Raw genomic sequence first — 115,343 nt, 5'->3', positions numbered from 1 at the left:
CAATTTTAAAAATGGCCTTAAACACCTGTGTTTTGCCATTATCATTATGCTTAGCTGTTATTTTGGTATAATCTAAATCTGAATTCTGTGATAATTCTTCTTGATTTTGTCTAATTATACCTAAAAGGAACTTTGCATCCTGTCGAGAAATTGGAGTAAAAGGGACTGTGTTTAGCGTATATGTTGCATTAACTGCGTCATCAAAATATATGTAATGATTGCCTTCCATTTCCCTCATATGTTTTAATCTGGTACGCTCTATTTCTAACTCCTTATTGTCAGTCGCCAGGGAATCCAAAAGTTTCAAATAATCTATCGTTGAATAACGATTAAAACTAGTTGGCAAAAACAGTTTTATTCCATCATCACCTAGGTAATGTGTTTTACCATCTATGGTCTCAATGTCTTCAATTTGCGTCCAATCCGTTATGCCTTTTGCAACCTCCAAACAGGATGTTGAAAATAGACAACAAATAAATAAAAAAACAACTATAGATTTTCTCAATACCATAAATTATTCTTTATTTAACCTGCTGATTTCCAATTTTTCAGATAATCTTTTCTCAATAATTGGTTCAATTAAAGTTTTTCTAGATACTTTAGATAAGAAAGGACTTTTTTCAAGATTTTCTTTCATTTTATCATTAGGATTAGGGTGCTTATTTGTACCTAACAACACAAGTTTTCCAGAATCAAAATCTTCTTGTTCTTGCTTTGCACTATCTTTTATTTTTCTTTGAATAGTACCATATTTTAATTGTGTTAAAAACCCTCCATTGCTTTCAATCTCCTTAAAAAGATTAATAGCTTTTTCACCTATTTGATTGGTTAATGATTCAATATAATAAGCACCGTCAGAAGGATTATTTACCTTGTCTAAGTAGCTCTCCTTTTTAATTACCAATAATTGATTTCTTGAAATTCTATTACCAAACTCATTAGATTCATGATATAGGCTGTCATATGGTAAATTACAGATTACATCAGCACCACCTAAAATAGCACTCATGCATTCTGTTGTGGTGCGTAACATATTCACGTTATAATCGTAAATTGTTTTGTTACGTTTACTAGGAGTTGCCAATATGGTACAACTAGTATTGACATTATACTCTTTTGCTAAAACGGTCCATATTTCACGTAAAGCTCTGAGTTTAGCAATCTCAAAGAAATAATTAGAACCAACACTTACTGTAAATATAACTTGAAGTGATTTTTTCGAATCCGGATCAAGAATAGTATCAAAATGATTTAAATATTCATTTGCGTGTGACAATGCATATGCTAATTGTTGAATATTATTTGCACCTGCATTTTGATACAAACTCAAATCAATTGCAATTTGATTTGTAGCTTTAACAATGGATTCAAATCTGATATGATCTTCTTTTAGAGACTCAAACCAGTTCCCTGTTTTTGATAAATTCCCGATAATATCATTAAGGAATACAATAGTGCTCCTTGACTTGCTGGAATATTTTTGAACAAAGTCATTGGATAAAAATCTATTTTTAATAAAGATTGGAATGTTTACGGTATCCAAACCCTGCAATAGTTCTTCAACATTCGCTGATTCGTTCTTAATTTCTAAAATGAGACTTTCCGCTCCTCTTTTAATTGCGTCCTTGGCTGTTTTATTAGCCTCAATAGTCTCTTTTACAACGATGTGTTGGCAAATCTTCCAATTAGTTGCTTGACTTAATGATACTTCGGGTAACTCACTTAATTCATCTGAGTGATAAAATGGTTTAACATCTATACCATCGTTAGTGTTCCAGATCAGAGTATCATTATAATCAGCGCCTTTGAGGTCTACTTGTATTTTTTGCTTCCAAGCTTTTGAGGATACTCCCTCAAACTCATTAAATAACGTCTTATTCATCTTGGTTGTTTTTTGCTATGCTATCTTCGTATTCTATGATATAAATATCTTCATTTGGTTTTTTCATATTATAGGTTTCTCTGGCCATGCGTTCAACACCTTCTTCGGTACTTAACTCTTTAATAGCTTTATTGTCTTTAGCCATTTCATTTTTATAGTGTTGCTTCTGATATTCTAATTCTTTAATATCCGTATTTAATTCATGGTGAAACAACCAAGAATGGGCGTCAAAGAATAGCATCCATATTGCGAAACCTAATAATACAATGAAGTATATATTTTTAAATGGTTTGAAGTATTTAGATTTGAGTTTTGCCATTACAATTTGTCGTTAATTATAGTTTTAACGATATCCACTGCTACTGTGTTGTATCTGTTGTTAGGGATGATTATGTCTGCATATTCCTTCATTGGTTCAATAAACTGTTCGTGCATTGGTTTTAACGTGTTTTGATAACGCGATAAAACCTCTTCAATGTCCCTACCACGCTCACTTATGTCGCGCTTAAGCCTACGGATTAATCGTTCGTCTGAATCTGCATGTACGTAGATTTTAATATCAAATAAATCACGCAATTCTTTGTTGGTAAGTATTAATATACCTTCTACAATTATAACTTTTCTAGGATGGGTGTTTACAGTATCTCCTGTTCTATTGTGCTTAACGAAAGAATAAACAGGTTGCTCAATTGTTTTGCCGGCTTTAAGTTGTTTTAAATGGTCTACCAACAAATCAAAATCGATTGATCTTGGGTGGTCAAAATTAATTTTGACACGCTCGTCATAACTAAGGTGAGAGGTGTCTTTGTAATAGGAATCTTGGGAGATAACACCAACTTCGCCTTCAGGTAATTCTTTTAGTATCGTGTCTACTACTGTAGTTTTACCACATCCAGTTCCACCGGCAATTCCAATTATTAGCATTAAATAAAATTATAAAATTAGTTAGGCACAAAGTTAGGTATTTAGGGATGTATTTTAATGACAAATGTCACTTCTTGTATAGTAATATAATATTTTTTATTCTCTCAATAATTTTACAATTCCTAAATTTTCAATTCCTACATAAATATAGCCATCAGGTCCTTGTTCTACACTTCTAACTCTTCCTAAACCATTAAGGAGTCGTTCTTCTTTAATTATTTTTCCATTTTTAAGTGTACACATATTAAGATATTGAAATTTTAATGAGCCTATCAGTAAATTGCCATTCCAGTTACCATATTTATCACTATTTATAAAAGCCATCCCACTTGGTGCTATTGACGGATCCCAATAATGAAAAGGTTGCTCCATACCCTCTTTTTCAGTAATATCAGTGAATTTTGTTCCACTATAATTTACACCGTAGCTGATAACAGGCCATCCATAATTTTTACCCTTATTAATAATATTAATTTCATCACCACCTTTCGGTCCATGTTCATGGGTCCAAATTTCTTTAGTTTCAGGATGTAGTGTCATACCTTGAGGATTTCTGTGGCCATAAGAATAAATGGCTTTTATAGCATTATTTGAATTAATAAATGGATTGTCCTTAGGTATTGAACCATTATCGTTTATTCGGTATACTTTACCACAATCCCTTGTTATATCCTGTGGATTAACGTCTCTATTACCTCTATCACCAATTGTGAAGAATAAATAACCGTCGCTATCAAAAACAAGTCGAGATCCAAAATGCTGTCCAGCTGAAGAATTTGGTTCAGCTTTATAGAGAACTTCAAAATTAATAAGTGTTTTATTACTAAGTTTCGCTCTTGCTATAGTTGTGTTTCCTCCATTGCCTTTACCCGTGGTTGAAGCATATGACAAATATATCCATCCATTATTTTTATAATTAGGGTGTAATATAATATCCATTAAACCTCCTTGGCCACGGACATATATATCAGGTAATCCTGAAATTTCAATCTTCTTACCATTTTTAAAATGAATTAGTTGTCCTGCTTTTTCATTTATAAGCATTGATCCGTCAGGTAAAAACGTGAAACCCCAGGGAATGGTTAAATCGGATACTACGACTTCGTGACTATTTTCATTGTTTTTTGGATTTTTATCTTGAGCACAAGCAATGGTAGTTATTAGTATTAAAGCCAGGATTAAGGGTTTGAATCTCATCATTTGATTTATTCTTAAATTAATTTCTAAAGTTAGATAATTGTTGTTGGATTATAAAGAAAAATAATATATTTGCAATCCAAAATTGATACCCATTTTTCGGGGTGTAGCGTAGCCCGGTTATCGCGCCGCGTTTGGGACGCGGAGGTCGCAGGTTCGAATCCTGCCACCCCGACTTAAAAGAAAAAGCTCAGATGCATCTGAGCTTTTTTTATTCTATTCATTCAATGTTTTTGGGTAAATAATACTTTTTGTCTTTTACCCTAATCAATTGTCTAAATCATTTAATTCATCTAGCTCTTTTAAAATCTCAAAGGTTTTTTTTGCTTCAACCTCATCTATAATACTAATTGCAGCACCAGCATGAACCAAAACATAATCTCCTGTCTTTACCTCAGGTACAAGTGCAAGACTCACTTCTTTAATAACACCGTCAAAGGAAACTTTCCCTGTTCTAAATATATCATCATCACTAGATAATATTTCTTCTAATTTTCCCGGAATTGAAAGGCACATTTTTACTCGCTTTTTAAATTAGATTTCAACCAATCATACCAAGTATCCATCCCTTCACCAGAAGTAGCAGAAATCTCAAAGAATACAAGATTAGGGTTAACCTGAAGTGCATATTCTTTAAGCTTTTCAATATTAATGTTTAAATAAGGCAAAAGGTCTATTTTGTTTATGATGCAAATATCTGAAGAATGAAACATATCTGGATATTTAACAGGTTTATCTTCTCCTTCGGTAGTACTAATTATCACAACTCTTTTTGATTCGCCTAGATTAAACATGGATGGGCAAACGAGATTACCAACATTTTCAATCATTAGTACTGAATTATCCACCATACTTAATTTCTTAATAGCCTCGTATACCATATCACTTTCCAAATGGCATCCTTTACCTGTATTTATTTGAATAACAGGAATATCTAAAGCATCAATTCTGTTAGCATCATTCATGGTTTTTTGATCGCCTTCTATCACATAAAATGGCACTTCAGGTTTTAAATCTGTAAGTGTTCGTTCAAGAATAGAGGTTTTACCAGATCCAGGAGAGCTTACCAAATTGAGCGCAAAAATATTCTTAGCGTCAAAATAGCCTCTATTTCTTGAAGCCATAATTTCGTTATGATGAAGAATATCTTGTTCTACCTCAATCACAGTTCTTTTATGACTGTGATCATCGCGATGATGATGGTCATGGCCATGTGAATGATCATGATGGTGTTCATGACTATGTGTATGGCCATCATGATGGTGGTGATGTTCTCTGTTCTTTATTTCTTTTGGATTTTGAATGGCAACGCCGCTTTCACCGGTGCCACAACCACAAGTTCCACACATATTTTAATAGTTTTTAGTCAAGACAAAATACTTTGATGCTATTTTGTCCTTAAAGTATTTATACGCTCGTTTTAAATTTTTAGATGCTATACTGCTTAAGCCAATTTCCAACTCATAATTTATACCGTGAATAGCCAAAATTTGAGCATTTGGGTTAATGTTGTATAACTCATTAGTAATATACAAAATTGTTTCTGGTGATAGAGCATGCGTACTGAAACTATAATTATCAGCAGGTAGGCAAGGATACAGATCGTAGCCTTCCTCAATTTCAGTTTTACAAGCATCAACAAAAATTACATTATCATATTTTGAAATGAGTTCGGCATCCTCAATTTGAAGTTGGTACCGATATTCCAAATCAAATGGTAACTCGTCTTCGTTTATGAGATCCAAAAAAGACCATCCCAAGCCGTCATCTTGACGACCGTTATTTCCTATTCCAATTATTATTGTTTTATGACCTAACTTTTTCATCTATGATATTACCTTGATAGTCTTCTAACCGCACAATTAAAGGCATCTGACCTAAAGCATGAGTTGCACAACTCAAGCATGGGTCGTATGCTCTAATTGCTATTTCAATTTGATTAAGCATTGGTTCAGTAATCTCTGGTTTTTCACTAAGAACTTCTTTTGCTACAGATCTTACTCCTCGGTTCATTGCTTCATTATTATGAGTAGTTGAAACAATAAGATTACATTTTGTAATTAAGCCCTTGTCATCTGTATGGTACTCATGAATTAATGTACCTCTAGGTGCTTCAATAATACCAATACCTTTATTTCTAGTGGTGCCTTTTCTTACTAAATCATTACCCATGATATCATCATCTAAAAGTAATTCTTTCATCAACTCGGCACAATGCAACATTTCAATTAAACGTGCCCAATGCGTATGCATGGTCATGTTATTTGGAAAGTCTTTAGTATATGCCTTAAATATTTTGCGTTCAGCTTCGGCTAACGGCGTATTAATATGAGTACAGGTGTTTATTCGAGCAAGTGGTCCGACACGATTCCAACCATTCTCCCTGCCATATTCTTTCATGTAAGGGAATTTCAGATAGGACCAAGGTTCTACGGCTTCCTTGAAGTGATAACTATATTCAATATCAGCAATATTCATTAATTCTTTACCTCTTGCATCTATTGATCGAAGTCGGCCATCGTATAACTCTAAGGCTCCGGTTTCTTTATGAACTAAGCTTAAATGGTTTGATGGATACCTTGCGAAGCTATCTATCCATTTCGCATTTTCAGCATGATATGATTTCATAAAGTCAACTATTTCCTTACTCCACTCAATCATTGTGTCAATGTTCGGGATTTCTTTTCCATCGAGGAAGTAGTCACGTTCTTCTGGCATAAAAGTTTTATGTACACCGCCTGGAACGGCTAGTATACCATGGATTTTTTTGCCTGCAAGTGCCTTGATTATTTCTTGGCCAAATTTTCGCATCAATATGCCTTTTTTAGCCAATTCTTTATTTTCTGTTGCTACAGCGACTACATTTCTCTTTTCTGCAGGTGCGTCGACTCCAAATAGTAAATCTGGTGATGCCAAATAAAAGAAGTGTAATGCATGTGATTGGAATATCTGGCCATAATGCAACAGTCTTCTTAGTTTAGTTGCGATAGGTGATAGGCTATCTGGATCGATACCTACTAACTGGTCAATGGCTTTGGCTGCGGCGAGATGATGGCTTACAGGACATATACCACATAGGCGTTGTACTAGCACAGGTGCTTCCCAATATGGATGCCCTTGGATAAACTTCTCAAAACCTCTAAATTCTACGATATGTAAAAAAGCATCCTCAACTTTACCATTTTCATCTAATTTAATAGTCACCTTACCATGTCCTTCTACACGGGTTACAGGTTCTATAACTAATTTTCTATTACTCATATCAATACTTTTATCTAGTCATATTTAAATTCTGGGTAGGTTATAGAATAGTCTTCTTCAAAAAGAATATTCTTTACAACATTCCAAATGTGATTGGCATTTGGTGGACAACCAGGAATGTGATAATCTATTTTAACCACTTCATGGTTGCAGTACACTTTATCTAATATTTTTGGTATATCCTCATGGTTTGGAATAACCGTTTCATTTTCTTCACTTGTTAAAGAATCTAAGTATGCTTCTTTCAAGCAATCTTCTAATGGTAGGGTGTTCCTGATTGCAGGTACACCACCCCAAATTGCACACTCACCAACAGAAATTAGTATGTCACAATGCTTTCTGAATTTTCTGAGTACTTCAATATTGTCTGTATTACAACATCCTCCTTCAATTAAACCTATATCACAACGCTCATCGAACTTTTTGAAATCGGTTAATGGTGATTTGTCGAATTCTACAATATCCACAAGGTCAAATAAGCCTAAATCAATATCAAGCATTGACATGTGGCAACCAAAGCATCCGGCAAGTGATGTTGTAGCTACACGTTTTTTCTTTTTGTCCTTTTTGATATGTTTTTTAAGGTCTGTCAAAGGGATATTAGTATCGGCTTTAGCAAAGTCATATTGTCTATCGCCAAATGGTTTACCGAAGGATTTACCTTTAACCAATATTGAGCCTGTAGGGCAAATTCGCATAGCATGTTCTGCTTGTTGCTCAGAGAGTTTGGCCTCCTGTTCATAGTCAACCGATACCATTGTTTGGTTTCCTCTGTTTGTAAAATTAAACACCTTATGGCCATCATTGGTTTCTATTTCTTCTATACAGCGTTTACATTTTATGCATCGGTTTTGATTAACAACAATCCGTTCTGGTCTGGCATCAACAACCCTATCTACAAAAAGATGCGGGAATCGTGCATATCTAATACCGGTTTCATAACCTAGGTTTTGCATTTCGCAATCGCCACTTTTTTCACAAGAAGGGCAGAAGTGGTTCCCTTCTACAAACATCATTTCTAAAATAGCCTTACGAAGATCGAGAAGTTCTGCAGAATTAACTTCAATATCCATCCCTTCATCGATGGTTAATGTACATCCTGCAATTGGTCTGCCGTTGTTTTTGACCGTACAGATTCTACAACTTCCCAATGGATTGAGATGCTTAAAGTAACAAAGTGTTGGTATAAAGATGCCATTTGCTTTAGCAGCTTCAATTAGGTTCTGTCCCTTCAATGCGGTACATTCTCTGCCATCTATTTTAAACTTTACTTCTTTCATATAATTATATGTCAAACTATGTTTGTGTGTCTTTAATAAAACTGTCAAATTCCTGAACTGCGTCTTCCATGTCGAACTCAACATTCAGAAATTCATTTGTTGGAGGAATTTTAAGATTGAAATAATCTTTGAATTTATCTACCGCATAGATTAAACTATTAGGAGATGATTTACCTAAACCACAACGACTGGACAACTTAATAATCTTACCCCATTGTTTAATTTCCTCTATATCTTCTTGACTTGACAGTCCGCGTTGCATTTTCTTAACCTTTTCTGTTAAAATATAGTTGCCTGCTCTACATGGTGTGCATACACCGCAAGATTCTTCTTTAAAAAACTCCATAAAGTTTCTTAGAATATTCAGTATATCTCTAGTTCGGTTAAATACCATAAATGAACCGCCGCACATTATATCCTCTTTGCAGATTCTTCTATTGAATTCAGTATTATTAACGCACTCACCTGATGGTCCGCTAACTTGAATGAAATACGGTGATGTGGCTTGACTCATCTCAATACCTAGTAGATCAATTATTGAAGTGCCAAATTCTATTTCATATATACCAGGTTTTGCGACATCTCCGGAAATACTTAAAAGTTTAGTGCCAGGAGATTCTTCTGTACCCATGCTTAGAAAATGATCTTCTCCTAATTCAATAATTCGTGATGCATAAGCTAATGTTTCTACATTATTTACTACAGTTGGTTTGTGTCTAAATCCGTGTTTAGTAGCGGACCAAAATCTAACAGGAGGTTCACCTCTGCGACCTTCAAGTGATTCTATTAATGCTGAGGCTGCGCCACATACATAGGAACCTGCACCAAGTTGTATTCGGATTTCAAAATCAAAATCTTTAACACCTAATATGTTTTCTCCTAATAAATTGGCTTTTCTGAACACAGATAATACATCTTCTATTTTGTCCTTAAAATATTGGTATTCTGCTCTTAGATAAATAATACCTTCTTTTGCACCAGTAGCGTATCCCGCTAAAATCATTCCTTCAATAACCAGTCCTGGCAAATATTGAAACAATGCACGATCTTTAAATGTTCCTGGCTCTCCTTCATCTGCATTGCAGATAATGTATTTTGTGTCTGCCTCATTATTTTTACAAGAATTCCATTTGTAACCCACTGGAAAAAAAGCTCCACCCAGGCCTAACAATTTGGCCTTAGAAATTTTATTTACAATTTCTTCTGGAGTAAACTTTAAACCTTCCTCAATACTTTTCCCCATTTCATATGGCCTGAAAATGATTGCTTTTTCACCTTCTGGATGGTATTGTATTTTACTCTTGGTTTTACTAGCTAAGTCCTCTAGATTTTCACCATTTTTTAGACTCGCTATAATATGTTTTACTTTATTAGGTGTAAGATCCGTGAACGGAAGGAAATTAATTAAAGCAGCAGGTTCTTGATCACTCATCCCAATACATGAGGTGTCAAAAAGTGAGAATTCCTTATCGCCATCTTCATTAAACGTACAACCGGTTTCTTTCTCAAAGGCGGCTTTTACAGCTTCATATCCCTTTATATCAGAAATGATACTATTGTTAAGGTATATAATGTATTCGCCCGTAGGTTTTTGATGAAAAAAGTGATAAAAAGTTATGACGCTTTCAATTTCAACAATAGAAACGTTTAGTTTTTTTGAAATTCTGGAAATAGCCTTGTCAGAAATAAATCCGAATTTGAGCTGATATTGCCATAATTCATTTAAAAGATGTGTTCTGTCCATAATTAGTTCATTTAAGACCTGATCATTTAATTAAAGAACGTAATGCAAATCTGGCTAGGGTAGATTCACGTAATAAAATAAATGTAAATAATTTAAAAAAGACATGATTTTTGTCATGTATTTTGAGGATATCATAAAAATTACATTTAAAATTTAAATAGTTTTAAAAATAAACAACACCAAAGAAGTTTGGTTCTAATAATCTTTGATGTTGTTTTAATAATCATTTTTGATTTATTATTGAAACTTCATTGAATTAATCATATTTAAATTCTTCATGGGTTATAGAATATTCTTCCTCTAAAAGAATGTTCTTTATAACTTTCCATATATGATTTGCATTTGGTGGACATCCTGGTATGAAATAATCGACTTTTACAATTTCATTACATGGATATACTTTATCTAGCATTTTTGGTATATCCTCATGGTTTGGGATAACATTTGCTCCAAGTTCTGTGGTAAGTCCATTTATGTAAGCTTCCTCAAGACATTCCTTAAGTGATATAAAATTACGCATAGCTGGTATTCCACCCATTATTGCACATTCGCCGAAAACTACAAGGATGTCACATTTTTTCCTAAACTCTTTAAGTACTTCAATGTTTTCTGAATTTGCACAACCTCCTTCTACAAGTCCAATATCACATTGTTTACTAAACTTCTTGATATCCGTTAATGGTGATTTATTAAATTCTACAATTTCTAACACATCTAATAACTCCGTATTAATATCCAGTAAGGACATATGACAACCAAAGCAACCGGCTAGAGAAGTAGTGGCAACAACAAATTTGCCATCTTTAGATTTTCTTTTTAATTTTTCATTGATGAGTACCTGCTTAGAATTACCACCTTTATCATACTTGCGTTTACCAAATGGTTGTTCATATGCTATACCTTTTACTAAAATTGCTCCCACTGGGCAAATCGACATAGCATAAAGTGCCTCCTCATCCGTTAATTTGGCTTCTTCTTCATAATCTATTTGTACTCTTGTACCAACACCCCTTTTAACAAATGAGAATACATCTTTTCCGTCTTTCGTTTTAATTTCTTCCACACATCGTTTACACAAAATACATCTGTTAGACTCCATTATCATCCTGTCTGAAGTAAAATCAACCAACTTCTTGCTGTAAACATGTGGAAAACGTGAAACGGTGATTCCCATATCATATCCCAAATTTTGCATATCGCAATTGCCGCTCTTCTCGCACGATGGGCAAAAATGATTTCCCTCAGCAAACAACATTTCTATAATTGCCTTTCTGGTATTTAAAAGTTCAGGATTATTTATTTCTACGTTCATTCCTTCATAGACCTTGGTAGTACATCCAGAGGTTGTTTTGCCGTCAACTTCAACCGTACAAATTCTGCAGGTTCCTAATGGAGGGTCTACTTCGCGAAAATGACATAAAGTAGGAATGTATAATCCGTTCTCTTTAGCAACATTAACAAGGTTCTTGCCTTTTTGCGCCTTGTACTTTTTGCCATCTATGGTTATGTTAACAATATTAGTCATAAGTACTTTCTATTTCTTGGATTATAGTATCATAGTTATGTGTGGCCTTATTAATATTAAAAGAGCCATTAAAATTACTCTCATTCTGGGTTAGTTTTTCAAACTCCTCAGGAAACTTGAGCATTGCCGTCAATAAACAATTGGTTGATGTTTTCCCTAGACCACAACGACTGGATTGTTTAATGATATGGCTCCATTCTTGAATTTCCTCCATATCCGCCTTATTGCCATGACCAAGTTTTATTTTATCTATCTTTCTTGATAACAGGAAATTACCGGTTCTACAAGGAACACATATGCCACAGGATTCAGCTACAAAGAAGTCTGTAACATTTTTAAGAATTGAAATGATGCTCCTAGATTTATTGAACACCATAAAAGAACCTCCACTTCTAAGACCTACACCACTCATTTTATAGGCATATTCTATAGGATCTTTAAACTGAAATTGAATTTGTTCTGATAATAGGTTTTCACCTGAAATTTCACGATCAAAATCTACCATGGACAAACATTCACCAGCAAATCCATTAAAGAGAATCATATGAGGGTCTTTTGCACCAATAAGTGAAAGGAAGTCTCTCAACTTCATTCCCCATTCAATTTCATAAACTCCTGGTTTTGTGCAGTCACCAGAAACGCTAAGCAGTTTAGTTCCAGGTGTTGATTCTGTACCTATAGACAAGTAGTTCTTGAGTCCTATTTCTAATATTCTTGGCACTGCACATAAAGTTTCTACATTGTTTACTACTGTTGGTTTACCTAAGTAGCCCTTTTCTACTGGAAAATATTCTTTGGTTGTTGGTTCACCTCTTTTGCCTTCCATTGAAGCGATGAGTGCGGTTTCTTCACCACATACATATGCTCCAGCACCCATAAAAACTTTAACATTGAAATTAAAATTCTCAATACCTAGAATTTCCTTTCCAAGTAATTTGGCATTTTTGAATTTTTCTATGGCATTATCAATCCGATCTTTTAAGTATTTATATTCTGCTCGCAGATAAATGTATCCTTCAGTGGCGCCAACTGCATAACCGGCAATTGCCATTCCTTCTATTAACAATTCTGGATAGGTGTTCAACAAAACCCTATCTTTAAAGGTGCCTGGTTCACCCTCATCAGCATTACAGATAATATATTTTTGGTCTGAAGCATTGTTTCTACAAAATTTCCATTTGACTCCTGTTGGAAAGAATGCACCACCTCTACCAGATAGTTTAGAGTCTTCTACCATTTTAATAACGTCCTCAGGACTTAGGTCTTTTAGTTGCTCTAATCCTTCTCCCATCTTAAAAGGTTTGAAAAAAATAGTTTTTTTCTCATCCTTTGGTTTATACTGTATGTTATCTTTTGGAAAATCACAAATTGATTGTAAGGACTGGCCTTCCCTAATTTTTGATACTACAGTCCTTGCTTTTTCAGCCGTTAAATTGGTAAATGGGTAATAGTTAATAAGTGCTGCCGTTTCTTGGTCACTTAGTCCAATACATGACGTTTTAAAAAGGCCAAACATTTTGTCTTTGGTTGTATTTCCCATTTTTATACCTAATTCATCCTCAAATGCTTTCTTAACCTCATGATAATTATGAAGTTTTGAAATTGTTGAGCAATTAAGGTAAATGGTGTACTTTCCTGCATCTTTAAAATGAAAGAAATGATAAAACGAAATGATGCCTTCTAGCTCAGTTTTAGAAATATCAAATTCGTTTGCAATTTTGGCAATATCATCTTTATTGATGAACCGTCTTTTTTTCTGAATGTCCCAGAGAACATTAACTAAATTTGTACGTTGGGTAATGTGGTTATTTGGTATCATAAAACGAGACTTATGATTAATGGCGAAATTTATATAAGATAAACAGTTCAATAAATGACCTACATCATTTATTTGAACATTTATAAAATGGGTGACTTAATAAATGTAATTAAGAGACCTCAAGTGATTTAACTACTAGTTCTTTGCCTTGGATAATTGTTTTTGCATAGCTTTTGCAACTTGGACAATTTTCAATTAAATCATCTAATTGAAAAACCATGCTGCAGTCATGGCATTTTGCGCTTCCATTCACTTTTGTGATTTTCTTCTTAGCATTTTCTAAAATGGTGCCCTTTACTGCAGATGACCAAACAAAATCTAAAGCTTCAAATTCAATTCCTGCTAAAGTGCCAATTTCCAGCTCTATAAGATTTACTTTATTGGCGTTAGCTTTTGTTGTCTCCTTTTCAGCAATATCTACAATACCCATTGCAATTGACAATTCATGCATGCCTTTTACATTTAATGATATACCAATGTTAGTTCATTTTTACCACAAATCGTATGACAAAAATCATATGATGTCATATCTTACTAATGTTATTTTACATTGCTTATTATGATATAGAATTATATGGGTTTGCAAACCGTCAAAATAGTAATATCGGGTCAAGTACAAGGAGTTGGTTTTCGTCCCTTTGTCTTTAATTTAGCAGAAATGTTAGATGTAAATGGTACGGTGTCTAACAATGAAGAAGGCGTAATTATTTTTGCACAGGCATCAAAAGAAATTGTTGATTCATTTTATAAAGCTCTTCTAAAGGAAGCTCCTATTTTGTCAAAAATTGATAAACACTATATCACAGAAGTTAATCACAAAAAATTCAAAGATTTTAAGATAATTCCGTCAGAGAATGCAAGTGGGTTAAATCTCCAACTTACTCCAGATTTTGGTATATGCGATAAATGTAAAAACGAAATTAATGATCCTAAAAATGCCAGATATAACTATCCTTTTACTACGTGCGTTCACTGTGGTCCTCGATGGGCAATAACTAAGACGTTTCCATTTGAAAGACATCATACAAGCATAGACGAGTTTAAAATGTGCCAAGCTTGTGAAAATGAATATAGCGACCCTAGGAATAGACGCTTTCATTCTCAAACAAATTCATGCGGAGAATGTGGGATTCAACTTAAATTAATAGATAACGAGTCAGAGCTTGTATCTACGAACAACGCATTAATATTTAATACAATTCATAGATTACTGATAGAGGAGAGTATTATAGCTATTAAAAATACAAGTGGATTTTTGTTATGCTGTGATGCAAGAAATGATAATGTAGTACGCAAATTGAGGCAGAAAAAAAATCGTCCAGAAAAACCTTTTGCGCTTCTATATCCATCAGTTGAAAAGCTTAAAACTCACTTCAGTATCAATTTGGATATTGAAAAAGAGTTAACTGCTGTAGAACGACCAATTGTAATAATACCAACTTCAATTAAAAACAAAACTCCCATTGCATCTAGTGTAGCTCCAGGATTAAATCAATTGGGCGTTATGTTACCTAATTCTCCTCTTTTACAATTATTGGCCAACGAAATTGATTTTCCTATTGTTGCAACAAGTGGTAATATTAGTGGCTCTCCTGTTTTAAGTGATAACTTAGAGGCCTTGGAACTTCTTGGTTCTATAGCAGATTATTTTCTGTTACATAACCTTAAAATAGAACACCCTCAAGATGATTCGGTTATAAAAGTTAGTAATAATTCTAATGAAAGAGTTCTTTTTAGGCGTTCTAGAGGTTTTGCGCCTAATTATTATGCTCCCAAGATTGAAAATAAGAAAAATGTCATGGCCATGGGTGCACATCTAAAAAGCACAATTAGCTATATGCCAAACGATTATATCTACATAAGTCAGTATCTAGGTCATTTGGATAATTACGGGGTTTATGAGCGTTTTGGTAAGGAATCATCCAGTTTTATGAATATTTTCCAGCAAAAACCTGCTGTAGTTTTGGTAGATAAACATCCTTCATACCAAAGCACATTATTTGGTAAGGAACTGGCAGAATCTATAGGAGCAGAATTTCAAGAAATTCAACATCATAAAGCTCATTTTGCATCTATATTAGCAGAACATTCTTTGTTTACTAGTCCAAAAGAAATTTTAGGTGTAGTGTGGGACGGTACGGGTTTTGGTAACGATCATCAAATATGGGGAGGAGAATTCTTTAAATACCATAATGGCAAGATGCAGCGTATTGCACATTTTGATTACTACGATTGGTTGGCTGGTGATAAAATGGCGAAGGAGCCTAGGCTGTCTTTATTCTCTTTAGTTGATGAAGTTGCCTCGATCATGACTAAAAAGTTTAATCCGAAAGAGACTAAAATTTACAAAGAACTTAAGAAAAAGAATAAACTTAAGACCTCTTCAGTCGGACGACTTTTTGATGCTGTAGCCTCATTGCTAGATATATGTGACATAAATACATATGAAGGGGAGGCAGCCATAAAATTAGAAAACCATGTACTTGGTTATGATTTAAAAAAGTGTAACTCTTATGCTTCAGTTTTTGGTAATGACCATCTATCTGCCAATGCAATTATTAATGGTGTTCAATCAGATATTGATAGCGGAATAGAAAAACCCCAAATAATATGTAATTTTTTATTCACATTGGCTAAACTCATCATAGATGTGGCTAACCACAATGGTATAAAAAGTATTGCATGTTCAGGAGGTGTTTTTCAAAATACGGTTCTTTTGGATATGCTCAAGGAAATAGCTGGAAATGAGTATGAGTTGTTTTTTAATCGTAACTTAAGTCCAAATGACGAGAACATATCCTTAGGACAAATAATGTATTATTTGAATGGCGTAGATTCATGAAATATTTAAATGAATATAGAAATTTAGAAGCAACTAAACGGTTTTTAGGAAAAATCAAAGAAAGCGTTACTCAACCTTGGAATATTATGGAAATCTGTGGTGGTCAAACCCACAGTTTGGTTAAAAATGGAATCTTAGATCTTTTGCCTGAAAATGTTCGCATGATTCATGGTCCTGGATGTCCAGTTTGCGTAACACCATTAAACTTAATTGACAAAGCTATTGAATTGCTTGAGAATGATGTTATTGTCTGTTCATTTGGTGATATGGTGAGAGTTCCAGGAAGTAAAAAGAGCCTTTTGGAAGCTAAAGCAGATGGAGGTGATTTAAGAATTTTATATTCTCCAATTGAGGCTGTTAATGTTGCGAAGAATAACCCTAATAGAGAAGTGGTTTTTTTTGCCGTTGGTTTTGAAACAACCGCACCAGCCAATGCGCTGTCAGTATTACATGCTCAGAAACTGGGTTTAAAGAATTATTCTATTTTGGTTTCTCATGTATTAGTGCCACCTGCAATGGAAGCTATACTAGATGATAAGTTTTGTAACGTTAATGCGTTTTTGGCGGCAGGTCATGTCTGCACAATAATGGGTTATGAGGAATATCATAATCTAGCAGAGAAATACAAAATACCAATAGTGGTAACTGGATTTGAACCTGTAGATTTAGTAGAGGGGATTTATATGGCCATTAAACAGTTAGAGAATAAAACCTATAAAGTTGAGAATCAATATTCGAGAGCTGTTAAAGAAGAAGGTAATATGGCTGCCAAAGCAGTCATTAATCAAATTTTCGAAATTGGAAATAGAGAATGGCGTGGTATAGGCGAAATTCCAAATAGCGGTTATGTTATGACCAAATCTTTCAAGGATTTTGACGCTGAGCACAAGTTTGGTATTCAAAATATCAAGGTTGTAGAGAATTCAGATTGTATAGCAAGTGATATACTTAAAGGAATTAAAAAACCAAATCAGTGTAAGCAATTTGGCAAGGCTTGCAACCCTTCAAATCCTCTTGGAGCTCCAATGGTTTCTTCTGAAGGGGCCTGTGCGGCATATTATCATTTTTCAAATCACCTTATTAAATAAGAATGGATAAAAAACAATATAAATTTGACAAAATAAATTTAGGACATGGTAGTGGTGGCATTATGACGAGGGAACTGCTTGATGGGATTATTTTTAAAACATTTGATAATCCTTATCTGAATCAAAAGCACGATGGTTCTATTGTTAAGATAAAAGGAGAAGTGGCAATTTCTACTGATAGTTTCGTGGTATCACCTATATTTTTCAAAGGTGGTAATATTGGTGAATTGGCCGTTAATGGTACTGTGAATGATGTAGCTATGTGTGGTGCAATACCAAAATATTTATCCTTGGCATTCATAGTTGAGGAAGGGTTAGGGGCAAATGAGTTTATTGAAATTGTTGAAACTATAAAAGTTACATCGGATAAGTGCGGAGTAAAAATCATAACAGGTGATACTAAAGTTGTTGAACGTGGTAAGGGTGATAAGATATTTATTAATACAACAGGATTTGGTGAAGTACACCCTAAGGCTGAAATTTCTTCTGATCGAATTAAAGAAGGTGATAAAATTATTGTTAGTGGATATATTGCACAACATGGTATGGCGATTATGTCGCAACGTGAAGGTTTAGAATTTGAATCTACTATTGAAAGTGATACGACAAATCTTAACTTTATTATAGAAAGCCTTTTAAACAATTTTGGGAATAAGATTAAGTTGCTCAGGGATCCAACGAGAGGAGGACTGGCTAGTACTTTGTCCGAAATAGCTACAGATACTAACAATGGAATTTTAATTCATGAAAACAAAATACCATTAGAGAGGCAAGTAGCAGCTGCGTGTGAGATTTTAGGTTTAGATCCATTATATGTGGCTAATGAAGGTGTTTTTGTGGCGATTATAGATAAGGATGTAGAGACTGAAGTAATAGATCTCATGAAAAAGGATTCAAAGGGGTTAAATGCTATATGTATTGGTCAAATAACAAATGATCACAGAGGTAAAGTTGTAATGCAGAGTGGCATTGGAGGAAAACGCATCGTAACACCTTTAATAGGAGAACATTTACCGCGAATCTGCTAAAAGTTTGTAATCCAATATACTCCTATTATTATTGCAAATAGGCCAGTAGCTAATCGAATACCCTTAAAAAAAATAGGATTGTGCTCATTTTTAGAGATTGCTACAATTTTCCCAATAACAAAAGCAAATGTGGTCATGGCAATAATTATTCCGATACAAGAGCCTATGACATACAGAATGGAATCTATTTGCTTATCAAATCCTAATACTGGTAAGAACAAAAGAAAATGAGCTACACCTGCCAAGCCGTGTAGAAAACCGATTGAGAATGATGCCAGATAACTTTGTTTCAAGTTTTTAGAATGACTGTGCTCATGATTATTCTCGTTACTATGCACATGTTTGTGACTGTGTATTAAAGGCTGATTGTTACTATGTACATGTAAATGTTTATGTCTTGCGTTACTATTATTCTTGAAAATCATATAAATTGACCAAATACCAATTCCAACAAGTACGACACCTACAAGTTGTTCACTGTAATTTGATATCTTCTCCACTGGGATAAGGTTTCTAAATAATATAAACAGCACACCGATAGCAGCCATACCTGCAATATGGCCTATACTCCAAGCAAGGCCTATTTTCCAAGCTTTCTTTTTAGTTTCTATTACAAAAGGAGTTACTGCTGCTAAATGGTCAGGACCAGTTATAACATGTAGAGCTGATGCAAGTAAGCCAGCAATTAAAGAAAAATTAGCAATCATGGGTTAATTTGGCGTAACTTAGAATAACTATTTTTTAGATATTCCGTATTAAAAATTATGTCTTCGATGAAGGCTAAATTGCCAAATTTTATTCTAATAATTTATGATAGAAGTCATATTCAAACCGGTTTTATTCTATCCTGACATAATTTTCAGAGTAAATGCGATTACCATCCTCGTCAATTTCAATCTGCTCAAAGCGATCTGGCCCTAACTCAAATTGAAATACAAATTCTTGTTGCTCTTCAATTACCTCATTCATAAAAGCTGATCCAAATTCTAGAACTTCAGTAAGGACACCATCATCATAGGTGTAAGAACCATATCCAAAAAATTCAATTGAATCCGTTTTTAGCAGTTTGCACCACATTACTTTCGTGTCAGTGTACATTTTAATCTGTCTCGATAGAGTATTGTTTTCGAATGAATCTACAACAACATTATCTTGATAGTTATAAAACCCTTTTAACTCCCAAGCACCTTTAAGTCCGTTTTTTTTGGTAACCATAGCTTCTGCATTTTCTATGGTATCTGAAGTAATTTCTGCATTATCCTTGCATGAAGATATAAACACAAAAAGGAGGCAAATAATGATAAACTTAATTTTCATAATCCTGATGATTTAGCTGTTAAACCCTTATAAATTACAAAAATAAACGCAGAATTATGTAGTATTTTTCAATTTTATAATGTCATAGGTAGTGTTAATAACTTCTATGTAAGGATTTAGACAAAAATCCTACTTTTGCTAAACAGTAAAATAAACGAATATATGTCTGATACGATAGAAAAAGTTAAATGCCTAATCATAGGTTCTGGACCTGCAGGTTACACAGCTGCCATTTACGCATCTAGAGCAAATATGGAGCCTGTTTTATATCAAGGAGAGCAACCTGGTGGACAATTAACGACAACAAACGATGTGGAGAATTTTCCAGGTTATCCAGATGGGATAACAGGTCCTGAAATGATGATTCAACTTCAAAAGCAAGCTGAACGATTTGGGACAGATGTACGTAATGGTTGGATAACAAAAGTTGATTTTTCTGGCGATGTACACAAGGTTTGGGTAAATGATGAAAAAGAAATCCACGCATCTACAATAATTATATCTACTGGTGCATCTGCAAAATACTTAGGATTACCTTCTGAACAGAAATATCTTCAATTGGGTGGTGGTGTTTCTGCTTGTGCTGTTTGTGACGGATTCTTTTATAGAAACCAAGAGGTTGTCATTGTTGGGGCAGGAGATTCAGCTTGTGAGGAAGCACATTATCTATCGAATCTTTGTAAAAAGGTGACAATGCTTGTTAGACGAGATGAATTTAGAGCTTCTAAAATAATGGAAGCACGTGTTAGAAATACAGAGAATATTGAAATTTTATTGAATACTGAAACTGTTGAAGTTTTAGGTGATGGACAGGTTGTTACAGGAGTAAGAGCTAAGAATAAAGTTTCAGGTGAAGTTTTTGATATTCCTGCGACTGGATTTTTTGTTGCGATCGGTCACAAACCAAATACAGATATTTTCAAAGAATATTTAGACTTAGATGAAACAGGTTATATAATAAACGCAGTGCCTGGTACTAGTAAAACAAATGTAGAAGGTGTATTTGTTAGTGGTGATGCTGCGGACCATGTTTATAGACAGGCTGTAACCGCTGCAGGTACGGGTTGCATGGCTGCATTAGATGCAGAACGCTACTTGGCAGCAAAAGAAGCAGATTTTGAAATTTCTACATCGACGTATAATTAAATAAATTACTCTATACTTTGAAGGCCGTAGTTTTTACTTCGGCCTTTTTTTTTGAATAATAATTAGATATACGTGTTTTATTTTATTGAATTCTTATTATTTAATTGAGATATGATAAATATCATAATATTTGAAAGAATTTATGTAAACCTTTGTATACATAAAATCGAGAGATACGATGACATCAATTAAATTTAAAAGCCCATTTTCACTTATCTTTTTTGTACATCTCTTATACAGCCTATCATTAGACTGCCAAACATATATACTTAACAATGATACTTCTATTTTAGAAGTTCATGGCACTTCGTCATTGCATGACTGGCATGTAGATGCTCAAAACCAATCTGGAACTATTACTTTTAATGATATTAATAGTGCAGATATCAAAAACCTTTCCTTTACCGTGCGGGCTGAAAGTCTTAAAAGTGGCAAAAGAGGGATGGATAAGAACACATACAAAGCTTTAAAAACAGACAAATTTAAAACTATTGACTTTAAACTTTTGTCAATTAGCAATTCTCAAAAGCTGTCACAGCATGAATATAAATTATTTATTGTCGGAAAGCTTAGGGTTTCTGGAGTTGAAAAACAAATTCCTGTTGAGTTAAGACTTAAAATTGATAATAATAAGATTTTAGTTGAAGGTGAGAAAAGTATTTTGATGACTGATTTTGATATTGAGCCTCCAAAGGCACTTTTAGGTACTATAAAAACAGGTAATAAAATAAGAATTGTTTTTAATTCTGTTTTTAAATTCTAATGTCAAACTAACTAGAAAAATATTAACTTAAATAAGTTTAAATTATGAAATCAAATCTCAAATTAACCGCAATTATTTTCATGCTATTCTTCGGGTTTAGTATGTTAGCACAAACAAATAGCAAAAGGAATTTAGACAATTATCGACAACCTGATAAAAGAGGGATTAATGTCTTTGAAGCACCAAAAGACTCAGTATCAACTTTTGACGGTGTAAAAGTAAGAGTAGGTGGACAATCTACATTGCAATTTCAAGCCATAGACCATGAAAATGGTGTAGCACTAGCTGATCAAACAACAACGAACACATTACAAGAAATAGGTTATAACTTTAACTTGGCTACAGCCAACTTAGACATAGATGTAGCTTTGGCTAAAGGTTTAAGAATGCACTTAAGAACCTATCTATCTTCTCGTCACCACCCAGAACCTTATGTAAAAGGTGGCTATCTTCAAATAGATAACCTAGATTTCATTAGTGAAGGTGTATTAAGTAACCTTATGAAGTATACTACTGTTAAAATAGGACATATGGAAAACAACTATGGTGATGCACATTTTAGAAGAAGTGACAATGCGCAGGCTATTTACAACCCATTTGTCGGTAACTTGATTATGGATGCTTTTACAACGGAGGTTGGGGCTGAAGTTTATTATCAAAGAAATGGATTTATAGGTATGATTGGATTCTCTAACGGTAAGTTAAATCAAAATGTTCTAGAAGGTGCTAATGGTAAAACAGGTGGCGCAGCATTTCTTGCAAAATTAGGGTATGACAAACAATTCACCGAAGATTTCAGATTCAGATTAACAGGGTCTTTATACACTACAGGATACGTAGCAAGCAACTATCTTTATACGGCAGATAGAGCAGGTTCTAGATATTATTCTGTTTTATCACCAGAACAATATTTTGATTGGAGAACACAGTCTCTACAAAATACTACAGCTACTAATACATTTAGAACAGGACGTTTTGATCCTAGTTACAGAAATAGAATTACTGCTATTATGTTTAACCCATTCGTGAAGTATGGTGGCTTGGAATTCTTTGGTACTCTAGAATTTGCAAATGGCAGAGCTGCTTCAGAATCTGATAACCGTAGTACAACACAGTTAGCTGGTGAAGTAATCTATCGCTTTGGATCTACTGAAGACTTTTACATCGGTGGTCGTTATAATACAGTAAGTTCAGAACAATCATTTGGTGATGCAGATATAGATAGATTCCAATTGTCAGCTGGTTATTTCTTGACTAAAAATGTTCTTGCAAAACTTGAGTATGTTAATCAAAGCTATGATGGCTATCCATCAGATAATGTTTTCTATGAAGGTAAATTCAATGGCTTAATGTTTGAAGCCGTCATTAGCTTCTAAAAATTCAATTTAACCTAAGGCCTTCTTTACCTAGAAGGCCTTAATATTTTTTTATGAGACTGATAGTCATATATACCCATTACTTATTTTTGCTTTTTATAGCTTTATCCTTTAGTACCTTCAAAACACCTGAAGTAATTAATTCTACCATCCAGGTTTATGAGGGTAGTTATATTAAAATAAAGGGTACCTCAAATGTGAATGAATTCGATTGTGTAATGAATATGGTCACATTATCAGATTCACTATTGGTTTCTTACTCCGAGTCAAACATAGCCTTAGAATTTGATAACACTGAGTTGGTTATACCCAATAAGTATTTTAATTGTGGAGGAAGAATGATTAATAAGGATTTTCATAGATTATTAAATACGGATCGTTACCCTGATATAAAACTTAAATTAAAGAAGGTATTAAAACCCAGTAATTTGAATGAGTGTGTGGAAGCTGATTTAGATGTTGAAATTTGTGGCGTTAAAAACTCTTTTGTGGTACCAGTAACAGTCAATACAGATGATAGAATTAGAATTCAAGGTATAATGTCAATAAATATTAATGACTTTAAACTAGAACCACCTAAAAAATTATTGGGTGTAATAAAAGTTTCACCAGTTATTGAAATAGATTTTCAACTTAATTACAAGGTAAAATAAAAATTTATCGCTTTTTCTTTTGAAGTTTAGAGGTACCTTCAAATTTAGTTATTGTTATTGCTGGATTTCCATATAAATAAATTTCACTATTGCCTGATGCACCGATTGTAATATTCTCTTCAACAGAAATTGTGATATCGCTATTGTCCTCTAAAGTAGCTTCAACATTTTTAACATTAAATTTTGCACCAGTAAAATTTGAAGAGTTATCGACTCTGATTACTGAACTATCAGAAACTCCTTCAATGGCAGCATCAGAGCGTTGATATAGATCAAAATCTGCAACCCTACTCTTAATTAATGCATCTAATTTACTGGTATCGCTTAACTCAACTTTTGTAGAATCTGATGTTAGGTTTAATCTTGTTTTTGACTTGCCGTAACTTTTATAATCAAAAGATCTAGAATTTATATTTAAATATGTTCTAGAATTATCTGATGTTTTTAACGTAACATCCCCAAGTTCCATTGAGGTTAAAGACCTGATCTCTCCATCTCCTTTAACTTCAATATTTTGTAGTGCATCACCATAATTCACAGTAATACTCAGTTTCTTTTTTGAAGTAATCCTCATTGTTTGTATAAATGAAAGTGCACCATCTTCAACTGAAAACTGTATAACATCGTGTAAATTATCATCTGCTTCAATTTCTACAGAAGGTTTACTGTTGTACACCACTTCAATTGCAAAATCGCCATTGACAATTAAAGTTTCAAAATCGTCAATAAAAGTCTGCTTAATGGTGACATTTCTATCACCTTTTATTTTTTCAGTTGATTGAGAAAATACTCCAGGCACAATCGCAATCATGAGCATAAAAACTAGTAGTTGTTTTTTCATTTAATCTATATTATTATATACTATTAAGACCCAAAGTTAAATTTTGGTCACTTTTATAGCTGTTTAACAAATATATACAAAAACCATCCCAAACTCTATTATTGAGTTTGAAATGGTCTTTAACTGATTGGTTGTAAAATACTTAAGTGTTTAAAGTAATTAAACTATAACACTTTAATTGATTGATTTATTCTTTGATTACACTACCTGATGAACTATCAGATTTATCGACTTTCTCTGGATTGCCAGAATACCTAATATCTGCACCACTTGTGGCTCTGGCTGTTAATTCTTTAGTAGTATTAACAGAGATGTCTGCGCCACTAGTTGCCTTAACTCTAGTTTTTACTGCTCTAAGGTTAGATGCTCTGATATCACTTCCGCTTGTAGCTTCTGCTATCAGAACGTTGGTTGTGCCACTAAGTCTAATGTCGCTACCGCTTGTAGAATGACAGTTTAAGGATTCTGTTTTGACATCTAATCTTATATCACTACCACTGGTAGAATTTAATTCTAGTTCATCAACTTCAATCACATTTGTAGATCTAACTTCACTACCACTAGTTGCTTTTATAGCTTCAAGATCTGTGATTCCAAGTAATATTTTTCTAGAGGATGCACGTCTGATATTTTCAGTGGTGTAAATTTTTAAAACATTGTTTTCTACTTCTGTCATTATAAGTTCATGCAGATTTTCATCTGCTTCAACTGTTAGGTCTACAGAATTACCCTGTGTTATATAAAGGTCTAATCCTTGACTAACCTTAATACTTTTAAAGTCATCTGAGATATTTCTATCTGAACTGATAACTTTACCATTCCCATCGACTCCTATGCCGAAGTTTGTGTCCATGATACAGGATACCATTAATAAACTAATGATGCTTGTAATAATAATTCTTACTAGTGTGCTCATGATTTCTTTTTTTTGATTGAAAATTGATTTAGTTAAAATCGTTTTTTGATTGATTGATAGTTCAAATTTATAACGTAGGTTCTTTAGATTGAATTAAATAGGACCGAATTGTCAATAATTGTGTCTCAATTGTCGTTTACTTCAATATTAACACCTTCTTCTTCATTGATTTGAATACTTACGTCTGGTTTTTCTTCTGTAATAATTTGGTTATTATCTGAGTTCGTCTCATCTGAATTTTCATCTTCTTCTTCTTCTTCTTCGATCTCACAATCTAAACATTCAGTACCATCCTCTATAATTTTCAAATACTGTTCTTCCATCCCGTTATCTAAAATATCATTGTAATAACTTGAATTTCTGTGAAAACTATAGGTGTTGTCATCTGCATAAATAACTGCTCCCTCAGGAACATATAATATCACCATTACTTCTTGTTCGCTGAATTTATTTTCAATATCAGTTGTTAAATAAGAACTAAGGTCTAGTTTTCCATCATTTAGCGCATAGCTATAATTGATGTTTTCAGCTCTATTTCGTGCGATGTCATAACTGCTTCCTCGAGCTTGTTTTTCAATAACCATAGAGGCTAACGAATCTTTGGTAGATCTAACTACCAATCTAATATCTGAGGATATAATAGTGCGACCATTTTCATCTTCCACAAGTCTATAATTATTGTTGCGTCTGTAATAGTATCCATCGTAATTACTATCACTTACCATATTAATTTTTAAGGTGTCATTAGCAGTAACATCTAATTGTTCTTTTACCGTAAATTTTGCATCAAAGGCATGTTCAGTGGCCTGTTTTACTCCGATAACAAATAATCCGATTATTGCCATGAGCCAGATACCAAGTAATGTAAACTTGGCAACATTCCCTATAGACTTTAAGTTGTTTACTAGGATTTTAAGACCTAAGTAGAACACAAAAAAGAATGGAATACCAATGGCAAAGAATATAAGCATAGACATTAACCACAGAGGAATATTGGCTGAGTTTGCGGCATCAATAAAATCCATACCAGGGAAATGTACAGCATCAGTTATTCCAACAGTGAAAAATGCAACTATTAAACTTATCAAAGTACTAATACCTACAATAATTAAAATAACTCCAATGAACTTTGCAATAACTTTTAGGAAAAACATAATGATGGTTCCTAGTGTGTCAAAGAAATTCTGCGAACTAGATTTTAGCTTATTACCTTGTTTCTGAAAATCTACATTTTTGACCGTTTCTGAAATATTGTCTGAAACAGAATCAATTCCTTCCTTAATTTTTTCTCCGTGCTTTTTTAAATCTACATTCCTTACTTTTTCGGATACAGTATCAATACCGTCTTTAATTTTTTTTTCAATGTTGGTAATATTCACAGGATCACCAGTCATTGTTAGTTTTTCTGCTGTGGTCACAGCTTCTGGCACTAAGGCCCAAAAAATTAAATATATAAGTATAAAAGTACCACCAGATCCAATGGTTAAAAGAATCCAAAGTAAACGCATCCAAATTGCATCTATTCCAAAATAGTGGCTCAATCCTGCTGCTACACCTCCAATATAAGAGTTATCCGTATCTCTAAATAATTTTTTAGTTGGTCTAGAGCTATAAGATTGTCTTGGTTGAGGTTCATCTTCAAATATTTCGTCATCTACCAAATAATCCTCTGGTTGTCCCATTATCGTAATGACTTCGTCGACCAACTTTATTCCTACGACTTGTTTTTCATTTTGAATACGTTCTGAGAATAATTCGGCAATACGTGCCTCTATATCTGAAATAATTTCTGATCGTCCTTGAGAGTCTGTAAATGAACGTTTTATAGCCTCAAGATAGCGTGATAATTTAAGATATGCATCTTCATCTATATGGAAGAATACACCTGCTAAATTTATATTGACTGTTTTATTCATTTTTTTGTTGTTTTTGTACTTGTTACTAGGTTAACTGCATTTTGTAATTCACTCCAAGTAGTGTTTAATTCATTCAGAAACAATTTACCTGTTTCCGTAAGACCATAATATTTTCTTGGTGGTCCAGATGTGGATTCTTCCCAACGGTAATTGAGTAATCCAGCATTTTTCAATCTTGTAAGCAAAGGATAAATTGTTCCTTCAACTACAAGCATTTTTGCGTCCTTTAGTGTTCCGAGAATCTCTGCAACATAGGCATCTTCGTCCTTTAAAATAGACAAGATGCAATATTCCAGGACACCTTTACGCATTTGTGCTTTTGTGTTTTCTATTTTCATATTAATAGTATCTTAAATTCGATTAAACTGTTCATTTTTTGATTGATTATGATGATTTATATGCTATTTCAAAAAGTTAATTGTTAATGGATAATTGTACAATTGCCCATCTCTGGCAGAAATACTGGCCTTTACAATAAGTGCTAGTTCAATGATAAATGCTATTACTGCTAAAACACCTAATCCACCACCAATATATAATAGAGGAGAAGGCTCGCCAATGTTGATATGGAAATTGTTAAATCCTCTAAAATCAAATACACTCATACCATCAAATAATTTAAAGATGAAAAAGGGTACACTAATAGTTCCTATAATTATGGCATATAGAAATATGCTAATTTGAAAATTTATGGCTTGTTTACCATGCTTATCTACAAACTCCGATTTATTCTTATTTGCGGCCCATAAAACTATAGGGCCAATAAAATTTCCAAATGGGATAATAAACCTTGAAAATGTCGAAAGGTGTATAAATGTTGCTAAATTTTTATAGTGATTATCTATCATTTTTAAAAGTATATAATAGTTGCTTATACAAATATATGTCTTTTAACAGGTATTATGTTACGCATAGTACTAAAAATTAACATATTTTTAACATTAGTGCAACTTGTATATTTACTTTATTTTAGTCTTATAATATGTGATAAATGAAAATAACACCTTCTAAACTCAATACCTTTTTACTTTTTAAATTACCTGCTGCATATCTAACAGGAGTAAGGACTAAGACATTAACCGATTCTACTTGTATTGTATCAGTTAAACATCGGTGGATCAATCAAAATCCTTTTAAATCTATGTTTTGGGCAGTACAGGGTATGGCGGCAGAACTCACTACTGGTGCCTTAGTCATGAAGAAGATAAAGGAAAGTGGTAAGAACATTTCAATGTTAGTTGCAAATAATAATGCTTCCTTCACAAAGAAAGCTACGGGCAGAATTAAGTTTACATGTGATGAAGGGTTGAAAATAAATGAAGCCATTGACAAGGCAATCAAAACCGGTGAGGGACAAACAGTATGGTTAAATGCAAATGGAATTAATGAAGAAGGCATACAAGTTTCCTCCTTTAATTTTGAATGGACACTAAAGGTAAAATCCAAACAGTAGTGTAACAAAATAGAAATGTATTCAACTTATTACTAGTATCAATCATTAAATAAAATACATTATGGAAAAATTACCAGATTTCAGTGATAGAAATGCACACGAAATAGATTACCGTATATACGGCGAAGAAATGCAATATGTAGAAATAGAGTTAGACCCTCAAGAAGCGGTTATTGCAGAATCGGGAAGTTTTATGATGATGGATGACGGTATTAAAATGGATACTATTTTTGGTGATGGTTCCCAAAAAGATAAGGGGTTTTTAGGAAAAATATTAGGTGCTGGCAAACGAATACTTACTGGTGAAAGTTTGTTTATGACAGCCTTTTATAATGATCTAACCGGAAAGCGAAATGTATCTTTTGCTTCTCCTTATCCAGGTAAAATTGTTCCTATTGATTTAACAGAGTTTGAAGGTAAGTTTATATGTCAAAAGGACGCCTTCTTATGTGCTGCAAAAGGAGTTAGTGTAGGAATTGAATTTTCAAAGAAATTAGGAAGAGGTCTTTTTGGTGGCGAAGGTTTTATAATGCAAAAACTTGAAGGTGATGGTATGGCATTTGTTCATGCTGGTGGTACTATGGCAGAAAAAACTTTACAACCAGGAGAAACCTTACGAGTAGATACAGGATGTATAGTTGGGTTTACGCAAGATGTGGATTATGATATTGAATTTGTAGGAGGTATTAAAAATTCAATTTTTGGAGGCGAAGGATTATTCTTTGCAAAACTTCAGGGACCTGGTAAGGTGTATGTACAATCCTTACCATTTAGTCGATTGGCAAATAGAATTATTGCTTCGGCACCACGTGCTGGAGGACGAGATAAAGGTGAGGGTAGTATTTTGGGTGGATTAGGTGATATTTTAGATGGTGATAACAGATTTTAGACCAATCTAATGTAATGATAGATAAAAGGTTAGGTTGTAAGAATTCTCTTTTTGTAAAAAAGTTTATTATCGGATAAACACAACATTTAACATAAAAAGCTGTTAAACACTTATACCCAATTGTTTTTTTTTCTAAATTTAGAATATAATTTGAAACAATAGCCTATAGAAGAAATCTACATTTTGTTAAACCTAAAATCGAAAAGTAAAATATGGCAAGAGCAATGTACGAGTACACCAAAACTGTACTTAACAAGGTGAGTTTTGATGTCGCATTATTCTGTAAGGAAGTAGAAAAAGCAGTAAGAAGATTATTGCCTCATGAATTGGAAGATCTCAGAATTTTTATTCAGTCCCTGATCAATCAAAACCCAGAATTAAATCAATGTTTAATTTATTTAAAAGCATAAAAGAAAGCGACTTACGAGTCGCTTTTTTTATTTAGGTAAAGGACTTATTATCTCTACATTCTGAAAAGCAATTGCACCTCTTATTATACCAGATATAACATTATGCAAGGCGTCTATAATCTGCATTTTTAGTTCGCTTTTATGATATATGATACTTACCTCTCTGGCCGGTGAAGGTTCTTTGAAGTGCCTTAGGTTTGGATTAAGTTTTTCTTTTACATCCAACGTATGCAAGTAAGGAAGAAGTGTCATGCCTAGGCCTTCATTAGAAAGCTTAATCAAGGTTTCAATACTGCCACTCTCTAACTGAAAACTATCGTCTATCTGATCTTTAAATGATTTACATAGATTTATAACACCATCTCTAAAACAGTGACCATCCTCTAATAATAGCATATCGTCAATATCAAGATCGGAAACTTCAATAGTTTTTTTATCTCTTAATCTGTGATTGTTTGGCACATAGGCAACAAAAGGTTCATAGTACAATACACGTTCCTTAATATTATCGCTCTCTAATGGCGTTGCGGCAATTGCAGCATCTAAATGGCCATCACTAATTCTAGTCAAAATTTCTTCAGTAGTAAGCTCTTCAATTTTCAGTTTTACTTTTGGATATTTCTTAATGAAATTCTGTAAAAACATTGGCAATAGGGTTGGCATAACCGTTGGAATAATACCAAGTCTAAATTCTCCACCAATGAATCCTTTTTGTTGGTCTACAATATCTTGAATCCGTTCCGCTTCATTCACAATGTTTCTAGCCTGAAATACAATTTTTCTGCCAACTTCGGTTAATTCAATAGGTTTTTTACCTCTATCAAAAATTACAACATCTAATTCATCTTCTAATTTCTGAATTTGAGTACTTAATGTTGGTTGTGTAACAAAACACTTTTCTGCAGCTTTAGTAAAGTTCTTATGTTCTGCTATGGATAAAGCATACTTTAATTGCGTAATTGTCATTATTATAAATTTAGACTATAAAATTACAAAAAGTATTGTCAAAATCTATGGGAAAAACTTCAAATAAAAAGACTGCCATGGTAGACAGTCTTTTACTTTTTGATTGATTTAGTTTTCTGATTGATGTTACATTTTTAGAATCGAATATTAAGCTCGAGGTCTTTGTCTTCAACTTTAAATTTTGAGTCTTCGTATTGAGGAGGACCAAATGCCATTGCATTGTTAGATGTACCGAATCCTTCTATTGGCATACCATTTTCGCTATAGTCCATTCTGCCATTTTCATTGACATCGTGTAAGCCAAGGATTGCATACTCACCAGGTTGCACATTGTCAAATGTTACCTTTACTTTTCCATCTTTAATAGTACTTGCAACATTCAATATACCATCACTTTTCATAAAAGTATCTTTAGTATGAAGTGCAAATGCGGCAATACCCTTATCACTGGTTAAATTATCTACAGTAACAGTTATTGTTATACCATTTTCTTGAGAATATCCTAAAAAGGCAGTCAGAGTAAATACGATAGTTAAAATTAAATTTTTCATGATAATAATGTTTAATGGTTAATGATTGATGATTCAAATATCCATCTAAACATTGTGATATTATAAATGTATATACCGAATTGTAATATTAGCAAGACGAATTGTAAAAAAGATGCTGAAATGCTAAAACTAAAGTTAGTCTAAATTTAATATAGCGTTTAAAGCAATCCTCTTGCCTTAATTTCTAAATACTTGTTGATTGTGTTAATCGTAAGTTTTTCAGGAGGTGTCAAAATGGTCTGGATTCCATGTTTCTGTAATTCTTTTACCATCAAGCGCTTTTCAAAAGCAAATTTCTCTGCAATGGTTTTATGGTAAATGGATTGCAAATCTTCAGTATTTTCTTTAATAATGTTATCTAACTCCGTGTTTTCAAATAATACGACAACAAGCATGTGTTTTTTTGATATGGCCTGTAGATAAGGCATTTGTCGTTTAAGCGCACTTACATGTTCAAAATTAGTATAAAGTAAGATTAAGCTACGGTGTGTTACTTTTCGTTTTAATTGGGCATATAAAAGCCCAAAATCACTGTCGTTAAACTGGGTGTCAATGTTATAAAGTGTTTCTAGTATTCGGTTTAAATAGGTGATCTTGTGAAGTGCAGGTAGAAAAGATTCAATTTTTTTAGAAAACGAAAGCATTCCTACTTTATCATGTTTCTTTAGAGCAACATTACTAAAGGCCAAAGTAGAATTAATGGCATAGTCTAATAGTTTTAATCCGTCAAATGGCATTTTCATTACCCTTCCTGTATCTATTACAGAATATATTGGTTGGGACTTTTCGTCTTGGTATTGATTGACCATTAACTCACCATGCTTGGCTGTAGCTTTCCAATTAACTGTTCTAAAGTCATCACCGAGCACATATTCTTTAATTTGCTCAAATTCTGAGGTATGACCAATACGCCTAATTTTTTTAAGTCCTATTTGAGTAAGTGAATTACTAATAGCCAAGAAATCATATTTCTGCATTTGTATTATTGATGGGTAAACCATTACCATCTGTTCGTTCTGAAACCTATACCTACGCTTAATTATTTTTAGTAATGAAGATGCAAAAATGTTGAGATGCCCAAAATAGTATTCGCCTCTATCAACTGGCCTTACTGCATATTCGAAATTATGCGTTTCACTAGGGTTGAGACTTGTCTTATATGAAAAGTCACGTTTTTGGAACTGCATCGGTAATTCGTCTATTACATCTATAAATGTTTTGAAATTGTATAAGCTGCTTATTGTAATAGGTACTGGGTTATTGTCGCTATTTGAGAATTTTTCTGGTAATAATCGTCTAGCATCAATTCCATTTTTTGGACCATACAAAAGCATCAGGTCGATAAAAAGTAGAACTATAACAATTGTAATTAATATCCATGCAAGTGAGTACAAAACAGGAAACCAATAAGACATTAGAAAACACACTGATACAACTGCTAAATAAATATAGAGTTGCTTGTGTATATATAATGACTTAATAAATTTCATATTGGCTTTATCTTGGTACTTCAACAGATTGAACAATCATTTCAATGACATTTTCAGTTGTCATACCTTCCATTTCTCGCTCAGGAGTTAGAATGACTCTATGGTTAAGTACTGGGTTCAAAGCGCGTTTAACATCTTCGGGTATAACAAAATCCCTTCCGTTTATTGCAGCAAAAGCCTTTGATGTATTCAATATTGCTATAGAAGCTCTAGGAGAACCTCCTAAATAAAGGTGTGGATGATTACGAGTCTTAGAAACAATCTCTGCAATGTATTTTATGATCTTTTCTTCAACAACAATTGCTTGGGTTTTGTTCTTATAATCCTCTAGTGATTTAGTGTCTAATATTGCATTTATTCTAGACTGTGGTGCTTCACCTTTACGCTCGTGATGTGACGCAATGATTTTAATTTCATCCTCTAATGAAGGGTAATCAACTTTTATTTTAAAAATGAAACGGTCTAATTGCGCTTCTGGCAGGGCATAGGTTCCTTCTTGCTCAATTGGGTTTTGTGTTGCCAATACCATAAATGGGCTTTCAAACTTATAAGTTATTCCGTCAATACTTGCCTGCCTTTCTTCCATGGTTTCAAAAAGGGCAGCTTGAGTTTTGGCCGGAGCTCTGTTAATCTCATCGATCAATACAATATTCGAGAAAATTGGTCCTTTCTTAAACTCGAAATCTGATGTTTTCATGTTTAAAACCGAAGTTCCCAGAACATCACTAGGCATTAAATCTGGTGTGAACTGAATACGGCTAAAATCTGTTTTTAAGACTTTGGCAAATAACTTTGCCGTTACCGTTTTTGCAATACCTGGTACACCTTCGATTAAGACATGGCCATCAGCGAGAAGCGCAACAATAAGTAGTTCAACAAAATTATCCTGACCAATTATGACCTTTCTTAGTTCGGATTTTATTTGCTCTACTGACTCTTTTAAGTCGTCTAGTGGAATTCTATTATTAAAATTCAAGTCGTCTTTTAGTTCTTCGTTTTCCATTCGTTATTGGATTTAAAATTTTCTATTAAGGTATTTAACCTTTCTAATTCAATATTGTTAATCTGTGATTTGTGATTTAAGCTATCTATAAAACTGAAAAGCTTTTGGGTATCTTCAATAGTGTTATTGCTTCTTGCAGCTAAGTTTTTAATAAATGTATCATTGATTTCTGAGGTGTTGAGATACATTGTGTTTCTTATATGCTCTAAAAAGTGCTGAACTTTATGGTGAGCAATATCTTTATGCTTTCCATTTTCATAGTACATATTAGCAATGGTCCTAGTGAATTCAAGCGTTTGGTTTTTAAGTTGTTTTACAATAGGTATTGCACGTTGTTTACGTTTTCCCTCAAAAATTATATAAATTAAAACACCAATCAATACTATATAATAAGCCCATTTTAATGATTTAGTATTTAATAATAAATACATTGGTGATGTATAATATTTCTTTCCGCTTTTATAGTATTTATCAAGATATATAGGTTTTGTTGTATCTAAATATGAAATAAGGCCAGCTGTGTATTTTTCATTAGGGGCATTAAGTATAAAGTAATTTGTAAAGGCCTGCGGAAACGTACTCAGTATTATTTCGCCATAACCAAAAGGTTGTTTAATAATATTAACTAGTGAATCTTCTACTGTTTTATTTTCACCTCTGTACTTATCTATGAAACTCACAACACTTGTGTTTAAAGTGTCTATTTCATTAAAATAAAAGAAGGTGTTGGGCCTGTCAAATTTATAGGAGCGTGTATGATCTAATCTTGGGTTAACAAATTGAACTTGATATTCATTGTTAAAATTACCAACGGTATTTACAGACTTTGTTTCAAGGTTAAGCGTATCTAACAATGTTTCTTCAAAATCTACAGCAGAGACCATTAATGTATTGCCAACGTTTACCCAATCGAGCAGTGCATTCAGTTCTTCATCACCAAAGTTTATACCTCCATTGTAAAAAAGATAAGTACCAGAGATGTCATTGTCTAATAAAAACTCAAAAGGTGGTCTATCTACCAAATTAACACTATCAGCAATGCGTTGTATTTGTTCATTAAACACATAAGATCCAAAAGGAATTTTGTGGTGTGTAGCATAGGAGGGGAACCAATTCAATTCCTTGGGTTTGTTCATTTCTAGTATAACTATAGATATAATAGTTAATAGAACCAGGGTTATATATATTTTGCCTTTTTTACTCAAGGATTTGTAATTCTATCATTTAAATTTTCAAACGGTTGTTTCAAAGCTTCAAATCTTAAAGCATCTACGCCAAACTCACCATACCATACATAATCGTAAATCCTAGTGATGTTCTTAAAACTATCTTTTAAGGCAGAAGTGCTAATTTCTTTTATATAATCTTCATTGGTCTTCTGTGGTTCCCAGTTTATGCTATCATTGTCAGTTAAATGTTTTAATGACAGCAAATAATAATACCTTATGGCTAGCCTATAATTTTTTTGTTTTATAGCTCCTTGGATTAGGGCTGGAATATCTTCATTCTTTATTATCTGTTCTTCTTCAGTAATAGACACCTTACCTTGGTCTTTGGTATTCATAACCAATCGGTTTGAATTCACTTTAAGGAAAAATCTAATCAATAGAAAAAACAGAAATCCAAGTAATAGATAAGGTAAAATTCTAAAAATAAAATATAAAAAACCTGATGCTGTACCAACACCGAAAATAGCTTCCCAGAATTTTCTGAGAATGTTTTGCAACCACCTGTAAGCCCTGTCTAAAAAAGTCTCCTCGGCTTCAAATTCCACATAATTGAAATCTTTATCAGCTTTGTAAGTTTCAAGATCCTTTTCGGTAATTTCTTTTTTATCGATTTCGGTATCATCATAAATAACTGGATTCGCGTTTTGCTGAGCAACCAAAAATTGCCCCAAGAATAGAAAAAAAAGTAAAAACCGTAATAGTTGCATTACTCTTCTATTTTACCAATTTCTCCTATTCTCTCATAGGTGCCTGTGAAATTAGTTTTTTCATGAAGGTGAAAGTAAATTACAGCTCCACCAACTACCAAAATTACGTTGAGAAATACTTGAATAAATGCTTGAATTACACTTAGTGCTATCAAAAATGGGTCTCTTGAAAAACTCTCTATATTCGCAGGATCGACTTCGCCAGTAAATATTCCGGTACTGATCATAGCGTATATAGAACTTGGTAAAGCAAATACAACGATTATTATATAATAAATAATAAACAATACAATGTATGAGCCCCAAGCAGTCCAGAAATCCACATTAACAAGATTGAAACTTTTGCTGTAGGCATCTATGACCGAATTTCTAGATTCGAAAACAAATAGACTAAATACAATGGCCATTGGCACCATAGCATATAGCACAGGTAATACGCAGAGCATTATTGCAAACATTAAAGTGATTCCTTTAAGTATACCTAACCCAAAAAACGACCCTATAAACCTATAAGTATTTCTTTTAATTTCGTCGTAGTCTGTTATTCCTTTGTTCTCAATGTAAGATTTAATATAAAATAGCACTGTACCTCCTAAAAGGATATAAGTAGCAATTGCAGAAATGAAATAGACAAAGAATGCCAATAATGATAGTACCAGGCTTCCAGAATTTAATGAGGTATCCCCAAATGCACCAATATCAAAAATGTCACCAGCTACATAATTATACACTGCTAATGATAGCAGATATACCAAAATGGCTGGACCAGCAATATTGATAATCATTTTCATTAAAGGTTTAAATTCATTTCGAATAAAACCGAAAGTATCTGTTAGTATACCACTAAAATCACTTTGTTTTCTAAATTCTATATAAGGTTTGATCATATTAGGTTGGTTTGAGGTATTGGGTTAACTTCTTGAGTTTTTGAAACGTCTTTATTAATTTTTAGTTTTTTATTCAATTTAATTGGATAATATACATAGTAAAACAATATAAGTGTAAGTGAGCTTCCAATTATTAAAATGGCAAGCCAATCTGGCATTTCTGTATGTCGCGTTACGAATCCCTCTAAAAAACCGGCGATAATAAAAAACGGAATCGTGCTCATTAATATTTTTAATCCGTTTATCACACCTCGTTTAAAAGATTCTAGTCGTGGTAATGTACCAGTGAATATCATTCCGTTACCCATAACAAGACCAGCACAGCCAGCTATAATAATAACCGAGATTTCAATAGTGCCGTGTATCCAAATTGTTCGTGCTGATTCCCATAGGAGTCCTTGTTCATAGAAGAAATACTGAAAACTCCCAAGCATAATACCATTTTGCATCATAATATACAATGTACCTACTCCAAACATAATTCCATAACCAAATGCAAAAAGAGCAACTTTAATATTGTTAAGTGTTATCCCTAAAAACATATTGAATTCGCCTTGCTCTTTATAAACAGCCATAGGATCTCCTTTCTCAATATTATCTAAGGTCATATTAACATATGCGTCGCCAAGAAACGACCTAACAAAATCACCTTCGTTTGCGGCAGAAAATGCACCAGCCAATACAAAAAAACCAAAGGTTAAAAAAGCAATTAATAGCTCTCTATGATGATTGTAGAACATTAATGGGAACTCAGTTTTAAAAAAAGATATCAATCTATTTTTTGGCTCTTTCTTAGTCTTATAAATTTTCTGATGGGCTTGGGATGCTAATTGGTTTAAATACCGTTCTGTGTTACTATTTTTGTAGAAGGTTTTAGCGTAGCTTAAATGATCTGTAACTTCAATATAAAGGTCTGAAAGTAAATCGGGATCTATTAAGGTTTTATTTTTTAGAATGCTTTCAAATTCTAACCATTTATCTTTATTTTGCTTCACAAAAGCTGCTTCGCGCATATACTAAAACCTTTAGCTTTCAAAGAAAAGAAAATATGGATGAATTTCAAATAGAAACTGCCCAAAATGTAGGCATCAACCAAAACGTAGCAAACATTGGTGATCGCATGCTGGGATACCTTATTGATAGTGCAGTAATCCTATTTTATGTTATAGCTTCCATATTACTTTTGGTAGCATTAGATTTGGATATGGGTGATACTTGGGCCATTTATCTTTTAGTAAATTTACCAGCCTTTTTATATTACGTTTTATTGGAAACCTTCTGGGATGGTAAAACAATTGGCAAAAGTGCAATGAGCACAAGGGTTGTTAAGCTAGATGGTTCTAAGCCTAGTTTTGCAAATTATTTTGTTCGTTGGATTTTAAGGATTGTTGATGTGGTTTTAACCTCAGGCGGTGCTGCGGTATTAACTATATTGATTAAAGGCAATGGTCAGCGTATTGGAGATATAGCGGCAGGTACAACTGTAATCAGTGAAAAAAAGAAAGTAACAATTAATGATACTATATTAAAAGATATACCTGAAGGTTATGTACCAACATATAGTCAGGTAACAGTACTTAATGACGCAGATATCCAAAAAGTTAAAACCCTCTATGATGATGCCGTGTTAAAAGGGAACCATAATATTATTCTTAATCTTCACCATAGACTAATTAAAGTGATGGCGGTTGAGCCAAAGGAAAAGCCCGTAGATTTTATAGCTAAGGTGATTAAGGATTATAATTACTATACACAGAACATGTAATGTTTTTTCAAGTTGTAGATATTTTAGGAACAATTGCTTTCGCTATTTCGGGAGTTTTAGTAGCAATGAACAAACGAATGGATGCGTTTGGGGTAATAATTATTGCTTTTGTTACAGCTGTGGGAGGAGGTACACTTAGGGATATAATGGTCGGTGTTGAACCTGTTGCTTGGATGCGCGATATCACTTATGTCTATGTCATTGTTGCCTCTACAACTTTTGCCGTAGTATTTAGAAATCAGTTAAAACATTTAAGGAGATCATTGTTTTTATTTGATACCATCGGTATTGGTTTATATACTGTCTTAGGTATCGAAACAGGGTTGGTGGCAGGATTACATCCTTTAATCTGTATTGCCTTAGGAACTATGACAGCCTGTTTTGGTGGTGTAATAAGAGATATATTAAGCAATGAAATTCCGGTAATCTTTAGAAAAGAGATTTACGCTACTGCATGTATCCTGGGTGGATTTACATACTTTTTATTACGTGAGTTTTTAGAAGATAAAAACTACTTGTTTGTAATTGCCGGAATAGTAGTTATAGTTTTAAGACTACTAGCCGTAAAATTTAAAATTAGCCTACCAAGTTTATATAAGAATGAAAATGAGAATAAAGATTAATCAGTCTTAGCTTCAAAATCTATTTTAACTTTACACTCTTTGTTGGTGTCAAAGTACATAACTTGATTCTTTAAAAGAAGAATTCTCTTTTTCTCCAGTGGTTTTATAGGAATAATCTCAATAATATCCTCTTTTACTTGTATACGTACTTCAAAACCATTCTTGCTCATATTCTCTACAATGGCATAAGAGTCGCTTCCTAAATAAGGATTAATAGCACCATCTTGGCCTGGTCCTTTACCTGCAATACACATACTTTGAGAAGAACCTAACTCTAATATATATGGTTCTTGAGCGGTAATAATGTTAAAACTAAAAAAAGTGATTGCAGAAAGAATAAATAATTTCATAGCGTAAAATTTTTAGCCTAAAGTTAAATATTACTTTAGGTTGTTACACTAGATTTAACTTAATCTTCTGATTTACAAGAAACTTATACCGTATCGCCCACAAATTTCAGCAACCTTTTCAAAATTTGGTGGCCCTGGAGGAAGAGCACCTAGTTCTTTGAACATTACCTCAATACCTGCAGGAAACGCACTTGTGCACATACTCGCATTTTCTTCACCGATTATTCTCCATGAGTGGACTATATTCTTTGGTGCCAAAGCAATATCACCTGCTTCTAAAATTGTTGTTTCTCCATCTACCATGAGCTCAACTTTGCCCTTAATAACTCTAAAAATTTCATCTTCTAAAGTGTGAACATGTGGAGGTATGCCGACACCAGGTGCAACATCATTAACCCACTCAGCAATTTGATTATTTGTGTCACTTCCGCTTATTTTATGCATCTGAATATCACCAATAACATTTAGGATGTCACCTTGGTCATTTTTCACAATTTTTGGTTTTAATTTATCTTTCAAATTAATAAGATTTGAAATTGAATTACTCGTTGCAATACTTGGTGTAAAAGCTAGGCCAAATGCCAAACCAGATTTTTTTAGAAATGATGATCTATTCATAATATTAAAAGTTTTCTTCAAGATATTATTTATGAAGAATGATATAATTAGATTATGTCAGCGAAGTCTTAGAAAATGGGAACTATTAATTTTTTCTGAGGGCAGAAGGAGAGATTCCTGTTAAGTTTTTAAAGAAATAACTAAAATATTCAGGTGAGGAAAAACCAAGTTCATAGCTTATTTCTTTTATTGATAAGTATGAAAATTTCAGTTTATGGCGTGACTGCATCATTAATTGTTCTGCGATTAAATCTTTGGCTGTAAAACCTAATACAGTCTTAACGCATTTATTCAAATATTTAGGTGTGATACTCAGTAGTTTTGCATAATCACTAACCTCATGAAATTCAGACAGGTTTTTATCTACTAATTTTTTGAATTTATAAACTAAAGCTTTTTTAGATCCGTTATGGCTAATAACCGATTTGATATTACATTGCCCATCACAATAAACAAAAAAGGTATTTAAAAGGGAAAAGATTGCATCTTCTTTATGATTGAGATGTGTACCTATTAATTCATCAATCATTTCAATAATTGCTTGCGTACGCTTTGCAATACCTGGACTGAGGTTAATAATGGGAATTTCCTTTGAATTAAATACTCTTAATTCATTAATGTGCAGTTTGCTCAATATTGGGTTATTTAATATACTAGGGGAAAGCGACATAATATAACCGGCAGATCCTTTATTTTTTTTGTCTATAATTTTCCAATTGATTGACTTATTTAGAAAAATAATGGCATTGTTTAAATTACTATAATTAGTTTCTTCAATCTTGATATCAACAAAGTTGTTTTGAATCCAACAAACATGTAACATGTCATTATTTGCGTTTGTAAGATGTGGATTTATAATAGGAATAATTCTAATTTGATCAGTATTCATGAATTTATATGTAATGAATTATTTAATTATAAAGTTGTTGTAATTCACTTTCATAAATGCATGGCATTATCTATTGCCATATCAATTTCATTGAAGTTACATGGTTTCATAAAATATTGATGTATCAAGTTTTCCTTTAAAGCAATATCGATATCTTCATTCATGTCAAACCCTGTGAGTATGAAGTATTTAATTTGAGGATGCTTGTTTTTTGCAATGCCAATAAATTCTAAACCATCCATATGTGGCATTTTAAGATCGCTAACTACAACAGGAATGTCATCGTGATCCATTAAAATATCTAAACCTTGTTCACCGCTTTCTGCAATGTATACATCGTATTTTTTAGAAAAAATTTTGTCGAAAAGCATGCGGTTTAACTTTTCATCTTCAACATAAAGTAGTTTCCTTTTGGTTTCGGTCATGTGTCATTTTTTTGGTAGTTGAATGGTAACCTTTGTACCGGATTTTTGATCAGATTCAATATTAAAAACACCATTGTGATCTGCTATGATAAGGTTGGATATTGAGAGACCTAGGCCAGTACCTTCACCAGGTGCCTTAGTAGTAAAAAATGGATCCATAACCTTATTGATATGAGCTTTTGAAATACCGTTTCCACTATCTTTAATAGCAATTTCTAATTGGTCTTGATTATTATTCCTTGTAGTAATATTAATTGTACCATTATCTTCAATTGCATCAATGGCATTGGTCAATATATTTAGAAAAACCTGATGTAATTTACCCGTATTTCCTTTAACTAAAGTACCATTGGAGTTGTAAGACTTTTTAATCTCAATATCACCAATTAATTTACTTTGAAGCACAACTAAACAATTATCAATGATTGAGTTAATATGGCAATCTTCGTTTAGTTTATCATTAGTTCTACTTAATTGATTTAAGCCTTTTATTATGCTTGATATGCGGTCTACGCCAGCTCTAATACAATCTAGATAATCTTTTGAGTCTTCAATGTTAAGATTTTCTTTCTCCTCTAATTCAGTCTGCAGTCCAAAATGGCCACCATTAATAAAGTTTAATGGGTTATTTATTTCATGTGCTATACCTGCTGTTAAAATACCTAAAGAGGCCATTTTTTCAGCATATATCAATTGAGCTTGTGTGTTTTTTAAATCTGTTGTTCTTTCTTCAACAAGATTTTCAAGTTTATTTCTATAGCGTTTTAGTTCTACCTCGTGTTTTTTCTTTTCATTGATATTTTGCCATGTCACCAAAATTTGGTCTCTATCATTAAAATGAATTTTGGACAATGAAACATTAAACCAAATTGGTGAACCATCTTTTTTAAGTAATATCCATTCAAATTCAGTTTGTCCTTTTTCCAAACACTCCTTAATGTCTTTTTTAACCTTTGTTACGGATAATTGATCCGGGCTCTGATATTCTGGCGATATTTCTAATACGTTCTTTCCAATAATATCTTCCTTGGTGTCATATCCTAATGCTTTTACAGACGCATGGTTACAATCCGTTATACCGTCTTCAATATTCGTACTGTGAATAACCATTCCAAGAGATGCCTCTTGAAATATTTTTTTAAACCGTTCTTGACTCTTTTTTAGTTGATTGGTTTTTTGCCTTACTTCAGTGAGATCCTTCCACATGGCAAAGAAATTTCTATTTTCCCCTTCGCCAAAACCAAACAGGGAAACTTCAACAATGACACCCTCACCATTTTTTTTCTGATGCAACCATTCAAACCGGTTTTCATTGCCCTGCAAAGCTGAACTAAAATATTCTTCAGCGAGTTCTGATGAAACTCTGCCATTAGGTTGATGTGAAGGAGAAATATCTAAAGGAGTACCACCAATAATTTCATTTTTAGGCATATCTAATATTTGCTCAACCATATCATTACAATCTAAAATCTCAAATTTGGGACTTATGATTATAATGGGCACATTCGCGCTATCAAATAACCTCTTATATATTGGCATCGTTTATTTAGTTGGATTTAGGTAAGTTTTAAATTACAATTATTTGTTAAAAAAATTAACAAAAATCGGATGTAAGGCTCAATAAATCAGTTGTTTTCAACCTTGGTGTAAAGCAACAGAGGAACAATTCAAATTTTTATTACTTAAATCCTAATCATTTTTGAATTTTCCAAGGCGGATTAAGCCTATTGTCACCAGCAAAGTATAATATTAGTTGATTACCATCTAGGTCTTTGAGCCTAGCTTCACGCCAGAGCCAATTCTGGTCGGTAGGATCTAAATGAAATGTAATCCTTTTTTCTTTTAGTTCTAAAACATATTCATCTAGATTATCGCACTCAAAATAGATGGAAATACCTTCGCCTTTAGGCAATTGTTCTACTTGATGAATGGAGAATGTTGAAGTACCCTTAGGACATTCAAATCTGGCATAATGCGGTAAAGCCCTAACTATTAATTTTAAACCAAGAGTTTTATAAAAGTCAATTGCTTTTTCAACATCTAATGACGGTACCGTGACTTGATTTAGGTTCATAATGGCTATGAGTTAAGTTACCATATATAACAATTACATTAAATTTTCATGATTTAATTTCTAAAAATATTCCACCGAACCAATTAGAAGTGAAATTAAATAATATGGCTTGAATTATCCCAAATATAAAACCTAAAACAGCACCAATAATAGGCATACCAATTAAGGCACCAAATGCCAATATGGTCCCATAACTTAAACCTGGTGTTTCAGTTGATGTTATCCATTCTAAACTAACAAGAATGTCAATGATCAGGCCACCAAAAGAATAAAGTATACCAAATACAAATCCAATAAATAATCCCATAAACGCTTGAAACTTTGCAAATGAGAAAACGCCAATTTTTCTAATTTTTTCCATTTTTACTGCTTTTAGATAATTTACAAATAGTGCAGTATGGGCAAGAATTGCAACTATAGTTTTAAAGTTACAAATTAATCGATAATTCTATCAAAAGTATTGTACACAAATTGAGTAGACGTTGAGTCTTGTTTAATATCAAATTTTAAATTGGTGAATTCTGCGTTAAAACGACCAGAGCCTTTTTTATCTCTAACATTTTCAAGTTTTTGCCAGTGCTCCATTTTTAAATGTAGACTGGCGCATAACCCATCACCCTGAATATAAAAATAGAGGTATTCATCACCATTGACGTTTTCATAATCTTGTAACCAATAAGTTAATTGAGTTTGATCTACCAATGATAACTGTTTTACAAGTTCATCTTTATAGATTTTTGAATCTGCTGTATTCTCTTCAAAAACGGGATTATTATTGGTGCATTTTGGTCTGTCACAAGACAAATGAACCAATAAAAACAATAAATATAGAGGAAGAAATTTATTGTGTCTCATGCAGTTATAACGTGATTTAGCCTATAATATTTTTAAGAATTACCACTTAAATGAGTAATGCACTTTTCCCTAATGTCCCAAATTTGCGTAAATGTTTTATTGGATTTTGATTCTTCTAACCAACCTTTAATAAAATTTTTGTGGTAGTTAATTTTAAATTCTACTACCTGTTCAGGTGAAATTTCAATTTCTTCTAATATGTCTTTCGCAATCTTGTCAAATTTAGAATTGGCACTTGTATAATCTAATCGTCTACCATCAATGTTTAAATAGCAATGGGCTTCAGGTATATAATCTATGTTGTTTTGGGACAAAACACTTCCAATTTTTGGAGTATTCTTTTGATTCATTTTATAAATACCAAGAATTAATTTCACATTTGATAATCCATTAACATCAGCGACTTTTTTAAGAAGAGCATGTTTAGAACTACAAGTTCCCTTGTTTTCTGTAATTACAAGGTTGAAATCACTTCTATTGCTATTTCTGCCATATGGTAAATTCTTTACATGCTCAATTAGCTGGTGCCAAGTACAAATTTTTAGTACAAGTAAATTCTTTGTAATACTGTCTTTTGATTTTAGGGGAATGTCTTTTAGCATTAATAAATTTATGTTGTGACTAAAGTTACAGAACCAAATATGAGGACTTTGATTTCATTTTATAAAATTAATTAATAATGGCACCTAATTTGTACTAATGGCTATATTTGAGGATTCTTTTGAAATAATTATTTATAGTTAAGTGTTATGAAAAGGGTTCTATATTATTTCTTGATTGTCCCCAGTTTAATTTTTGGCCAGGTTAAAGATGCTGATTCACTCAGTGTAAAGGCAGACCTCTCATTGACAGGTTTTATGCAAGCTGGGAATGTAGAGACGGTTATATTTAGGGCAAGTTCTAATGTGAGTTTTAAGCCTTGGGAAAAAGGGTTATTTGAAACAAAGAATTCTTATGTCTACCAAGAGTTTGGAAAAGAAAAGGCAGATGAAGATATTTTAAGTCTCAATTTTTTAAGATTTACACCAGAGCGAAAAATTTCACCTTTGGTATTAGCTTTTGTCAGTACTAATTTTAGAAGGGAAATTGACTTAAGGTATCTATTTGGTGCAGGAGCAACTTTTCAGATATTTAAAAAGGAAAAGAACTTTCTAAAATTTGCTTTGACTTGTGAGTATGAAAATACAGATTTTAAGAAGTCTACATTCAATCAGATGGAATACAATGGGAACAATTCTATTGATGCTTTAAGGGGAACTTTGTGGGTTCAGGGCGAATATCATTTATTTAAGAAAAAAGTGATTGTTAAGCACGAAAGCTTCTTTCAACCTTCACTGGAAGAAAGTGACAACTACAGATGGCGTGCTGACGTGAGTTTAGAATTTCCTTTATGGAAATTCCTGAATTTTAAAATTAATTATCTAGACACATTTGAAAGCGTGGTTATTCAGGGACAAAAGCAAGATGATAGTGTATTGACATTTGGCTTTAAATTGAAAAATTACCTTTAGCACTAGACTATTTTAGTTTTTAAATACTTCCAGAACATAAATATGCCAGCCAATAGATTAAGTGCAATAAATAAAGAGCCTATAAATAATAGGTTATTATAATTTTCATTCGGTTCTGTGAATTCGGACAGCTCTGAAAGCAGTGCAAAAATCATGTACAGGTTTAGCAAAATAAAAATTGAAGCTATAATTATTCCCGTTGCGAATTTTCTAAAAATCAATTGATAGAGCAGTATAGTTAAAAGAACTATTGCAAAAGGATTAAAGAAATTAGCCGTTAATACCCAATAATACAAGGTAGCAAGTACAAGGTATATTTCTGGAGCTAATGCAATGAGTTGTTTTGCTTTCATGAAGAATCTTATTATTCAATAATTAACGGATAATAATTTTAATTATTTTCCCTTATATCTTCTAAGGTTTGGTTGTACTTTTTATTTAGTTGATTTAAGCCTTCAACATTTCGTTGCAATACTTTTTTATGCATTAACGCATTTAACAAATCATATACTGTTGGTTACTAAATTTGTTGTTGATTAAAGATAACTTTTTTCAATTAAAAAACGCCCAATCTAACACCTTAGAATTGAGCGTTTTTAAGTCTTTTTTTATTTAGAATTATCCTTGAGGAACTGGAAATCCTCTATCTCGCATTAATGCTTCAATTTTTGCATCTCGTCCTCTAAATTTTCTATAGGCATCAGCTGGGTCCATAGCATTGCGAGGAGCAAATAAATATTTCACTAATTTATCTGCAACATCTTTATCATAGAATCCACCAGGTGCTTCCTTAAAAGCTTCAGACGCGTCACTAGTAAGGACGTCTGCCCACATATATCCATAGTAAGCAGTGGCATATCCTTCACCTGAGAACACATGTCCAAAATGTGGTGTTCTATGTCGCATTGGTAATTCTTTAGGCATACCAAGTTCGTCCAGTGTTTCACGTTCAAATTTATCTATATCTATATCTGAAGGATCTGCTAAATGCAGTTTCATGTCCATAAGAGCAGAGGCTAAATACTCAGTCGTACCGAATCCTTGATTGAATGTTGATGCATTTTTTATTTTTTCAACCAAAGATGCAGGTATTGGTTCTCCTGTTTCATAATGAACCAAAAATTGGTTGATTACTTTATCAGTAGATAACCAACGCTCGAGTAATTGAGATTGAAATTCTGTATAATCGCGCACTCCACCATTAAGTGTTGGGTATTTTACGTTAGATGAGAAGAAATGCAATGCATGTCCAAACTCATGGAAAAATGTAGTTGCATCATCCCAAGAGATCAGTACAGCTTCACCTGGAGCCGGTTTCACAAAGTTATTGTTGTTAGATGCTAAAACTGTTTTTTCACCTTCAAAAGACGTGTAGCTTCTGTAGGTTGTTGCCCAAGCTCCCGAGCGTTTGCCTTGTCTAGCAAAGGTGTCTAAATACCATAGCCCTATATGTTTTCCTGATGTTCTATCTTTAACTTCCCAAACCTTAACATCCTCTTGGAAAACAGGTACTTTACCTTCTTCAATTGGTATGAATTCAAAATTAAAGAGTTCTCCAGCGACAAAAAACATAGCTTCTCTCAATTTGTCTAATTGAAGGTATTGCTTAACTTCATCACTATCTAAATCGTACTTCTTTTTACGTACTTTCTCTGCATAATAACGGTAATCCCAAGGCTCAATAGTAATATTATCTCCAAGTTCATTAGCAATGACTTGCATATCCGCAACTTCTTCTTTGACGCGTGCTGTTGCAGCAGGCCATACGGCTTCCATTAATGCCATTGCATTCTCTGGGTTTTTCGCCATACGATCCTGTAAACGCCATTGCGCATAATTATCGTAACCCAATAGACCAACACGTTCTTTACGTAATTTTAAAATTTCAGCAATGATTTTATTGTTATCATATTCGTCGCCATTGTCACCACGTGAATAATAGTTAGTCCATACTTGTTTACGTAAATCTCTGTTGGTAGAGTATGTAAGGAAAGGATCCATTGATGAACGCGTATTTGTTATAGCGTACATACCTTCTTTACCTTTATCGCTTGCAATTTTTGCCGCAGATTTAATAAAGGCATCGGATAACCCATCGAGTTGGTCTTCATTTAAATATGTAACATAATTTTCTTCATCATGCAGTACGTTGTTAGCAAATTTGGTATACAATGAAGATAGTTCCTTGTTAATTTCAGCATATCGTTTTTTCTTTTCCGCGTCTAAATTAGCACCATTCATTTCAAACTGTTTGTAGGTTAGTTCTACAACACGTTGTGCCTGAGGTTCTAATGGTGTTTCTTGTGACGCATCATAAACTGCTTTAATCCGCTGGAAAAGTTTTTCGTTCTGAGAAATTTTAGATCTAAATTCGGATAGCTTTGGAGCTAATTCTGCTTGAATCTCTCTAAACTCAGGAGAAGAAACATTACTAGACATAATGCCATAGTATGCAAAAACCCTGTCTAAAACTTTACCAGAACTCTCCATAGCTTCAATAGTGTTTTTAAAGGTTGGCGCTTCGGAGTTATTAGCAATAGCTTCAATCTCTTCTAAACTGAGTTCCATTCCTTTTTCAACAGCTTCTTTAACATCAGTTACCTTCATTTTGTCAAAAGCTGGCGTTCCCTCATATGGTCCTGTCCACTCTTGAAGTAATAAATTATCAGTCATTAATTCTTCGTTCGATTTGTTGTCATTTTTACAACTTGCAAATAGCAAAATACTGCTAAGCACTGCCATTTTAATTGATCTACGCATCATAGTTGTTAGTTTTGTTGTTAGTGTAAGCAAGGTATTAAAAATAGGGCATAAGGATTCTTAATTAATCTATAATTTCTACCTTTCTGATATATACATTTTGTAAAGGCCATTCACCTTCATCCGTATCTACTTTATTTATTTCGTCTACTACATCCATTCCCTTAATAACTTCTCCAAATACCGTATAACCTTTATCTAAATAATCTGCTCCGCCAGGTCTCTGAACAATAAAAAACTGATATGGTGAGGCTAATTTATAAGCATTTTCAATTTCACTACTCGGCATTGAAACTGCTCCACGTTTGTGAGTGTATCCTCTTTTTGTATCTGGTGGTAATAGATATTTACCAATTTTTCTTCGTCTTTTGGCAATATTGTAATCATCGCTACTACCTCCTTGAATAATGAAGTTTTCTACTACACGGTAAAATTGCGTACCATTAAAATAATTAAGCTTTGTGAGGTATATAAAATTGGCTCTATGAAATTTTGTCTTTTCGTATAACTTAATATCAATTTCGCCATAATCTGTAGTTATTCTTATTTTATCTTCTTTATGTTCTTTTTCATACTCTAAGAAAAATTCCATGGCATTAGCATCTGTAAGTACAGGGAAATCCTCCTTGACTTCATTTTTAGAATTTTCTTTAGTCGGTGTTTTAACTGAAGTAGAATCTTTTACAAGGGTTGTATTATTTTGTTTTGAAGTTTGTTTATCTTCACAATTCAATATTAAGAGTGTAAAACTTACTATTAAAAGAAATCTCATAAATGGTATTTAATTCGTTTTTAGATGCTGTAGTAAAAATAAAACATCTCGAGCTTTTTGGCGAATTATCTCATGCTAAAATGTCTCCTCCATATCGTCTTGAGTTGGCTAAGAAAATGCAAGCTAAAGCTAAGTCAGCAAAGAAGGCTGGAGTTTTGGCTTTGTTTTATCCCAATGCTGATTTTAATACCAATTTTGTATTAATTCTCCGTAAGACATATAAAGGGGTACATTCTGCTCAAGTTGCTTTTCCTGGAGGAAAATATGAAGAGGGTGATAATGACTTAATGACAACAGCTATGCGCGAAACTGAGGAGGAAGTTGGTGTCCCAACATCTAATCTTAACATTATTAAACCAATGTCTCCATTATATATACCACCTAGCAATTTTATAGTGCACCCATTTTTAGCAGTTTCTGAATATAAACCTTTGTTTAGAAAACAGGAAGATGAGGTTGAAGACATCATAGAAGTCTCCTTGTTAGATTTTTTAAATGATAGAAATGTTTTAATGACCAGAGTGCCAACTTCTTATAATGTTGAGGTAGAGGTTCCTGCATTTAAACTTAATGATCATATTGTATGGGGAGCAACAGCAATGATGCTAAGTGAACTAAAAGACTTATTAAAACAAGTTTTATAGCTGGTCTTATTTGTTACATTTGTAATTCAGTTTAATTGAAAAATCAACATGGGTTTATTTAAAACCAATCCTTTTGGACATATTCTTTGGGTGAAAAAGTGGCTAATTCGGATTTTAGGATTATTGACGCATAGACGTTTTAGAGGCTTTAATGATTTGCAAATTGAGGGATCTGAAATATTAAAGAATTTACCAGACAAAAATGTATTGTTTATTTCTAACCATCAAACTTATTTTGCTGATGTAATTGCCATGTTTCATGTATTCAATGCGAGCCTTAGCGGAAGATTAGATAGTATAAAGAATGTAGGATACTTATGGAATCCTAAGTTGAATATTTATTACGTTGCTGCTAAAGAGACCATGAAATCTGGTTTAATCCCTAAAATTTTTGCTTACACTGGATCTATTAGTATTGAACGAACTTGGCGTTCTAAAGGGCAGAATGTAAATCGCCAGGTAAAAATGAGCGATATTACTAATATTAAGAAAGCTTTGGATGATGGTTGGGTCATTACTTTTCCTCAAGGGACAACGACACCATTTAAACCAATTAGAAAAGGTACAGCTCATATTATTAAGCATTACCAACCAATTGTTGTACCTATTGTTATTGATGGTTTTAGACGTTCATTCGATAAGAAAGGGCTTAGAATCAAAAAGAAGAACATATATCAATCCTTTGAGGTTAAACAACCATTAGAAATAGATTACGAGAATGAAACCATTGCAGACATTGTTGAAAAAATAGAATATGCAATAGAACAACATCCTTCATTTTTAAAAGTAATACCACAGGAAGAGCTTGAGGAAAAAGAACGCTTAAATAAGGAACTAAGAGATTGGTAATTTTAAACCTCTAGTTTCTTCAATTCATCATAATTTCTATTAAGACGCTTCAATAATATTCCATAGATCAATCTATAGAACAACCAGAAAATCAATATAATCACTCCTGTAACTAATGTGGTAATTAAATAAAGTACTAGCATTTGTCCAGAATCCATCGATGCAACTTGGTCATGAAACTCAGGATTTTGATTAAACTCAAAATACAAAGACAAAGGGATTGAAATAAAGATCATTACCAAATTGAAAATAACATAGTACTTAATCACCTTCCGGGTTCTTAAAATACTTTCCATCAATTTTTTTGCATTGTCCGTTATTGAAATGGATTTATAAGAATTGTATAGTAAGTATATAAATAGAATTATTACGCCAAAGCTTAAGAATGAAAGGCCCACAAATAGAGGGTTTTCATAGCTAGCTTCAAGTTTTTCTCGATAAGAATCTGATAAAAAGTAAGGTAAAGTATTTACAAGTATCCAAAAAGCAAATTCCGCTATACTTATATAAAACAATGTTTTTATAATAGAGGACGACTTTTTGTGAAGCATCGAATAAATATCCGAATCTGCAAAAGTGTTAAATTCAGGTTGCTCCTTCTTCCAGTCCTTTTTTAATAATTCTAACTCATCCATATTTTACGGATTTAAGATTGTTCTCAATTTCTTTTTTACACGGTTCATTTTAACTCGTGCATTTACTTCAGTAATACCCAAGGTTTCACTTATCTCCCTGTAATCTTTGTCTTCTAAATACAAGAATACCAAGGCTTTTTCAATGTCATTTAATTGATGTATCGCTGTATACAAAAGCTTTAATTGCTCTTCTTCCGTATCATCATATTCTTCAGCTTTGATTTTAAACTGAATATTATCAAACTGTTGTGTGCTTATTCTTCGCTTAGACTTTCGATATAATGTAATAGCAGTATTTAAACCAACACGATACATCCAAGTACTAAATTTTGAATCTCCCCTAAACTTAGGGTAAGCACGCCACAATTGAATTGTAATTTCTTGAAACAAATCGTTGTGAGCATCTACATTGTTCGTATACAAACGGCATACCTTATGCACAATGTTTTGGTGCTTTTGCAACTGTTCAACAAAACTATGTTCGAGCTCTTTGTTCAATTGATGATTTTGGTTAGTTACACCATTAGTAGTTATACCTTGGTGTTTGTTACATTTATTTTTAAAATTCCTAGTACAATTAAATATTGTGCAATAGCATAAGTGAGCATCACAATTATATTAGCAAATGGCAATTCTTTATGGAACTTATTGATGGCCAATGAACTATCTGAAATAATAAATACAATTGCACCTATGAGCACTAGTAAATAACTCAAATTTGAAACCATTGATTTTCTAAGAAATGCAGTAGCTGCCATACTAAGAATAATAACTATATAAATTATAACAGGAATAAACATTTCACCTAAACCATCTTTGAGTAAAAAGAATAAACCACTTGCATAAATGATAAGTAGTAGTAAAAAACCTATTGGTGATCTTTTATTATTTCTGTGCTTCAGAAAAACAATAATATACATTATATGTGCCAACAAAAATGCAATTAAACCTAATGTAAAAAAGTCAGTACTTTGATTAACAAACATCAATAAAATATCACCTAATAAAGAAAATCCTAGTGCTAACAAGGTTGTTTTTCTTATGCCACCTGATAGCTTGTGCGAACTATTAATGAACAAGACCATTAGGCTAATTACAATAGCTGGTTTCGCTATATAGTGTGCCAATGCTAATTCTGGCACTGAACCAGTAATTAATTCAAATAAAACTATAATAAAGAATAGTATAGTAAACTGCCTTTTTGTACTTGTTAGCATGGGTTTTATTTAGATTCTTGTGCCAAAGATATTCAATTCATCCTCCTTTTATAACAGTTCGGTTAAAATGAATTTAGAAACACTTAAAAATGCCTCAATTTTGTATCACAATCAAAAACGAACAGTATAAATCAATCAATCAATGAAAACGCTAATCACTTTAATAACTTTCCTTTTCGGAAGTATTATTTATGGGCAAACTACCATATCTGGTAAAGTAACAGATAACAAGAATCAACCAATACAAGGGGCTAATGTTTATTTAGACGGGACTTATGATGGTGCTACAACTAATGAAAATGGAGATTTTCTGTTTAGCACAGATGAGGAAGGTCAACATGCTCTAATCATTTCTTTTTTATCCTTTGAAACAAAGACATTAATTGAAGATGTAACAAAACTAAATCAACTAATAATTAAATTAAGAGAAGATGTAGAAACCTTAGATGCCGTTGTACTTAGTGCAGGTACGTTTGAAGCCAGTGACAACAGTAAGGTATCGGTTTTAAAACCACTTGACGTTGTTACAACTGCAAGTGCATTGGGAGATTTTGTAGGAGCATTACAGACCTTGCCAGGCACTTCTAATGTAGCTGAGGATGGAAGATTATTTGTAAGGGGTGGAAGTGCTGACGAAACACAAATATTTATTGATGGTATTAGAGTATTTACACCGTATTCACCAACAACAAATAATATTCCTACTCGTGGTAGATACTCACCATTTCTATTTGATGGTATTACATTTTCTACTGGAGGATATTCATCAGAGTTTGGTCAGGCCTTGTCAAGTGTATTACTACTAAATACCATTGACGAACCAGTTCAAGAGAAAACAGATATTGGAATAATGACTGTAGGAGCCGCTTTGGGTAATACTCAGAAATGGGAGAAATCTTCATTAAGTTTTAATGCTACATATATAAACCTTGCACCATATTTAGCAGTATTTGAGGATAGAAACGATTGGGAAACACCATATACAGGTGCGCAAGGAGAAATGGTCTTTAGACAGCGTTTAAATAAAGGTATGTTAAAGTTTTATGCAGCTTTTGATACTGCTAAATTCAAATTAACACAAGAAGATATTAATTTAGAAGACGGACTAGAATTTGGTTTAAACAACAACAATTTCTATTTAAACACATCATATAAAGGTGTTTTAAGTGATACTTGGACATTAACTTCTGGATTGAGTTATACATTTGCTAATAATGACATAGATGTTGAAACAAGTGACATTACAAACACTGAAAACTCTGCACACTTAAAATTAAAACTTAAGAAACGATTTAGTAGCAGATTTAAATTAAGTTTTGGAGTTGAACAATTCCTAACCGATTTTGATGAAACGTTTGAAGAAAGTACAGTTTCTGAGAATTATGGTTTTAAAAACAATATTACGGCAGGTTATGCTGAAGCAGATATTGTCTTCTCTAAGGAATTAGCACTAAAAGCTGGGATTAGAGCAGATTATAGTTCAATTTTTAACCAAACTGATATAGCACCTAGATTGGCATTAGCCTATAAGGTTTCTGATAATGGACAGTTTTCATTAGCCTATGGTGATTTTTTCCAGAACCCAAATAATGATATTCTTAAATTTGAGCAAAACGTAAAAGCACAGCAAACCAAGCACTATATTCTAAATTATCAATATGTAAACGATGGTAGAATATTTAGAGCTGAAGCTTATAGAAAAGAATATGATAACCTTGTTAAGTTTGATACCGAGTTTGAAGGCTTTGATAGCAACTATAGCTCTAACGGATTTGGATATGCTCAGGGAATAGATGTTTTTTGGCGAGATAATACCAGCATTAAAAACTTAGATTATTGGCTTAGCTATTCATATTTAGATACAGAGCGTGATTATAGAAATTTTGAATATGCAGCACAACCAAATTTTGCAACTAATCATAACTTATCAGTAGTAGGTAAGTATTGGATAGATGATTGGAAAAGCCAAATTGGTTTAGCATATAGCTATTCATCTGGTAGACCTTACACAGATCCTAACACTAATGATTTTTTAAGTGAGCGCACAAAGCCGTTTAATAGTTTAAGTCTTAACTGGGCTTATTTATTAGATCAACAAAAAATATTGTATTTCTCTGTGAATAACGTTTTAGGATTCAATAATATCAATGGTTATCAATATTCAAACACACCAGATATGAATGGTCAATTCGATAGAATGGCACTTAAACCAGCTGCAGATCAATTCTTCTTTGTAGGATTCTTTTGGACTATTAGTGAAGATGGTACGGATAATCAATTAGACAATCTCTAAATTGTTAAAATGAGTCTTCAGTTTCAAATATGACTTTTGTCATAATTCTTACGCCGTATGATGATTAACTTTATGGTATTAAATTAAACGTCATGGAACTCAAAAAGAACCCAAAAGCCAATGTAGGTCGAAACAGCAGTTTATATTTTGCTGTTGGCTTAAACGTAATGTTAGTTCTTACTTATTTAGGACTAGAACATAAGACTTACGATAAATCTAGTACAAAGATTGATATCTTAATGTTAACAGAACAGCTAGAAGAAGATATTCCTATAACCACGATCAATATTCCACCTCCACCACCTCCACCAAAAGCAGTAGTTTCAGAGTCTATTACTGTGGTAGAGGACGTTGAAGATGTTGAGGAAACTGTAGTGGAAAGTACAGAAATTGGACAGGATGACATTATTGAGGATGTTGTTGCAGTAGAAGAGGTTGAGGTAGAAGAAATTGAAGAAGATATAGAAGTACCTTTTGCAGTGATTGAGAGAGTACCTGTTTTCCCTGGATGTAAAGGAAATAATGCAGAATTAAAGGCATGTTTCCAGAAAAAAATGCAAGAACACCTACATAAAAACTTTAGATATCCTGTAGTAGCTTCAGAATTAAATATTCAAGGTAGAGTATTTGTATTCTTCCTAATTGATAAAAATGGTAAGGTTACAAAAATAAGAAGTAGAGGTCCGGATAAGTTATTGGAAACTGAAGCAGAAAGAATCGTAGGTTTACTTCCTCAAATGAAACCAGGAAAACAACGTAATAAGCCAGTTGGCGTGCCATACAGTATACCAATTAACTTTAAATTACAACAACAATAAACTAAATTATAAAACTTGGTTTAGAATAATTTGATTGATGATGAAACCCCTTGAAAAAGGGGTTTTGTTGTGTGTTATGATTTGTTTTTTAGATAATACCAATTGATCAGTGAACCTTCAAAAGTGAATGTTCCATCTGGAATAAATCCTATTTTTTTTAAAATTTTATTGGATACCACATGATTAACATCAGCACAAGCATTTATTTCATTTAGCCTTAATTCATTAAAACCATACTCAAGAGAACCAATGGCGGCTTCTGTAGCATAACCATGTCCCCAATATTTTTCCTTAAGCCTGTATCCCAAATCATAATAATCAAACTCTTTCCGCAGTTCCCTTTCAAATTTTACGCCTGACCAACCAATAAATTCGTTTGTTTCCTTACTTATCATGGCCAATCTTCCAATACCAAATTTCTCGTATTGCTTCAATACATTTTTAATTTGATTTTGGCTTTCTTCTATTGATTTTACGGGGTTGTTTCCCAAATATTTATGGACCTTAGGATTAGAATCTAATTCAAATAAATCGGTTGCATCCGATTCTGTTAGACGCCTTAAGTAAAGGCGTTCAGTTTCTATTAAATAACTCATTTCCACTTAATATTACAGCCCATACTTGGTTTTTGATTCTGATTTATCGGTGAATTATTAACTAGTCCATCAATAGCACTCCTGAGATCTTCGCCAGTAACAGGAATTCCATTTCCTGGTCTAGAACCATCCAACTGGCCAGCGTAAACGAGATTTAAATCACTATTAAATAAAAAGAAATCAGGTGTACATGCGGCATCATAGGCTTTTGCTATATCTTGTGTTTCGTCATATAAATATGGAAAAGGGTAGTGGTTATCTATGGCATGTTGCTTCATTTGGTCTGGACCATCTTGAGGATAATTTACAACATCATTGCTTGAAATAGCAATACAGTTTATCCCTTTTGATTGATAATCATTTGCAAGCCTAACAAGTTCTTCATTTACATGAATCACAAACGGACAATGATTGCAAATAAACATAACTAAAGTTCCTGTCTTTCCCTTTAAATCTTGCAATGATTTTATTTTGTTGTCCTTTGTGTCAACAAGAGAAAATTCAGGTGCTTTTGTGCCTAATGGTAGCATATTAGAAGGTGTTAAAGCCATTGTATTTTTATAGTTTTATTTATTAATTTTAGTGAATGGATAAGATAATAACATTTGAAGACTTTACAAAGGTAGATTTAAGGGTTGGTACTATAACTGAGGTTAATGATTTTCCAAATGCGCGTAAACCTGCTTATCAGCTCACAATTGATTTTGGTGATCTTGGTTTTAAAAAGTCTTCAGCACAAATCACAACTCTTTACAAAAAAGAAGAATTACTTAATAGACAGATTGTTGCTGTTGTCAATTTTCCAACAAAACAAATTGCAAATTTCATGAGCGAGTGCTTAGTTATGGGAGCAGTGAAGGAAAATGATGTTTTTCTTTTGCATCCTGAAACAAGGGTTAAAAATGGAGCTCAAGTATCTTAGAAATATTATTCCTAAAGCATAAATCTATCCTTACATTTCATCCCTAAAGAAAATGGCATTCATTAGAAGCCTATTGGTGCCATACCAAAATGCTCTAAAGTTTGTATTGTCGGTGAAACCAATAATTTTTCCACGTCCTAATCTGCCAATTTTTAAAGGTACGCTCAAACTTAAACTATCTAGGTTTTCTTCAGAAATATAACCACTTAGCAAAGGGGTTTTAGTGTATTGAATAGGATTGTTATAACTGTTTTTATCTGCATTGATAAACAATGTTGTGTTTCTAAACATTGGCAATTCATCACTTGTCACTCCAAAATTAATCGGATGCGATCTATCTATACTCGTGTTAAAGATGGCACCACCTATGACTTGAGCACCTCTAAAATCACTACGTTGCTCAAAACTGATATTCTTCGCTTTCAAATTATTTCGTTTTTTGAAATTAATTTTCATTAATTCCTTACTATTGATCCAGCGAAGTGCATTTCGATATGCTACAAGTGTGCCACCATTTTCAATCCAAGACTTCATTTTTTTGGTGTTACTTTCACTTAACCCTGAGTTAGAATTTACCATAATAATGGTATTATATCTACTCAAATCAGCTCTACCTAAATTTCTGGTATCGATTTTTGTTGCAACAATATCATATCGTGTATCTAACAAATGCCAAATTTCACCTGCATCATAAGAGGTCATTCCATCACCAACCAATAAAGCAACTTTTGGTACCTCTACTGTTCTAAAGTTACGGCTACCAAGGTCTATACCTTTGTTCTGACCAGTTGATACTGCATCAATAGTTATATGGCTTTCTTGTGCCAAATCACTTAAAGTTGTATACAGTTCTGAAGTACTAATATTTTGATTTTTAGCTGGAATTAATATTGTGCCATAATCATAGGACTTGCCATTTGCATTAAATCGCTTCATACTAACTTTAGCTCTAATTTCTTTTTTAAGTAAGGCGTTAAGCAGTTTAGGCGTGTAATATTCATGCCATTCAAACAAATAAGCATATTCACTTTTTGAAGTTACACCACCTGTGTTTAATTGTAAGTCAGTTACAACATTACCAGCATTTGCAATTGTAGTCTCGGCATAATCTAAATTGAATGCAAGTGGAAAGGTCCATGCCGATATATCGTAAAATAAACTATCTTGAAATGTGGTGCGTTTCTCAAACATAGCATTTATCAGCCTAGTGTTTTTTTGATTTTTAGGTACAATAAACGCATTACCTTTTTTGAATGATTTACCGTCTTCAGAAAAATCAGTTTTCAAATGATGAAATTTGATTTTATGTCTTTTTAGAATTTCTCCTAAATGATATGTTCTAGCCGCATCTTTAAAATTTCCAAAAACAATGGCCTTGTTACCTTGCTTTTTGGCTTCATTTCTAGCGTTTTTGTAAAAGTTGTGTTGATATTCTAAAATGCTCTTTCGCATATTCTTGGCTGCCTTTAAAGTTGACAATGCTGTAGTGAATTGATTGCGAATCGTAAACGGAAATGTAAGAATACCATTATCGCTCTCTTGCACATGTCCACGGGAACTTGCCTGTTCAAATAGAATTCCTATACTACCATTAATATCAGGGAAAGTAGAGCCTTTACCATAATAAAAGTCATCATAGCTTTCTTCAGAATAATATAAAGAGCCAATGTTGTCTAATGCCTTAGCATGATAGGTGCCAATCTCCTTAGTTAACTCTTGATTTAATTTTGGCGTTAAGGGATGTGTTCTAGATGGTATACCAGGTTGAAAGAAAAAAGTAGCATTTGTACCCATTTCATGGTGATCTGTTAAAATGTTTGGTAACCAGTTGTGAAATGTGTTGATACGTGCTCTAGACTCTGGTAACTGTACTGGTAGCCAATCTCTGTTCATATCAAACCAATAATGATTGGTACGTCCACCAGGCCAAACTTCAGAGTACTCTCTATCATTTGGATCTGGATTTAGATTCATATTCCTATTTGTATTTGCCCAATAAGCAAAGCGTTGTAATCCATCAGGATTATAAGATGGGTCAAATAATATAACCACATTGTCAAGTAACTCATTTATTTCTGGACCTTCTGCTGCGGCCAAATAATATCCTGCTAAAAGTGATGCATTTGAACCACTAGGTTCATTACCATGTATTGAAAACCCTTGGTAAACAACTATTGGTCTGTTTTGGGTATCTGTATTGTTAGATTCGGTTGCATTTAAATGCTCTTGTTGTATCTGCTCAATATTGCTATGATTTTTTGTAGATGTTATTGTAAGTAGGAGTAACGGCCTGCCTTCAAAAGTCTCCCCTCTATTTTCAATAGTTATTCTATTAGAGGCATCAGCAAGGGCATACATATATTGTACTAATTTATCATGTGTAATGTGCCATTCTCCAACATTATGACCAACTATACTCTGAGGTTTTGGTATACTAGGGTTATATGTGACATTTTGTGGTAAATAGTAAGATAAATCGGTTTGGGACTGTGAGAAAAGTAGGGTAGTAGTTAGGAAGAACAATAAAATACTTCGTAGCATAATAATTTAAGTTGGTTAGGTTATAAAAATAAAAAAACCGTTACGCAACGTAACGGTTTTTTATTTTAATTTAACAAAAGTGTCTACTAAATATCGTCAAAACTGATATCTGTAAAACTTTCGGTAGTTGGTTCAGTATCTTGAGGAGTTTTGGCTTCTTGCTGAACGAAGTCATCTTCTCTTTTGTAATCTTTTTGGTGTCTTTCGCTAATTACTTCTTCCCCTTTTTCATTAATGATGTAATCCGTCATTTCACCTAAAATTTCTCTAAACTCAGTAAAGTCTTCCTTGTAGAGATAGATTTTATGTTTTTTATAATGAAACGAACCATCGTCATTAGTGAATTTTTTACTTTCCGTAATTGTTAAATAATAGTCTCCAGCTTTAGTAGCTCTTACATCAAAGAAATAAGTACGTCTTCCAGCACGTAGCACTTTAGAAAATATTTCTTCTTTGTCCATCATTCCATAATCACTCATATATCGTTTGTTTAAATTCTATCCAAAAATCTAAAAAAAATGTAAACTAACAAATAATTTAACGCATTTCTTTTTCGGAGAGTTGTTTTGTGTAGAGCTGCTTATAATAGCCGTCTGTGTTTACTAAGGATTCATGGTTTCCTGTCTGAATAACTTTACCGTCCTCTAATACAATAATGGTATCCGCATTTTTAGCAGAAGAAACTCTATGGCTAACAATTATAGTAGTTTTATCCTTAGTCAGTTTTACCAAATTTTTGAGAATTTTTTCTTCAGTCTCGGTATCTACCGCAGAAAGACAATCATCAAATAACAATATATCTGGTTTTTTAATAATTGCTCTTGCTATGGAAACCCTTTGTTTTTGTCCACCAGACAAGGTTATACCACGTTCCCCAAGTATGGTATCATAACCTTTTTTAAATCCTACAATGTTTCGATGAACTCGAGCATTTTTTGCGGCTTCAATCACTTCTTCATCCGTAGCATCCTCTTTACCGAACTTAATATTGTTTTTTATAGTATCTGAAAATAAAAATGCGTCTTGTGGTACGTACCCAATACTTTCTCTTAGGCTATTGAGGTGGAGTTCTTTTATTGATTTGCCATCAATTATAATATTGCCATTATCAATATCATACAAACGACCAATTAAGTCTAATATAGTTGATTTGCCCGATCCTGTTTTTCCAAGAATGGCTAGGGTTTTTCCCGAATCAATCTTAAAACTGATGCCTTTTAGTGCTTCAATATTTGTATCTGGATATACAAATGAGACATTGTTAAATTCAATATCACCTTTAATAGCTGTTGGTGATTCTGCAAAATTCTTTATATCTGGTTCGGTTTTCAAAAACTCATTGATACGTTGCTGTGAAGCCTCGGCTTGTTGTACTAAGGAGGTTACCCACCCAACGGTTGCAACAGGCCAAGTAAGCATATTTACATAAATGATAAATTCTGCAATGGTACCTATATTTTCTATTTCACCATTCATATACTGCAATCCACCAATATAGATTACAATTAAATTACTCAGGCCAATTAATAAGATCATCAAAGGAAAAAACAAGGCCTGTACTTTAGTTAAATTGATTTGCTTCTGTCTGTTTTCTGAAGAAAGACCTTCAAATTCAGTATTTGTTCTGGTTTCAATACCGTAAGATTTAATAACCGATATTCCGCTGAAAGTTTCTTGAGAATAAGTTGAAAGAGTAGACAAAGACTCCTGTACTATTGTACTTCTTTTATTTATAAGACGACTCAATTTATATATTGAAATTGATAGTATTGGTAACGGCAATAAAGTGTACATTGTTAGTTTAGGTGCGGTGTTAATCATGTAAATTAAAGCCACACAAAACAAGGTAATAGTATTCATAGTGTACATTATTGCTGGCCCAACATACATGCGTACTTTACCAACATCTTCACTTATGCGATTCATTAAATCACCTGTTCTATTGGACTTGTAAAAGTTGAGTGAAAGCACCTGATAATGCTGATATATTTCGTTCTTCAAATCATACTCAATATATCTCGATACGTTAATAATGGTTTGACGCATTAGAAACGTGAACATACCTGCAATAACTGCTGCGCCAACTAAATAAAGAATATTGGTTATCAATTCAGACTTAAAAACTTCATAAGATATTTTACCATAAAATCTATCAGAAACCACGTTAATTGAAGCGCCTACTAATCTAGGCGTAAAGAGTGCAAAAATTTTAGCTAGAATGGTAATAATTATACCAATTATTAATCGATATCTGTACTTAAAAAAATACTTATTAAGATGCTTGAGTGCTTTCATGTTGCATTTGGTCGGTCAAAAGTATTACGATAATCCTATTTAATCGTTAATATTTTGCTAATCCTCTAGTATTGGTTTAAATTTACATGTTGTTTTTATACAATTTTTAATATCCTAAAATCTCAATATGACTTCAGAAGTTATGGACTCGAAAGATTTGTCAAAAGTCGATCCGGTTTTTGGTCAAGCATCTTTTGATAATCACGAGCAAATTGTCTTTTGCAATGACAAAGATACTGGTTTAAAAGCTATAATTGGTATTCATAATACCGTTTTAGGACCTGCATTAGGAGGTACCAGAATGTTACCATATAAGAATGAGTGGGAAGCATTAAATGATGTATTGCGTCTCTCTCGTGGCATGACATTTAAATCTGCAATTACAGGATTGAACCTAGGAGGTGGAAAAGCAGTTATTCTTGGCGATCCTAAAACACAAAAAACACCTGAGTTAATGAAGCGATTTGGTGAGTTTGTACATTCACTAAATGGCAAATACATTACAGCAGAAGATGTAGGAATGCATACTGAGGATATGGATATTGTAAGGGAAGTTACACCTTATGTTACCGGAATATCTGAAAGTAAAGGCGGTGCTGGTAGCCCGTCTCCAATAACTGCCTATGGCGTATTTATGGGAATGAAGGCGGCAGCTCAATTTAAGTACGGTTCTAATATACTAGAAGACAAAAAAGTATTTGTTCAAGGTATAGGTAGTGTAGGTGAAGCTTTGGTTGAACATTTGGTTAATGAAGGTGCAGAGGTATATATTACTGACATAAATAAGGAGCGATTAGAATTTGTGAGTAATAAATATCACGTTGCTATTTATGAAGGTGATGATTTGTATAACGAAGAAATGGATATCTATGCACCATGTGCATTAGGAGCTACTGTTAATGACGAAACCATTTATAGATTAAAGGCAGATATTATTGCAGGTGCGGCAAACAATCAACTGGTAGAAGAAACTAAACACGGCAGAATATTACAAGAAAGAGACATTGTATATGCTCCAGATTTTTTAATTAATGCAGGTGGAATTATAAATGTTTATGCGGAGTTAGAAGACTATGACAAGCAAGAAATAATAAGAAAAACCGAAAATATTTATAATACCACTCTTGAGATTTTAGATAGTGCTAAAGCAAATAATCTTACCACTTTTGAAGCGGCTTACAAAATAGCAAGTGAGCGTATTGAAACTAGGAAACGAGAAAATTCTAAATAATTTTTTTCAGAATTAAATAATAGTATTTTTGCAAGGTGAATCACAAGATGGTTCACCTTTTTTAAACACCATATAAGAAGTTCTTAAACATGCTAAACAGAAGACACATCAGAATTAAAGTAATGCAATCATTGTACGCTTTTAATGGTACTGAAAGTGATGATCTTACAAAAGATGAAAAGTTTTTACTTCATAGTATAGATAGCATGTACGACTTGTATTTATCAATTTTAGCTCTACTCACAGCAATACACAAGAAGAGCAAGGATTATCACCAAAAACTTCAGAACATACATTTAGCCACAGAAGATGGCGTGGAAAACAGTTCTAATTTTGCCAACAACCAATTCTTAGAATTAATTAGTGGCAATACATTGTTGCAAGAAACTATAACTAAAAAGAAATTGGACTTTTGGGATTTGGATTCAGAATATGTGGATATACTTTTTAAGTTAATTCTGAAAAGTAAGATCTACAGTGAATATTCTGGCAATGATTTTAATAATGATAAGCAGTTTGTTTTAGACATATATTCAGAAATTATTGCTCCAAACGATAAGCTTTACGACTATTTTGAAGATAAGCGTTTGACTTGGGTAGATGACTTACCTGTAGTCAATACATCCTTGATTAAAATATTTAGAAAATTAAAATTCAATGCTCCTGAAACGGCTTTATTACCTGAGCTTTACAAGGATATGGACGATAAAAAATTCGCAACAGAACTACTAAGAAAAACATTATTGAATACTTCTAGTTTTAGTGAAGAAATTGCCAAGAAGACCACGAATTGGGATTCAGAGCGGTTAGCAAGTTTAGACGGTGTGCTTCTTAAAATGGCGATATGCGAATTTCAGAAATTCCCATCAATTCCTCAGAAAGTAACTATTAATGAATATTTAGAGATTGCTAAGGAATATTCTACACCCAAAAGTAGTTTATTTATCAATGGTATTTTAGATAAAATCGTTAAGGAATATCAGACTAACAATTTGCATCCAAAGTCTGGGCGTGGCTTGAGGTAAAGCGTATTTTCTTACAAAAAATCCAGAAGCACCTTTAAAAGTTTTAATTGGTTGAAATAATTATTAACTTCGCAACCCACGAATAATCATAAATTTAAATTATAAAGTGATGAAAAAAGTAATCTTAGGACTTAGTGCATTATGTATGGTAGCCTTTACATCATGTAAAGAAAATGCAGCAAGTAAAGTAAAATCAGAAAATGTTGCCGTAGCGGCAGAAAGAGATGCTAACGCAGGTAATTTCCCTGTAATTGCATTAGACAAAACTACACACGACTTTGGTACTATCATGGATGGTACTCCTGTTGAGACTATTTTTAATTATACAAATACGGGTAACTCAATGTTGGTTGTAAGTAATATTAAAAGTACTTGTGGATGTACAGTACCAAATAACTGGACAAAAGAAGTTGCACCAGGAGAATCTGGTCAATTTACTGTAAAGTTCAATGGTAAAGGAAATGGAAAAGTTTCTAAGTCATTAACAATGACAACAAACACAGAGAAAGGTAAAGAAGTTGTAAAAATTACTGCTATGGTTCAGAAAGATCCAAACGCACCAGTTCAAGCAGCTGGAAAAGCAAACATCAACCCTTTATCTACGACTAAGACATCGACTCAACCTGGTCACGAAGGTCATAACCACGACTAAATATTAATTAATGGAAGGATTAGGATCTTTTTTACCATTTATTGCAATTTTTGCTGTGATGTATTTCTTTATGATTGCACCACAAATGAAACGCGCAAAACAAGAAAAGAAATTTGCGAGCGAATTAAAACGCGGTGATCGTGTAATTACCAAAAGTGGTATGCACGGCAAAGTTGTTGATCTAAACGATAAAGACAATAGCTGTGTTATAGAAACACTTGCAGGTAAGATTAAGTTCGATCGTTCTGCGATTTCTATGGAAATGAGTAAAAAACTAAATACAACTGCTGTTGCTAAGAAATAACAGTTTGTAATTAAGATATAAAAAACCCGCTTTTACAGCGGGTTTTTTTATTAGCAGTTTTTGTATTTGTCGTTTAGGCCTACACCGTTTAAAATCATTGGTAATATTTTTTCAATACGTGAAAGTTTGGTGGCCTCTCGTTTTGCGGTTGAGATGTACTCGCAATACTCGCGTTGTTTCCCAGGAGTTAATAATTTGAATGCATGGCTAACATCTTTATTGTCTTTAAAAATATGTTCTAATGCCGCTGGTACTTTTATAGGCTTTGTATTTCTGGTAGGTTTAATTTCTTTTCCTATACGCTGATTTTCAATCGCTTCTTTAATGTATTCTAATAAAATAGCTTCATTGATTTGATCTTTATGCGTAAATCGCATTTGCCTCAAGGCTTTAGTTTTATTCTCTTGAGCATTAATTAATAGGTTGTGTTTGTCCTTTAAAAACACACCATTATAAAACCAAAGTCCAAAGTGGTTTTTAAAGGCGCTAAACCCAACGACGTTCTTTCCATTGAGCATATAAGTGGGTGCACTCCACTTAATCGTTTCAACGAGCTCAGTTTTGTTAATAATGGATCGAATCAATTTTAGTTCTTCACCATAATGAGAGTTTTCTTCTATGTATTCCTCAACGGAATAGATTTTTTTCATTTTGAGAATATTCTTTAGCTATATTTTGTGGCTGTTAATTCAGCTACTTTACAAATAACTTCAACTGCTTTTTGCATACTTTCTACAGGTACATATTCGTAACGTCCATGAAAATTGTGTCCTCCTGCAAATATGTTTGGGCATGGTAATCCCATATAGGATAGTTGAGAACCGTCGGTTCCGCCTCTAATAGGTTTTATTAACGGTTTAATGCCTAGGGATTTCATTGCTTCTTCAGCAATATCTACAATATGCATTACTGGTTCTACTTTCTCTTTCATATTAAAGTACTGATCTTTTAATTCAATTGAAAAAATGTCAGATTCAAATTTTGTGTTTAAATCATTCACAATCTTCTCCATTAAAGATTTACGAGCTTCAAACTTTTCTTTGTCATGATCCCTGATTATATATTGAAGTGATGTTTCTTCAACCTTTCCTTCAATTTTTGTCAAATGAAAAAAGCCTTGGTATCCTTCAGTATGTTCTGGCGTTTCTAATCTTGGTAATGAATTTATAAATTCAGTAGCATAATACATTGAATTTATCATTTTACCTTTTGCATATCCTGGATGAACAATTTTTCCTTTAGCCTTTATAACTGCACCAGCGGCATTAAAATTTTCGTATTCTAATTCCCCAATCTGGCTACCATCCATAGTATAAGCCCAATCAGCACCAAATTTATCAACGTCAAATTTATGAGCGCCTCTTCCTATTTCTTCATCAGGAGTAAATCCTACTCTAATTTTACCATGTTTAATATGTGGATTGTTTATAAGATACTCCATTGCGGTGACTATTTCCGTGATTCCTGCTTTATCGTCAGCTCCAAGAAGTGTTGTGCCATCTGTTGTTATCAGAGTTTTACCTTTATATAATAATAAATCTTCGAAATAACTTGGGGATAAAACAATGTCCTGTTTTTTATTGAGAACAATGTCTTTACCATCGTAGTTTTCAATTATTTGTGGCTTAACATTAGCTCCTGTAAAGTCTGGTGAAGTATCAAAATGCGAAATAAAACCAATGGTAGGTACATCATAATCTACATTGCTTGGCAGGGTAGCCATGATATAGGCATTTTCATCTATAGAGACGTCACTCATACCAATGGTTTTGAGCTCATCAACTAGTTTATTTGCTAAATTCCATTGCTTTTTTGTACTTGGTGTTGTGTTAGAATTTGGATCTGATTCTGTATCTATTGAAATGTAGCTTATAAATCGGTCTATAATATGTTGCATGTTTATTGTTTTTATCAAAATAATAATAGTCAATTGTCATTTAATATAAAAGCCTTGAATTTCAAGGCTTTTAAAATATTATTTCCTGAACGTTACAACAGGTCGTTTGGCGTGATTTACGATATCTTCCGAAATACTACCACCAAAGAAATGACTTAAACCCTTTCTGCCATGAGTAATCATAGCAACTGCATCAGCATTAATTCGTCTAGCATAACTTAATACGCCATCCTCCACATTATGGTCTGCTATGAAATCAATATTTACGTTTTTGTCCTCAAGTTGAGATAATTTCATAAATTCAGATACTCTTTCATCAATTTCATCAGAACTCAAGAAACTTAAATTAGGTAAATTAACGTGGAGAAGAATTACATTTTCTGATAGTTGGTTTAATAATTCAAGACCAGTTTTTACAGCAGAAATACTTTCTTCCATAAAATCGGTAGCCATAACTATATTTTTAAATTCTACCGATTCAGGTTTAGTTTTAACCACCAAAACAGGAATTTTACTATAACGAACTACCTTTTCGGTATTTGAACCCGTAAAAATTCCATCATGTTCACTATGCCCTCGAGAACCCATTACAACCAAATCTGCCTTTTCATAATTAGCAACATCCGAAACTTCTTTTAAAACTTTGTGATGTTTAATCAATGGTGTTATATTGACTCCTTCTAAATATGGCTTATCTAAAAACTCTTCAAACCTTTTATTGGCCAACATTAACATAAATGCAGTTTCTTCATTTCTTGCATTACTAGATGATGATATAAGTGATTCAGAAAGTTCTAGCATATGCATTACAATTAATTCTGCATTATGTTTTTTAGCTAGTGCCGCACCTGTTTCTAAGGCATATTCTGAATGGATTGAAAAATCGACAGGAATAATGATTTTTTTCATGATTGTGTTTATTAGTTATATGTCAAAGTTAAGAATTACAATGGTATAAATTAATGACAAATGACAGTTTATTCTTATTTAATTAATATGTTCTTGAGTCAATAAAAACTAATAAGAATGTTATTTTTGTACAGCAAATTAGCACTACATGTATAAAACTATAATTAGACCTGTTTTATTTTTATTCGACCCAGAAAAAGTACATTATTTTACATTTTCATTAATTCGGAATTTATCAAAAATACCAGGTGTCAAAAGATTGTTTAAAAGCTTATATCAGATTGAAAACCCAATATTGGAGCGAGAATTGTTTGGGCTCAAATTTAAAAATCCTGTTGGATTGGCAGCAGGTTTTGATAAGGACGCTAAACTGTTTAATGAATTATCAAATTTTGGTTTTGGATTTATTGAAATAGGCACTCTAACACCTAGACCACAACCTGGAAATCCAAAAAAGCGTTTATTCAGATTAAGGTCTGACTCAGCAATTATAAATAGAATGGGTTTTAATAATGGTGGTGTAGAAGAGGCAGTGACAAGGCTTAAAAAGAACAAGGGTGTATTAATTGGAGGTAATATTGGCAAGAACAAGATTACGCCTAACGAAAATGCAATTAAAGATTATGAGATTTGCTTTGAGGCTTTGTTTAATTATGTAGATTATTTTGTTGTTAACGTAAGCTCACCAAATACGCCAAATCTAAGGGCGTTGCAAGATAAGGAACCCTTAACAAACCTTTTAAAAGCTTTGCAGGTTTTAAATTTTGGCAAGGCGGAATCTAAACCAATACTTCTAAAAATTGCTCCAGATCTAACGGATGAACAATTAATGGACATCATTGATATTGTTAAAACTACTAAGATAGATGGTGTAATTGCAACCAATACCACAATCTCACGTAAAGGGCTTACAAGTGCGAATAAATCAGAAACTGGAGGATTGAGTGGTAAACCCTTAACAAAACGATCTACTGAAGTAATTAGATTTTTAGCTGAAAAAAGTAATAAATCATTTCCTATAATTGGAGTAGGTGGTATTCATTCTGCGAACGATGCTTTAGATAAACTTGATGCTGGTGCTGATCTGGTTCAACTTTATACTGGGTTCGTTTATGAAGGACCAAAACTTATTAAAAATATTAATAAAGCAATAATAAAAAAGGCGCAGTAAATGCGCCTATTTATATTTCAAATAGTCTGCTAATCTTTAATAAATGATAAGACCTGACTAGAATTGTCTCTTGTAAGTTTGATAAAGTAAATACCTTCCTTTAAATTTTCAACATTTATGTTTAAATCTTGATTTGAATTTATTTTTGACGTTTTTATTTTCTGACCAAGTGCATTAAAGATTTCAAAATTATCAGGAAGTATTTTCGATTTTACAGTGAAGGAATTTGAAGCTGGATTAGGGTATAGGTTAATCTCCTCATTACTAAATTCATTAACGCTAAGTACGCCATTAAAGAAATTATTTGTAGTACCACTGCTAAAATTACCACCACTCGCCAATAAAGTATTATCATCAGCCTTTAACTCATAATTTCCATTCCCTGAAGCACAGCAAATGCCATCTCCATAGCTATCATTTATTTCAAACTTGTAGCATAAATCAGGGTTGATTGTAAACGTTTCCGTTTTTGTTGTAAAATCATCAACGCCTTCGACGTATGGTCCTCCAGAATACAATACATTTCCGTCTCCATCTAAAAAGTTCCATGATGTTTCAGCTGGCCAATCGTCTAGTGTTAGGCTCAACTCAATAGTCGTTGTACTAATTTCTTGTGCTCCAACATTGATATATTGTGCTTTAACCTTACTTATATTGCTCGAACCGTTTGATACTGTTAATGCTACATCATAAGCGCCAACACCATTATAAGTATGTGTTACATTTTGGGTGTTATAATCTACAATGTCATCACCATCTACATCCCAAGACCAAGACGTAGCTCCAACACTATTATCAGTAAAACTAACTGTGAGGTCTGTTCCACAAGTTTCGGTTTCATCTGCAATAAAATCAGTACTAAAACTTGGGCATGCCATACTTTCTCTAGAAACTTGATAAATAGCGTTAATTCTGGCATATTGTTGCGGTGAAAATAATGATCTACATCTTTTACGAGAATAAGACATAAAGTTTAATGGATCTGGCTGATAAATCTCTCCATTAGCATCTTGACTAGTAGTATCAGTATAATTGCAATCTACATTAACATTGTTCACTCCCAATTTTGGATCGGCAGGAGTATCACATATGAAGTCACCAGTACTTTCGCAATTAGAACCATCTACGAGCTCTTGAGTAGAGTTAAAGACATTGCTGTTGCCGTGGGTATGCGATAATGCAAAGAAATGTCCCATTTCATGAGATAAAGTACTACCATTGGTCGTACAACTATTTGCCATTAAAATAGTCTCAGGACCACCAGGGAAATAAGCATAGCCACAAAGACTACCTCCAGAACTACTTGTTATTGAATTTGTAAAATATATGTTTATTACACCGTTGACGTTATGAACTGAGGTCATTAACGACTCTTCAGCCTGTTCATAAGTATAATAATCATCACTATTGATATAATTTATTCCATCGCACAAAAAGAATTCTATCCCTGCATTTATATAAATTGAATTCATGGTAGCCATTGCATCATTTAATTCCATATCAGTTAAACCACCTGTCCCATCAGATTGTCTAATAATATGTGCCTTAACAGGAACAGAACTTACAACTGTAGAACTTCTACCAGTAAGTTGGTTTTGTAGAAACTCAGTTTCTAATTGTTTTATCTGCTCTTTTATGGAATTATAATAGTTTTGATTTTCTTCTGTGAATTCAAATCCACATTCATCATTTTGAGAATAACTAGATGAGATTCCAATAAGTAAAAGCACGAAAAACAAGGTGAATCGGCGAAAGAATTTTTGGTTCATTTGGTTTTGTTTTTAATTTTCAAAGCGACCCAAAATAAGAAATTACGGACAATTATCAATTTAAATTCGATAATTCGCTTAATTCTTTAACAGTTTATCCAATTAAAAACTCTGACTTGATTTAATCTTGTCCTATTAAATATTATGGTTAATTAAAAATATTTTCATTTAACGTATTTTAGAGCAAAGTTTTGTTTTGAATATAGAAGTACTTTTTTCTTTTGCACTAGCCACATCTGCTCTGGCAATCTCTCCAGGTCCAGATAATATTTATGTGCTGGTACAGAGTATCTCTAATGGTAAGTCATATGGTTTGGCAACCGTTTGTGGTTTAATTACTGGATGTATAATACACACAACCTTATTGGCCTTTGGTGTATCTGCTATTATTAAGGCAAATGAAAATATATTTTTAGCAATAAAAATTTTTGGAGCTATTTATCTATTGTATTTAGCTTTTATGGTTTATAAATCAGATTCAGAGGTGAATCTTGAAGCTAATGGAGCGCCTAAGAAAAGTTTAAAGGCTCTTTTTGTACAAGGTTTTTTTATGAATGTGCTTAATCCAAAGGTTACCATATTTTTTCTAGCATTCTTTCCTGGTTTTCTATTCAGTGATTCCTTGAGTACTGTGATTCAGTTTTATATACTTGGAGGAATCTTCATGTTAGTATCCTTTGTTATTTTTTCTACTATTGCATTATTAGCTAGTGAAATTAAGACTTACACATTGAGTCATAAAAACTCAGGTAAGGTTTTTAAATGGCTTCAAATTGTTGTTTTTGTTGGAATTGCCATATTCATTCTAATATAAGTTATAGTTATGAATTGGAATGTCTAAACCTTATATTTGAGCAATGAATAAGCACGTTAAACTTATTGAATGCCCTAGAGATGCTATGCAAGGTATCAAGGATTTTATACCCACTGAAAAGAAGGTGCAATATATTCAGTCATTGTTACGTGTTGGTTTTGATACCATAGATTTTGGGAGTTTTGTTTCTCCTAAAGCAATACCTCAGATGGTAGATACTGCACAAGTTTTGTCGCAGTTAGATCTCAGTAAAACCAAGAGTAAATTGTTAGCGATTATAGCTAATACGCGTGGAGCAAATGATGCTTCAAAATATACTGAAATTGACTATTTGGGATTCCCGTTTTCGATTTCTGAAAATTTTCAAATGCGTAATACTCATAAGACCATTGCACAATCTGTGGTTACATTGAATGAAATCTTGGAGGTTGCTGATACATCCAATAAAGAAGTTGTGGTATATATATCAATGGGATTTGGTAATCCATATGGAGATCCATGGAATGTTGATATAGTGGGTGAGTGGACCGAACGTCTTTCGAAAATGGGTGTAAAGATTCTGTCCTTGAGTGATACAATTGGTAGCTCGGATGAGGAGAATATTACTTACTTGTTTTCAAATTTAATACCAAGTTATCCAGATATTGAATTCGGTGCCCATTTACACACTACACCTTCAACATGGTTTGAAAAGATTGATGCGGCTTATAAGTCTGGTTGTAGACGCTTTGATGGTGCCATTCAAGGTTTTGGAGGATGTCCAATGGCAAAGGATGAATTAACGGGAAATATGCCAACTGAAAAAATGCTTTCTTATTTCACTCAAAAAAAAGCACATGATCTTAATGCTATGAATTTTGAAAGTGCGTATAATGAAGCAACAAAGATATTTGCCAACTATCATTAAAATGAAAAGCGCTACTTTTTATCAAGTAACGCCTTTCGCCAATTAACCAATTTATATTTGTTAAAAACTAAACTCTAACCCTAGATTTGCTCCAAAAGGATGACCAGGTCTGAGACCAGCAGGAACTCTAGAAACTGCATAGACTTCATCTAACATATTTATAATATTCGCAGTTAGACTTAAATTTTTAGAATAGTGATATTTAGCAGAAAAATCAATTATAAAATTTGAAGCTACCAATGCATTATTTGGAATATCTCCAGAACCTGCAAGCGTTCTAAATTCACCATTGTATCGACCACTTAAGTTTATCTCGTATTTATTGTGTTCTAGTGAAATAATCGCATTAAACTGATGTGTTGGAATGTATGGCAACTGATCACCTTCATTTACTTCTCCCCAAACGCCCTCATTACTTCCAAAACTATTTAAGAACTCAGTATTAGTAAATGTATATCCAAAAGATACAGGCATTTTAAACTTAGAGTTGTGCGGTAGTAACTCATAATTTAAAAGTAACTCAAGTCCACTAACAGCTACTTCACCAGCATTAAATTGATCTAAAGAACCAGTACCTCCTGTGGCCGCTAAGTCGCTTCCTAATAAATTGCTATAATCATTGTAGAATCCTACAACTTCACCTCGTAACTGACCAATTGTAAATCGAGAACCTAATTCATAGTTTATGCTTTCTTCTGGTTTCTCACCTTCTTCACTACCAGGAGGAGAGAATCCTTTATGCACACCTCCAAATACAGTAACGTCATTTGAAAAGGCATAATTGAAACCAATTCCTGGAATAAAAATGTCAACTTTGTTTTCTCGGAATGCCAAATCACTGCCAGTTCTGGTTGGATCATCACTTCCAAAGTTTTCGCGTTGTAATACAATATTTTCATAGCGCACACCAGGTGTCAATGTTAAGTCTTTGAATTTTAATTTATACATTGCATAGGTTGCAAATGCTGTCGCACTGCTTATACGATTTCCTTGAGCTCCTCTTGGACCTAAAGACGTTCTAGACATCTCTTGGTTTATAATACTGTAACCATCCTCCCACTGAAATCGGTCTTCTTCATCATAATGATAGCGTAAACCAATCTCTATATCATGAAATGTGTTATCGCCATACCAATGATAATCTAATTTTGTCTGTATACCTTTTGAGTAATACACACGGTTATTAGCTTTCAATAAAAGTGCATCTGCAGCTGAATCTACATCACCACGTACAATGGCCATGTGATCTTCAAATTGAGAAGGGTTTCCAACAACATCAGCAATACGTTGTTTGTCACCGTTGAATACAACATCATCCAGTTTAAACCAATTACGTGAAAACTTGTTGTAATATCCATTTGTGGTAATTCTAAAATTTTTGGTTAAATCTAAAGTGTGAGTTAACATCAACTGAATTTGTTCAGCTGTCATTTTATCATCTTGTGACGACGCATATCTTCTATATGGAGAGGTTTCAAAGTCTTCTTCAGTTAAACCTAAATAGGTTTCATTTGAGCGTTCGTCATAATAATGAAACTTTGCTTCTAGGGCTTGCTTTAATTTTGCATTCGGATTAGTGTTGAATTTAAATTTAGCTGTAACTTCATTGATGTCAAAGCCGGTGTTACTATTATCCGGAAGATTTTTAAATCCGTTAGACCCAAAATTTAAATATTCGACCATATAACCAAAATTTTGCTTGCTGTCTCCAATTCTTGCTAAAATTTGCTGTGTATCAAAAGCACCGTAGCTGGCTCTAACTTCACCTTTTAACTTATTTGGGATTTGTGCAGAAATCATATTAATGGCACCACCAGTTGTAAATGGTCCAAATTGTACTTGACTACTTCCTTTTAAAATTTCTACAGCTTGCATACGGCCAACAGAAGGAAAGTAGTATGCGGCAGGTGCACTATATGGTGCAGGTGCTATGAGCACGCCATCTTCCATCAATGATATTTTTGCACTACGTTGAGGTGATGTTCCTCTTAGACTTATGTTTGGTCTTAAGCCAAAGCCATCTTCTTCGTAAAAAGTGACACCAGGAATACTTCTTAAAACTCTATTAATATCTGTATAATTGAATTTTTTGAGTTCTTCTGGAGATACATAATAAGCAGAACCGGTTCTATGTCGAGCAACGTACTTGTTCCCAAAAATGGTATTTGCATTCAATATAACTTCATCAAGTTTTTGAATTGAATCTAGTTGTGATTTTGTTTGATTTTCTTGAGCTTGTAGGGTTAATACTGTTACTAAACCAAGCAATGACAGGGCTAATTTTACTTTCATTTATTTAGACTGATTAAAAATAAATATTTATTCAATGTGCAAATTTATGACTGATTTTCGTTTTGTCAAAGTTTATTTAGAATAAATAAAAATAAAATTTACTAATATCTGATTTATAGATAATTAAAATGATGCATATAATGTGAGCATATATTCATTTAACCTTTAGTTGACATTAAGTAACCTAAAAAACACTTATATTTGCACGCAATTATATTTTAATTGCATCATGACAGCACACGAAAACAAAATCTTAGGTGAAGGTCTTACCTATGACGACGTACTTTTAGTCCCGGCTTTTTCTCAAGTACTACCTCGCGAAGTTAATATTCAGTCAAAATTTACACGAAATATCACTATCAATATTCCTGTTGTTTCAGCCGCTATGGATACTGTTACTGAGAGCAAAATGGCAATTGCCATGGCTCAAGAAGGAGGTATAGGTGTATTGCATAAAAACATGACCATTGAAGATCAAGCGGCCAAGGTAAGACGCGTAAAACGTGCAGAAAGTGGGATGATAATAGATCCTGTTACCTTACCAATGACTGCAAAGGTAATTGATGCAAAAAATGCAATGCGTGAGCATAGTATTGGTGGTATTCCAATTGTTGATGACAACGGAACATTGAAAGGAATTGTGACAAACAGGGATTTGCGTTTTGAGCATAAGAATGAAAAACCAATTGTTGATGTAATGACTGGTGAAAATCTTGTTACTGCACCTGTCGGTACTTCTTTAAAGGATGCAGAAACCATTTTGCAAGCCAATAAAATAGAAAAGCTACTCATTGTAGACGATAATTATAAATTGGGTGGTTTAATAACGTTTAGAGACATAACCAAGGTAACTCAAAAACCATTTGCTAACAAAGACACCTATGGGAGACTCCGAGTTGCCGCTGCAATAGGTGTTACTGGTGATGCTGTTGAAAGAGCCGAAGCATTGGTTAAAGCTGGTGTTGATGCTGTTGTTATTGACACGGCCCATGGACATACCAAAGGTGTAGTTCTAGTTTTAAAAGAAATAAAAAAGAAATTTCCGAAACTAGAAGTGATCGTTGGGAATATTGCTACAGGTGACGCCGCAAAATATTTGGTTGAAGCTGGTGCTGATGCTGTTAAAGTTGGTATTGGACCTGGTTCCATCTGTACAACACGTGTTGTGGCAGGTGTAGGATTTCCACAATTCTCTGCTGTTCTTGAAGTAGCACAGGCCATAAAAGGCTCAGGTGTTCCTGTTATTGCTGATGGAGGAATTAGATATACTGGTGATATACCTAAAGCCATTGCTGCTGGTGCCGATACAGTGATGTTAGGTTCGCTATTGGCTGGAACAAAAGAAAGTCCAGGTGAAACAATTATATACGAAGGACGTAAGTTCAAGTCTTATAGAGGAATGGGTTCTGTTGAAGCTATGAAACAAGGTAGTAAAGACCGTTATTTTCAAGACGTAGAAGATGATATAAAAAAGTTGGTACCAGAAGGAATTGTTGGTCGTGTACCTTATAAAGGTGAGCTCTTTGAAAGTATACACCAATTTGTTGGTGGTCTAAGAGCAGGTATGGGTTATTGTGGTGCTAAAGACATTGAGACATTAAAAGATACTGGTCGATTTGTAAAAATCACAGCTAGTGGTATAAATGAGAGTCATCCACATGACGTTACTATTACCAAAGAAGCTCCAAATTATTCAAGATAGTAGATACATATTTAAACATAAAACAGCATCAACTCGATGCTGTTTTTTTTAGGGTTAAAATTAATTTCCCTTATAATTATGTTAATGCCCATATTAACAAAATAGCCTAGCACTTATCTTTGCAAAAACCTATGAGAAAAAAGAAAATTGTAATTATTGGAGCAGGTGTTGCTGGATTAGCGTCGGCAATTCGATTGCGATCTAAAGGCCATCTTGTATCAGTATATGAAGCAAATGAATATCCAGGTGGCAAACTCACAGCCTTCAGTGCTGAGGGTTATCGATTTGATATGGGACCTTCTTTATTCACCATGCCTCAGTTTATAGAGGAGTTGTTTGAGGTAGCTAATAAGCCAATTCAAAATTACTTTCAGTACAAAAGAAAATCTGTTGTTTGTAATTATTTTTTCGATGATGAGAGTACATTTTCAGCACTTGCGGATATTAATGAATTTGCAGAAGAGGCATCAAAGACATTCAATGTAGATAGTGAAGCAATAGTTGAATATTTAAAAAGAAGTAAACGCAAGTACGATTTAACATCAACTCTTTTTCTTGAAAAATCATTACATAAATTCACAACATACCTTAGTACAGAAACTTTAAAAGCAATTATTAAGGTAAATGCCCTCGACATTAATGTGAGTCTCAATGCATATAACACTAAGGTTTTTGAAGATGACCGGTTAGTACAATTCTTCAATAGATTTGCAACATATAATGGATCTTCACCCTACAAAACACCTGGGATTATGTCTATGATCCCTCATTTAGAACAATATTACGGGACTTTTTTTCCCAAAGGTGGCATGCATTCCATAACACAAAGTTTATATCAACTTGCCAAGGATATTGATGTTAAATTTCATTTTAACAAAAAAGTAGATGAAATAATTACTGAAAAAAGAAGCGTTAAAGGTATTAGAATTGACAGTGAAATCATTGAGGCTGATATTGTGGTTTCAAATTCTGATGTTGTACCAACATATAGACAACTACTTAAAAAACATAAGGCACCTGAGAAAATATTGAATCAGCCTCGAAGCAGTTCTGCTCTTATTTTTTATTGGGGAATTAAGAAAGAATTTCCAGAATTAGACCTTCATAATATATTCTTTTCAGAGGATTACAAGTCTGAGTTTGATTTTATCTTCAATAAAAAAGACGTTTGTGATGACCCAACTGTATATATCAATATAACCTCTAAAGAAGAAAAAAATGATGCGCCTAAAGGATGCGAAAATTGGTTTGTAATGATAAATGTCCCTAGCAATACAGGTCAAAATTGGGATGAAATTATTGAAATATCACGAGCTAATATCATCTCCAAAATTAGCAGGTTACTAAAAGTAGATGTCAAAGAACTTATTGAGTTTGAAAGCATATTAGATCCTAGGAAGATTGAATCTAATACTCAGAGTTATCAAGGTGCTTTATATGGAGCAGCAAGTAATAATAAGTTTGCAGCCTTTTTAAGACACCCGAATTTCAAAAGATCCATTCAGAATTTGTATTTCTGTGGTGGAAGTGTCCATCCTGGAGGTGGAATACCGTTATGCCTATTGTCTGGAAAAATAGTTTCAGATTTAATTCAAAAAACCAACTAAATGGCTGATAAAAAATTTATCAAATACTTTTCTGTTTTCATTATATGGTTGTTTTCAATATCGGGAATGACAGGAATTTTATCTCCTGAATTTTCAGATTGGTTTTTGAGTATGTCACCTATCAATTTGCTACTGACGTTCATAATCATTTTGGTAAATATTGAGGATTTTAAGTGGCATATAGTTATTGCTGTTGCAATTCCATTTTTATTAGGGTTTATTGCGGAGGCTCTGGGTGTTAATTATGGATTAATATTTGGAAATTACAGTTATGGTGAAAATCTTGGCCAGAAGGTTTTTGGAGTACCAATTATTATTTGTGTTAACTGGGCTTTGCTAACTATGTCTACGGCAGATATTGCTAGATTATTTTTTAAGAATATAATAGTTACATCTTTAATTGGTGCGTTATTAATGACAGGATTAGATCTCGTAATTGAAGTTTCAGCACCACGATTTGATTTTTGGGAATTTGAAAATGGTTTCGTGCCATTACAAAATTATATTGGTTGGCTCTGTACCGCATTTATTGCCCATTTAGGTTATCAATATTTTAAAATAAACACTAGCAAATTAATTTCAATACACGTGTTCGTTTCTATTGTTGTATTTTTTACCGTGTTTTTATTCTTTTAAATGACTAATCAAGATTTCATAATATTAGGAGCCGGTGCCTCTGGTTTAATGCTGGCGTATCGCATGTCTCAAGATTCTTTTTTTGACGATAAGTCTATCTTAATTATTGACAAGCAAGATAACAAGGGCAATGATAGAACTTGGTGTTATTGGGAGAAAGATGCAGGTGAATGGGATAATTTGATTCGAAAAAGTTGGCCGAATATTTTGTTTGGTAGTCAGGAGTTCTCGAAAACTGTCAATTTAGACGACTATAACTATAAAATGATTAGAAGTGAAAGATTCTATGATTTTTTATGGGAAAAGATTAAACTAAAGTCAAATATATCATTTGTTACAGATGAAGTTATTGAAGTTGAGGAGCAAAGCAATGCTGTACGGGTTAAAACAATTGACAAATCATATTCAGGCGCCAAAGTCTTTAATAGTATACCAGCTTCAAGTTTATACAAAGAACAAGATAAGTATCCGGTTCTACAGCAGCATTTTGTAGGTTGGTTTATTAAAACAGAGTCAAATGAGTTTGATGATTCCGTAGCAACTTTTATGGATTTTACTGTTGCACAAAAAGGTAATACCCGATTTATGTATGTATTACCTATTGAGAAAAATATTGCACTGTTTGAATATACCTTATTCTCAGAAGCACTGTTGCCATTAAATGAGTATGAAGAAGCAATAAAGAAATACTTAGAAAATAAAGGAATAAAAGAATACGAGATTATAGAAAGGGAAAAGGGATCCATTCCAATGACATCGTATAAATTCTCAAAATTAAATTCAAAGAATATTTTGAATATTGGTACTGCTGGAGGTTGGACTAAGGCAAGTACCGGCTATACATTTAAGAATACGACTAAAAAAACCAGGTCTTTAGTTCAATTTCTGAAACAGAATGATGATTTGTCCAAGTTTCACAAAAGTTCAAAATTTTGGTTTTATGACGTACTGTTTTTAGATGTTTTAGCAAATAATAATGGTGAGGGTTCAAAATTGTTTGCTTCATTATTTAAAAAAGCTAAAACCAAAACTATTTTGAGATTTTTAGATGAAGAGACCAACATTTTAGAGGACTTAAAAATTATTTCTTCTGTGCCGCCCAAAAATTTTACAATTGCTTTATTAAAGCGAATTTTTTAAGAAGGGAAGATTTGACCTCTATGAGGTTTTAATGCATCTCTAATCGGCTTCATTTCAGATTCATCAACAACCAAATATGCCAAACTGTGCATTTCATTTAAGGTTTCAACACCTGTTTTTTTAATATCTAATTTATTTGCCTTGATATATTCTTTAAGGTGAATTAAATGATGTTCTGCGGTTTGTTTGCTAACAGGTCCTCTAAAATCCCAAATCAACTTAAGTTTACGCATTTGCTACAGATTTGCCGTTTTCAACAAAATTTTTAAAATTATTCATAAATTTTTTGGTCTGTTTTTTAAATGCTTTAGGCATAAAGAACAACATTGCATGCATTGCAAAGGTTGTAGGTTGAAATTCGTTTTTAGAAATCCATTTTGTCTCCTCTTCTGTAATACTCTCAAAAAAGTTTTGTTGAATATTATGGATGCCCTTTGTGTTATAAGTGGCATGGAATTCGTTAGGAAAATTACTTTTGGTAATCGTTTCTATTAGAGCCATTTTTCTATTGCCAAAATCATAATTCAATTTCATTTTAGCACCAAATTCACCTGGTGTGCCAGATAAGTGCTCAGTACTCACTAAGCCTTCCTGCCAATGCAACATGTTTTCTGTAGAATTCATTTTGTGAATAACTTCAGCTAAGGATTTATGAATTATAATTTCAGTTGTGTATTTCATTAAAATAGAACATTAACCAAGTCAAATGTATAAAAAAGTGTTTGATATGGTATTTAAAGTCGTTGTCCTGTAATAAGTAAAAGATTAAATTCAAATGTTATTAATAATTAAGATTTTCTAAGCAGAAATATTAAATAATATTATTTCATTCAGTGCGTTAGATTTAAGGTTATTTATAGCTTAACAATAACTTGTAAAATGTACTAATTATGTTATTTTTGCTCATCTTCAAGATTATAAAAAGTAATTGATTTTAAAAGAAAAATTCTATGACAACTAAGTTTAAATTTTTACTCTTATTTCTATTAGTAGTTCAATTAACAAAAGCGCAAGATCAGGATGCGGTTTTACTTACTGTAGATGGAGAAACTATTATGACTTCTGAATTTTTGAGGGTGTACAATAAAAATTTGGATCTTGTTAAGGACGAAAGTCAAAAGGATATAGACAGTTATTTAAAACTTTTCACAGAATATCAATTAAAGCTTAAGGAAGCAAAGCGATTGAAATTGGATGAAGATCCTAAATATCAAAGAGAATTTTTAAGTTATAAAAAACAGCTTACTAAAAATTACCTTTCAGAAAACAAGGTCACTGAGGATTTAGTAAAAGAGGCATATGAACGTAATTCATATGATATTAATGCATCTCATGTGTTGGTTCGCTTAGACGAATCTGTAAAGGATACAACAAATGTTTACGATAAAATTTCTTCCTTACGCGAACGTGTATTGAACGAAGGATTTGACAAAGTAAAAGCTGATGCTCATGATGGTACGACAATTTTCGTTGAAGACTTAGGTTATTTCTCAGCGTTTAAAATGGTTTACGATTTTGAATCAGCTGCTTATAATACACCTGTTGGTGAAGTATCAGAACCTTTTAGGACGCAATTTGGCTATCATGTAGTTAAAGTGAATGATAAAAGACCTTCCAGAGGCACAATTACCGCAGCGCATATTATGGTTGGACTAAATCAAAAGGACTCATTATTAGTGCCAGAAGAACGTATTAATGAGATTTATAAGAAACTCTCACAAGGAGAGAGTTTTGATGCTTTAGCAAAACAATTCTCTGATGATAAGAGTTCTGCAAAGAATGGAGGAACGCTATCACCATTTAAAAGCGGACAATTAAGTTCGGTTAAGTTTGAAGATGATGCATTTGGATTAGTAAATGATGGAGAATTTAGTGAACCTTTTTTAACTGACTATGGCTGGCATATTGTAAAACGAATTTCATTAAAGCCAATAAAGTCTTATGATGAATTAAAACCTACGTTAGAAGCAAGGGTTAAGAGAGACTCTCGCTCTAAATTGATCAACCAAGCCATGGTGGAGGAGTTAAAAGGGAGATATGATATTGGATATAATGAAGAAGCCAAATCTTATTTTGAATCAATCATTACAGATGAATATTTCTCACGTTCTTGGAGGTTACCAGATTCTTTTGAAAAGGATGAGGTTATTTTTTCCATTAATCAAAGGGATTTTACCTATAATGAATTTGGCCGCCATATAATGGCGGCGCAACGTACCTATGCCAATAAAGCGAGACCGGCTTCTGAAGTAGTAGAAAAGGAATACGAATCATTTTTTGAGTCATCTATCCTAAAGTATAGAGAAGATAATCTTGAAATGGAGAATCAAGAATTTGCCAATATTCTAAAAGAGTATAGGGATGGGCTTCTACTTTTCGATTTAATGGAAAAAGAAATATGGAACAAAGCGGCAAAGGATTCGGTTGGGTTAGAAAACTATTATGAAAAAAACAAGACTAAATACCAATGGCAAGAGCGTGTTGATTTTGTAATGGCTTCCTCTGCTGATGAAGATATTGCTACTAAAGTTTTTAAATTAATGAAGCGCGGAAAATCTCAAGAAGAAATTGAAAATGCTCTTAATAACGATAAAGAGCAAAATGTCATATTTACAAAAGGAGTTTACAATACAAATGACAATCGCCTCCCTTCAGATTTTAATGCTAAGAAAGGAGTTTCCGGAGTTTATAACCATAATGAGGCATTTCATGTTATAAATGTAAATGAGATTTTACCAGCAGGTACAAAATCTTTAAAAGAAGCAAAGGGAATGGTGATTAATGATTACCAAAATGAAATTGAAACCAATTGGGTTAATTCACTTTATGATCGTTTTAGCATTGAAGTAAATAAAGATGCATTAAATGCTGTAAAACAGCTTATTAATAATTAAATATTGACTTGAAACACTTTTCGTTAATAATCATTGTTTTGTTTTTGTTTGTTGGTTGTGACTTTTTTAAGAAGGCCGATGAAGAAGGTGCAGTTGCTCGTGTAAATGATGTTTATCTTTATAAGGATGATATAAAGGATTTGGTTCCAGAGGGTGCATCGAGTGCGGATAGCGTTTTGATTGTTAATCAATATATTAATAGATGGGCTTCCCAATTATTATTGATGGATGGAGCCATGTTAAATTTAAACGAATCAAAGCAACAGTCGTTTACCAAATTAGTAGATCAATACAAAACGGATTTATATACTAAAGCCTATCTAGATGCCTTAGTAAAAAAGAATATAGATACTGTTGTTCCAAGGCGAGAAGCAGAAGTGTTTTATGAAGCCAATAAAGAATCATTTAAGTTAAACGATGATTTGCTTCAGCTTAGATACTTAAGTCTTCCACAAAACCCTATTGATTTAGATACCATAACAAAAAGGTTTAAACGTTTCAATAATGATGATAAACGTTACTTAGATTCAATATCAGTTCAGTTTAAAGCTTATTCCTTAAATGATTCAATGTGGGTTAAGTATTCTCAGGTAGCAGATAAAGTACCTGTTGTAAATTCTGAAAATAAAAACCAACTGTTAAAAAAATCTAATTTTATACAACTCAAAGATTCAATAAACCTATATTTGATGCAGGTGAAAGATGTAAGAATTCAGAATGATTACGCACCACTCGAATACGTTAGTAGTTCTATAGAACAAATCGTTATAAACAAGCGGAAATTAGAGCTAATAAAGCAACTTGAAAAAGATATTACAAAAGATGCCATTAAAAATAAACAGTTTGAAATTTATGAATAAAGCACTAGTCCTAGTATGCTTATTTTGTTTCAATTTAAGTTTTGCCCAAGAAATTATTGAGGACGAAAAACCAAAGGTTGAAAAGGATACAATACTTAATAAAACTCGGATTAAAGCAGATGGTGTTGCTGCGGTAGTTGGAGAATTCATTGTATTAGAATCTGATTTAGATAGAGAAATTGCTCAGCTTAAAGCACAAGGAGCAGATTTAGAAGGGGTTACTAGATGTGAACTTTTTGGTAGTCTTTTAGAAAGTAAATTATATGCGCACCAAGCGATTCAAGATAGTATTATAGTAAACGAGCTCTATATACAATCATTAGTTGACCAGCAAATTGAAGGTATATTGGCTCAGACTAATGGAGATATGAATGGTCTATTGAACTTTTACAAAAAAGACTCAGAAGAAGCATTACGAGAGGAGATGTATGAGATTAACAAAAATGCATACTTAGCCAAAGAAATGCAGGATAAAGTGATACGCGATATTGAGATTACTCCAGAAGAGGTAAGAACCTTTTTTAATGAAATTCCAGAAGAAGAAATACCAACGTTTGGTACGGAGTTAAAACTAGCGCAGATTGTTGTAATTCCTGAGGTAACTGAAGAGGCAAAACAAGCTGTAATTGATAGGCTAAACGGGTTTAAGAAAGACGTTGAGGAGAATGGTGCAAGTTTTACAACCAAAGCTTTATTCTATTCAGAAGATAGTGGATCTAAAAACAATGGAGGTTTGTTACCAACAATGAATCGTAAACGTCCTAGAATGGTTAAGGAATTTAGAGACGTAGCTTTTAATCTTCAAGAGGGAGAAATTTCAGAGCCGTTTGAAACTGATTTTGGATTTCATATCATTTATCTTGAAAAGGTAAGAGGACAAGAATATGAAGTAAGGCATATCCTTTTAAGACCTGAATTAACGGAAGATGCCATTCAAAAAGCAAAGGATGAAATAGAGAATGTAAGAGAAAAGATAATTAATGGTCTCGTTACTTTTGCTGATGCAGCAAGAGAATTTAGTGATGAAAAAGAAACCAAATTTGAAGGTGGTCAATTAACTAATCCTACTACTCAAGATTTTAATTTTGAATTAACAAGGATGGAGCCAGAATTGTATTCTCAAGTACAAGACTTAAAAGATGATGAAATTAGCCCAGTGATTCAGGATGAGGACAGGATTAACAGAATAAAGTTTAAAATAATGACTGTCACTGACAGAATTGATGATCACAAAGCTGACTTTGCAAGAGACTATCTTAAAATCAAAGATCTCGCACTACAAGACAAGCAAGTAAAGGCTATTGAAGTTTGGCAAAGAGAGACCATACAAAATACCTATATTAAAATTAATGGAGAGTATAGAAGTTGTGATTTTCAGAGTAACTGGTTAAAAGAATAAGTTTATGTCTGATGTTACATTAATTGAAAACTTCGTAAAAAAGTATAGTGCTCTAAAAAAAGAGATCGCTAAGGTAATTATAGGGCAAGAAGATGTCGTAGATCAGATATTAATTTCAATTTTTTCAGGAGGTCACTCTCTTCTTATTGGAGTTCCGGGATTGGCAAAAACCTTAATGGTGAATACAATTGCCCAAGCCTTAGGATTAGATTTTAAGCGTATACAATTCACTCCAGATCTAATGCCAAGTGATATTCTTGGTAGTGAAATATTAGATGAGAATAGACATTTTAAATTCATCAAGGGTCCGATTTTCGCAAATATTATTCTAGCGGATGAAATAAATAGAACTCCTCCTAAAACACAAGCAGCTTTGCTTGAAGCCATGCAAGAACGCGCGGTGACGGTTGCAGGACACAGATATCAACTGAATTTACCTTATTTTGTATTAGCAACACAAAACCCAATAGAACAAGAGGGAACCTATCCGTTGCCCGAAGCTCAATTAGATCGTTTTATGTTCGCGATTAATTTAAAGTACCCATCATTTAGTGAAGAAGTTGAGGTGGTAAAAACTACAACTACTGATATTCAACAAACAGTTGATTCGTTATTTACTGCTCAAGAAATAATGGACTTTCAGCAAGTGATAAGACGTATTCCAGTTGCTGATAATGTGATAGAATACGCCGTTTCTTTAGTCTCAAAAACAAGACCTAATACGGATACTGCAGCTTCTATTGTAAATGAGTTTGTTGATTGGGGTGCAGGTCCTAGAGCATCTCAAAACTTAATTTTAGCAGCTAAAACTCACGCGGCTACGACTGGTAAATTATCACCGGATATTGAAAATGTTCAATCTGTGGCAACAGGTATTTTAAGGCACCGTATAATCAAAAATTATAAAGCAGAAGCTGAAGGAATAACTGATGAAAAAATAATTGAAAGCCTGTTTTAAGATCTCAGAAAATTGTTCAATTAACTGTGGGTTTTGTCTATTGAATCTAATTCAAACTTATTCTAAATAGATATTTTTGTTAAATTATTACAACAATAACAATTTCATTGTATATAATTTAATATATCCCTATTATTTTTATTTAATTATGAATTATATTTAGTAAAAATGCATTTTTGTTACATATTTTTAAATCCCTATTTAAATTTGTAAATTTGTGCCACTAATAATTAATTATCAACCTTTAATCACATTTTATGGCTTTTGATATAGACATGATAAAAAAGGTTTACGCTAATATGACCGAGCGCCTAGATGCAGCTAGGTCAATAGTGGGTAAACCATTAACACTTTCAGAAAAAATATTATACTCTCACCTTTGGGACGGTAAACCTACCAAGGCCTTTTCAAGAGGAAAAGACTACGTAGATTTTGCCCCAGACAGGGTGGCTTGTCAAGATGCAACAGCACAGATGGCATTATTACAGTTTATGCAAGCTGGTAAGCCAAAGGTTGCTGTGCCTACAACTGTTCATTGTGACCACTTAATTCAAGCTAAAAGTGGTGCTGAGATAGATTTAAAGCATGCTAACAATACAAGTAGTGAAGTATTTAACTTTTTAGAATCTGTATCAAACAAGTATGGAATAGGATTCTGGAAACCAGGTGCTGGTATTATCCATCAAGTAGTTTTAGAAAATTATGCTTTTCCAGGCGGTATGATGATAGGTACAGATTCTCACACGGTAAATGCTGGTGGTTTAGGAATGGTAGCTATTGGAGTTGGTGGTGCAGATGCAGTAGATGTAATGGCTGGTATGGCTTGGGAATTAAAGTTCCCAAAACTTATTGGTGTTAGATTAACAGGTAAGTTGTCTGGTTGGACAGCACCTAAAGATGTAATACTCAAAGTAGCCGAAATTTTAACTGTTAAAGGTGGAACTGGTGCTATTGTAGAATATTTTGGTCCTGGAGCTTTATCAATGTCTTGTACTGGTAAAGGTACTATCTGTAATATGGGTGCTGAAATAGGTGCAACCACGTCTACATTTGGTTATGACGATTCTATGGAACGTTACTTAAGAGCTACGGATAGGGAAGATGTGGCAGATGAAGCTAATAAAATAAAAGATTATTTGACGGCCGATGCTGAAGTTTATGCAAATCCAGAGCAATATTTTGATCAGGTTATTGATATAAATCTGTCAGAATTAGGACCCTTATTAAATGGTCCATTCACACCAGACCTTTCAACAGCTGTTGGATCTGATATGACAGACAAGGCTAAAAGTAATGATTGGCCAATAAAAGTAGAATGGGGATTAATAGGATCTTGTACAAACTCTTCTTATGAGGATTTATCTAGAGCTTCGTCAATAGCGCAACAAGCATTAGATAAAGGACTAAAAACTAAAGCAGAATTTGGAATTAATCCAGGTTCAGAGCAGGTGAGATATACAGCAGAGCGTGATGGTATTTTAGATGTTTTTGAAAAATTAGATGCTAAGATATTTACGAACGCATGTGGGCCATGTATTGGACAGTGGGCTAGATATAGTGATCCTAAAAATGCACCAAAAAATAGTATAGTACATTCTTTCAATAGAAATTTCGCTAAACGTGCAGATGGTAATCCAAACACACACGCTTTTGTGGCGTCACCAGAGATTACTGCAGCAATTGCAATTGCAGGACGATTAGATTTTAATCCAATGAAAGATACGCTGATCAATGAAAATGGTGAAGAGGTGATGCTAGATGAACCAACAGGATGGGAATTACCACCTAAAGGTTTTGATGTAAAGGAAAATGGTTATTTAGAACCAGTAGCTGATGGTAGTGGTGTAGAAATTAGTGTTAACCCTACTTCAGAAAGGTTACAATTGTTAACTCCATTTACACCAATTGGAGAATCCATTACTGGTGCAAAATTGTTAATAAAGGCTTTTGGTAAGTGTACGACGGATCATATTTCAATGGCAGGCCCATGGTTACGTTTCAGAGGACATTTAGATAATATTGCTAATAACACATTAATTGGAGCGGTAAACGCTTTTAATAAGAAAACCAACTTTGTAAAAAACCAATTGACTGGTGAATATGGTGGAGTTCCTGATACGCAACGTGAGTATAAGAAAAATGGAATTTGGTCTGTAGTAGTTGGTGATCACAATTATGGTGAAGGTTCGTCTAGAGAACATGCAGCAATGCAACCAAGACATCTAGGTGTTGCAGCTGTAATTGTAAAATCATTTGCACGTATTCACGAAACAAATCTTAAGAAACAAGGTATGTTAGGTTTGACTTTTGCTAATGAGGCCGACTATGATTTAATCCAAGAAGATGATACTTTCAATTTCTTAGATTTAAATGAATTTGCTCCAGAAAAGCAATTAAATGTAGAGGTAGTTCATGCAGATGGTAGTAAAGATGTTATTGCATTAAACCACACATATAATGACGCTCAAATTGAATGGTATAAAGAAGGTTCTGCTTTAAATTTAATTAAAAAGCAAAACGCTTAACATACACTATTTAAATTTATATAAATATAAACTCTCAGCATTGCTGAGAGTTTTTTTTATGCTTGTTTGTAAGGAATTAAAAATATGGCCGACACATAAAATTATAACTATAGTTTCTTTAGATATGAATTCAATTTGGATTTTTGAAGATGTAAATTTATTCAATCTATTGTGCCCTCATAAATTCAAAGAATATAAGACGTGCCATGATTTTGATTCTTATAATAAAGGTGATTACATCTATTTTGAAGAAGACTCTGCCAATAAAGTCTTTCTAATTGAAAAAGGTAAGGTTAAAATTGGATATTATAACTCTGATGGTACTGAGGTTGTAAAGGCAATTTTAAAGAAAGGTGAGCTTTTTGGTGAAAGAGCAATATTTGGCCAGCAAAGACGAGAAGAATTTGCACAATCTATAGATGGCAATACATCTATTTGTCCTGTGGGTGTAGATACTATGCATGAGTTAATGCGATCTAACAAATCATTTAGTTTTAAAATTTATAAGTTCATTGGTTTTAAGTTTATGAAGTTAGAACGGAGACTCCAACTATTATTGTTTAAAGATTCTAAAACAAGATTGAAAGAGTTTTTGGATGAGTTATGTAATGATTATGGATATAATTGTAACCAAACAGGAGATCATATAATTAATCACCCTTATACGCAAAAAGATATAGCTTCATTGATAGGTATTTCTAGACCTACCTTAAATATTCTTATGAATGAACTAAAAGATGAACGTGTTATTGATTTCAATCGAAAACAAATAAGAATTTATAAAACTTCTGCTTAAATTTAAGGCATGAAGAACAAGCTAACCAAGAGAAATATTTTATTCGTTATTGTAATTGCACTATTACTGATTCCTCAGACAAGGCAACCAATACAAATTGTTTTGCATAAAGGATTGAGCTTTATAAATCATTCAACTTTAATTGAAAAGGCGAACAGACGCAAGATTACTTATCAAAACTGGAGATTAATTTCAGATAGTGGAGATCAATTAAATCTATTAGACTTAAAAGGAAAGGTTGTATTCATAAACTTTTGGGCAACTTGGTGTCCTCCGTGCATTGCAGAAATGAAAAGTTTAGATCAACTCTATAACAAGTATAATGAGTCAGTTGTTTTTTTGTATATAACCAATGATGATTTAACTACTGTTGAGAAATTTAAGGATAAAAACAGTTATTCTTTTAAAGCTTTTAATCCTATAAATGAAATTCCTGAAGAACTAGTTACCAGATCTATTCCAAGAACTTTTATAATTGATAAAAACGGCGAAATAGTTGTTGACGAAAAAGGTGCGATTAATTGGTATAGTGAAAAAGTAAAAGAACAACTAAATAAGTTGCTCAAAGAATAAATATTATTTAAAATATTTTTTTGGTACAATTAGCATCCCAAAGTTTTCGCCATCTTCTTTACCTAGATGCTTGTGATGAATTTTATGTGCACGTCTAACGCCTCTAGCATATTTATTATCAATATTTCGAAACCACTTAAATCGTTGATGTATAAAGATATCATGAACAATGAAATACGCTAACCCATAGGCCATTATACCAACACCAATTGGTAGGCAATACCATAATTCTTCCACGCTCCATAAATAAAAGCAAGTCATACTTACAACGGCATAAAATATAAAAAAGGCATCATTTCGTTCAAACCAACTGTCATGATCTTTATGATGGTGATCCTTATGCAAACTCCATAAAAAGCCATGCATAATATATTTATGCGTAAACCATGCATTAAATTCCATTATAAAAAACGTCCCTAAAAAGATCAATATCCAGAAAACAACTTGCATATAGATTAAATTTTAAAGCAAATTTAATTGATATTTTACGTAACTACGAGTAAGTAATTCAATCTTTTTATAGTTTGGTACTCTAATTCTAGTCGACTTTATTTCTAGTGCTGGAGTCTTTTTCAATTTCTGTAGTAGTTTATTGTAATATCTGTAAGCCATAAACACACCAAATCTAGCTTCTAATGGTAAACGTTTTATGCCTTGTAAACCTTTGGAAAAATCATTTTCAATATCATCAATTATGGCTTGCTTAGATTTTTCGTCTAATTGATTTAGATCTGTATTTGGGAAATAGGTTCTGCTTAAATCTTCAAAATCTGCTTTAAGGTCTCTCAAAAAATTAACCTTTTGGAATGCAGATCCCAAGCTCATTGCAGAATCTTTTAAACTATTGTATTTCTCATTATCTCCTTTAACAAAAACCTTTAAGCACATCAAACCAACGACATCAGCTGATCCATAAATATAATCTCGATACTCTTGTTCTGTTAGATAATCTTTTTTATGGAGATCTAGTTCCATACTGTGCATAAATGCATCTACCAAATGTTTGTCAATGTTGTATTTGTGATATGTCTCTTGAAACGAATTTAAAATTGGATTAAGGCTTATTTTGTCTGTAAGAGCGTTTTCCAAATCTTGAGCAAACCTTTTGAATAACTTTTCTTTATTATAATCATGAAACGTATCAACGATTTCGTCAGCAAAACGTACAAATCCATAAATATTATAGATGTCTTGCCTAATACTGTCAGATAACATTTTCGTAGCCATTGAGAATGAAGTACTATAGGCGTTGGTCACCATTTTACTGCATTCCTTGGATACATTGTCAAAAATTGATTTCATGATTTTCGTTTGTGCTGATTAAGTTATAAAATCCTTTTTGAATATTGGATTATTTTTCTTTTTTATTTATTAATTCTGCTACTAGCTTACCTGATATAAGTGATGGTGGCACGCCTGGTCCAGGTACTGTTAATTGTCCTGTAAAGTACAGGCTATCAACTTTTTTACTCTTTAATTTTGGTCTTAAAAAGGCGGTTTGCATCAATGTATTAGCCATACCGTAGGCATTGCCCTTATATGAGTTGTATTCGCTTACAAAATCATTAACACAGAATGATTCTTTAAATAGTATGTTACTCTGAACCTTTTGGTTTGTTAGATTTTCAAAACGACTTATAATGATGTCGAAATACTGTTCCCTTAATTCAGGTGTATCTTCTAATCCAGGTGCTATTGGAATTAAGAAAAAACCAGTTTCACATCCATCGGGTGCCATAGTTTTATCAGTTACCGATGGGAAATTGACATAAAACAGTGGGTTTTCTGGCCATTGAGGGTCATCATATATATTCTCGGCATGTGTTTCAAAATTAGTATCAAAGAATAGATTATGATGCTCAATATCTTTAAGCTTTTTATCAAATCCAACATAGAAGAGAAGCGAAGAAGGCGCAAATGTTCGTTTTTCCCAGTAAGCCTCACTATACTGTCTATATTTTTGATCTAATAATGTTTCTGAATGATGATAATCTGCACCGCTTAATACTACGTCAGATTTAATATTTTCGCCATTAGCTATAATACCAGAAGCTTTGCCGTTTTCAACATTTATCATTTCAACATTGCAATCCGTATTTATTCTGACACCTAAACTTTCGGCGAGTGCTTTCATAGCCTTTATGATTTCATACATTCCACCTTTAGGATGCCAAGTACCAAGACCAAAATCAGCAAAATTCATAAAACTGTAGAATGATGGTGTCTGACTTGGTTTTGCTCCTAAAAATAGTACAGGAAATTCAAGTGTTGAAATGAGTTTAGGATTTTTGAAATTCTTACGAACCTCTGAGCTTATTGTTTTGAAAAAACGATCTACACGAGTCACTGTTTCTTTTGTAACAAGCTCAAATGGCGAGATGCCAGGTTTTAGAACAACTTTATTTATGGCGATATCATAATGCTCTTGTGCTTGTGAAATAAATTTCCTTAAGGGTTTAGAGCTACCAGATTCTATACGCTCAAATTCCTCACAAATTTGATCCATATGGTCACCAATAGTTATTACTTCATCTGAAAAGAAAATTTTATAAGCCGGGCTCAATTTATCGAGTTGATAGTAGTCACTAGTGGATTTTCCGAAATCATTGAAGAATTTCTCAAAAATATCAGGCATCCAATACCAACTTGGACCGATATCAAAAACAAATCCATCTTTCTCTAATTGTCTTGCTCTTCCTCCAACGGTACCATTTTTTTCATAAATAGACACATCATGTCCTGCTTGCGCTAAATAGCATGATGCAGATAGAGCCGAGAAACCAGAACCAATAATTGAAATTGTCTTACCCATTTATTGTTTAAAGATTGTCTGTTAATGATTTAATACTCTTAAATGCTGTAACGCCTTCTGGAAGGTTTTCCAAATCTAAGGCGTTAAGCATTTGACCTAAAATCCAAAGTTTTGTATTACTTCCATTATTAATTAGAAGTTTTTCAAAATCCTTTATATATTTTTTTATATCTGCTTTTTCTGGTTTTACCGTGAAATATGAGATGTAAATTATTTCTTCGTAATAATTCTGAAGGTCCAATAAACTATCCATTGGAACACTAAAACCTAAAAAGATAGATTGATAACCTCTGTTTACCAACTCATGATTAATAAACATCAATCCTAGTTCATGGATTTCGTTTTCAGGTAAATAAAGTACAAATGCCTTTTTAGAATCATTTATTTGTTGAGATTGTACCTTTTCAGTATTAATCAATATTTTTTGACGTAGCAATGATGTTAAGAAATGCTCATGAGCAGGTGTGATGGTGTCTGTTTGCCAGAGTAATCCTATCTCTGTTAATAAGGGTATGAAAATTTCATAAAAAATTTCGTCGAATGCCTTTTCTTTTAATAAAGACTCATAAGTATTATAAAATAGGGTCTGATCAAAATTTAACATTGATAATTTAAAAGAATTAATTGCATGACTCTCCATATTGCTTTGAGATGCAATTTCCCTAACTAAAAGAGGAATCTTATGTTCTTCTATCGTGGCAATTTTAGATATTTTGTATCCATTATTATTCAAATAACTGACGTTTAACAGTTTTTGAAAACTTGCTAAATCGTAATATCTAATATTTGTTTCAGTACGTTTGGGCTTAAGTAGATTATACCGTTTTTCCCATATCCTAATGGTATGCGCCTTAATACCAGTAAGATTTTCAAGATCTTTAATACTAAATCTATTTTTAATATTGTTCATTTTTTATTAAAAATGTTTAAACAAAAATACATTAATAAGTCTTACCGTGAGTGAGAATTAACAAAAATTAAGTAAAAAAATGATAACAGCTCTAAGAAATTAAGGCTTTTAGTAGATAAAGTGTAAAAGTAAATAAGGATTTTAAAGAAGTGCGCACGAGAAGACTCGAACTTCCACGACCTAAAACGGTCACTGGCCCCTCAAGCCAGCGCGTCTACCAATTCCGCCACGTGCGCAAATAATGTAAAGTAAATATAAAAAAAAAGTTAAGCTTAAGGCTTAACTTTTGTGACCGGGCTGGGGCTCGAACCCAGGACCCTCTCCTTAAAAGGGAGATGCTCTACCAACTGAGCTACCCGGTCATTAATTTTTCTCTTACGAGGGTGCAAATATAAAATGATTAATTAATAAAACAATACATTTTTAACTTTAATTTTTGTTTTTTTGTTAAGTAAAATTCTATCTTTTTAATTATCAATTTATAAGTGTAATGATTATAGTTTTAATGGGATATATGGGTTCTGGTAAATCTACAATTGGAAAACAATTGTCATCTGTATTAGACTATGATTTTATTGATTTGGATGATTACATAATTAAAAAAGAAAACAGAACAATTGCTAATATATTTAGTGATAAGGGAGAAATTTACTTTAGAAAAATTGAAAGCCAATACTTGAAAGAAATTTTATCTCAAGAAAACAATGTTGTTCTTGCTTTAGGTGGTGGTACACCATGTTATGCCAATAACATTGAATTAATTGAAAATGATGAAAATGTAATTTCGTTCTATCTTAAATTATCAATTCCTTATTTAAGTAAAAGGTTATTTAGCGAAAAGGATAATAGGCCTTTAGTTAGCCATTTAGAGAATTTAGAAGAACTTCAAGAATTTGTGGGTAAACACTTATTTGAACGTGTTCAATATTACTCTAAGGCTAATTATACTGTTGAAGCAGAAGAAAAATCAGTTAAAGATATTATAGAATCAATATTACTTGCCTTAATCTAAGTAAGCCTCGTATGGCTTTTTGTTGAGATTTACATGCACGTGTTCAAATAATGAAGTTGAAAGAGATATACCTTTAAAATCTGCCTTTACTGGAAATTTTTTATGATTTCTATTAACTAAAACTGCAGTTTTAAATTGTTTTAAAGGGACATCTAAGAAATGTTTAATACCATAAATTAAAGTGCTACCTGAATTTAAAACATCATCAATTAACACAATCGATTTGTTTGTGTAGTCTTTAGGTACCAATGAAGTATTTATTGGGTTTAATGGATTTGACTTATCAATAGTAACTTTACAAAGAATTGATTTAATATCAGATATTTTGTCTAATTGGGTTTTAATTTTTCTTGCTAATAAATACCCATTACTTTCAACTCCTGCAATAATTAGTTCAGATTCGTTTGCATTACTTTCATAAATCTGATAGGCAATCCTTTTAATTTTATGCTCAATCTCTTTATGAGTTAATATGGTATTTTTAACTAACGGCATTGGCTTTTTTTTCAAAGATAAAAAACAGTTCTTTACCCTGCCTTTCTTTTATGGAATTAATTGATGGTTCCAAGGTTCTAATGTTAAAATGGTTATTAAACAATTTAAAATATTCTGTTTTACTGCCACCAAAGGGAGGACCAGAATCGGTTAATTCAAAATCAAAAAGTAATCCGGATAATTTCCCTTTTGGTCTTAGAAGACTATAAATCGATTTTACATAAGCTTCCCTTAAGCTAGGATGAAGCGCACAGAAAAATGTTTGTTCAATAATTAAATCATAAGAATCACTCAACTTAAAAAAATCATTGTGTAATAATTGATTATCTGGAAATTCTGGTATTCTTTTCTTTAAATTAAGAAGTGGTTGCTTGGCAATATCGAGAACAAATAAATTGTTAAATCCATTCCGCCATAAATATTCTGCTTCATAGCTATTACCAGCACCTGGTATTAATATATTTAAAGATTTATCGTTTAGTTGATCAATGTATGCTTTAATAGGTGTGGAGATGTAACCAATATTCCAACCGGTCTGATTTTCCTTATATCTATTCTCCCAGTATTGTTTGTCTAAATTATTCGCTTTCATAAAAATCATCAATGTCTCGTCTATCTTTTTTGGTAGGACGTCCAGTACCTTTTTTTCTGTAGTAATCCTTGCTGTACTTTAGCATTTCCTTAGCTTCAAATGCTTCTTTAGGCGTAGTATCAGTTCTGTAAATATCCACCAGTTTGGCACCAACTCTATTTGGAGGCAAATCATTTACAATTAATTGATAATTAACTTGGTCTTTACGTAATTCAATTTTATCCGTTGCGTAGACTTCTCTTGAAGGTTTCACAACGCTACCATTTACTTTAACGTGTCCTTTTTTACAAGCCTTAGTAGCGATACTACGAGTTTTGTAATATCTGACAGACCATAAATATTTATCGATGCGCATATATTTTTAACTAAAAACAACGTTAATGTTATGATGCAAAAATATTATAATATTGTATCTTGCGCCAGTTAATAAAGCAATTATGAACCTTAGTTTTGATTTGTGGTATTTCAAAACCAAGATAAATAGAATTCTATGAAATTTAAATCTCTGAAATTAGTCCTTTTTTTATTCGCAATGGTCTCGGTTTTTGTTGCCTGTGAAGAAGAAGATGATCCTATTCAAAATGAATTTATTGAAGAAGATAGAACAGAACAACAAGCCAAGGATAGAGATTCTCTTTTGAATTATTTAAGCTCTCATTATTATAACTCAGAATTTTTTGAAACGGGTACCAATCATACGATTGAAGAAATTGTAATTACCGAGTTGCTCGATGGTGAAGATGTGCCAGCTGGTCACAAATTATTAATACAGGATGTTGTTATAAAGACTACAACATACGTTGATGTTGAATATGAATATTACTATCTCACCTTAAATCAAGGTGGTGGAGATTCTCCAGAATTCACAGATAAGGTTAGAGTAAGATATGAGGGATACTTAGTTGATGGTGGAAATACTTTTGATCAAGTAAGTACACCAATAGATTTAGATTTATATGGTATTGCTTTTGGTACAGGAGCTATAACAGGGTGGCAAAGAATTATGCCAGAATTTAATACGTCTACAAGCTTTACAATTGGCAATGACAATATTGTAAGTTATGATAATTACGGTATGGGTATGATGTTTATTCCATCTGGCCTTGGGTATTTTTCATTCCCAAGAACAGGTATTCCAACATACTCTAACTTAATATTCAAATTTGAATTATTACAAACTGAAGTAAATGATCATGATGGAGATGGTATTCCTTCATATATTGAAGATTATGATGGTAGCCTAGATCCTTTTGATGATAACACGGATGACGATGCTGCACCAGATTATATTGATTTAGATGATGATGCAGATGGAGTGTTTACGATAAATGAATTATTGCCTACTACTTATGTTATAGATACTAACATGGGAGATATGGAACCGGAATTAGGAGAAAATGAATATGAATTAAGTAGAGAAGAAGAAGATGGTGTAATAACATTAGAAACAGTTACTTTAGTAGACACAAATAATAATGGAGTTTTTGATCATTTGGATGCAGAGGTTACTACTAATTACAATGAAGACGAAGACGAATGATAATGTTTCAAACAAGACAAAATAAAAAAGCCACTCCATTATGAGTGGCTTTTCTTTTTTTATTATTGTTCCTTCTTATAGAGCTATGGATAAACTTAGTATTAATTGATCTGGTCTAGTGTCAATTCTACTTACAATTCCATTTCCAAGATTGTCATCAATAAAATCTGCTTCATTGTTATTGAACCCTCTTTCATAACGCAGATCAATACCAATTTTATTTAAATTAAACCCAATTCCAAAGTTTAATCCTACAGTAAAATCATCTTCAACATCGTCAATATTGATGCCGTCAAATTCAGTGTCTAAAATATATTGCAATGAGGGTCCTGCAAAAACACTCAATGGCCCTAGTACTTTAATACCAACAAGTAATGGAGCATCTAATTTTTTGATAGAAAATTCACTACTATCATAATCACTTTTAGTAGCTGTATATACCAGCTCTGGTCTAAAATAAAGATCATTACCTAATTTCCCGAAAATACCAAGGTGATATCCAACATTTCTGTCAGGATTCTTTGCATTTTCACCAATAGACTCAAAATAATCGCCATTAGCACTGTAATTAAGGCCACCTTTAAGCCCAAATGCACTACCGTTTTGTGCATTAACTGATAAACCAATAAAAGCTAATAATGCAGATAGGAATACTGCTTTTTTCAAATTTTTCATAATGTTCGTTTTTAAGATTAGGTATGTAATATCAAAAACGTTGCCAAAATGAACTTATTTTCTTGCAAGTACTATTTTTGAAGCTTTTTCTATAGCATCACTATTAAGACCATACTTATTCATTAACTGTGCAGGTGTTCCAGATTCACCAAAAGTATCATTCGTAGCCACAAATTCTTGAGGTGTTGGTCTGTGTTTTGCTAATACTCTTGAAACACTCTCACCCAATCCGCCTAAATAGTTGTGCTCTTCAGCAGTAACAATACAACCAGTTTTTTCAACTGATTCTATAATTGCCTTTTCGTCAAGTGGTTTAATGGTATGTATGTTTATTACTTCAGCAGAAATTCCAGCTTCATTTAAAGATTTGGCAGCTTCTAATGCTTCCCAAACTAAATGACCTGTAGCTACTATAGTAACATCATTACCCTCAGTTAGTTTAACGGCCTTACCAATTTCAAAGGTTCCATTTTCAGGTGTAAAGTTTGGGACTTTTGGCCTCCCAAATCTTAAATAAACTGGGCCATCATGTTTTGCTATAGCTAAGGTTGCGGCTTTTGTTTGATTAAAATCACATGTATTAATTACAGTCATTCCAGGCAACATTTTCATAAGCCCTATGTCTTCTAATATTTGGTGTGTTGCGCCATCTTCACCCAGGGTAATTCCTGCATGAGAGGCACAGATTTTCACATTTTTACCAGAATATGCAACGCTTTGTCTTATTTGATCATAGACACGGCCTGTTGAGAAATTTGCGAATGTACCAGTAAAAGGAATCTTACCTCCAATAGTCATTCCAGCAGCTATACCTATCATATTAGCCTCTGCAATACCAATTTGGAAGAATCGCTCAGGATGGTTAGCTTTAAATTCATCCATTTTTAAAGATCCCGTCAAATCTGCACATAGTGCTACCACGTTTTCATTAGACTTGCCTAATTCCGTCAAACCAGCTCCAAACCCTGATCTAGTATCTTTACTTCCTGTATTAGAATATGTTTTCATTCTGTTATTTTGAAACTATAATTAATTTTTATTGTTTTCTTTTTATCTACAACCTTAATGGCTTCAATCATTGAATTATCATTTTCGAAAATTTTCATGATTAAACCATTTGGCATTTCTGGGGCAAATTCATCTTGAAGCCCTGTTTTTTGGAACGCCAGTTCAAAAAATCTTTTGAATATTTCATTATTATTAACTTCATAATCTTCATCTACTGCCATTGAAACGATATCATCTGGTGCATTACCAGGAAACATTAGATAGACTTTTGCGTCCTTATCTAAAATCTTTACCGTTTCACCAGTATCCTCAGTGATAAGATCGAGGCTCTCATTTTCATCTGAACTAAACTCATTTGAAGGCAAAAAAGAATCTAAATCCAGGTTGAAGAAAATAGAGTTATTGCCAAGCTCAAATAAAAGCGTAAGAACACCTTGTTCAGTATGGTATATTATATGGCTAGTAGCCTTCTCATAGTCCCTTTTATTATCCTTGATTAAGGATTTTGCGAGACTAAGAGCAAGTTTGTTGTAGTTGGTCCATAAGTATTTCCCTTCTTTATTATATCCAATTGAAATGGTGTCTACTGTTGTGTTTCGTTTACTAGGCATCGTATAATCTACAACGTAGTGGATATCAATTTCTTTTTCCTGACTAAAAGAAACCGTTAGAATGAAAATAAAACAAATGGTAATTAGGTTTCGCATAGCTTAATAGTCACCTAATGTTACCGGATTTTGAGATAGGCCAATTTCTAGTTGTTCGTCATTTGGTGCTTTACCATGCCAAGCATGTGTATGCATCATAAAATCTACACCGTTACCCATCACTGTTTGTAATAAAACACAGATTGGTTTTCCTTTTCCTGTTAAAGATTTAGCGGTTGCCATACCTTTAAGTATCGCTTCAATGTTGTTTCCTTCTTCAATTTCGACAACAGACCAGCCAAATGCTTCAAATTTTCTCCTTAAATCTCCTAAAGGCAGTACGTTATCTGTAGAACCATCAATTTGCTGACCATTTACGTCTATTGTAGATATAAGATTGTCTATATTATTTCCGGAAGCATACATTATTGCCTCCCAATTTTGACCTTCCTGTAATTCTCCATCTCCATGCAGACTGAAGATTAAATGATCATCATTGTTAAGTTTTTTTGCTTCTGCTGCACCAATAGATACGGACATTCCTTGTCCTAATGATCCAGATGCAATTCTTATACCAGGCAATCCTTCGTGAGTAGTTGGGTGCCCTTGAAGACGGCTATCTATCAATCTGAAAGTATTTAATTCGTCTATATCAAAATAACCAGACCTAGCAAGTACACTGTAATAAACAGGAGATATATGGCCATTTGATAAAAAGAACAAATCCTCTCCAATTCCATTCATGTCAAAACCATCTTTGGTTTCCATTATTTCTTGGTAAAGTGCTACAAAGAATTCAGCACAACCAAGTGAACCACCAGGATGACCAGAATTTACCTTATGTACCATTCGTAATATATCTCTACGAACTTGAGTAGTTAAATCATTTAATGCTTTAATGTTTGGCATATTATATTGCTTAAATTAATCGCACAAAAATAACCTTTTACATAAGCCTTACAAAAACACTTTTAAGTCACTTATTAACGATTTTGAAGATTTGCTAACAATTTTAAATTTAATTAAGAGTGGAATGTATATGAGTTATTTATATTTGCCACCATACAAGGATTTTTAATGAAGTTTAGTTTATTAGCAAAAGATCAACAATCTAAGGCCAGAGCAGGTCTAATTAATACTGACCATGGGCAGATAGAAACACCTATTTTCATGCCTGTTGGTACAGTTGCTTCAGTAAAAGGAGTGCATCAAAGAGAACTAAAAAATGATATAAATCCTGATATTATTCTAGGTAATACCTACCATTTATATTTAAGACCTCAAACTTCTATTTTAGAGCAGGCAGGTGGTCTTCATAAGTTTATGAATTGGGATAGAAATATATTGACAGATTCTGGTGGGTATCAGGTATATTCTCTATCTGCAAATAGAAAGATTAAGGAGGAGGGTGTAAAATTTAAATCTCACATTGATGGTAGTTATCACGTTTTCACTCCAGAAAATGTAATGGAAATTCAGAGAAGTATTGGTGCTGATATTATTATGGCCTTTGATGAGTGCACACCTTATCCATGTGACTATAACTATGCTAAGCGATCTATGCATATGACACATCGTTGGTTAGAACGTTGTTTAACTCATCTGAAAAAGACACCATTAAAATACGATTATAATCAAACCTTTTTTCCAATAGTACAAGGAAGTACTTATACAGATTTAAGAAAACAATCTGCTGAATATATTGCAAATGTCGGTGCCGAAGGAAATGCAATTGGAGGATTATCCGTTGGTGAACCTGCAGAGGAAATGTATGCAATGACAGAAGTTGTGTGCGATATTTTACCAGAGGACAAGCCTCGATATTTAATGGGTGTTGGAACACCAATCAATATATTAGAAAATATTGCGTTAGGTGTAGATATGTTTGATTGTGTTATGCCTACAAGGAATGCTCGTAACGGAATGCTCTTCACTGCACATGGTACTATTAATATTAAAAACAAAAAGTGGGAGGATGATTTTTCGCCAATAGATGAAATGGCAATCACTTTTGTTGATTTAGAGTATAGTAAAGCCTATCTAAGGCATTTGTTTACGGTTAATGAGTTGCTGGGCAAGCAAATTGCAACAATTCATAATTTAGGCTTTTATTTGTGGTTAGTAAGAGAGGCAAGAAAACATATCATCATAGGAGATTTCAGCACCTGGAAAAATCAAATGGTTAAACAAATGGATAAGCGACTATAGAAGTGAAAATTTTAGATTGGTACATATTAAAGCGCTATATTTTTACATTTTTAATGATGCTTCTATTGTTTATACCTATTGGTATCACGGTAGATTTAGCCGAGAAAATTGGGCGGATCTTAGAAAATAAAGCGCCTTTTGGAGATGTAGCTGTGTATTATATGAATTTCACAGTTTATTTCGCCAATTTATTATTTCCACTCTTTTTATTCTTAAGTGTAATTTGGTTTACTTCTAAACTAGCCAATAACACAGAAATTGTAGCTTTCTTAAGTTCTGGAGTTTCATTTTCTAGATTTTTAAGACCCTATATAATTGGTTCTACAATAGTTGCTGCCTTTGCATTATTTTTAGGGATGTATTTAGCGCCTATAGCAAGTCAAGGTTTTAATGAATTTAAATACAAATACTTAAAAAAGAACAAGCAAATTCAAAAAACTAGAGATGTCTATCGTCAAATTAATGACAATGATTACATATATATAAGTAGCTTTTTACCAAAGCGAAATATTGGTATGAATTTCACCTATGAGCATTTCGAAGGCAATGAACTCAAGTATAAAATATTCGCAGACAATATTAGATATGTTGAAGAAGATTCTAGCTACAGACTTACAAGTTATGTTAAGAGAAGCTATGAAAATGGTGTTGAAACTATAGAAACAGCGAGAAGGCAAAACATGAAGATGCCTTTTGAGATTGAAGATCTTGCTCCTGTTGAATATGCTGCAGAAACCAAATCTTATTTTGAATTACTGGATTTTATTGAGGCTGAAAAAAGGCGCGGTTCATCAAACATTGGCAGGTATGAAGTTGTAAAACTTAAGAAATGGAGCTTACCTGTATCAATATTTATACTCACAATTATTGCGGTTGCAGTGTCATCTATTAAACGAAGAGGAGGTATGGGTGTTAATTTGGCCTTTGGTATTGCAATTGCCATGGTATATGTATTCTTTGATAAGATATTTGGCGTAATGGCGGAGCAATCAAATTTTCCAGCTATAATAGCTGTTTGGTTCCCTAATTTTATATTTGGTATTTTAGCAATATACCTTCTGCAAAATGCCAAACGCTAAATTTAAGCACTACCTTCATTTACATTTTCTGGTTTTTATTGCCGGTTTTACGGCAATACTTGGAGAGCTTATTACAATCGGTTCGCTTCAACTTGTTTGGTATAGAATGGCAATTGCAGGTATACTTATGTTTTTGTTTATAAAACTAGTTAAGTTAAAACTTAGAATTACTAAGAAGTCCTTTCTTTTATTTTCAATTGCTGGTGTTATAATTGCTTTGCACTGGGTCACATTTTTTGAGTCTATTAATCAAGCAAATGTATCAATAGCTTTAGCCATGTTTTCCTCAGGTGCATTTTTTGCTTCATTTATTGAACCTATATTTTTTAAACGTCGCATTTTAGGATATGAAATTGTATTTGGTCTATTGGTAATAGTTGGCGTTTTTCTAATTACCAGTAGTGAAATTGACTATATAAATGGTATTGTTCTTGGACTATTATCTGCTTTGTTTTCTACATTATTTGCTGTGATAAATGGTCGTTTTATAGAGCGTCACAACTCCACCATAATTTCATTTTATGAGTTTATTAGTGGTGTTGTATTCTTAACCATATTTATCCTAACCACAGGTACCACTTTTAATAAGGAGTTTTTTGTATTATCATCAATGGATTGGGTTTACCTATTTATTTTAGCATCAGTCTGTACTGCTTACGCCTTTATAGGAGCCGTAGAAGTTATGCGCTACATAAGTCCTTTTACCGTAATTTTAAGTTATAATCTAGAACCTGTATATGGTATAGGAATAGCCTTAATTTTATTTCCTGAAACAGAAAAAATGTCACCACAATTTTATGTAGGTGCAATTCTAATATTGGTTACCGTATTACTAGATGCCGTCTTTAAAAATTATAAAAGAGGACAGCAAAAAACAAATAATATAACCAATTAAAGTTTTTATATTTGTACCCTAACTAACTAATAATACTAATTTCAAATTGTATGGAATACTTAGAGTTTGAATTACCAATAAAAGAATTAGAAGAGCAACTCGATAAATGTCAGATTATAGGTCAAGAAAGTGATGTTGATGTAACAGAAACCTGTAAGCAAATCGAGAAAAAACTTGCTGAAACTAAAAAGGAAATATACAAAAACCTAACAGCTTGGCAACGTGTTCAGTTGTCACGTCACCCGAATAGACCATATACCTTAGATCATATTAATGCCTTATGTGGCGAATCATTTTTAGAATTGCATGGTGATAGAAATGTAAAAGATGATAAGGCGATGATTGGTGGTCTAGGTAAAATTGGAGACCAGTCCTATATGTTCATTGGGCAGCAAAAAGGATTCAATACCAAAACAAGACAATATAGAAATTTTGGTATGTCTAATCCAGAAGGATATCGTAAGGCATTACGATTAATGAAATCTGCTGAAAAATTCGGTATTCCGGTTGTAACATTAATTGATACTCCCGGTGCTTACCCAGGTTTAGAAGCAGAAGAACGAGGACAAGGTGAGGCTATTGCTAGAAATATCTTGGAAATGACACGTCTTAAGGTTCCGATTATTACAGTAATTATTGGTGAGGGAGCGTCTGGAGGAGCTTTAGGTATCGGAGTAGGAGATAAAGTATTGATGTTAGAAAATACTTGGTACTCTGTAATCTCTCCTGAATCTTGTTCGTCTATTTTATGGAGAAGTTGGGAATATAAGGAGCAAGCAGCTGAAGCTTTAAAGCTTACTGCCAAGGATATGAAACGCATGAAACTTGTAGATCAAATTGTAAAAGAACCGCTTGGTGGTGCACATACTGATAAAGAGAAAACATTTTTAGCAGTTAAAGATGCTATTGTTAAGTCTTATGAAGAACTTAAAAACTTATCACCAAAAGAATTGGTTAAACAACGTATGGATAAATATGCTGATATGGGAGTTTATAAAGACTAAATTCAGCAAACATAGGCTTTTAAGAAAACTGAAGTTTTACACTTCAGTTTTTTTTATGCCTATTAACAATATTATTGAGTTATTAACAATGAGATTGTTAACGAAGTGTTGAGATTGACGAGTGTTAAATTTGCATTTCGTCGATACTATTTGGTTACATTTGTATCATATGAAACAGCCGAGTCCAATTAAAGGTTTTAAAGTAGATAAAAGCACAATCATTAGCTTAGAAAAAGGAAAAATACCTCCTCAAGCTATTGATTTAGAGGAAGTTGTGCTTGGCGCAATGATGATTGATAAAAAAGGTGTTGACGAAGTAATTGATATTTTAAGTCCTGATGCATTTTATAAAGATGCTCATAAATATATTTTTGAAGCTATTTTTAAATTATTTGAAAATAGTGAACCGGTTGATTTATTAACCGTTTCTAGTCAATTAAAGAAAGATGAAAAACTAGATTTGGTAGGAGGCGATTTTTACCTCATTTCACTTACCCAAAGAGTATCTTCTTCTGCTCATATTGAGTTTCATGCTAGAATAATATTACAGAAATATATTCAGCGAAGTTTGATTAAAATTTCTAGCGAAATTATTGAGGAAGCATATGATGAAACTAAGGATGTTTTTGATCTCTTAGATAATGCTGAAGCTAAGCTATACGAGGTTACTCAGGGTAATGTTAAAAAATCTACCGAAACTGCACAGAGTTTGGTAATTCAAGCCAAGAAGAAGATCGAAGAGATTTCTAACAAAGAAGGATTAAGTGGTATTCCATCTGGATTTGATAAACTTGATAAACTTACCTCAGGTTGGCAACCTAGTGATTTAGTAATTATTGCAGCACGTCCTGGTATGGGTAAAACTGCCTTGACGCTAACAATGGCGAGAAATATTGCAGTTAATAGCAATATACCTGTTGCATTCTTTTCATTGGAGATGTCTTCGGTACAGTTAATAACGAGATTGATTTCTAGTGAAACAGGATTGTCTTCAGAAAAACTTAGAACAGGTAAGTTAGAGAAGCACGAGTGGGAACAGCTCAATGTAAAGGTTAAAACTCTGGAGAAAGCTCCTTTATTTATAGATGATACACCGTCATTATCAATTTTTGATTTAAGAGCAAAAGCAAGACGTTTAGCCTCTCAATATGGCATTAAAATGGTTATTATTGATTATTTGCAGTTGATGACAGCTGGAGGTAGTCAAAAAGGAGGTAACCGTGAACAAGAAATCTCAACTATATCTAGAAATTTAAAAGCATTAGCAAAAGAACTTAATGTGCCTGTAATAGCATTGTCCCAATTATCTCGTGCTGTTGAAACGCGTGGTGGAAGTAAAAGGCCGTTATTATCAGATTTACGTGAATCAGGAGCGATTGAGCAAGATGCTGATATCGTATCATTTATATATAGACCAGAATACTATAAAATTGATGAGTGGGATGATGAGGAACGATCTCCTACCGAAGGACAGGGTGAGTTAATTGTAGCCAAGCATAGAAATGGTGGACTAGATAATATAAGACTCAAGTTTATCGGACACTTAGGTAAGTTTGATAATCTGGATGATTTTGATACGCCTTTCGGCGAGTTCCACTCTAAAATGAACGCGGCCGCAAACGACGATACTTTTAAGCCAGATAATTATCCTTCTGCATCAGATGCATTTGATGGTCCTGAGGACGATGGAGTTCCTTTTTAACAGCGTTTTTACATTAAATAAGTTATTTAAGACCTATCTTTACAGACTTACTTTTATAATAGTAATGCCTCATGTTAAATCAAAGACGAACAACAAATATTTTGTTGTTGACTATAGCGATACCACTAATATTTTATTTGCTTAAAATACTATCGTTTATTTTTATACCTCTTATTTTTTCAATGTTTATCGCATTGTTATTTCTACCATTAATGCGTTGGTTGGGAAGACGAAATATTCCTAAATTCATAAGTATAATTATCGTATTATTATTGGTCACTGGTGGCTTAAAACTAGGTGTTGAATTAATACAATTGTCTAGTAAAGAAATTCTTGCCACTAAATCAGATTTTTTTCCTAAGGCAGAGGCGAAATTAGCAGATTTACGATTTTATTTAACAGATAATTTTGGAATTGAAATTGGAGAAGATCAAAACATTCTTTCTCAATTTTTTCAAAAGGAGAATATTGGGTCAACCATTGGTTTTTTAAGGAAGTTCTTGACTACAATTTTAATGACAGCCTTTTTTGTCGTGCTTTGGTTAGCAGAATCAATCAATGTCCATAAACTTCTTAATAATACTATATTAAGGCAAAGACATACTTCTATTAAAGCCTTTATGAAGATTGAGAAAGACTTGATCAAGTTTATTAAAGTAAAGTTTTTGGTCAGTGCATTGACAGGGTTATTTACTGGATTAATGTGTGTATTTTTTGATGTTAGCTTTCCTATTTTTTGGGGCTTATTTGCATTTGCCATAAATTTTGTTCAAATGGTCGGATCTTTTATATCTGTCATTTTATTATCAATTTTTGCCTTTGTAGAATTAGATCCAACAAGTACGTTGTTTTTCTTTATCGTTTCAATCACCATGGTACAAGTTGTTTATGGAGCCATACTAGAACCAATTTTTATGGGTAAATCATTCTCCATAAACATTATTGCGGTGTTAGTTATGTTGATGCTATGGGGATTTTTATGGGGAATCCCAGGTTTAATTATGGCAATTCCAATTACCGTTTTTATTAAAATTATATTGGAACAATTTCCTAGTACAAAAGTTATTGCCAGCCTTCTTTCTGGTGATGAAACTAAACTAGAAAAACTTTAAAACCACCATTTTATTGACTGTTTATTTTAAGTATCTTTCTGCTTAAAATTTCTTCTATGGTACATGGTACACATAATGCTCTTGAGGATTCAAGAAATGATAGCATTTTAATATTAATTAATGATGAGTTATTCCCCAGAAATGAAGCCAAGATTTCTGTATTTGACAGTGGTTATTTAGTTGGAGATGGTGTTTGGGAAGCGTTGAGATTACATGATGGTAAGTTGGTTTTTGCCAAAGATCATTTAAATAGATTATGGCAGTCTGCTAAAACTGTTGGTATGAAACTTCCTTTTACCAAAGAAGAATTATTAGAAAAGGTAAGTTATGTGTTATCTGCAAATTCAATGACGGATGGCGTGCATGTAAGAATAATGATTACTAGAGGGATTAAAAAAACGCCATCACAAGATCCTCGACTAACAATATCAGGACCAAACATTGTTATAATACCTGAATTTAAAAGGGCTTCAACCGAATCAAAAGATAAGGGTATTACCTTATTTACCAGTACAATTAGAAGAGGTTCACCAGATTATCTAGATCCACGATTAAATTGTCATAGCAAACTGCATGAGGTACAAGCATTAATACAAGCAATAGAAGCTGGTGCAGATGAAGCCTTGATGTTAGATGTCAATGGGTTCGTTTCTACTTGTAATGCAACTAACTTTTTTATGGTAAAAAATAATGAAGTTTGGACCTCCACAAGTAAGTATTGCATGAATGGTATTACACGAGGAAAGGTAATTGAGGTTTGCCATGCAAATGATATAAAATGCGTTGAAAAAGATTTTTCATTATTTGATGTTTATGGTGCTGATGAGGCATTTGTAACTGGAACTTTTGGTGGATTAACTCCTGTAATTAAAATCGATGGTAGAACAATTGGTAGTGGAAGATATGGTGATATGACAAAAAAATTGAGTGAGCTATATAATGAGTTAATAAAAAGTGAAGTCAAGAATGGATAATACCAAACGTATTTGTTTGTGGTCGGGACCACGCAATATTTCAACGGCCTTAATGTATTCTTTTGCTCAACGAAACGACACAAAGGTTTTCGATGAACCACTTTATGCCTATTACCTTAGAAACCATCCAGAGGCTCATAAATATCATCCAGGAGCCGAAGAAATACTAAGTGTTATGGAAAATGACGGTGATAAAGTGGTTGAATCAATGTTATCGGCGAGTGAAAAACCAGTTTTATTTTACAAGCATATGATTCATCATCTCTTAGGGCTAGATAAATCATTTATGAATAGTACAGTGAATATTATTCTAACCAGAAATCCTTATGATATGTTACCATCATTTGATAAGGTGATTCCAAATCCAATACTAAACGATGTAGGCTATAAGTTGCATTTAGATTTATTGAAATATTTTCAAGAAAATAGTATTTCATTTACCGTTATAGACTCCAAACAAGTTTTGATAGATCCTGAAAATACCTTGAAGCGATTATGTGATTTCGCAGATATAGAATTTGACAAACACATGCTTTCGTGGGAACCTCAACAGCGTAAAGAAGATGGGATATGGGCAAAATATTGGTATAATAGTGTACAAAATTCTAGTGGTTTTATGGAATATAAACCTAAGGAGGCACCTTTTCCCGATCATCTTTTACCATTATTAAATGAATGTATACCATTTTACAATGAGTTGTTAAAACATGCTATTTAGCTCTTAAAAGAAATATAAATTTATTATTGAAGACTAAAAATTAAGTATCTTTCCATTTAATCTATGAACTTAAAAAGCCTCTTCATATTACTACTTACAGTTTGCTTTTTTAGCAATGCATGGGCATCCTATATCTTGATTCCTATGGATGCGGAATCGCAAGAGAACCATTTAAAGGCCTATGGTGTTACCTATTGGACCTTAGAAAGAGAGCTTAAGGTCAATTGGTTATTAAATTATAGAGGAGGGTCTTTTTTATTGCCTGATGCTGATATTATAAGACGTGAATGTCAAATAAGAGGCGTTTCTTTTGAAGTTTTGTCTGATGCCGAAGCTTCTCAAATTCTAGATGAAATTAGCAGTCCTGCAGTTAATCAAGAAACTGTGGTATTAGAAAAAGCACCAAAAATTGCAGTGTATACACCTTACGGCAAACAACCTTGGGATGATGCAGTTACTATGGTACTGACTTATGCAGAAATTCCTTATGAAACTATATATGATGAAGAAGTTTTAAAAGATGAATTGCTACTTTATGACTGGCTTCATTTACATCATGAAGATTTTACTGGTCAATACGGAAAATTTTACAGAACCTATAGATCTGCAGCCTGGTATATAAAAGAGAAAAAAGAAGCAGAGGAATTAGCAAGGAAATTAGGATACTCAAAAGTTTCTGATGCAAAGCTTGATGTTGCTTTAAAAATTCGAGATTATGTAGTAGGTGGTGGTTTTATGTTTGCCATGTGTTCTGCTACTGATAGTTTTGATATAGCCTTATCGGCTGAGAATGTTGATATATGTGAACCAATGTTTGATGGTGATGGAAGTGATCCTGGTTATCAAAATAAAATTGATTTTACCAAGACTTTTGCATTTAAAGACTTTTTGTTAGAACGTAGTCCTAATGTTTATGAGTTCTCTTCAATAGACATGACTCGAAAGCGTAACATCCCATTTAAAACGGATTATTTCACATTAATGGAATATTCTGCAAAATGGGATCCAATCCCAACAATGCTTACTCAAAATCATACAGCATTGGTAAAAGGATTTATGGGTCAGACAACATCTTTTACAAGAGACCAGATAAAATCTAATGTTTTGGTGATGGGTGAAAACAGAACCAATGGAGAGGCAAAATATATACACGGTATAAAGGGAAAAGGGTTCTTTACCTTTTATGGAGGCCATGATCCAGAAGATTACACCCATAGAGTAGGAGACCCAAAAACAGAGTTAGATCTTCATCCCACATCACCAGGCTATAGATTGATTTTAAATAATGTTTTGTTTCCTGCTGCTAAAAAGAAAAAGCAGAAAACTTAATATCTAGTTAGTTTGCAAACTTTTCAAAAGGAAATACAGCTGTCACCTAAACCAAGAGGATTTCATCTCATAACTAATGAAGTTCTGGCTCATCTTGAGGAGATTCAACAGATAAAAATAGGTATACTTCATTTATTTATTAAACATACTTCAGCAAGTCTCACAATCAATGAGAATGCAGACTATACTGTTAGAGAAGATTTTGAATCTCATATAAACAAAATGGTACCCGAGAATATGCCATACTACAAGCATAATTATGAAGGTGCTGATGACATGCCTGCTCATATAAAGGCATCTTTATGTGGTCATTCAGTTCAAATACCTATTTCTAAAGGAAACTTGTGTTTTGGGACATGGCAGGGAATTTATCTAGGAGAACATCGCAACCGTGGAGGCTCTCGCAGATTGGTAGTAACTATTATTGGTAAACGTCAATAAAAAAGCCGATTCAAATGAATCGGCTTTTTTTAAGCGAAATGTTGTTATTAATTTGGCTAAAAGCCTTTATTTAACTTTGTTTACTATTGCTTCAAAAGCTTCTGGGTGATTCATAGCTAAATCTGCAAGAACCTTACGATTCAATTCAATGTTATTAGCTTTTAATTTGCCCATAAACTTAGAATAGCTCATTCCATGTTGTCTTGCACCTGCATTAATACGCATAATCCATAAAGCACGGAATGTTCTTTTTTTGTTTCTACGGTCTCTATACGAATATTGCATCGCTTTATCAACCGCATTTTTTGCTACCGTCCAAACGTTTTTACGTCTTCCCCAATAGCCTTTTGCTTGCTTAAGAACTTTTTTTCTTCTAGCTCTTTTTGCAACTGAATTTACTGATCTTGGCATTTCTTTAATTATTTTTTGTAGTAGGCGACCATAATTGGTACTTGCTAAATTCTTTTGCCTAACTCCAGGGTTTTACATTTGTTTTAACCGGTTAAAATAATATTACTTTAAACGTAACATTGTTTTAACATTATTTTCGTCAGCCTTATGTACTAAAGTATCATGAGTTAACGCAAGCTTACGCTTCTTAGATTTTTTTGTCAAAATATGACTCTTAAATGCGTGCTTTCTTTTAATCTTACCAGTGCCAGTTAGTTTGAAACGTTTCTTAGCACTCGATTTTGTTTTCATTTTAGGCATTTCTCCTTCTTTTAATTACGTTTCGCTTATTATTGTTTTGCTGTACAAACAGCTTTTTTATTTCTTTTTTGGTGCAATGAACATAATCATACGCTTTCCTTCAAGCTTAGGCATTTGTTCAACCTTACCATATTCCTCTAGGTCCTGTGCTAATCTTAGTAATAAGATTTGACCTTGTTCTTTAAATACAATGGAACGACCCTTAAAAAACACAAAAGCTTTAAGTTTTGCACCATCAGTTAAAAATTTGATAGCATGTTTCTTTTTAAACTCGTAATCATGGTCATCAGTTTGTGGACCAAAACGAATTTCTTTAACTACTACCTTACTGGCCTTAGATTTTAAAGCCTTTTCACGTTTCTTTTGTTCGTAAAGAAACTTCTTATAATCCATAACCTTACATACAGGTGGAGTTGCGTTTGGTGAAATTTCAACCAAGTCAAGGCCTTGTTCATCAGCTATCGATAAAGCTTGTTTGATTGAATAAATCCCAACTTCTACATTATCTCCAACCACACGAACTTCTTCTGCTCTAATTTTAGAATTTATTCGATGTTTATCCTCTTGGGCTTCACGTCTATTATAACTCCTTCTGTTTCTTCGTATTGCTATGACTTATATATTTAAATTAAACTTATTTAAAGGTCTTCAAACTATTTGAGACTTTTTCTTTTACAATTTTCACAAAATCCTCTACACTTATTGTGCCAAGATCTTCACCTCCATGCTGGCGAACCGTAATAGTTCCATTCATTTCTTCTTGTTCTCCAACAATAATCATGTACGGATATTTATTCATCTCCGCTCCACGAATCTTCTTACCCACAGTTTCATTTCTGTTATCTGCGAGGGCGCGAATTTCGTCATTTTCTAACAAATTTAAAACTTTTTGTGCGTATTTTTCATATTTCTCGCTTACAGAGAGGATAATAGCTTGTTCTGGCATTAGCCATAAAGGGAAATTACCACCTGTATGCTCAAGTAAAATAGCAACAAATCTTTCCATGCTACCAAATGGTGCTCTGTGAATCATTACTGGTCTATGTAGCTCATTATCACTACCCTTATAAGTTAAATCAAACCTTTCTGGTAAGTTGTAATCTACTTGAATAGTTCCTAATTGCCATTTACGCCCAAGAGCATCCTTAACCATAAAATCTAATTTTGGGCCATAGAATGCAGCTTCACCAGTTTCGACTACATAATTGAGACCTTTATCTTTAGCAGCATTTAAAATTGCTTTTTCTGCTTTATCCCAGTTTTCATCGCTACCAATATATTTATCTGGATTTTCAGGATCTCTTAAAGAAACCTGTGCTGTGAAATTTTCAAACCCGAGAGACCCGAAAACATATAAGACTAAATCTATAACTTCCTTGAATTCAGCATCTAGTTGGTCAGGTGTGCAGAAAATATGAGCATCATCTTGAGTAAATCCTCTAACTCTAGTTAATCCATGCAATTCTCCACTTTGTTCGTATCTATATACAGTTCCAAATTCAGCATATCTAATAGGTAATTCTTTATAGGAGAATGGTCTGCTATTGTATATTTCACAATGATGCGGGCAATTCATTGGTTTTAGTAAGAATTCTTCTCCTTCTGCAGGTGTATTAATTGGTTGAAAACTATCTTCACCATACTTAGCAAAATGGCCAGATGTTACATATAAATCTTTATTACCAATATGTGGTGTAACTACCATTTCATATCCAGCTTTTTTCTGTGCCGCTTTCAAAAAATTTTCTAATCGCTCTCGCAGAGCAGCACCTTTGGGCAACCATAGAGGTAATCCTTGACCAACTTTTTGCGAGAAGGTGAATAATTCTAGTTCTTTCCCTAGTTTTCTATGGTCTCTTTTTTTGGCTTCTTCGAGTAAGTGCAAGTATTCAGTTAATTCCTTCTGTTTTGGAAATGATATACCATATACTCGAGTTAATTGTTTTTCATTTTCATCTCCTTTGTAATATGCACCTGCAACACTTAATATTTTTATTGCTTTTACAATTCCAGTATTTGGGACATGACCGCCGCGACATAAATCCGTGAAAGTTGAATGATCACAGAAACTTATAGTGCCATCTTCAAGATTTTCAATTAATTCTACTTTATATTCATTTTTTCCTTTGTAAAACGAAAGAGCTTCAGATTTTGAAACACTTCTCATTTTGAAATCGTGTTTCCCTCTTGCTATCTCTAGCATTTTTGCTTCGATTGTACTAAAGTCTTTTTCAGAAATAGTGTCATTGCCAAGGTCTACATCATAATAAAAGCCATTTTCAATTGCCGGACCTACCCAAAGTTTTACTCGAGGGTATAGCTCTTCCAAAGCTTGGGCAAGAATATGAGCGGACGAATGCCAAAAAGCTTTTTTACCCTCATCATCCCTCCAAGTGTAGAGAACGAGATTTCCATCTTCACTAAGCGGAGTTGTTATTTCGACAATGGTATCATTAAATTTTGCAGATATGACATTGCGAGCAAATCCTTCACTAATATCTTTCGCCACGTTATAGGGAGTAACATCATTATTGTAGGATCTTACAGAACCATCAGGAAGAGTAATATTAATCATTATGTTAATGTATAACTTTAAGCCTACAAAGATATACCTATATATATAATAGACAAAGTGAAGTATTATTTATTATATGTATGGTCTCTTATTTTAGTTTGAATAGCTGCAATAGCACGTAGTCATTTTGAGACATTTCAAAAGTTGTTTAATATAGCCCATTTTTATTGCCAATAAATGGATGCTCTAACACCTTGACAGGTAGGCATTTGTTTTGGGCTGTTTTTTTTTTCTGAAAAAAAGGTTGTCAAAGTGCTTGTTATGTAGTTAAAGGGATTTATATTTGCG

The 115,343-nt window shown here is 33.0% G+C and carries 119 protein-coding genes and 3 tRNA genes (1 of these 122 running past the window's edge); 49 read left to right on the top strand and 73 right to left on the bottom strand.

Features of this window, described 5'->3' with window-relative positions:
* From LBV24_RS09100 to LBV24_RS09080, 5 genes are all read right to left on the bottom strand, one after another.
* Positions 1–511 carry the 5' portion of a hypothetical protein gene (locus LBV24_RS09100; RefSeq protein WP_224478336.1) on the bottom strand. 134 nt of this gene lie to the left of the window's left edge, so only the first 511 of its 645 coding nucleotides appear in the window; the start codon lies at positions 509–511; its stop codon lies beyond the left edge, outside the window.
* A gap of 3 nt (positions 512–514) precedes the next feature.
* Complete coding sequence (locus LBV24_RS09095) at positions 515–1,882, bottom strand: methylmalonyl-CoA mutase subunit beta (protein ID WP_224478335.1); 1,368 nt, start codon at positions 1,880–1,882, stop codon at positions 515–517.
* Positions 1,875–2,201 (bottom strand): FtsB family cell division protein, encoded by a 327-nt coding sequence (locus LBV24_RS09090; RefSeq protein WP_224478334.1) that lies wholly within the window; start codon positions 2,199–2,201, stop codon positions 1,875–1,877. The genes LBV24_RS09095 and LBV24_RS09090 overlap by 8 nt, the downstream gene beginning before the upstream one ends.
* The gene (udk, locus tag LBV24_RS09085; RefSeq protein ID WP_224478333.1) at positions 2,201–2,806 is read right to left on the bottom strand and encodes a uridine kinase; all 606 of its coding nucleotides are present in this window, start codon (positions 2,804–2,806) and stop codon (positions 2,201–2,203) included. The genes LBV24_RS09090 and udk overlap by 1 nt, the downstream gene beginning before the upstream one ends.
* A gap of 96 nt (positions 2,807–2,902) precedes the next feature.
* Positions 2,903–4,006 (bottom strand): PQQ-dependent sugar dehydrogenase, encoded by a 1,104-nt coding sequence (locus LBV24_RS09080; RefSeq protein ID WP_394371118.1) that lies wholly within the window; start codon positions 4,004–4,006, stop codon positions 2,903–2,905.
* Between the two features lie 97 nt (positions 4,007–4,103).
* Here LBV24_RS09080 and LBV24_RS09075 point away from each other — a divergent pair.
* Positions 4,104–4,178, top strand: a tRNA-Pro gene (locus tag LBV24_RS09075).
* A 92-nt stretch (positions 4,179–4,270) separates the two neighbouring features.
* Here the strand turns inward: LBV24_RS09075 and LBV24_RS09070 are convergent.
* The 9 genes from LBV24_RS09070 to hypA all read right to left on the bottom strand — a co-directional run bounded on the left by LBV24_RS09070 (position 4,271) and on the right by hypA (position 14,083).
* On the bottom strand, positions 4,271–4,519 hold the full coding sequence (locus LBV24_RS09070; RefSeq protein ID WP_224478332.1) for a HypC/HybG/HupF family hydrogenase formation chaperone: 249 nt from the start codon (positions 4,517–4,519) through the stop codon (positions 4,271–4,273).
* 2 nt (positions 4,520–4,521) lie between these two features.
* Positions 4,522–5,352 (bottom strand): hydrogenase nickel incorporation protein HypB, encoded by an 831-nt coding sequence (hypB, locus tag LBV24_RS09065; protein ID WP_224478331.1) that lies wholly within the window; start codon positions 5,350–5,352, stop codon positions 4,522–4,524.
* A gap of 3 nt (positions 5,353–5,355) precedes the next feature.
* The gene (locus LBV24_RS09060; RefSeq protein WP_224478330.1) at positions 5,356–5,829 is read right to left on the bottom strand and encodes a hydrogenase maturation protease; all 474 of its coding nucleotides are present in this window, start codon (positions 5,827–5,829) and stop codon (positions 5,356–5,358) included.
* Complete coding sequence (locus LBV24_RS09055) at positions 5,810–7,264, bottom strand: Ni/Fe hydrogenase subunit alpha (protein ID WP_224478329.1); 1,455 nt, start codon at positions 7,262–7,264, stop codon at positions 5,810–5,812. The genes LBV24_RS09060 and LBV24_RS09055 overlap by 20 nt, the downstream gene beginning before the upstream one ends.
* 14 nt (positions 7,265–7,278) lie before the next feature.
* Positions 7,279–8,544 (bottom strand): NADH-quinone oxidoreductase subunit B family protein, encoded by a 1,266-nt coding sequence (locus tag LBV24_RS09050; protein ID WP_224478328.1) that lies wholly within the window; start codon positions 8,542–8,544, stop codon positions 7,279–7,281.
* A gap of 16 nt (positions 8,545–8,560) precedes the next feature.
* Positions 8,561–10,291: an NAD(P)H-dependent oxidoreductase subunit E gene (locus tag LBV24_RS09045; protein WP_394371127.1), complete on the bottom strand. Its 1,731-nt coding sequence runs from the start codon at positions 10,289–10,291 to the stop codon at positions 8,561–8,563.
* Between the two features lie 253 nt (positions 10,292–10,544).
* On the bottom strand, positions 10,545–11,813 hold the full coding sequence (locus LBV24_RS09040) for an NADH-quinone oxidoreductase subunit B family protein (RefSeq protein ID WP_224478326.1): 1,269 nt from the start codon (positions 11,811–11,813) through the stop codon (positions 10,545–10,547).
* Positions 11,806–13,632, bottom strand: a complete 1,827-nt coding sequence (locus LBV24_RS09035) for an NAD(P)H-dependent oxidoreductase subunit E (protein ID WP_224478325.1) — start codon at positions 13,630–13,632, stop codon at positions 11,806–11,808. The genes LBV24_RS09040 and LBV24_RS09035 overlap by 8 nt, the downstream gene beginning before the upstream one ends.
* A 109-nt stretch (positions 13,633–13,741) precedes the next feature.
* A complete protein-coding gene (gene hypA / locus LBV24_RS09030; RefSeq protein WP_224478324.1) occupies positions 13,742–14,083 on the bottom strand; it encodes a hydrogenase maturation nickel metallochaperone HypA in 342 nt (113 codons plus the stop codon).
* Positions 14,084–14,212: 129 nt separating this feature from the next.
* Here hypA and hypF point away from each other — a divergent pair, with 129 nt between their 5' ends.
* The 3 genes from hypF to hypE are packed head-to-tail and all read left to right on the top strand — an operon-like array spanning position 14,213 to position 18,590.
* Entirely contained in the window at positions 14,213–16,474 is a 2,262-nt protein-coding gene (gene hypF / locus LBV24_RS09025) for a carbamoyltransferase HypF (protein WP_224478323.1), read from the top strand.
* Positions 16,471–17,562 carry a hydrogenase formation protein HypD gene (gene hypD / locus LBV24_RS09020; RefSeq protein WP_224478322.1) on the top strand — a complete coding sequence of 364 codons (1,092 nt, stop codon included), beginning with the start codon at positions 16,471–16,473 and terminating at the stop codon, positions 17,560–17,562. The genes hypF and hypD overlap by 4 nt, the downstream gene beginning before the upstream one ends.
* Positions 17,563–17,564: 2 nt before the next feature.
* Complete coding sequence (hypE, locus tag LBV24_RS09015) at positions 17,565–18,590, top strand: hydrogenase expression/formation protein HypE (RefSeq protein WP_224478321.1); 1,026 nt, start codon at positions 17,565–17,567, stop codon at positions 18,588–18,590.
* On the opposite strand, the gene LBV24_RS09010 is transcribed toward hypE, so the two are convergent.
* Both LBV24_RS09010 and LBV24_RS09005 read right to left on the bottom strand, forming a co-directional pair.
* Complete coding sequence (locus LBV24_RS09010) at positions 18,587–19,297, bottom strand: sulfite exporter TauE/SafE family protein (protein ID WP_224478320.1); 711 nt, start codon at positions 19,295–19,297, stop codon at positions 18,587–18,589. The genes hypE and LBV24_RS09010 overlap by 4 nt on opposite strands.
* 130 nt (positions 19,298–19,427) lie before the next feature.
* Positions 19,428–19,907 carry a hypothetical protein gene (locus LBV24_RS09005; RefSeq protein WP_224478319.1) on the bottom strand — a complete coding sequence of 160 codons (480 nt, stop codon included), beginning with the start codon at positions 19,905–19,907 and terminating at the stop codon, positions 19,428–19,430.
* Between the two features lie 162 nt (positions 19,908–20,069).
* On the opposite strand from LBV24_RS09005, the gene trxB reads away from it, so the two are divergent.
* The 4 genes from trxB (at position 20,070) to LBV24_RS08985 (ending at position 23,845) form a co-directional block, all read left to right on the top strand.
* Entirely contained in the window at positions 20,070–21,053 is a 984-nt protein-coding gene (gene trxB / locus LBV24_RS09000) for a thioredoxin-disulfide reductase (protein ID WP_224478318.1), read from the top strand.
* Positions 21,054–21,231: 178 nt separating this feature from the next.
* Positions 21,232–21,816: a YceI family protein gene (locus LBV24_RS08995; RefSeq protein WP_224478317.1), complete on the top strand. Its 585-nt coding sequence runs from the start codon at positions 21,232–21,234 to the stop codon at positions 21,814–21,816.
* 44 nt (positions 21,817–21,860) lie between these two features.
* The gene (locus LBV24_RS08990; RefSeq protein ID WP_224478316.1) at positions 21,861–23,192 is read left to right on the top strand and encodes a hypothetical protein; all 1,332 of its coding nucleotides are present in this window, start codon (positions 21,861–21,863) and stop codon (positions 23,190–23,192) included.
* Between the two features lie 53 nt (positions 23,193–23,245).
* Positions 23,246–23,845, top strand: coding sequence for a YceI family protein (locus tag LBV24_RS08985; protein WP_224478315.1), 600 nt, complete (start codon positions 23,246–23,248; stop codon positions 23,843–23,845).
* Between the two features lie 4 nt (positions 23,846–23,849).
* Here LBV24_RS08985 and LBV24_RS08980 read toward each other — a convergent pair whose 3' ends face one another.
* From LBV24_RS08980 to LBV24_RS08960, 5 genes are all read right to left on the bottom strand, one after another.
* Positions 23,850–24,686 carry a GIN domain-containing protein gene (locus LBV24_RS08980; RefSeq protein ID WP_224478314.1) on the bottom strand — a complete coding sequence of 279 codons (837 nt, stop codon included), beginning with the start codon at positions 24,684–24,686 and terminating at the stop codon, positions 23,850–23,852.
* A 187-nt stretch (positions 24,687–24,873) separates the two neighbouring features.
* Positions 24,874–25,602, bottom strand: a complete 729-nt coding sequence (locus LBV24_RS08975; protein ID WP_224478313.1) for a head GIN domain-containing protein — start codon at positions 25,600–25,602, stop codon at positions 24,874–24,876.
* 125 nt (positions 25,603–25,727) lie between these two features.
* Positions 25,728–27,518 carry a PspC domain-containing protein gene (locus LBV24_RS08970; RefSeq protein WP_224478312.1) on the bottom strand — a complete coding sequence of 597 codons (1,791 nt, stop codon included), beginning with the start codon at positions 27,516–27,518 and terminating at the stop codon, positions 25,728–25,730.
* Positions 27,515–27,856: a PadR family transcriptional regulator gene (locus LBV24_RS08965; protein WP_114300844.1), complete on the bottom strand. Its 342-nt coding sequence runs from the start codon at positions 27,854–27,856 to the stop codon at positions 27,515–27,517. The genes LBV24_RS08970 and LBV24_RS08965 overlap by 4 nt, the downstream gene beginning before the upstream one ends.
* A 63-nt stretch (positions 27,857–27,919) precedes the next feature.
* Positions 27,920–28,366 (bottom strand): DUF4870 domain-containing protein, encoded by a 447-nt coding sequence (locus LBV24_RS08960; protein WP_224478311.1) that lies wholly within the window; start codon positions 28,364–28,366, stop codon positions 27,920–27,922.
* Between the two features lie 143 nt (positions 28,367–28,509).
* Between LBV24_RS08960 and LBV24_RS08955 the strand changes: the two genes are divergently transcribed.
* The 3 genes from LBV24_RS08955 to LBV24_RS08945 all read left to right on the top strand — a co-directional run bounded on the left by LBV24_RS08955 (position 28,510) and on the right by LBV24_RS08945 (position 30,270).
* Positions 28,510–28,971 carry a DUF4442 domain-containing protein gene (locus LBV24_RS08955; protein WP_224478310.1) on the top strand — a complete coding sequence of 154 codons (462 nt, stop codon included), beginning with the start codon at positions 28,510–28,512 and terminating at the stop codon, positions 28,969–28,971.
* Positions 28,972–29,032: 61 nt separating this feature from the next.
* Positions 29,033–29,860 (top strand): TIGR00266 family protein, encoded by an 828-nt coding sequence (locus LBV24_RS08950; protein ID WP_224478309.1) that lies wholly within the window; start codon positions 29,033–29,035, stop codon positions 29,858–29,860.
* Between the two features lie 212 nt (positions 29,861–30,072).
* Entirely contained in the window at positions 30,073–30,270 is a 198-nt protein-coding gene (locus LBV24_RS08945) for a hypothetical protein (RefSeq protein WP_224478308.1), read from the top strand.
* Positions 30,271–30,297: 27 nt separating this feature from the next.
* Here the strand turns inward: LBV24_RS08945 and LBV24_RS08940 are convergent, their stop codons facing one another.
* The 8 genes from LBV24_RS08940 to LBV24_RS08905 form a co-directional block, all read right to left on the bottom strand.
* Positions 30,298–31,236 carry a LysR family transcriptional regulator gene (locus tag LBV24_RS08940; protein ID WP_224478307.1) on the bottom strand — a complete coding sequence of 313 codons (939 nt, stop codon included), beginning with the start codon at positions 31,234–31,236 and terminating at the stop codon, positions 30,298–30,300.
* Positions 31,237–31,370: 134 nt separating this feature from the next.
* On the bottom strand, positions 31,371–31,787 hold the full coding sequence (locus tag LBV24_RS08935; RefSeq protein ID WP_224478306.1) for a DUF2141 domain-containing protein: 417 nt from the start codon (positions 31,785–31,787) through the stop codon (positions 31,371–31,373).
* Between the two features lie 158 nt (positions 31,788–31,945).
* Positions 31,946–33,277 (bottom strand): DUF58 domain-containing protein, encoded by a 1,332-nt coding sequence (locus tag LBV24_RS08930; protein ID WP_224478305.1) that lies wholly within the window; start codon positions 33,275–33,277, stop codon positions 31,946–31,948.
* A 7-nt stretch (positions 33,278–33,284) separates the two neighbouring features.
* The gene (locus tag LBV24_RS08925) at positions 33,285–34,280 is read right to left on the bottom strand and encodes an AAA family ATPase (protein WP_224478304.1); all 996 of its coding nucleotides are present in this window, start codon (positions 34,278–34,280) and stop codon (positions 33,285–33,287) included.
* On the bottom strand, positions 34,262–35,416 hold the full coding sequence (locus LBV24_RS08920) for a DUF4350 domain-containing protein (protein WP_224478303.1): 1,155 nt from the start codon (positions 35,414–35,416) through the stop codon (positions 34,262–34,264). Before LBV24_RS08920 ends, LBV24_RS08925 begins: the two co-directional genes overlap by 19 nt.
* A gap of 65 nt (positions 35,417–35,481) precedes the next feature.
* Positions 35,482–36,216, bottom strand: a complete 735-nt coding sequence (locus tag LBV24_RS08915) for a DUF4129 domain-containing protein (RefSeq protein WP_224478302.1) — start codon at positions 36,214–36,216, stop codon at positions 35,482–35,484.
* The gene (locus LBV24_RS08910; protein WP_224478301.1) at positions 36,216–37,103 is read right to left on the bottom strand and encodes a hypothetical protein; all 888 of its coding nucleotides are present in this window, start codon (positions 37,101–37,103) and stop codon (positions 36,216–36,218) included. Before LBV24_RS08910 ends, LBV24_RS08915 begins: the two co-directional genes overlap by 1 nt.
* Complete coding sequence (locus LBV24_RS08905) at positions 37,100–38,116, bottom strand: stage II sporulation protein M (RefSeq protein WP_224478300.1); 1,017 nt, start codon at positions 38,114–38,116, stop codon at positions 37,100–37,102. Before LBV24_RS08905 ends, LBV24_RS08910 begins: the two co-directional genes overlap by 4 nt.
* Positions 38,117–38,151: 35 nt before the next feature.
* Between LBV24_RS08905 and LBV24_RS08900 the strand changes: the two genes are divergently transcribed.
* Together LBV24_RS08900 and LBV24_RS08895 are read left to right on the top strand one after the other, a co-directional pair.
* On the top strand, positions 38,152–38,868 hold the full coding sequence (locus tag LBV24_RS08900; RefSeq protein WP_224478299.1) for an RDD family protein: 717 nt from the start codon (positions 38,152–38,154) through the stop codon (positions 38,866–38,868).
* Positions 38,868–39,491 carry a trimeric intracellular cation channel family protein gene (locus LBV24_RS08895; RefSeq protein ID WP_224478298.1) on the top strand — a complete coding sequence of 208 codons (624 nt, stop codon included), beginning with the start codon at positions 38,868–38,870 and terminating at the stop codon, positions 39,489–39,491. Before LBV24_RS08900 ends, LBV24_RS08895 begins: the two co-directional genes overlap by 1 nt.
* Here LBV24_RS08895 and LBV24_RS08890 read toward each other — a convergent pair.
* From LBV24_RS08890 to LBV24_RS08850, 9 genes are all read right to left on the bottom strand, one after another.
* The gene (locus tag LBV24_RS08890; RefSeq protein WP_224478297.1) at positions 39,488–39,841 is read right to left on the bottom strand and encodes a hypothetical protein; all 354 of its coding nucleotides are present in this window, start codon (positions 39,839–39,841) and stop codon (positions 39,488–39,490) included. The two genes, LBV24_RS08895 and LBV24_RS08890, sit on opposite strands and share 4 nt — an antisense overlap.
* Positions 39,842–39,913: 72 nt before the next feature.
* Entirely contained in the window at positions 39,914–40,459 is a 546-nt protein-coding gene (locus LBV24_RS08885; protein WP_224478296.1) for a cupin domain-containing protein, read from the bottom strand.
* An 85-nt stretch (positions 40,460–40,544) separates the two neighbouring features.
* On the bottom strand, positions 40,545–41,348 hold the full coding sequence (locus LBV24_RS08880; RefSeq protein ID WP_224478295.1) for a helix-turn-helix domain-containing protein: 804 nt from the start codon (positions 41,346–41,348) through the stop codon (positions 40,545–40,547).
* Positions 41,349–41,398: 50 nt separating this feature from the next.
* On the bottom strand, positions 41,399–41,773 hold the full coding sequence (locus LBV24_RS08875) for a response regulator (RefSeq protein ID WP_224478294.1): 375 nt from the start codon (positions 41,771–41,773) through the stop codon (positions 41,399–41,401).
* Between the two features lie 3 nt (positions 41,774–41,776).
* Positions 41,777–43,312: a PAS domain-containing sensor histidine kinase gene (locus tag LBV24_RS08870; RefSeq protein ID WP_224478293.1), complete on the bottom strand. Its 1,536-nt coding sequence runs from the start codon at positions 43,310–43,312 to the stop codon at positions 41,777–41,779.
* A 154-nt stretch (positions 43,313–43,466) separates the two neighbouring features.
* A complete protein-coding gene (locus tag LBV24_RS08865) occupies positions 43,467–43,847 on the bottom strand; it encodes a VOC family protein (protein WP_224478292.1) in 381 nt (126 codons plus the stop codon).
* A gap of 46 nt (positions 43,848–43,893) precedes the next feature.
* Positions 43,894–44,208: a hypothetical protein gene (locus tag LBV24_RS08860; RefSeq protein WP_224478291.1), complete on the bottom strand. Its 315-nt coding sequence runs from the start codon at positions 44,206–44,208 to the stop codon at positions 43,894–43,896.
* 74 nt (positions 44,209–44,282) lie between these two features.
* Complete coding sequence (locus tag LBV24_RS08855) at positions 44,283–44,702, bottom strand: hypothetical protein (protein ID WP_224478290.1); 420 nt, start codon at positions 44,700–44,702, stop codon at positions 44,283–44,285.
* 32 nt (positions 44,703–44,734) lie between these two features.
* Entirely contained in the window at positions 44,735–45,304 is a 570-nt protein-coding gene (locus LBV24_RS08850; protein ID WP_224478289.1) for a hypothetical protein, read from the bottom strand.
* A gap of 147 nt (positions 45,305–45,451) precedes the next feature.
* Between LBV24_RS08850 and LBV24_RS08845 the strand changes: the two genes are divergently transcribed.
* A complete protein-coding gene (locus LBV24_RS08845; protein ID WP_224478288.1) occupies positions 45,452–46,213 on the top strand; it encodes a DUF481 domain-containing protein in 762 nt (253 codons plus the stop codon).
* A gap of 2 nt (positions 46,214–46,215) precedes the next feature.
* Here LBV24_RS08845 and LBV24_RS08840 read toward each other — a convergent pair whose 3' ends face one another.
* From LBV24_RS08840 to LBV24_RS08830, 3 genes are all read right to left on the bottom strand, one after another.
* Positions 46,216–46,566, bottom strand: coding sequence for a hypothetical protein (locus LBV24_RS08840; RefSeq protein ID WP_224478287.1), 351 nt, complete (start codon positions 46,564–46,566; stop codon positions 46,216–46,218).
* A 265-nt stretch (positions 46,567–46,831) separates the two neighbouring features.
* Complete coding sequence (locus LBV24_RS08835) at positions 46,832–48,976, bottom strand: M3 family metallopeptidase (RefSeq protein ID WP_224478286.1); 2,145 nt, start codon at positions 48,974–48,976, stop codon at positions 46,832–46,834.
* Positions 48,977–49,037: 61 nt separating this feature from the next.
* A complete protein-coding gene (locus tag LBV24_RS08830; protein ID WP_224478285.1) occupies positions 49,038–49,745 on the bottom strand; it encodes a peptidylprolyl isomerase in 708 nt (235 codons plus the stop codon).
* A gap of 2 nt (positions 49,746–49,747) precedes the next feature.
* Between LBV24_RS08830 and LBV24_RS08825 the strand changes: the two genes are divergently transcribed.
* Positions 49,748–50,389, top strand: a complete 642-nt coding sequence (locus tag LBV24_RS08825; protein ID WP_224478284.1) for an NUDIX hydrolase — start codon at positions 49,748–49,750, stop codon at positions 50,387–50,389.
* Between the two features lie 48 nt (positions 50,390–50,437).
* Positions 50,438–51,238, top strand: a complete 801-nt coding sequence (locus LBV24_RS08820) for a lysophospholipid acyltransferase family protein (protein ID WP_224478283.1) — start codon at positions 50,438–50,440, stop codon at positions 51,236–51,238.
* A 2-nt stretch (positions 51,239–51,240) separates the two neighbouring features.
* Here LBV24_RS08820 and LBV24_RS08815 read toward each other — a convergent pair whose 3' ends face one another.
* The 3 genes from LBV24_RS08815 to LBV24_RS08805 are packed head-to-tail and all read right to left on the bottom strand — an operon-like array spanning position 51,241 to position 53,090.
* The gene (locus LBV24_RS08815; RefSeq protein WP_224478282.1) at positions 51,241–51,873 is read right to left on the bottom strand and encodes an MFS transporter; all 633 of its coding nucleotides are present in this window, start codon (positions 51,871–51,873) and stop codon (positions 51,241–51,243) included.
* 3 nt (positions 51,874–51,876) lie between these two features.
* Positions 51,877–52,371, bottom strand: a complete 495-nt coding sequence (locus LBV24_RS08810) for an RNA polymerase sigma factor (protein ID WP_224478281.1) — start codon at positions 52,369–52,371, stop codon at positions 51,877–51,879.
* Positions 52,372–52,403: 32 nt separating this feature from the next.
* Positions 52,404–53,090 carry a lysoplasmalogenase gene (locus tag LBV24_RS08805; RefSeq protein ID WP_224478280.1) on the bottom strand — a complete coding sequence of 229 codons (687 nt, stop codon included), beginning with the start codon at positions 53,088–53,090 and terminating at the stop codon, positions 52,404–52,406.
* Positions 53,091–53,232: 142 nt separating this feature from the next.
* Here LBV24_RS08805 and LBV24_RS08800 point away from each other — a divergent pair, with 142 nt between their 5' ends.
* Complete coding sequence (locus LBV24_RS08800) at positions 53,233–55,383, top strand: TonB-dependent receptor (protein ID WP_224478279.1); 2,151 nt, start codon at positions 53,233–53,235, stop codon at positions 55,381–55,383.
* A 92-nt stretch (positions 55,384–55,475) separates the two neighbouring features.
* Positions 55,476–56,201, top strand: a complete 726-nt coding sequence (locus LBV24_RS08795) for an energy transducer TonB (protein ID WP_224478278.1) — start codon at positions 55,476–55,478, stop codon at positions 56,199–56,201.
* A gap of 74 nt (positions 56,202–56,275) precedes the next feature.
* Here LBV24_RS08795 and LBV24_RS08790 read toward each other — a convergent pair whose 3' ends face one another.
* Both LBV24_RS08790 and LBV24_RS08785 read right to left on the bottom strand, forming a co-directional pair.
* Complete coding sequence (locus LBV24_RS08790) at positions 56,276–56,797, bottom strand: GNAT family N-acetyltransferase (protein WP_224478277.1); 522 nt, start codon at positions 56,795–56,797, stop codon at positions 56,276–56,278.
* Entirely contained in the window at positions 56,794–57,348 is a 555-nt protein-coding gene (locus tag LBV24_RS08785; protein WP_224478276.1) for a thioredoxin family protein, read from the bottom strand. The genes LBV24_RS08790 and LBV24_RS08785 overlap by 4 nt, the downstream gene beginning before the upstream one ends.
* A 35-nt stretch (positions 57,349–57,383) precedes the next feature.
* On the opposite strand from LBV24_RS08785, the gene LBV24_RS08780 reads away from it, so the two are divergent.
* Positions 57,384–57,719, top strand: a complete 336-nt coding sequence (locus tag LBV24_RS08780) for a tRNA-binding protein (protein ID WP_224478275.1) — start codon at positions 57,384–57,386, stop codon at positions 57,717–57,719.
* Positions 57,720–57,749: 30 nt separating this feature from the next.
* Here the strand turns inward: LBV24_RS08780 and LBV24_RS08775 are convergent, their stop codons facing one another.
* The 3 genes from LBV24_RS08775 to LBV24_RS08765 all read right to left on the bottom strand — a co-directional run bounded on the left by LBV24_RS08775 (position 57,750) and on the right by LBV24_RS08765 (position 62,555).
* A complete protein-coding gene (locus LBV24_RS08775) occupies positions 57,750–60,260 on the bottom strand; it encodes a M14 family metallopeptidase (protein ID WP_224478274.1) in 2,511 nt (836 codons plus the stop codon).
* Between the two features lie 86 nt (positions 60,261–60,346).
* A complete protein-coding gene (locus tag LBV24_RS08770) occupies positions 60,347–60,739 on the bottom strand; it encodes a PUR family DNA/RNA-binding protein (protein ID WP_224478273.1) in 393 nt (130 codons plus the stop codon).
* A gap of 58 nt (positions 60,740–60,797) precedes the next feature.
* A complete protein-coding gene (locus LBV24_RS08765; protein WP_224478272.1) occupies positions 60,798–62,555 on the bottom strand; it encodes an ABC transporter ATP-binding protein in 1,758 nt (585 codons plus the stop codon).
* Between the two features lie 127 nt (positions 62,556–62,682).
* Between LBV24_RS08765 and LBV24_RS08760 the strand changes: the two genes are divergently transcribed.
* The 4 genes from LBV24_RS08760 to yajC all read left to right on the top strand — a co-directional run bounded on the left by LBV24_RS08760 (position 62,683) and on the right by yajC (position 65,767).
* The gene (locus LBV24_RS08760) at positions 62,683–63,786 is read left to right on the top strand and encodes a Glu/Leu/Phe/Val family dehydrogenase (protein ID WP_317196177.1); all 1,104 of its coding nucleotides are present in this window, start codon (positions 62,683–62,685) and stop codon (positions 63,784–63,786) included.
* Between the two features lie 89 nt (positions 63,787–63,875).
* Positions 63,876–64,811, top strand: coding sequence for a transcription antitermination factor NusB (gene nusB, locus LBV24_RS08755; protein WP_224478271.1), 936 nt, complete (start codon positions 63,876–63,878; stop codon positions 64,809–64,811).
* A gap of 109 nt (positions 64,812–64,920) precedes the next feature.
* Entirely contained in the window at positions 64,921–65,463 is a 543-nt protein-coding gene (locus tag LBV24_RS08750) for a DUF1573 domain-containing protein (protein ID WP_224478270.1), read from the top strand.
* A gap of 10 nt (positions 65,464–65,473) precedes the next feature.
* Positions 65,474–65,767: a preprotein translocase subunit YajC gene (yajC, locus tag LBV24_RS08745; RefSeq protein WP_114300812.1), complete on the top strand. Its 294-nt coding sequence runs from the start codon at positions 65,474–65,476 to the stop codon at positions 65,765–65,767.
* 50 nt (positions 65,768–65,817) lie between these two features.
* Here yajC and LBV24_RS08740 read toward each other — a convergent pair whose 3' ends face one another.
* From LBV24_RS08740 to LBV24_RS08730, 3 genes are all read right to left on the bottom strand, one after another.
* The gene (locus tag LBV24_RS08740; protein ID WP_224478269.1) at positions 65,818–66,417 is read right to left on the bottom strand and encodes a YdeI/OmpD-associated family protein; all 600 of its coding nucleotides are present in this window, start codon (positions 66,415–66,417) and stop codon (positions 65,818–65,820) included.
* A gap of 14 nt (positions 66,418–66,431) precedes the next feature.
* On the bottom strand, positions 66,432–67,664 hold the full coding sequence (pepT, locus tag LBV24_RS08735; RefSeq protein ID WP_224478268.1) for a peptidase T: 1,233 nt from the start codon (positions 67,662–67,664) through the stop codon (positions 66,432–66,434).
* Positions 67,665–67,742: 78 nt separating this feature from the next.
* Positions 67,743–68,573, bottom strand: coding sequence for a universal stress protein (locus LBV24_RS08730; protein WP_224478267.1), 831 nt, complete (start codon positions 68,571–68,573; stop codon positions 67,743–67,745).
* 148 nt (positions 68,574–68,721) lie between these two features.
* On the opposite strand from LBV24_RS08730, the gene LBV24_RS08725 reads away from it, so the two are divergent.
* Entirely contained in the window at positions 68,722–69,744 is a 1,023-nt protein-coding gene (locus LBV24_RS08725; protein WP_224478266.1) for a quinone-dependent dihydroorotate dehydrogenase, read from the top strand.
* 29 nt (positions 69,745–69,773) lie between these two features.
* Here the strand turns inward: LBV24_RS08725 and LBV24_RS08720 are convergent, their stop codons facing one another.
* Complete coding sequence (locus LBV24_RS08720) at positions 69,774–71,513, bottom strand: T9SS type A sorting domain-containing protein (RefSeq protein ID WP_224478265.1); 1,740 nt, start codon at positions 71,511–71,513, stop codon at positions 69,774–69,776.
* 196 nt (positions 71,514–71,709) lie between these two features.
* Between LBV24_RS08720 and LBV24_RS08715 the strand changes: the two genes are divergently transcribed.
* Both LBV24_RS08715 and LBV24_RS08710 read left to right on the top strand, forming a co-directional pair.
* Positions 71,710–72,327, top strand: coding sequence for a LysE family translocator (locus LBV24_RS08715; protein WP_224478264.1), 618 nt, complete (start codon positions 71,710–71,712; stop codon positions 72,325–72,327).
* Positions 72,328–72,370: 43 nt separating this feature from the next.
* Positions 72,371–73,234 carry a hydroxymethylglutaryl-CoA lyase gene (locus tag LBV24_RS08710; protein WP_224478263.1) on the top strand — a complete coding sequence of 288 codons (864 nt, stop codon included), beginning with the start codon at positions 72,371–72,373 and terminating at the stop codon, positions 73,232–73,234.
* Between the two features lie 60 nt (positions 73,235–73,294).
* On the opposite strand, the gene LBV24_RS08705 is transcribed toward LBV24_RS08710, so the two are convergent.
* The gene (locus LBV24_RS08705; protein ID WP_224478262.1) at positions 73,295–75,526 is read right to left on the bottom strand and encodes a TonB-dependent receptor family protein; all 2,232 of its coding nucleotides are present in this window, start codon (positions 75,524–75,526) and stop codon (positions 73,295–73,297) included.
* Between the two features lie 229 nt (positions 75,527–75,755).
* On the opposite strand from LBV24_RS08705, the gene guaB reads away from it, so the two are divergent.
* The 4 genes from guaB (at position 75,756) to LBV24_RS08685 (ending at position 80,611) form a co-directional block, all read left to right on the top strand.
* Positions 75,756–77,228, top strand: a complete 1,473-nt coding sequence (guaB, locus tag LBV24_RS08700; protein ID WP_224478261.1) for an IMP dehydrogenase — start codon at positions 75,756–75,758, stop codon at positions 77,226–77,228.
* A 131-nt stretch (positions 77,229–77,359) separates the two neighbouring features.
* Complete coding sequence (gene crtD, locus LBV24_RS08695; RefSeq protein ID WP_224478260.1) at positions 77,360–78,835, top strand: 1-hydroxycarotenoid 3,4-desaturase CrtD; 1,476 nt, start codon at positions 77,360–77,362, stop codon at positions 78,833–78,835.
* Complete coding sequence (locus tag LBV24_RS08690; RefSeq protein ID WP_224478259.1) at positions 78,836–79,471, top strand: carotenoid biosynthesis protein; 636 nt, start codon at positions 78,836–78,838, stop codon at positions 79,469–79,471.
* A complete protein-coding gene (locus LBV24_RS08685) occupies positions 79,472–80,611 on the top strand; it encodes a lycopene cyclase family protein (RefSeq protein ID WP_224478258.1) in 1,140 nt (379 codons plus the stop codon).
* On the opposite strand, the gene LBV24_RS08680 is transcribed toward LBV24_RS08685, so the two are convergent.
* The gene (locus tag LBV24_RS08680; RefSeq protein ID WP_224478257.1) at positions 80,608–80,844 is read right to left on the bottom strand and encodes a hypothetical protein; all 237 of its coding nucleotides are present in this window, start codon (positions 80,842–80,844) and stop codon (positions 80,608–80,610) included. The two genes, LBV24_RS08685 and LBV24_RS08680, sit on opposite strands and share 4 nt — an antisense overlap.
* Positions 80,837–81,292 (bottom strand): SRPBCC family protein, encoded by a 456-nt coding sequence (locus LBV24_RS08675; RefSeq protein WP_224478256.1) that lies wholly within the window; start codon positions 81,290–81,292, stop codon positions 80,837–80,839. The genes LBV24_RS08680 and LBV24_RS08675 overlap by 8 nt, the downstream gene beginning before the upstream one ends.
* 269 nt (positions 81,293–81,561) lie before the next feature.
* Here LBV24_RS08675 and LBV24_RS08670 point away from each other — a divergent pair, with 269 nt between their 5' ends.
* The 7 genes from LBV24_RS08670 (at position 81,562) to LBV24_RS08640 (ending at position 90,616) form a co-directional block, all read left to right on the top strand.
* Entirely contained in the window at positions 81,562–83,505 is a 1,944-nt protein-coding gene (locus LBV24_RS08670; protein ID WP_224478255.1) for a peptidylprolyl isomerase, read from the top strand.
* Between the two features lie 8 nt (positions 83,506–83,513).
* Positions 83,514–84,365, top strand: coding sequence for a peptidyl-prolyl cis-trans isomerase (locus LBV24_RS08665; RefSeq protein WP_224478254.1), 852 nt, complete (start codon positions 83,514–83,516; stop codon positions 84,363–84,365).
* Positions 84,358–85,764, top strand: a complete 1,407-nt coding sequence (locus LBV24_RS08660) for a peptidylprolyl isomerase (protein WP_224478253.1) — start codon at positions 84,358–84,360, stop codon at positions 85,762–85,764. The genes LBV24_RS08665 and LBV24_RS08660 overlap by 8 nt, the downstream gene beginning before the upstream one ends.
* A 4-nt stretch (positions 85,765–85,768) precedes the next feature.
* Positions 85,769–86,722 carry an AAA family ATPase gene (locus LBV24_RS08655; RefSeq protein ID WP_224478252.1) on the top strand — a complete coding sequence of 318 codons (954 nt, stop codon included), beginning with the start codon at positions 85,769–85,771 and terminating at the stop codon, positions 86,720–86,722.
* Between the two features lie 257 nt (positions 86,723–86,979).
* Positions 86,980–89,247 (top strand): aconitate hydratase, encoded by a 2,268-nt coding sequence (locus tag LBV24_RS08650; RefSeq protein ID WP_224478251.1) that lies wholly within the window; start codon positions 86,980–86,982, stop codon positions 89,245–89,247.
* 124 nt (positions 89,248–89,371) lie between these two features.
* The gene (locus LBV24_RS08645; protein ID WP_224478250.1) at positions 89,372–90,043 is read left to right on the top strand and encodes a Crp/Fnr family transcriptional regulator; all 672 of its coding nucleotides are present in this window, start codon (positions 89,372–89,374) and stop codon (positions 90,041–90,043) included.
* A 9-nt stretch (positions 90,044–90,052) separates the two neighbouring features.
* The gene (locus LBV24_RS08640; RefSeq protein WP_224478249.1) at positions 90,053–90,616 is read left to right on the top strand and encodes a TlpA family protein disulfide reductase; all 564 of its coding nucleotides are present in this window, start codon (positions 90,053–90,055) and stop codon (positions 90,614–90,616) included.
* Between the two features lie 3 nt (positions 90,617–90,619).
* Here LBV24_RS08640 and LBV24_RS08635 read toward each other — a convergent pair whose 3' ends face one another.
* The 6 genes from LBV24_RS08635 to LBV24_RS08610 form a co-directional block, all read right to left on the bottom strand.
* A complete protein-coding gene (locus LBV24_RS08635) occupies positions 90,620–91,066 on the bottom strand; it encodes a sterol desaturase family protein (protein WP_224478248.1) in 447 nt (148 codons plus the stop codon).
* A gap of 12 nt (positions 91,067–91,078) precedes the next feature.
* Positions 91,079–91,918 (bottom strand): phytoene/squalene synthase family protein, encoded by an 840-nt coding sequence (locus LBV24_RS08630; RefSeq protein WP_224478247.1) that lies wholly within the window; start codon positions 91,916–91,918, stop codon positions 91,079–91,081.
* Between the two features lie 49 nt (positions 91,919–91,967).
* Complete coding sequence (locus LBV24_RS08625; RefSeq protein ID WP_224478246.1) at positions 91,968–93,428, bottom strand: phytoene desaturase family protein; 1,461 nt, start codon at positions 93,426–93,428, stop codon at positions 91,968–91,970.
* Between the two features lie 7 nt (positions 93,429–93,435).
* The gene (locus LBV24_RS08620; RefSeq protein WP_224478245.1) at positions 93,436–94,338 is read right to left on the bottom strand and encodes a MerR family transcriptional regulator; all 903 of its coding nucleotides are present in this window, start codon (positions 94,336–94,338) and stop codon (positions 93,436–93,438) included.
* Between the two features lie 150 nt (positions 94,339–94,488).
* Positions 94,489–94,574, bottom strand: a tRNA-Leu gene (locus LBV24_RS08615).
* A 53-nt stretch (positions 94,575–94,627) separates the two neighbouring features.
* Positions 94,628–94,700 (bottom strand) — tRNA-Lys (locus LBV24_RS08610).
* Between the two features lie 128 nt (positions 94,701–94,828).
* Between LBV24_RS08610 and LBV24_RS08605 the strand changes: the two genes are divergently transcribed.
* Positions 94,829–95,350 (top strand): shikimate kinase, encoded by a 522-nt coding sequence (locus LBV24_RS08605; protein ID WP_224478244.1) that lies wholly within the window; start codon positions 94,829–94,831, stop codon positions 95,348–95,350.
* Here the strand turns inward: LBV24_RS08605 and LBV24_RS08600 are convergent.
* The 3 genes from LBV24_RS08600 to LBV24_RS08590 are packed head-to-tail and all read right to left on the bottom strand — an operon-like array spanning position 95,342 to position 96,792.
* A complete protein-coding gene (locus tag LBV24_RS08600) occupies positions 95,342–95,845 on the bottom strand; it encodes a phosphoribosyltransferase family protein (protein ID WP_224478243.1) in 504 nt (167 codons plus the stop codon). The genes LBV24_RS08605 and LBV24_RS08600 overlap by 9 nt on opposite strands.
* On the bottom strand, positions 95,832–96,446 hold the full coding sequence (locus LBV24_RS08595) for a methyltransferase domain-containing protein (protein WP_224478242.1): 615 nt from the start codon (positions 96,444–96,446) through the stop codon (positions 95,832–95,834). The genes LBV24_RS08600 and LBV24_RS08595 overlap by 14 nt, the downstream gene beginning before the upstream one ends.
* Positions 96,424–96,792, bottom strand: a complete 369-nt coding sequence (locus LBV24_RS08590; protein WP_224478241.1) for an RNA-binding S4 domain-containing protein — start codon at positions 96,790–96,792, stop codon at positions 96,424–96,426. The genes LBV24_RS08595 and LBV24_RS08590 overlap by 23 nt, the downstream gene beginning before the upstream one ends.
* Positions 96,793–96,927: 135 nt before the next feature.
* On the opposite strand from LBV24_RS08590, the gene LBV24_RS08585 reads away from it, so the two are divergent.
* Positions 96,928–97,977, top strand: coding sequence for a hypothetical protein (locus LBV24_RS08585; RefSeq protein ID WP_224478240.1), 1,050 nt, complete (start codon positions 96,928–96,930; stop codon positions 97,975–97,977).
* A gap of 75 nt (positions 97,978–98,052) precedes the next feature.
* Here LBV24_RS08585 and LBV24_RS08580 read toward each other — a convergent pair whose 3' ends face one another.
* Genes LBV24_RS08580 through LBV24_RS08565 form a run of 4 tightly spaced genes read right to left on the bottom strand, consistent with a single transcriptional unit; the run spans position 98,053 to position 101,216 of the window.
* Positions 98,053–98,652: an outer membrane beta-barrel protein gene (locus LBV24_RS08580; RefSeq protein ID WP_224478239.1), complete on the bottom strand. Its 600-nt coding sequence runs from the start codon at positions 98,650–98,652 to the stop codon at positions 98,053–98,055.
* 54 nt (positions 98,653–98,706) lie between these two features.
* Positions 98,707–99,660, bottom strand: coding sequence for a transketolase family protein (locus LBV24_RS08575; protein WP_224478238.1), 954 nt, complete (start codon positions 99,658–99,660; stop codon positions 98,707–98,709).
* Positions 99,657–100,367, bottom strand: coding sequence for a hypothetical protein (locus LBV24_RS08570; protein ID WP_224478237.1), 711 nt, complete (start codon positions 100,365–100,367; stop codon positions 99,657–99,659). The genes LBV24_RS08575 and LBV24_RS08570 overlap by 4 nt, the downstream gene beginning before the upstream one ends.
* Before the next feature lie 3 nt (positions 100,368–100,370).
* Positions 100,371–101,216, bottom strand: a complete 846-nt coding sequence (locus LBV24_RS08565; RefSeq protein WP_224478236.1) for a transketolase — start codon at positions 101,214–101,216, stop codon at positions 100,371–100,373.
* 168 nt (positions 101,217–101,384) lie between these two features.
* Between LBV24_RS08565 and tgt the strand changes: the two genes are divergently transcribed.
* From tgt to LBV24_RS08515, 10 genes are all read left to right on the top strand, one after another.
* Positions 101,385–102,515 (top strand): tRNA guanosine(34) transglycosylase Tgt, encoded by a 1,131-nt coding sequence (gene tgt / locus LBV24_RS08560; protein WP_224478235.1) that lies wholly within the window; start codon positions 101,385–101,387, stop codon positions 102,513–102,515.
* Between the two features lie 56 nt (positions 102,516–102,571).
* A complete protein-coding gene (locus LBV24_RS08555; RefSeq protein ID WP_394371126.1) occupies positions 102,572–103,594 on the top strand; it encodes an LptF/LptG family permease in 1,023 nt (340 codons plus the stop codon).
* A complete protein-coding gene (locus LBV24_RS08550) occupies positions 103,581–104,489 on the top strand; it encodes a DMT family transporter (RefSeq protein WP_224478233.1) in 909 nt (302 codons plus the stop codon). The genes LBV24_RS08555 and LBV24_RS08550 overlap by 14 nt, the downstream gene beginning before the upstream one ends.
* A 50-nt stretch (positions 104,490–104,539) precedes the next feature.
* On the top strand, positions 104,540–105,493 hold the full coding sequence (locus LBV24_RS08545; RefSeq protein ID WP_224478232.1) for an acetyl-CoA carboxylase carboxyltransferase subunit alpha: 954 nt from the start codon (positions 104,540–104,542) through the stop codon (positions 105,491–105,493).
* Between the two features lie 169 nt (positions 105,494–105,662).
* Entirely contained in the window at positions 105,663–107,195 is a 1,533-nt protein-coding gene (gene dnaB / locus LBV24_RS08540) for a replicative DNA helicase (RefSeq protein WP_224478231.1), read from the top strand.
* 71 nt (positions 107,196–107,266) lie between these two features.
* On the top strand, positions 107,267–108,307 hold the full coding sequence (locus tag LBV24_RS08535) for an AI-2E family transporter (protein WP_224478230.1): 1,041 nt from the start codon (positions 107,267–107,269) through the stop codon (positions 108,305–108,307).
* 56 nt (positions 108,308–108,363) lie between these two features.
* Positions 108,364–109,281: an aminotransferase class IV gene (locus LBV24_RS08530; RefSeq protein WP_224478229.1), complete on the top strand. Its 918-nt coding sequence runs from the start codon at positions 108,364–108,366 to the stop codon at positions 109,279–109,281.
* A complete protein-coding gene (locus LBV24_RS08525) occupies positions 109,274–109,999 on the top strand; it encodes a sulfotransferase-like domain-containing protein (protein WP_224478228.1) in 726 nt (241 codons plus the stop codon). The genes LBV24_RS08530 and LBV24_RS08525 overlap by 8 nt, the downstream gene beginning before the upstream one ends.
* Positions 110,000–110,143: 144 nt before the next feature.
* A complete protein-coding gene (locus tag LBV24_RS08520; protein WP_224478614.1) occupies positions 110,144–111,328 on the top strand; it encodes an asparagine synthetase B in 1,185 nt (394 codons plus the stop codon).
* A 12-nt stretch (positions 111,329–111,340) separates the two neighbouring features.
* The gene (locus tag LBV24_RS08515) at positions 111,341–111,769 is read left to right on the top strand and encodes a secondary thiamine-phosphate synthase enzyme YjbQ (RefSeq protein WP_224478227.1); all 429 of its coding nucleotides are present in this window, start codon (positions 111,341–111,343) and stop codon (positions 111,767–111,769) included.
* A gap of 66 nt (positions 111,770–111,835) precedes the next feature.
* Here the strand turns inward: LBV24_RS08515 and rplT are convergent, their stop codons facing one another.
* The 4 genes from rplT to thrS all read right to left on the bottom strand — a co-directional run bounded on the left by rplT (position 111,836) and on the right by thrS (position 115,055).
* Positions 111,836–112,180, bottom strand: coding sequence for a 50S ribosomal protein L20 (gene rplT, locus LBV24_RS08510; RefSeq protein WP_073081329.1), 345 nt, complete (start codon positions 112,178–112,180; stop codon positions 111,836–111,838).
* A 102-nt stretch (positions 112,181–112,282) separates the two neighbouring features.
* Complete coding sequence (gene rpmI / locus LBV24_RS08505) at positions 112,283–112,480, bottom strand: 50S ribosomal protein L35 (protein WP_034040729.1); 198 nt, start codon at positions 112,478–112,480, stop codon at positions 112,283–112,285.
* Between the two features lie 57 nt (positions 112,481–112,537).
* Positions 112,538–113,086 carry a translation initiation factor IF-3 gene (gene infC, locus LBV24_RS08500; RefSeq protein WP_224478613.1) on the bottom strand — a complete coding sequence of 183 codons (549 nt, stop codon included), beginning with the start codon at positions 113,084–113,086 and terminating at the stop codon, positions 112,538–112,540.
* A gap of 28 nt (positions 113,087–113,114) precedes the next feature.
* The gene (gene thrS, locus LBV24_RS08495; protein WP_224478226.1) at positions 113,115–115,055 is read right to left on the bottom strand and encodes a threonine--tRNA ligase; all 1,941 of its coding nucleotides are present in this window, start codon (positions 115,053–115,055) and stop codon (positions 113,115–113,117) included.
* Positions 115,056–115,343: the final 288 nt, after the last annotated feature.

This window comes from Winogradskyella vincentii (assembly GCF_020166345.1).
Taxonomy (GTDB): Bacteria; Bacteroidota; Bacteroidia; order Flavobacteriales; family Flavobacteriaceae; genus Winogradskyella; species Winogradskyella vincentii.
This window is presented reverse-complemented; position numbering and strand designations above follow the sequence as displayed.

What these genes read in the sequence shown, in the direction of transcription:
- LBV24_RS09095 (WP_224478335.1), bottom strand. Translation starts at nt 1,882, where the DNA reads ATGAATAAGACGTTATTTAATGAGTTTGAGGGAGTATCCTCAAAAGCT.
- LBV24_RS09090 (WP_224478334.1), bottom strand. Translation starts at nt 2,201, where the DNA reads ATGGCAAAACTCAAATCTAAATACTTCAAACCATTTAAAAATATATAC.
- udk (WP_224478333.1), bottom strand. Translation starts at nt 2,806, where the DNA reads ATGCTAATAATTGGAATTGCCGGTGGAACTGGATGTGGTAAAACTACA.
- LBV24_RS09080 (WP_394371118.1), bottom strand. Translation starts at nt 4,006, where the DNA reads ATGATGAGATTCAAACCCTTAATCCTGGCTTTAATACTAATAACTACC.
- LBV24_RS09070 (WP_224478332.1), bottom strand. Translation starts at nt 4,519, where the DNA reads ATGTGCCTTTCAATTCCGGGAAAATTAGAAGAAATATTATCTAGTGAT.
- hypB (WP_224478331.1), bottom strand. Translation starts at nt 5,352, where the DNA reads ATGTGTGGAACTTGTGGTTGTGGCACCGGTGAAAGCGGCGTTGCCATT.
- LBV24_RS09060 (WP_224478330.1), bottom strand. Translation starts at nt 5,829, where the DNA reads ATGAAAAAGTTAGGTCATAAAACAATAATAATTGGAATAGGAAATAAC.
- LBV24_RS09055 (WP_224478329.1), bottom strand. Translation starts at nt 7,264, where the DNA reads ATGAGTAATAGAAAATTAGTTATAGAACCTGTAACCCGTGTAGAAGGA.
- LBV24_RS09050 (WP_224478328.1), bottom strand. Translation starts at nt 8,544, where the DNA reads ATGAAAGAAGTAAAGTTTAAAATAGATGGCAGAGAATGTACCGCATTG.
- LBV24_RS09040 (WP_224478326.1), bottom strand. Translation starts at nt 11,813, where the DNA reads ATGACTAATATTGTTAACATAACCATAGATGGCAAAAAGTACAAGGCG.
- LBV24_RS09035 (WP_224478325.1), bottom strand. Translation starts at nt 13,632, where the DNA reads ATGATACCAAATAACCACATTACCCAACGTACAAATTTAGTTAATGTT.
- hypA (WP_224478324.1), bottom strand. Translation starts at nt 14,083, where the DNA reads ATGCATGAATTGTCAATTGCAATGGGTATTGTAGATATTGCTGAAAAG.
- hypD (WP_224478322.1), top strand. Translation starts at nt 16,471, where the DNA reads ATGAAATATTTAAATGAATATAGAAATTTAGAAGCAACTAAACGGTTT.
- hypE (WP_224478321.1), top strand. Translation starts at nt 17,565, where the DNA reads ATGGATAAAAAACAATATAAATTTGACAAAATAAATTTAGGACATGGT.
- LBV24_RS09010 (WP_224478320.1), bottom strand. Translation starts at nt 19,297, where the DNA reads ATGATTGCTAATTTTTCTTTAATTGCTGGCTTACTTGCATCAGCTCTA.
- LBV24_RS09005 (WP_224478319.1), bottom strand. Translation starts at nt 19,907, where the DNA reads ATGAAAATTAAGTTTATCATTATTTGCCTCCTTTTTGTGTTTATATCT.
- trxB (WP_224478318.1), top strand. Translation starts at nt 20,070, where the DNA reads ATGTCTGATACGATAGAAAAAGTTAAATGCCTAATCATAGGTTCTGGA.
- LBV24_RS08995 (WP_224478317.1), top strand. Translation starts at nt 21,232, where the DNA reads ATGACATCAATTAAATTTAAAAGCCCATTTTCACTTATCTTTTTTGTA.
- LBV24_RS08990 (WP_224478316.1), top strand. Translation starts at nt 21,861, where the DNA reads ATGAAATCAAATCTCAAATTAACCGCAATTATTTTCATGCTATTCTTC.
- LBV24_RS08985 (WP_224478315.1), top strand. Translation starts at nt 23,246, where the DNA reads ATGAGACTGATAGTCATATATACCCATTACTTATTTTTGCTTTTTATA.
- LBV24_RS08980 (WP_224478314.1), bottom strand. Translation starts at nt 24,686, where the DNA reads ATGAAAAAACAACTACTAGTTTTTATGCTCATGATTGCGATTGTGCCT.
- LBV24_RS08975 (WP_224478313.1), bottom strand. Translation starts at nt 25,602, where the DNA reads ATGAGCACACTAGTAAGAATTATTATTACAAGCATCATTAGTTTATTA.
- LBV24_RS08970 (WP_224478312.1), bottom strand. Translation starts at nt 27,518, where the DNA reads ATGAATAAAACAGTCAATATAAATTTAGCAGGTGTATTCTTCCATATA.
- LBV24_RS08965 (WP_114300844.1), bottom strand. Translation starts at nt 27,856, where the DNA reads ATGAAAATAGAAAACACAAAAGCACAAATGCGTAAAGGTGTCCTGGAA.
- LBV24_RS08960 (WP_224478311.1), bottom strand. Translation starts at nt 28,366, where the DNA reads ATGATAGATAATCACTATAAAAATTTAGCAACATTTATACACCTTTCG.
- LBV24_RS08955 (WP_224478310.1), top strand. Translation starts at nt 28,510, where the DNA reads ATGAAAATAACACCTTCTAAACTCAATACCTTTTTACTTTTTAAATTA.
- LBV24_RS08950 (WP_224478309.1), top strand. Translation starts at nt 29,033, where the DNA reads ATGGAAAAATTACCAGATTTCAGTGATAGAAATGCACACGAAATAGAT.
- LBV24_RS08945 (WP_224478308.1), top strand. Translation starts at nt 30,073, where the DNA reads ATGGCAAGAGCAATGTACGAGTACACCAAAACTGTACTTAACAAGGTG.
- LBV24_RS08940 (WP_224478307.1), bottom strand. Translation starts at nt 31,236, where the DNA reads ATGACAATTACGCAATTAAAGTATGCTTTATCCATAGCAGAACATAAG.
- LBV24_RS08935 (WP_224478306.1), bottom strand. Translation starts at nt 31,787, where the DNA reads ATGAAAAATTTAATTTTAACTATCGTATTTACTCTGACTGCCTTTTTA.
- LBV24_RS08930 (WP_224478305.1), bottom strand. Translation starts at nt 33,277, where the DNA reads ATGAAATTTATTAAGTCATTATATATACACAAGCAACTCTATATTTAT.
- LBV24_RS08925 (WP_224478304.1), bottom strand. Translation starts at nt 34,280, where the DNA reads ATGGAAAACGAAGAACTAAAAGACGACTTGAATTTTAATAATAGAATT.
- LBV24_RS08920 (WP_224478303.1), bottom strand. Translation starts at nt 35,416, where the DNA reads ATGAACAAACCCAAGGAATTGAATTGGTTCCCCTCCTATGCTACACAC.
- LBV24_RS08915 (WP_224478302.1), bottom strand. Translation starts at nt 36,216, where the DNA reads ATGCAACTATTACGGTTTTTACTTTTTTTTCTATTCTTGGGGCAATTT.
- LBV24_RS08910 (WP_224478301.1), bottom strand. Translation starts at nt 37,103, where the DNA reads ATGATCAAACCTTATATAGAATTTAGAAAACAAAGTGATTTTAGTGGT.
- LBV24_RS08905 (WP_224478300.1), bottom strand. Translation starts at nt 38,116, where the DNA reads ATGCGCGAAGCAGCTTTTGTGAAGCAAAATAAAGATAAATGGTTAGAA.
- LBV24_RS08900 (WP_224478299.1), top strand. Translation starts at nt 38,152, where the DNA reads ATGGATGAATTTCAAATAGAAACTGCCCAAAATGTAGGCATCAACCAA.
- LBV24_RS08895 (WP_224478298.1), top strand. Translation starts at nt 38,868, where the DNA reads ATGTTTTTTCAAGTTGTAGATATTTTAGGAACAATTGCTTTCGCTATT.
- LBV24_RS08890 (WP_224478297.1), bottom strand. Translation starts at nt 39,841, where the DNA reads ATGAAATTATTTATTCTTTCTGCAATCACTTTTTTTAGTTTTAACATT.
- LBV24_RS08885 (WP_224478296.1), bottom strand. Translation starts at nt 40,459, where the DNA reads ATGAATAGATCATCATTTCTAAAAAAATCTGGTTTGGCATTTGGCCTA.
- LBV24_RS08880 (WP_224478295.1), bottom strand. Translation starts at nt 41,348, where the DNA reads ATGAATACTGATCAAATTAGAATTATTCCTATTATAAATCCACATCTT.
- LBV24_RS08875 (WP_224478294.1), bottom strand. Translation starts at nt 41,773, where the DNA reads ATGACCGAAACCAAAAGGAAACTACTTTATGTTGAAGATGAAAAGTTA.
- LBV24_RS08870 (WP_224478293.1), bottom strand. Translation starts at nt 43,312, where the DNA reads ATGCCAATATATAAGAGGTTATTTGATAGCGCGAATGTGCCCATTATA.
- LBV24_RS08865 (WP_224478292.1), bottom strand. Translation starts at nt 43,847, where the DNA reads ATGAACCTAAATCAAGTCACGGTACCGTCATTAGATGTTGAAAAAGCA.
- LBV24_RS08860 (WP_224478291.1), bottom strand. Translation starts at nt 44,208, where the DNA reads ATGGAAAAAATTAGAAAAATTGGCGTTTTCTCATTTGCAAAGTTTCAA.
- LBV24_RS08855 (WP_224478290.1), bottom strand. Translation starts at nt 44,702, where the DNA reads ATGAGACACAATAAATTTCTTCCTCTATATTTATTGTTTTTATTGGTT.
- LBV24_RS08850 (WP_224478289.1), bottom strand. Translation starts at nt 45,304, where the DNA reads ATGCTAAAAGACATTCCCCTAAAATCAAAAGACAGTATTACAAAGAAT.
- LBV24_RS08845 (WP_224478288.1), top strand. Translation starts at nt 45,452, where the DNA reads ATGAAAAGGGTTCTATATTATTTCTTGATTGTCCCCAGTTTAATTTTT.
- LBV24_RS08840 (WP_224478287.1), bottom strand. Translation starts at nt 46,566, where the DNA reads ATGAAAGCAAAACAACTCATTGCATTAGCTCCAGAAATATACCTTGTA.
- LBV24_RS08835 (WP_224478286.1), bottom strand. Translation starts at nt 48,976, where the DNA reads ATGATGCGTAGATCAATTAAAATGGCAGTGCTTAGCAGTATTTTGCTA.
- LBV24_RS08830 (WP_224478285.1), bottom strand. Translation starts at nt 49,745, where the DNA reads ATGAGATTTCTTTTAATAGTAAGTTTTACACTCTTAATATTGAATTGT.
- LBV24_RS08825 (WP_224478284.1), top strand. Translation starts at nt 49,748, where the DNA reads ATGGTATTTAATTCGTTTTTAGATGCTGTAGTAAAAATAAAACATCTC.
- LBV24_RS08820 (WP_224478283.1), top strand. Translation starts at nt 50,438, where the DNA reads ATGGGTTTATTTAAAACCAATCCTTTTGGACATATTCTTTGGGTGAAA.
- LBV24_RS08815 (WP_224478282.1), bottom strand. Translation starts at nt 51,873, where the DNA reads ATGGATGAGTTAGAATTATTAAAAAAGGACTGGAAGAAGGAGCAACCT.
- LBV24_RS08805 (WP_224478280.1), bottom strand. Translation starts at nt 53,090, where the DNA reads ATGCTAACAAGTACAAAAAGGCAGTTTACTATACTATTCTTTATTATA.
- LBV24_RS08800 (WP_224478279.1), top strand. Translation starts at nt 53,233, where the DNA reads ATGAAAACGCTAATCACTTTAATAACTTTCCTTTTCGGAAGTATTATT.
- LBV24_RS08795 (WP_224478278.1), top strand. Translation starts at nt 55,476, where the DNA reads ATGGAACTCAAAAAGAACCCAAAAGCCAATGTAGGTCGAAACAGCAGT.
- LBV24_RS08790 (WP_224478277.1), bottom strand. Translation starts at nt 56,797, where the DNA reads ATGAGTTATTTAATAGAAACTGAACGCCTTTACTTAAGGCGTCTAACA.
- LBV24_RS08785 (WP_224478276.1), bottom strand. Translation starts at nt 57,348, where the DNA reads ATGGCTTTAACACCTTCTAATATGCTACCATTAGGCACAAAAGCACCT.
- LBV24_RS08780 (WP_224478275.1), top strand. Translation starts at nt 57,384, where the DNA reads ATGGATAAGATAATAACATTTGAAGACTTTACAAAGGTAGATTTAAGG.
- LBV24_RS08775 (WP_224478274.1), bottom strand. Translation starts at nt 60,260, where the DNA reads ATGCTACGAAGTATTTTATTGTTCTTCCTAACTACTACCCTACTTTTC.
- LBV24_RS08770 (WP_224478273.1), bottom strand. Translation starts at nt 60,739, where the DNA reads ATGAGTGATTATGGAATGATGGACAAAGAAGAAATATTTTCTAAAGTG.
- LBV24_RS08765 (WP_224478272.1), bottom strand. Translation starts at nt 62,555, where the DNA reads ATGAAAGCACTCAAGCATCTTAATAAGTATTTTTTTAAGTACAGATAT.
- LBV24_RS08760 (WP_317196177.1), top strand. Translation starts at nt 62,683, where the DNA reads ATGACTTCAGAAGTTATGGACTCGAAAGATTTGTCAAAAGTCGATCCG.
- nusB (WP_224478271.1), top strand. Translation starts at nt 63,876, where the DNA reads ATGCTAAACAGAAGACACATCAGAATTAAAGTAATGCAATCATTGTAC.
- LBV24_RS08750 (WP_224478270.1), top strand. Translation starts at nt 64,921, where the DNA reads ATGAAAAAAGTAATCTTAGGACTTAGTGCATTATGTATGGTAGCCTTT.
- yajC (WP_114300812.1), top strand. Translation starts at nt 65,474, where the DNA reads ATGGAAGGATTAGGATCTTTTTTACCATTTATTGCAATTTTTGCTGTG.
- LBV24_RS08740 (WP_224478269.1), bottom strand. Translation starts at nt 66,417, where the DNA reads ATGAAAAAAATCTATTCCGTTGAGGAATACATAGAAGAAAACTCTCAT.
- pepT (WP_224478268.1), bottom strand. Translation starts at nt 67,664, where the DNA reads ATGCAACATATTATAGACCGATTTATAAGCTACATTTCAATAGATACA.
- LBV24_RS08730 (WP_224478267.1), bottom strand. Translation starts at nt 68,573, where the DNA reads ATGAAAAAAATCATTATTCCTGTCGATTTTTCAATCCATTCAGAATAT.
- LBV24_RS08725 (WP_224478266.1), top strand. Translation starts at nt 68,722, where the DNA reads ATGTATAAAACTATAATTAGACCTGTTTTATTTTTATTCGACCCAGAA.
- LBV24_RS08720 (WP_224478265.1), bottom strand. Translation starts at nt 71,513, where the DNA reads ATGAACCAAAAATTCTTTCGCCGATTCACCTTGTTTTTCGTGCTTTTA.
- LBV24_RS08710 (WP_224478263.1), top strand. Translation starts at nt 72,371, where the DNA reads ATGAATAAGCACGTTAAACTTATTGAATGCCCTAGAGATGCTATGCAA.
- LBV24_RS08705 (WP_224478262.1), bottom strand. Translation starts at nt 75,526, where the DNA reads ATGAAAGTAAAATTAGCCCTGTCATTGCTTGGTTTAGTAACAGTATTA.
- guaB (WP_224478261.1), top strand. Translation starts at nt 75,756, where the DNA reads ATGACAGCACACGAAAACAAAATCTTAGGTGAAGGTCTTACCTATGAC.
- crtD (WP_224478260.1), top strand. Translation starts at nt 77,360, where the DNA reads ATGAGAAAAAAGAAAATTGTAATTATTGGAGCAGGTGTTGCTGGATTA.
- LBV24_RS08690 (WP_224478259.1), top strand. Translation starts at nt 78,836, where the DNA reads ATGGCTGATAAAAAATTTATCAAATACTTTTCTGTTTTCATTATATGG.
- LBV24_RS08685 (WP_224478258.1), top strand. Translation starts at nt 79,472, where the DNA reads ATGACTAATCAAGATTTCATAATATTAGGAGCCGGTGCCTCTGGTTTA.
- LBV24_RS08680 (WP_224478257.1), bottom strand. Translation starts at nt 80,844, where the DNA reads ATGCGTAAACTTAAGTTGATTTGGGATTTTAGAGGACCTGTTAGCAAA.
- LBV24_RS08675 (WP_224478256.1), bottom strand. Translation starts at nt 81,292, where the DNA reads ATGAAATACACAACTGAAATTATAATTCATAAATCCTTAGCTGAAGTT.
- LBV24_RS08670 (WP_224478255.1), top strand. Translation starts at nt 81,562, where the DNA reads ATGACAACTAAGTTTAAATTTTTACTCTTATTTCTATTAGTAGTTCAA.
- LBV24_RS08660 (WP_224478253.1), top strand. Translation starts at nt 84,358, where the DNA reads ATGAATAAAGCACTAGTCCTAGTATGCTTATTTTGTTTCAATTTAAGT.
- LBV24_RS08655 (WP_224478252.1), top strand. Translation starts at nt 85,769, where the DNA reads ATGTCTGATGTTACATTAATTGAAAACTTCGTAAAAAAGTATAGTGCT.
- LBV24_RS08650 (WP_224478251.1), top strand. Translation starts at nt 86,980, where the DNA reads ATGGCTTTTGATATAGACATGATAAAAAAGGTTTACGCTAATATGACC.
- LBV24_RS08645 (WP_224478250.1), top strand. Translation starts at nt 89,372, where the DNA reads ATGAATTCAATTTGGATTTTTGAAGATGTAAATTTATTCAATCTATTG.
- LBV24_RS08640 (WP_224478249.1), top strand. Translation starts at nt 90,053, where the DNA reads ATGAAGAACAAGCTAACCAAGAGAAATATTTTATTCGTTATTGTAATT.
- LBV24_RS08635 (WP_224478248.1), bottom strand. Translation starts at nt 91,066, where the DNA reads ATGCAAGTTGTTTTCTGGATATTGATCTTTTTAGGGACGTTTTTTATA.
- LBV24_RS08630 (WP_224478247.1), bottom strand. Translation starts at nt 91,918, where the DNA reads ATGAAATCAATTTTTGACAATGTATCCAAGGAATGCAGTAAAATGGTG.
- LBV24_RS08625 (WP_224478246.1), bottom strand. Translation starts at nt 93,428, where the DNA reads ATGGGTAAGACAATTTCAATTATTGGTTCTGGTTTCTCGGCTCTATCT.
- LBV24_RS08620 (WP_224478245.1), bottom strand. Translation starts at nt 94,338, where the DNA reads ATGAACAATATTAAAAATAGATTTAGTATTAAAGATCTTGAAAATCTT.
- LBV24_RS08605 (WP_224478244.1), top strand. Translation starts at nt 94,829, where the DNA reads ATGATTATAGTTTTAATGGGATATATGGGTTCTGGTAAATCTACAATT.
- LBV24_RS08600 (WP_224478243.1), bottom strand. Translation starts at nt 95,845, where the DNA reads ATGCCGTTAGTTAAAAATACCATATTAACTCATAAAGAGATTGAGCAT.
- LBV24_RS08595 (WP_224478242.1), bottom strand. Translation starts at nt 96,446, where the DNA reads ATGATTTTTATGAAAGCGAATAATTTAGACAAACAATACTGGGAGAAT.
- LBV24_RS08590 (WP_224478241.1), bottom strand. Translation starts at nt 96,792, where the DNA reads ATGCGCATCGATAAATATTTATGGTCTGTCAGATATTACAAAACTCGT.
- LBV24_RS08585 (WP_224478240.1), top strand. Translation starts at nt 96,928, where the DNA reads ATGAAATTTAAATCTCTGAAATTAGTCCTTTTTTTATTCGCAATGGTC.
- LBV24_RS08580 (WP_224478239.1), bottom strand. Translation starts at nt 98,652, where the DNA reads ATGAAAAATTTGAAAAAAGCAGTATTCCTATCTGCATTATTAGCTTTT.
- LBV24_RS08575 (WP_224478238.1), bottom strand. Translation starts at nt 99,660, where the DNA reads ATGAAAACATATTCTAATACAGGAAGTAAAGATACTAGATCAGGGTTT.
- LBV24_RS08570 (WP_224478237.1), bottom strand. Translation starts at nt 100,367, where the DNA reads ATGCGAAACCTAATTACCATTTGTTTTATTTTCATTCTAACGGTTTCT.
- LBV24_RS08565 (WP_224478236.1), bottom strand. Translation starts at nt 101,216, where the DNA reads ATGCCAAACATTAAAGCATTAAATGATTTAACTACTCAAGTTCGTAGA.
- tgt (WP_224478235.1), top strand. Translation starts at nt 101,385, where the DNA reads ATGAAGTTTAGTTTATTAGCAAAAGATCAACAATCTAAGGCCAGAGCA.
- LBV24_RS08555 (WP_394371126.1), top strand. Translation starts at nt 102,572, where the DNA reads ATGCTTCTATTGTTTATACCTATTGGTATCACGGTAGATTTAGCCGAG.
- LBV24_RS08550 (WP_224478233.1), top strand. Translation starts at nt 103,581, where the DNA reads ATGCCAAACGCTAAATTTAAGCACTACCTTCATTTACATTTTCTGGTT.
- LBV24_RS08545 (WP_224478232.1), top strand. Translation starts at nt 104,540, where the DNA reads ATGGAATACTTAGAGTTTGAATTACCAATAAAAGAATTAGAAGAGCAA.
- dnaB (WP_224478231.1), top strand. Translation starts at nt 105,663, where the DNA reads ATGAAACAGCCGAGTCCAATTAAAGGTTTTAAAGTAGATAAAAGCACA.
- LBV24_RS08535 (WP_224478230.1), top strand. Translation starts at nt 107,267, where the DNA reads ATGTTAAATCAAAGACGAACAACAAATATTTTGTTGTTGACTATAGCG.
- LBV24_RS08530 (WP_224478229.1), top strand. Translation starts at nt 108,364, where the DNA reads ATGGTACATGGTACACATAATGCTCTTGAGGATTCAAGAAATGATAGC.
- LBV24_RS08525 (WP_224478228.1), top strand. Translation starts at nt 109,274, where the DNA reads ATGGATAATACCAAACGTATTTGTTTGTGGTCGGGACCACGCAATATT.
- LBV24_RS08520 (WP_224478614.1), top strand. Translation starts at nt 110,144, where the DNA reads ATGGATGCGGAATCGCAAGAGAACCATTTAAAGGCCTATGGTGTTACC.
- rplT (WP_073081329.1), bottom strand. Translation starts at nt 112,180, where the DNA reads ATGCCAAGATCAGTAAATTCAGTTGCAAAAAGAGCTAGAAGAAAAAAA.
- rpmI (WP_034040729.1), bottom strand. Translation starts at nt 112,480, where the DNA reads ATGCCTAAAATGAAAACAAAATCGAGTGCTAAGAAACGTTTCAAACTA.
- thrS (WP_224478226.1), bottom strand. Translation starts at nt 115,055, where the DNA reads ATGATTAATATTACTCTTCCTGATGGTTCTGTAAGATCCTACAATAAT.